The organism is Marinomonas sp. ATLA20 (genome assembly GCF_057180105.1).
Genome location: NZ_JBXUKU010000007.1, coordinates 1 through 115343, shown reverse-complemented (window position 1 = coordinate 115343; position 115343 = coordinate 1). Strand labels below are relative to the sequence as shown.

Annotated in this window: 110 protein-coding genes (1 of these 110 running past the window's edge); 71 read left to right on the top strand and 39 right to left on the bottom strand. The window is 42.6% G+C overall.

Going from position 1 to position 115343, the window contains the following annotated elements; genetic code table 11:
* The 3 genes from AC2A4J_RS13300 to AC2A4J_RS13290 form a co-directional block, all read left to right on the top strand.
* Window positions 1-437, top strand: partial view of an MFS transporter gene (locus AC2A4J_RS13300; RefSeq protein ID WP_484176370.1) — the end only. It extends 730 nt beyond the left edge of the window; the window shows 437 of its 1167 coding nt (coding positions 731-1167); its start codon lies beyond the left edge, outside the window; the stop codon is at window positions 435-437.
* A gap of 17 nt (window positions 438-454) precedes the next feature.
* Complete coding sequence (locus AC2A4J_RS13295; RefSeq protein WP_205115637.1) at window positions 455-679, top strand: DeoR family transcriptional regulator; 225 nt, start codon at window positions 455-457, stop codon at window positions 677-679.
* A gap of 102 nt (window positions 680-781) precedes the next feature.
* Window positions 782-1087, top strand: a complete 306-nt coding sequence (locus AC2A4J_RS13290) for a CopG family ribbon-helix-helix protein (protein ID WP_484176369.1) — start codon at window positions 782-784, stop codon at window positions 1085-1087.
* Here the strand turns inward: AC2A4J_RS13290 and AC2A4J_RS13285 are convergent.
* From AC2A4J_RS13285 to AC2A4J_RS13275, 3 genes are all read right to left on the bottom strand, one after another.
* Window positions 1032-1631 (bottom strand): hypothetical protein, encoded by a 600-nt coding sequence (locus AC2A4J_RS13285; protein WP_255828241.1) that lies wholly within the window; start codon window positions 1629-1631, stop codon window positions 1032-1034. The two genes, AC2A4J_RS13290 and AC2A4J_RS13285, sit on opposite strands and share 56 nt — an antisense overlap.
* Window position 1632: 1 nt before the next feature.
* Window positions 1633-1938, bottom strand: a complete 306-nt coding sequence (locus AC2A4J_RS13280; RefSeq protein ID WP_484176368.1) for a hypothetical protein — start codon at window positions 1936-1938, stop codon at window positions 1633-1635.
* A 228-nt stretch (window positions 1939-2166) separates the two neighbouring features.
* The gene (locus tag AC2A4J_RS13275; RefSeq protein ID WP_484176367.1) at window positions 2167-3693 is read right to left on the bottom strand and encodes a DUF3612 domain-containing protein; all 1527 of its coding nucleotides are present in this window, start codon (window positions 3691-3693) and stop codon (window positions 2167-2169) included.
* A gap of 143 nt (window positions 3694-3836) precedes the next feature.
* On the opposite strand from AC2A4J_RS13275, the gene AC2A4J_RS13270 reads away from it, so the two are divergent.
* The 3 genes from AC2A4J_RS13270 (at window position 3837) to AC2A4J_RS13260 (ending at window position 9625) form a co-directional block, all read left to right on the top strand.
* On the top strand, window positions 3837-6008 hold the full coding sequence (locus AC2A4J_RS13270; RefSeq protein WP_484176366.1) for a malate synthase G: 2172 nt from the start codon (window positions 3837-3839) through the stop codon (window positions 6006-6008).
* A 49-nt stretch (window positions 6009-6057) separates the two neighbouring features.
* A complete protein-coding gene (locus AC2A4J_RS13265; protein ID WP_484176365.1) occupies window positions 6058-7659 on the top strand; it encodes an isocitrate lyase in 1602 nt (533 codons plus the stop codon).
* Between the two features lie 160 nt (window positions 7660-7819).
* On the top strand, window positions 7820-9625 hold the full coding sequence (locus tag AC2A4J_RS13260; RefSeq protein ID WP_484176364.1) for an ATP-binding protein: 1806 nt from the start codon (window positions 7820-7822) through the stop codon (window positions 9623-9625).
* A gap of 44 nt (window positions 9626-9669) precedes the next feature.
* On the opposite strand, the gene AC2A4J_RS13255 is transcribed toward AC2A4J_RS13260, so the two are convergent.
* A complete protein-coding gene (locus tag AC2A4J_RS13255) occupies window positions 9670-10557 on the bottom strand; it encodes a LysR substrate-binding domain-containing protein (RefSeq protein ID WP_484176363.1) in 888 nt (295 codons plus the stop codon).
* A gap of 521 nt (window positions 10558-11078) precedes the next feature.
* On the opposite strand from AC2A4J_RS13255, the gene AC2A4J_RS13250 reads away from it, so the two are divergent.
* The 11 genes from AC2A4J_RS13250 (at window position 11079) to AC2A4J_RS13200 (ending at window position 25600) form a co-directional block, all read left to right on the top strand.
* Window positions 11079-11681, top strand: coding sequence for a DUF6198 family protein (locus AC2A4J_RS13250; protein ID WP_484176362.1), 603 nt, complete (start codon window positions 11079-11081; stop codon window positions 11679-11681).
* 403 nt (window positions 11682-12084) lie between these two features.
* Window positions 12085-13869 (top strand): two-component system response regulator, encoded by a 1785-nt coding sequence (locus tag AC2A4J_RS13245; RefSeq protein ID WP_484176361.1) that lies wholly within the window; start codon window positions 12085-12087, stop codon window positions 13867-13869.
* A gap of 55 nt (window positions 13870-13924) precedes the next feature.
* On the top strand, window positions 13925-16639 hold the full coding sequence (locus AC2A4J_RS13240; protein WP_484176360.1) for a hybrid sensor histidine kinase/response regulator: 2715 nt from the start codon (window positions 13925-13927) through the stop codon (window positions 16637-16639).
* A 209-nt stretch (window positions 16640-16848) separates the two neighbouring features.
* The gene (locus AC2A4J_RS13235; RefSeq protein WP_484176359.1) at window positions 16849-18642 is read left to right on the top strand and encodes an ATP-binding protein; all 1794 of its coding nucleotides are present in this window, start codon (window positions 16849-16851) and stop codon (window positions 18640-18642) included.
* The gene (locus AC2A4J_RS13230) at window positions 18639-19973 is read left to right on the top strand and encodes a cobyrinic acid a,c-diamide synthase CobB (RefSeq protein WP_484176358.1); all 1335 of its coding nucleotides are present in this window, start codon (window positions 18639-18641) and stop codon (window positions 19971-19973) included. The genes AC2A4J_RS13235 and AC2A4J_RS13230 overlap by 4 nt, the downstream gene beginning before the upstream one ends.
* A 6-nt stretch (window positions 19974-19979) precedes the next feature.
* Window positions 19980-21134 carry a cobalt-precorrin-5B (C(1))-methyltransferase gene (locus AC2A4J_RS13225; protein ID WP_255825911.1) on the top strand — a complete coding sequence of 385 codons (1155 nt, stop codon included), beginning with the start codon at window positions 19980-19982 and terminating at the stop codon, window positions 21132-21134.
* Window positions 21131-21919, top strand: a complete 789-nt coding sequence (locus tag AC2A4J_RS13220) for a precorrin-6A/cobalt-precorrin-6A reductase (RefSeq protein ID WP_484176357.1) — start codon at window positions 21131-21133, stop codon at window positions 21917-21919. The genes AC2A4J_RS13225 and AC2A4J_RS13220 overlap by 4 nt, the downstream gene beginning before the upstream one ends.
* A complete protein-coding gene (locus AC2A4J_RS13215; protein ID WP_484176356.1) occupies window positions 21916-22581 on the top strand; it encodes a precorrin-8X methylmutase in 666 nt (221 codons plus the stop codon). Before AC2A4J_RS13220 ends, AC2A4J_RS13215 begins: the two co-directional genes overlap by 4 nt.
* A gap of 153 nt (window positions 22582-22734) precedes the next feature.
* Window positions 22735-24096 carry a precorrin-6y C5,15-methyltransferase (decarboxylating) subunit CbiE gene (gene cbiE, locus AC2A4J_RS13210; protein ID WP_484176355.1) on the top strand — a complete coding sequence of 454 codons (1362 nt, stop codon included), beginning with the start codon at window positions 22735-22737 and terminating at the stop codon, window positions 24094-24096.
* On the top strand, window positions 24093-24833 hold the full coding sequence (gene cobI, locus AC2A4J_RS13205) for a precorrin-2 C(20)-methyltransferase (protein WP_484176354.1): 741 nt from the start codon (window positions 24093-24095) through the stop codon (window positions 24831-24833). Before cbiE ends, cobI begins: the two co-directional genes overlap by 4 nt.
* On the top strand, window positions 24830-25600 hold the full coding sequence (locus AC2A4J_RS13200; RefSeq protein WP_484176353.1) for a cobalt-precorrin 5A hydrolase: 771 nt from the start codon (window positions 24830-24832) through the stop codon (window positions 25598-25600). The genes cobI and AC2A4J_RS13200 overlap by 4 nt, the downstream gene beginning before the upstream one ends.
* A gap of 132 nt (window positions 25601-25732) precedes the next feature.
* Here the strand turns inward: AC2A4J_RS13200 and AC2A4J_RS13195 are convergent, their stop codons facing one another.
* Window positions 25733-26869: an alkene reductase gene (locus tag AC2A4J_RS13195; RefSeq protein ID WP_484176352.1), complete on the bottom strand. Its 1137-nt coding sequence runs from the start codon at window positions 26867-26869 to the stop codon at window positions 25733-25735.
* A 107-nt stretch (window positions 26870-26976) separates the two neighbouring features.
* On the opposite strand from AC2A4J_RS13195, the gene AC2A4J_RS13190 reads away from it, so the two are divergent.
* A complete protein-coding gene (locus tag AC2A4J_RS13190; protein ID WP_484176351.1) occupies window positions 26977-27894 on the top strand; it encodes a LysR family transcriptional regulator in 918 nt (305 codons plus the stop codon).
* A 139-nt stretch (window positions 27895-28033) separates the two neighbouring features.
* Entirely contained in the window at window positions 28034-28225 is a 192-nt protein-coding gene (locus AC2A4J_RS13185) for a cobalamin biosynthesis protein (protein WP_484176457.1), read from the top strand.
* A 53-nt stretch (window positions 28226-28278) separates the two neighbouring features.
* Here AC2A4J_RS13185 and AC2A4J_RS13180 read toward each other — a convergent pair whose 3' ends face one another.
* Window positions 28279-29967: a carboxylesterase family protein gene (locus AC2A4J_RS13180; protein ID WP_484176350.1), complete on the bottom strand. Its 1689-nt coding sequence runs from the start codon at window positions 29965-29967 to the stop codon at window positions 28279-28281.
* A gap of 630 nt (window positions 29968-30597) precedes the next feature.
* Between AC2A4J_RS13180 and AC2A4J_RS13175 the strand changes: the two genes are divergently transcribed.
* From AC2A4J_RS13175 to AC2A4J_RS13165, 3 genes are all read left to right on the top strand, one after another.
* Window positions 30598-30825, top strand: a complete 228-nt coding sequence (locus AC2A4J_RS13175) for a hypothetical protein (protein ID WP_484176349.1) — start codon at window positions 30598-30600, stop codon at window positions 30823-30825.
* 286 nt (window positions 30826-31111) lie between these two features.
* Window positions 31112-31591 (top strand): MgtC/SapB family protein, encoded by a 480-nt coding sequence (locus tag AC2A4J_RS13170; RefSeq protein WP_484176348.1) that lies wholly within the window; start codon window positions 31112-31114, stop codon window positions 31589-31591.
* 1 nt (window position 31592) lies between these two features.
* On the top strand, window positions 31593-32021 hold the full coding sequence (locus tag AC2A4J_RS13165; protein WP_484176347.1) for a GNAT family N-acetyltransferase: 429 nt from the start codon (window positions 31593-31595) through the stop codon (window positions 32019-32021).
* Window position 32022: 1 nt separating this feature from the next.
* On the opposite strand, the gene AC2A4J_RS13160 is transcribed toward AC2A4J_RS13165, so the two are convergent.
* Entirely contained in the window at window positions 32023-33060 is a 1038-nt protein-coding gene (locus AC2A4J_RS13160) for a diguanylate cyclase (RefSeq protein ID WP_484176346.1), read from the bottom strand.
* Window positions 33061-33320: 260 nt separating this feature from the next.
* Here AC2A4J_RS13160 and AC2A4J_RS13155 point away from each other — a divergent pair, with 260 nt between their 5' ends.
* A complete protein-coding gene (locus tag AC2A4J_RS13155; RefSeq protein WP_484176345.1) occupies window positions 33321-34049 on the top strand; it encodes a YccT family protein in 729 nt (242 codons plus the stop codon).
* Between the two features lie 54 nt (window positions 34050-34103).
* Here the strand turns inward: AC2A4J_RS13155 and AC2A4J_RS13150 are convergent, their stop codons facing one another.
* Window positions 34104-34979 (bottom strand): carboxylate/amino acid/amine transporter, encoded by an 876-nt coding sequence (locus tag AC2A4J_RS13150; RefSeq protein ID WP_484176344.1) that lies wholly within the window; start codon window positions 34977-34979, stop codon window positions 34104-34106.
* A gap of 315 nt (window positions 34980-35294) precedes the next feature.
* Between AC2A4J_RS13150 and AC2A4J_RS13145 the strand changes: the two genes are divergently transcribed.
* Together AC2A4J_RS13145 and AC2A4J_RS13140 are read left to right on the top strand one after the other, a co-directional pair.
* On the top strand, window positions 35295-35912 hold the full coding sequence (locus tag AC2A4J_RS13145; protein ID WP_484176343.1) for an OmpW family outer membrane protein: 618 nt from the start codon (window positions 35295-35297) through the stop codon (window positions 35910-35912).
* 115 nt (window positions 35913-36027) lie between these two features.
* Window positions 36028-36666, top strand: coding sequence for an HD domain-containing protein (locus AC2A4J_RS13140; protein WP_484176342.1), 639 nt, complete (start codon window positions 36028-36030; stop codon window positions 36664-36666).
* Between the two features lie 30 nt (window positions 36667-36696).
* On the opposite strand, the gene AC2A4J_RS13135 is transcribed toward AC2A4J_RS13140, so the two are convergent.
* On the bottom strand, window positions 36697-37143 hold the full coding sequence (locus AC2A4J_RS13135) for a MarR family winged helix-turn-helix transcriptional regulator (RefSeq protein ID WP_484176341.1): 447 nt from the start codon (window positions 37141-37143) through the stop codon (window positions 36697-36699).
* Window positions 37144-37244: 101 nt separating this feature from the next.
* On the opposite strand from AC2A4J_RS13135, the gene AC2A4J_RS13130 reads away from it, so the two are divergent.
* Window positions 37245-37697: a DUF2798 domain-containing protein gene (locus tag AC2A4J_RS13130; protein ID WP_484176340.1), complete on the top strand. Its 453-nt coding sequence runs from the start codon at window positions 37245-37247 to the stop codon at window positions 37695-37697.
* 199 nt (window positions 37698-37896) lie between these two features.
* On the opposite strand, the gene AC2A4J_RS13125 is transcribed toward AC2A4J_RS13130, so the two are convergent.
* Window positions 37897-38226: a Rieske (2Fe-2S) protein gene (locus tag AC2A4J_RS13125; RefSeq protein ID WP_484176339.1), complete on the bottom strand. Its 330-nt coding sequence runs from the start codon at window positions 38224-38226 to the stop codon at window positions 37897-37899.
* A gap of 371 nt (window positions 38227-38597) precedes the next feature.
* Here AC2A4J_RS13125 and AC2A4J_RS13120 point away from each other — a divergent pair, with 371 nt between their 5' ends.
* Entirely contained in the window at window positions 38598-40814 is a 2217-nt protein-coding gene (locus AC2A4J_RS13120; RefSeq protein ID WP_484176338.1) for a transglycosylase domain-containing protein, read from the top strand.
* A gap of 282 nt (window positions 40815-41096) precedes the next feature.
* Window positions 41097-41927: a substrate-binding periplasmic protein gene (locus AC2A4J_RS13115; RefSeq protein ID WP_484176337.1), complete on the top strand. Its 831-nt coding sequence runs from the start codon at window positions 41097-41099 to the stop codon at window positions 41925-41927.
* A gap of 86 nt (window positions 41928-42013) precedes the next feature.
* On the opposite strand, the gene AC2A4J_RS13110 is transcribed toward AC2A4J_RS13115, so the two are convergent.
* The 8 genes from AC2A4J_RS13110 to AC2A4J_RS13075 form a co-directional block, all read right to left on the bottom strand.
* A complete protein-coding gene (locus AC2A4J_RS13110) occupies window positions 42014-42142 on the bottom strand; it encodes a transposase (RefSeq protein ID WP_484176336.1) in 129 nt (42 codons plus the stop codon).
* A gap of 282 nt (window positions 42143-42424) precedes the next feature.
* A complete protein-coding gene (locus tag AC2A4J_RS13105; RefSeq protein ID WP_484176335.1) occupies window positions 42425-44611 on the bottom strand; it encodes an OsmC domain/YcaO domain-containing protein in 2187 nt (728 codons plus the stop codon).
* 252 nt (window positions 44612-44863) lie between these two features.
* Entirely contained in the window at window positions 44864-45517 is a 654-nt protein-coding gene (locus AC2A4J_RS13100; RefSeq protein ID WP_255825886.1) for an HAD family hydrolase, read from the bottom strand.
* Window positions 45518-45558: 41 nt separating this feature from the next.
* Complete coding sequence (locus AC2A4J_RS13095) at window positions 45559-46479, bottom strand: EamA family transporter (RefSeq protein WP_484176334.1); 921 nt, start codon at window positions 46477-46479, stop codon at window positions 45559-45561.
* A 13-nt stretch (window positions 46480-46492) separates the two neighbouring features.
* Complete coding sequence (locus tag AC2A4J_RS13090) at window positions 46493-48142, bottom strand: putative 2-aminoethylphosphonate ABC transporter permease subunit (RefSeq protein WP_484176456.1); 1650 nt, start codon at window positions 48140-48142, stop codon at window positions 46493-46495.
* A gap of 95 nt (window positions 48143-48237) precedes the next feature.
* A complete protein-coding gene (locus AC2A4J_RS13085) occupies window positions 48238-49314 on the bottom strand; it encodes a putative 2-aminoethylphosphonate ABC transporter ATP-binding protein (protein WP_484176333.1) in 1077 nt (358 codons plus the stop codon).
* A gap of 144 nt (window positions 49315-49458) precedes the next feature.
* A complete protein-coding gene (locus AC2A4J_RS13080) occupies window positions 49459-50487 on the bottom strand; it encodes a putative 2-aminoethylphosphonate ABC transporter substrate-binding protein (protein ID WP_484176332.1) in 1029 nt (342 codons plus the stop codon).
* A 251-nt stretch (window positions 50488-50738) separates the two neighbouring features.
* Window positions 50739-51458 carry a UTRA domain-containing protein gene (locus tag AC2A4J_RS13075; protein WP_484176331.1) on the bottom strand — a complete coding sequence of 240 codons (720 nt, stop codon included), beginning with the start codon at window positions 51456-51458 and terminating at the stop codon, window positions 50739-50741.
* A gap of 288 nt (window positions 51459-51746) precedes the next feature.
* Here AC2A4J_RS13075 and AC2A4J_RS13070 point away from each other — a divergent pair, with 288 nt between their 5' ends.
* Window positions 51747-53414: a sensor domain-containing diguanylate cyclase gene (locus AC2A4J_RS13070; protein ID WP_484176330.1), complete on the top strand. Its 1668-nt coding sequence runs from the start codon at window positions 51747-51749 to the stop codon at window positions 53412-53414.
* Window positions 53415-53431: 17 nt separating this feature from the next.
* Here the strand turns inward: AC2A4J_RS13070 and zntR are convergent, their stop codons facing one another.
* Complete coding sequence (gene zntR / locus AC2A4J_RS13065) at window positions 53432-53866, bottom strand: Zn(2+)-responsive transcriptional regulator (RefSeq protein ID WP_484176329.1); 435 nt, start codon at window positions 53864-53866, stop codon at window positions 53432-53434.
* A 181-nt stretch (window positions 53867-54047) separates the two neighbouring features.
* Here zntR and AC2A4J_RS13060 point away from each other — a divergent pair, with 181 nt between their 5' ends.
* From AC2A4J_RS13060 to trhA, 3 genes are all read left to right on the top strand, one after another.
* On the top strand, window positions 54048-54812 hold the full coding sequence (locus AC2A4J_RS13060; RefSeq protein WP_484176328.1) for an undecaprenyl-diphosphate phosphatase: 765 nt from the start codon (window positions 54048-54050) through the stop codon (window positions 54810-54812).
* Between the two features lie 147 nt (window positions 54813-54959).
* Window positions 54960-56054: an amidohydrolase family protein gene (locus AC2A4J_RS13055; protein WP_484176327.1), complete on the top strand. Its 1095-nt coding sequence runs from the start codon at window positions 54960-54962 to the stop codon at window positions 56052-56054.
* A gap of 120 nt (window positions 56055-56174) precedes the next feature.
* Window positions 56175-56834 carry a PAQR family membrane homeostasis protein TrhA gene (trhA, locus tag AC2A4J_RS13050; protein ID WP_484176326.1) on the top strand — a complete coding sequence of 220 codons (660 nt, stop codon included), beginning with the start codon at window positions 56175-56177 and terminating at the stop codon, window positions 56832-56834.
* Window positions 56835-56877: 43 nt separating this feature from the next.
* On the opposite strand, the gene AC2A4J_RS13045 is transcribed toward trhA, so the two are convergent.
* Entirely contained in the window at window positions 56878-57291 is a 414-nt protein-coding gene (locus AC2A4J_RS13045; RefSeq protein ID WP_484176325.1) for a helix-turn-helix domain-containing protein, read from the bottom strand.
* A 147-nt stretch (window positions 57292-57438) separates the two neighbouring features.
* Between AC2A4J_RS13045 and AC2A4J_RS13040 the strand changes: the two genes are divergently transcribed.
* Genes AC2A4J_RS13040 through AC2A4J_RS13030 form a run of 3 tightly spaced genes read left to right on the top strand, consistent with a single transcriptional unit; the run spans window position 57439 to window position 58593 of the window.
* Window positions 57439-57864 (top strand): hypothetical protein, encoded by a 426-nt coding sequence (locus AC2A4J_RS13040; RefSeq protein WP_484176324.1) that lies wholly within the window; start codon window positions 57439-57441, stop codon window positions 57862-57864.
* Window positions 57858-58286 (top strand): EAL domain-containing protein, encoded by a 429-nt coding sequence (locus tag AC2A4J_RS13035; RefSeq protein WP_484176323.1) that lies wholly within the window; start codon window positions 57858-57860, stop codon window positions 58284-58286. The genes AC2A4J_RS13040 and AC2A4J_RS13035 overlap by 7 nt, the downstream gene beginning before the upstream one ends.
* Before the next feature lie 31 nt (window positions 58287-58317).
* A complete protein-coding gene (locus tag AC2A4J_RS13030) occupies window positions 58318-58593 on the top strand; it encodes an EAL domain-containing protein (protein WP_484176322.1) in 276 nt (91 codons plus the stop codon).
* 107 nt (window positions 58594-58700) lie between these two features.
* On the opposite strand, the gene AC2A4J_RS13025 is transcribed toward AC2A4J_RS13030, so the two are convergent.
* Entirely contained in the window at window positions 58701-59777 is a 1077-nt protein-coding gene (locus tag AC2A4J_RS13025; protein WP_114410318.1) for an ROK family transcriptional regulator, read from the bottom strand.
* Window positions 59778-59801: 24 nt separating this feature from the next.
* Entirely contained in the window at window positions 59802-60452 is a 651-nt protein-coding gene (locus AC2A4J_RS13020) for an SGNH/GDSL hydrolase family protein (RefSeq protein ID WP_114410317.1), read from the bottom strand.
* A gap of 379 nt (window positions 60453-60831) precedes the next feature.
* Here AC2A4J_RS13020 and AC2A4J_RS13015 point away from each other — a divergent pair, with 379 nt between their 5' ends.
* From AC2A4J_RS13015 to AC2A4J_RS12985, 7 genes are all read left to right on the top strand, one after another.
* Window positions 60832-61929 (top strand): substrate-binding domain-containing protein, encoded by a 1098-nt coding sequence (locus AC2A4J_RS13015; protein ID WP_484176321.1) that lies wholly within the window; start codon window positions 60832-60834, stop codon window positions 61927-61929.
* A 101-nt stretch (window positions 61930-62030) separates the two neighbouring features.
* On the top strand, window positions 62031-63545 hold the full coding sequence (locus tag AC2A4J_RS13010; RefSeq protein ID WP_484176320.1) for a sugar ABC transporter ATP-binding protein: 1515 nt from the start codon (window positions 62031-62033) through the stop codon (window positions 63543-63545).
* The gene (locus AC2A4J_RS13005) at window positions 63538-64497 is read left to right on the top strand and encodes an ABC transporter permease (protein ID WP_114410314.1); all 960 of its coding nucleotides are present in this window, start codon (window positions 63538-63540) and stop codon (window positions 64495-64497) included. The genes AC2A4J_RS13010 and AC2A4J_RS13005 overlap by 8 nt, the downstream gene beginning before the upstream one ends.
* A gap of 3 nt (window positions 64498-64500) precedes the next feature.
* Window positions 64501-65451, top strand: a complete 951-nt coding sequence (locus AC2A4J_RS13000) for an ABC transporter permease (protein WP_114410313.1) — start codon at window positions 64501-64503, stop codon at window positions 65449-65451.
* A gap of 144 nt (window positions 65452-65595) precedes the next feature.
* The gene (locus AC2A4J_RS12995) at window positions 65596-66255 is read left to right on the top strand and encodes an SGNH/GDSL hydrolase family protein (protein WP_114410312.1); all 660 of its coding nucleotides are present in this window, start codon (window positions 65596-65598) and stop codon (window positions 66253-66255) included.
* Between the two features lie 314 nt (window positions 66256-66569).
* A complete protein-coding gene (locus AC2A4J_RS12990; protein WP_255825855.1) occupies window positions 66570-66860 on the top strand; it encodes a YkgJ family cysteine cluster protein in 291 nt (96 codons plus the stop codon).
* A gap of 29 nt (window positions 66861-66889) precedes the next feature.
* Window positions 66890-67228, top strand: a complete 339-nt coding sequence (locus tag AC2A4J_RS12985; RefSeq protein WP_484176319.1) for a thioredoxin family protein — start codon at window positions 66890-66892, stop codon at window positions 67226-67228.
* A gap of 21 nt (window positions 67229-67249) precedes the next feature.
* Here the strand turns inward: AC2A4J_RS12985 and AC2A4J_RS12980 are convergent, their stop codons facing one another.
* Window positions 67250-67519 (bottom strand): hypothetical protein, encoded by a 270-nt coding sequence (locus tag AC2A4J_RS12980; RefSeq protein ID WP_484176318.1) that lies wholly within the window; start codon window positions 67517-67519, stop codon window positions 67250-67252.
* A gap of 121 nt (window positions 67520-67640) precedes the next feature.
* Here AC2A4J_RS12980 and AC2A4J_RS12975 point away from each other — a divergent pair, with 121 nt between their 5' ends.
* A complete protein-coding gene (locus tag AC2A4J_RS12975) occupies window positions 67641-68570 on the top strand; it encodes an N-acetylmuramoyl-L-alanine amidase-like domain-containing protein (RefSeq protein WP_255825852.1) in 930 nt (309 codons plus the stop codon).
* 8 nt (window positions 68571-68578) lie between these two features.
* Here the strand turns inward: AC2A4J_RS12975 and AC2A4J_RS12970 are convergent, their stop codons facing one another.
* A complete protein-coding gene (locus AC2A4J_RS12970; RefSeq protein WP_255825851.1) occupies window positions 68579-68986 on the bottom strand; it encodes a DUF2721 domain-containing protein in 408 nt (135 codons plus the stop codon).
* Between the two features lie 195 nt (window positions 68987-69181).
* On the opposite strand from AC2A4J_RS12970, the gene paeA reads away from it, so the two are divergent.
* From paeA to AC2A4J_RS12915, 11 genes are all read left to right on the top strand, one after another.
* Entirely contained in the window at window positions 69182-70459 is a 1278-nt protein-coding gene (gene paeA, locus AC2A4J_RS12965; protein WP_114410307.1) for a polyamine export protein PaeA, read from the top strand.
* Window positions 70460-70481: 22 nt separating this feature from the next.
* The gene (locus AC2A4J_RS12960) at window positions 70482-71075 is read left to right on the top strand and encodes a glutathione S-transferase N-terminal domain-containing protein (protein ID WP_484176317.1); all 594 of its coding nucleotides are present in this window, start codon (window positions 70482-70484) and stop codon (window positions 71073-71075) included.
* A gap of 210 nt (window positions 71076-71285) precedes the next feature.
* Window positions 71286-71426, top strand: coding sequence for a hypothetical protein (locus AC2A4J_RS12955; RefSeq protein WP_255825848.1), 141 nt, complete (start codon window positions 71286-71288; stop codon window positions 71424-71426).
* Between the two features lie 442 nt (window positions 71427-71868).
* Window positions 71869-72174, top strand: coding sequence for a hypothetical protein (locus AC2A4J_RS12950; protein WP_484176316.1), 306 nt, complete (start codon window positions 71869-71871; stop codon window positions 72172-72174).
* A 17-nt stretch (window positions 72175-72191) separates the two neighbouring features.
* The gene (locus tag AC2A4J_RS12945; RefSeq protein WP_255825845.1) at window positions 72192-72569 is read left to right on the top strand and encodes a hypothetical protein; all 378 of its coding nucleotides are present in this window, start codon (window positions 72192-72194) and stop codon (window positions 72567-72569) included.
* 3 nt (window positions 72570-72572) lie between these two features.
* A complete protein-coding gene (locus tag AC2A4J_RS12940) occupies window positions 72573-72983 on the top strand; it encodes a hypothetical protein (RefSeq protein ID WP_484176315.1) in 411 nt (136 codons plus the stop codon).
* A gap of 171 nt (window positions 72984-73154) precedes the next feature.
* Window positions 73155-74738, top strand: a complete 1584-nt coding sequence (locus AC2A4J_RS12935; RefSeq protein ID WP_484176314.1) for an ABC-F family ATPase — start codon at window positions 73155-73157, stop codon at window positions 74736-74738.
* Between the two features lie 104 nt (window positions 74739-74842).
* The gene (locus AC2A4J_RS12930; RefSeq protein ID WP_255825842.1) at window positions 74843-75220 is read left to right on the top strand and encodes an MmcQ/YjbR family DNA-binding protein; all 378 of its coding nucleotides are present in this window, start codon (window positions 74843-74845) and stop codon (window positions 75218-75220) included.
* 259 nt (window positions 75221-75479) lie between these two features.
* Complete coding sequence (locus AC2A4J_RS12925; protein WP_484176313.1) at window positions 75480-77381, top strand: PhoX family protein; 1902 nt, start codon at window positions 75480-75482, stop codon at window positions 77379-77381.
* Window positions 77382-77712: 331 nt separating this feature from the next.
* A complete protein-coding gene (locus tag AC2A4J_RS12920; protein ID WP_484176312.1) occupies window positions 77713-80130 on the top strand; it encodes a putative bifunctional diguanylate cyclase/phosphodiesterase in 2418 nt (805 codons plus the stop codon).
* Between the two features lie 55 nt (window positions 80131-80185).
* On the top strand, window positions 80186-81754 hold the full coding sequence (locus AC2A4J_RS12915) for an FMN-binding glutamate synthase family protein (protein ID WP_255825838.1): 1569 nt from the start codon (window positions 80186-80188) through the stop codon (window positions 81752-81754).
* Window positions 81755-81847: 93 nt separating this feature from the next.
* On the opposite strand, the gene AC2A4J_RS12910 is transcribed toward AC2A4J_RS12915, so the two are convergent.
* The 10 genes from AC2A4J_RS12910 to AC2A4J_RS12865 form a co-directional block, all read right to left on the bottom strand.
* Window positions 81848-82885: a protein-glutamate methylesterase/protein-glutamine glutaminase gene (locus AC2A4J_RS12910; protein WP_484176311.1), complete on the bottom strand. Its 1038-nt coding sequence runs from the start codon at window positions 82883-82885 to the stop codon at window positions 81848-81850.
* Between the two features lie 17 nt (window positions 82886-82902).
* Window positions 82903-83523: a chemoreceptor glutamine deamidase CheD gene (gene cheD, locus AC2A4J_RS12905; RefSeq protein WP_484176310.1), complete on the bottom strand. Its 621-nt coding sequence runs from the start codon at window positions 83521-83523 to the stop codon at window positions 82903-82905.
* Between the two features lie 9 nt (window positions 83524-83532).
* Window positions 83533-84330 carry a CheR family methyltransferase gene (locus tag AC2A4J_RS12900; protein ID WP_484176309.1) on the bottom strand — a complete coding sequence of 266 codons (798 nt, stop codon included), beginning with the start codon at window positions 84328-84330 and terminating at the stop codon, window positions 83533-83535.
* A gap of 5 nt (window positions 84331-84335) precedes the next feature.
* The gene (locus tag AC2A4J_RS12895; protein WP_255825833.1) at window positions 84336-86216 is read right to left on the bottom strand and encodes a methyl-accepting chemotaxis protein; all 1881 of its coding nucleotides are present in this window, start codon (window positions 86214-86216) and stop codon (window positions 84336-84338) included.
* Between the two features lie 71 nt (window positions 86217-86287).
* Window positions 86288-86770, bottom strand: a complete 483-nt coding sequence (locus AC2A4J_RS12890) for a chemotaxis protein CheW (protein ID WP_255825832.1) — start codon at window positions 86768-86770, stop codon at window positions 86288-86290.
* A gap of 12 nt (window positions 86771-86782) precedes the next feature.
* Window positions 86783-88780: a chemotaxis protein CheA gene (locus AC2A4J_RS12885; RefSeq protein WP_484176308.1), complete on the bottom strand. Its 1998-nt coding sequence runs from the start codon at window positions 88778-88780 to the stop codon at window positions 86783-86785.
* A gap of 33 nt (window positions 88781-88813) precedes the next feature.
* Window positions 88814-89179 (bottom strand): response regulator, encoded by a 366-nt coding sequence (locus tag AC2A4J_RS12880; RefSeq protein ID WP_255825830.1) that lies wholly within the window; start codon window positions 89177-89179, stop codon window positions 88814-88816.
* 8 nt (window positions 89180-89187) lie between these two features.
* Entirely contained in the window at window positions 89188-90843 is a 1656-nt protein-coding gene (locus tag AC2A4J_RS12875; RefSeq protein ID WP_484176307.1) for a SpoIIE family protein phosphatase, read from the bottom strand.
* Window positions 90836-91114 carry an STAS domain-containing protein gene (locus AC2A4J_RS12870; protein WP_484176306.1) on the bottom strand — a complete coding sequence of 93 codons (279 nt, stop codon included), beginning with the start codon at window positions 91112-91114 and terminating at the stop codon, window positions 90836-90838. Before AC2A4J_RS12870 ends, AC2A4J_RS12875 begins: the two co-directional genes overlap by 8 nt.
* 19 nt (window positions 91115-91133) lie before the next feature.
* Window positions 91134-91790, bottom strand: a complete 657-nt coding sequence (locus AC2A4J_RS12865; RefSeq protein WP_484176455.1) for a methyl-accepting chemotaxis protein — start codon at window positions 91788-91790, stop codon at window positions 91134-91136.
* 1013 nt (window positions 91791-92803) lie between these two features.
* On the opposite strand from AC2A4J_RS12865, the gene AC2A4J_RS12860 reads away from it, so the two are divergent.
* From AC2A4J_RS12860 to AC2A4J_RS12830, 7 genes are all read left to right on the top strand, one after another.
* Window positions 92804-93217, top strand: coding sequence for a VOC family protein (locus AC2A4J_RS12860; protein WP_484176305.1), 414 nt, complete (start codon window positions 92804-92806; stop codon window positions 93215-93217).
* Window positions 93214-94149 carry a 2-hydroxyacid dehydrogenase gene (locus tag AC2A4J_RS12855; protein WP_484176304.1) on the top strand — a complete coding sequence of 312 codons (936 nt, stop codon included), beginning with the start codon at window positions 93214-93216 and terminating at the stop codon, window positions 94147-94149. Before AC2A4J_RS12860 ends, AC2A4J_RS12855 begins: the two co-directional genes overlap by 4 nt.
* A 38-nt stretch (window positions 94150-94187) precedes the next feature.
* Window positions 94188-94538 carry a 5-carboxymethyl-2-hydroxymuconate Delta-isomerase gene (locus tag AC2A4J_RS12850; RefSeq protein WP_484176303.1) on the top strand — a complete coding sequence of 117 codons (351 nt, stop codon included), beginning with the start codon at window positions 94188-94190 and terminating at the stop codon, window positions 94536-94538.
* Window positions 94539-94570: 32 nt separating this feature from the next.
* A complete protein-coding gene (locus AC2A4J_RS12845) occupies window positions 94571-95566 on the top strand; it encodes a phospholipase A (protein ID WP_255825823.1) in 996 nt (331 codons plus the stop codon).
* Between the two features lie 109 nt (window positions 95567-95675).
* Complete coding sequence (locus tag AC2A4J_RS12840; RefSeq protein WP_484176302.1) at window positions 95676-96245, top strand: hypothetical protein; 570 nt, start codon at window positions 95676-95678, stop codon at window positions 96243-96245.
* A 162-nt stretch (window positions 96246-96407) separates the two neighbouring features.
* Window positions 96408-96923, top strand: coding sequence for a phosphatase PAP2 family protein (locus tag AC2A4J_RS12835; protein WP_484176301.1), 516 nt, complete (start codon window positions 96408-96410; stop codon window positions 96921-96923).
* Entirely contained in the window at window positions 96920-98020 is a 1101-nt protein-coding gene (locus AC2A4J_RS12830) for an MJ1255/VC2487 family glycosyltransferase (RefSeq protein WP_484176300.1), read from the top strand. Before AC2A4J_RS12835 ends, AC2A4J_RS12830 begins: the two co-directional genes overlap by 4 nt.
* A gap of 31 nt (window positions 98021-98051) precedes the next feature.
* Here the strand turns inward: AC2A4J_RS12830 and AC2A4J_RS12825 are convergent, their stop codons facing one another.
* On the bottom strand, window positions 98052-98975 hold the full coding sequence (locus tag AC2A4J_RS12825; protein WP_484176299.1) for a dienelactone hydrolase family protein: 924 nt from the start codon (window positions 98973-98975) through the stop codon (window positions 98052-98054).
* Between the two features lie 250 nt (window positions 98976-99225).
* On the opposite strand from AC2A4J_RS12825, the gene folM reads away from it, so the two are divergent.
* From folM to AC2A4J_RS12805, 4 genes are all read left to right on the top strand, one after another.
* The gene (gene folM, locus AC2A4J_RS12820; protein ID WP_255825816.1) at window positions 99226-99948 is read left to right on the top strand and encodes a dihydromonapterin reductase; all 723 of its coding nucleotides are present in this window, start codon (window positions 99226-99228) and stop codon (window positions 99946-99948) included.
* 72 nt (window positions 99949-100020) lie between these two features.
* Entirely contained in the window at window positions 100021-100704 is a 684-nt protein-coding gene (gene folE, locus AC2A4J_RS12815; RefSeq protein WP_255825815.1) for a GTP cyclohydrolase I FolE, read from the top strand.
* A 157-nt stretch (window positions 100705-100861) separates the two neighbouring features.
* Window positions 100862-101134: a hypothetical protein gene (locus AC2A4J_RS12810; protein ID WP_255825813.1), complete on the top strand. Its 273-nt coding sequence runs from the start codon at window positions 100862-100864 to the stop codon at window positions 101132-101134.
* 58 nt (window positions 101135-101192) lie between these two features.
* Complete coding sequence (locus tag AC2A4J_RS12805; protein ID WP_484176298.1) at window positions 101193-102368, top strand: MFS transporter; 1176 nt, start codon at window positions 101193-101195, stop codon at window positions 102366-102368.
* A gap of 31 nt (window positions 102369-102399) precedes the next feature.
* Here the strand turns inward: AC2A4J_RS12805 and AC2A4J_RS12800 are convergent, their stop codons facing one another.
* On the bottom strand, window positions 102400-103611 hold the full coding sequence (locus AC2A4J_RS12800) for an MFS transporter (protein WP_255825811.1): 1212 nt from the start codon (window positions 103609-103611) through the stop codon (window positions 102400-102402).
* A gap of 367 nt (window positions 103612-103978) precedes the next feature.
* On the opposite strand from AC2A4J_RS12800, the gene AC2A4J_RS12795 reads away from it, so the two are divergent.
* Window positions 103979-105196, top strand: coding sequence for an MFS transporter (locus AC2A4J_RS12795; protein WP_484176297.1), 1218 nt, complete (start codon window positions 103979-103981; stop codon window positions 105194-105196).
* 12 nt (window positions 105197-105208) lie between these two features.
* Here the strand turns inward: AC2A4J_RS12795 and AC2A4J_RS12790 are convergent, their stop codons facing one another.
* Complete coding sequence (locus AC2A4J_RS12790) at window positions 105209-106132, bottom strand: AraC family transcriptional regulator (RefSeq protein WP_255825809.1); 924 nt, start codon at window positions 106130-106132, stop codon at window positions 105209-105211.
* 216 nt (window positions 106133-106348) lie between these two features.
* Here AC2A4J_RS12790 and exaC point away from each other — a divergent pair, with 216 nt between their 5' ends.
* Window positions 106349-107866, top strand: coding sequence for an acetaldehyde dehydrogenase ExaC (gene exaC, locus AC2A4J_RS12785; RefSeq protein WP_484176296.1), 1518 nt, complete (start codon window positions 106349-106351; stop codon window positions 107864-107866).
* Window positions 107867-107976: 110 nt separating this feature from the next.
* On the opposite strand, the gene AC2A4J_RS12780 is transcribed toward exaC, so the two are convergent.
* On the bottom strand, window positions 107977-109527 hold the full coding sequence (locus AC2A4J_RS12780) for an alanine/glycine:cation symporter family protein (RefSeq protein ID WP_484176295.1): 1551 nt from the start codon (window positions 109525-109527) through the stop codon (window positions 107977-107979).
* 13 nt (window positions 109528-109540) lie between these two features.
* A complete protein-coding gene (locus tag AC2A4J_RS12775; RefSeq protein ID WP_255825806.1) occupies window positions 109541-109981 on the bottom strand; it encodes a universal stress protein in 441 nt (146 codons plus the stop codon).
* Window positions 109982-110295: 314 nt separating this feature from the next.
* On the opposite strand from AC2A4J_RS12775, the gene AC2A4J_RS12770 reads away from it, so the two are divergent.
* The 4 genes from AC2A4J_RS12770 to AC2A4J_RS12755 all read left to right on the top strand — a co-directional run bounded on the left by AC2A4J_RS12770 (window position 110296) and on the right by AC2A4J_RS12755 (window position 115253).
* Window positions 110296-111678 carry an L-serine ammonia-lyase gene (locus AC2A4J_RS12770; RefSeq protein WP_484176294.1) on the top strand — a complete coding sequence of 461 codons (1383 nt, stop codon included), beginning with the start codon at window positions 110296-110298 and terminating at the stop codon, window positions 111676-111678.
* A 304-nt stretch (window positions 111679-111982) separates the two neighbouring features.
* Window positions 111983-113557, top strand: coding sequence for an inorganic phosphate transporter (locus tag AC2A4J_RS12765; RefSeq protein WP_484176293.1), 1575 nt, complete (start codon window positions 111983-111985; stop codon window positions 113555-113557).
* A 135-nt stretch (window positions 113558-113692) separates the two neighbouring features.
* The gene (locus AC2A4J_RS12760; RefSeq protein ID WP_484176292.1) at window positions 113693-114394 is read left to right on the top strand and encodes a hypothetical protein; all 702 of its coding nucleotides are present in this window, start codon (window positions 113693-113695) and stop codon (window positions 114392-114394) included.
* Between the two features lie 76 nt (window positions 114395-114470).
* Entirely contained in the window at window positions 114471-115253 is a 783-nt protein-coding gene (locus AC2A4J_RS12755; protein ID WP_484176291.1) for a hypothetical protein, read from the top strand.
* The last annotated feature ends 90 nt before the right edge of the window (window positions 115254-115343 follow it).

The window sequence follows — 115343 nt, the reverse complement described above, 5'->3', positions numbered from 1 at the left end:
TCTGGGTCGCTATGTATTATTTGGGGATTACGGCTGGGCGGTTTGCCTGTGGCGTCATTGCTGAAAAAATTACCGAAGAAGCTCTAATACGAGCTGGCGTGTTCATTATCTTATTGGGTTGTATATTACTGGCTCTGCCGTTCTTTGATGGACTTGCAAAAATGGGCTTGATATTGATTGGACTCGGTTGCGCACCTATCTTTCCTAATACCCTTCAAATGACCCCAAAACGTTTTGGCTCGGCTGCATCACAAACCATTATAGGCTTATCTATGGCCTCCGCTTATATAGGAATTATGATAGTTCCGCCAGTGCTAGGTGGTGCCGCAACAGCCTTCACTTTCGCGTCATTACCGGTGATATTAGTCTTTCTTTCTGTCGTTATATTAGTGACAACTGAGCGATTACGACGTTACAGCAATACTTCTTTACGTTAATAACTAAGAGCGACGTGATGATGAGCTTCGAGAATAAGAAAAGCATTCAGCGACAACAAACCATACTGCTGTTGTTAGCATTGGATGGAAAAGTATTCTCTGAGACGTTAAAGCAGCGATTTAATGTGTCGGATAACATCATTTACAACGACATGATTTATCTAGAAAAAGCGGGTTTGTTAAAACGTATTGACGCTGGGGCTGTTGTTGTAGAAGCGTATTCGGAGCTAGAAGAAAAGTAGTTATTATTTTTTCTTATTCACCGTCAAATTTTAAGGGTGATTAAGACGAAGAAACACGTATGTACCATGATTTAGATTCTTAGAGAGCCTTGGAGAATTTCAATGTCTTTAAAAGCAACCTCCGTCAGACTAGACGAAGAGACACTGCAACGTGTTGGCCAAATGGCTGAAGCAATGGATAGGCCAATGGCGGAAGCCATTAAACAATACGCTGCCCGCGAAGACTGGTTTATTCGTGAAGTAGAAAAAGGCATTGAGTCAGCAGACAAAGGGAAATTGATCGACCACTCTGATATTAAAGCGAAATGGGATGCAAAGCGTGCTGTTCAAATGGACTTATTTAGTTCATTGATTATGCAAAAGCCGCGGCGAAGTTTTGCAATTCTGCTAGATGTTTGGGTTGCTTAGGCTGAACGATGTCCTCATTGATTCTAAGTATCAGACTTTTAAAGACTTCCGTGTTATTTTTCAGTTTTTGCGATGCCATTAAGGATTTGATTTCGTTAATACTCTTTTCATTAAGCTTAACTGAAAAGCGCTTTGAAGCTTTTGCCTTGGCAAGGTCGGATGTTAACAGCAAGCCTAAGTCATTTTGAGAGAATCGATTGGAACTTAAGGCGTGAAGATAGTATAAAACCAAGGCTTTATTAAAGCTGTCTCCCAAGCTGGCGTCTATTTTCTGCGTCGCTATATTTAGAATATCTAAAAAGTGAGCAGGCAAACGCACATCGATTGGCGTTTTGATTTTATTGTACTCGGCACGCACTTTCGCGGTGGATTGTTTTGGGATGCTAACTACTGTATTACAGTGATTGCATACCGCCGCCAAGATATTTTTCACCAAGCCTGAATCATCATTAAAACTGACATCTCGAAGCTGATAAGTCGCATGTGTTAAACCACATTCTGGGCAAATGACCTGTCTTGAATCACCTTCTTTAACTATCTTCATTTTACACTCCACTTTCGTGAACACTGATAAACATGGCATCGGGCTCGATAAAGTAAAATTTTATATACCATCGTTTACCATTCTTGAATGGCTTTAATACATGTACATCAATAGTAGATACTTGATGGTGAGGGCTGGATTCATATTCGTTGCCGCGAGTATGACGTATCAGTTCAATAACCTCATCATCGTTTAACTGACCGCACTGGAAAAGGTTTTTGACATCAATTTTTTCTCTTACTTCATGGTCGTATGAGCCATTTTCTAAGCAAGTTACCACTTGTGATTTCACATCCTTGAAACCCATCACCACTCCTTTTGTACGAAATAAATCGTACTTTTTTATTGTACGTCATTATTCGTACTTTTCAATTCATTATCTTTATTTTAGTTCAAACTATCAGCAAAAACCGAGACGATAAAAAAACATAAGTAGAACTTAGCTATGTGGTGTTTTGCGCTGACGACGTCAGTGACGCAAGCAAAACACCACACGGCTTGGCTTCCACCGATAAACTCTCCTCAAACAAGCTGACTACCTCGCCTCGCATTGTTGATAACAACTCGGTTTTCTTGGGCAAACGGCGCCACGAGAGCAAATCAATCTCGCATCGTTGTCTATGCCTCGTTCGACCCAGTTGATGTTTAAAATCTTCGCCACGCTCATTAGGTCTTTTTTGATGCTTCTTGGGATCTGTGAGGAGCCGCCTTTGGTCACGCAGGCTTCCCGTAAATCGGCGGCAATTGAAAGGGCGTCTTTGCCTTGGGCGTCAATAGCTGGGTTCAAATCGATGCCGGAGCAAAGTACGTGATTGTTACCTGCAAGGTCTTGGACTTTCACCGATTCACAAGCGTAAATTCGTGGCTCATCGCCGACATTAAGAATCGATATTTGTGCTGATGTGCCAGTACTTGGCTCACTGATCTTGCGAAACACTGACCAGTGCTGGCAAGGATCTTCCACCATGCTCATGTTGCCCCAAGGCAACGGAATGCCATTGCCTCGATACACGGCTTTGAGTTTGCCCGGTGCGTAAGCATCAAAATAATGCCAATGGGGATAAGGCGACGCCGCTGTCATACGACGCATGGTAACGGATTCTGAAACACCCGCCAGTTGTGCGGTATTAATTTCGTAGCCGTTGCGATCCAGCATTTGTCTAAACGGCACTTTTGGACAAAGCAGAGCACCCGCAAAGAAGCTGCATTCGAAGTCTCGCCAAGCGTACAAAATATCCTGAGCATCCATACCAGATGATTGTATTTTGGATGACTTAGCCTGCAATGGGGATATTTCATTTCGCCCTGTGACCAAGACGTTTTTCATGCCGTCTTTGTCGTGCAATACCGTGTGACCAATATGCACTGCGAGATTGTATTTTAATCGTTGTGGTTGGGCTTTCATGATTTGGTTGATGTAAATCGTACTTGGCGGATCAAAAAAAGACGTCACCACATGGCTTTCACTGATGCCCATCTCTTGTAATACCGCTAACGGCGTCTTGCGAAACCATTTAATCTGCAAGCCCATTTGCTTGGTGATGGCAACAATCTCATCAAGGCTTAATGGCAAACGTTTGAGTCCCACTTCTTCCGCCGCGCGTTCTAAATCTGGGAAATGGTTTTGATGGTGTTCTTGGTGAGCGCGAATCAATAGATGGGCAAATTGTCGACCGCTGGTGCCCGTTTGGGAAAGCATCTCTGGAATGGCTATTTGCAGTATTTCTTTGGAAAACAAAAAGTTTGGCTCTAACGCCATGCCATCGATACCACCGCCAGATCCTTTCGTTGGGGTAATGGCTTCTTCTTCCGGAATATCATCTAGGAACCATTCGACTTCTTTCTGAAAAACGCTGGCGATGACTTCCAATACGTCTTCACTGGGGATGCGTTTCCCCCTTTCTATCATGGATAAATAAGACACTGATGGGGCCGATTCTGCGTCTATTTTAATGCACCGTGCCGACAGGTCTTCCATCGTCAAACGGTTGCGTTTACGCAGGTTGCGGATTTTTGTTCCCAAAAAATGGGCTTTGCGATTGAGGCTATTTTTATTTTTCATTTTTGTAAAATTTACACTGTGTAATTCTTATTGTGAAATTTTAGCTTAGTCGGGCATAGACTATAAATCAAGCAATCGAAAGAGAGATCAAGCGAATTGCTAACCCTAAGAATCAGAGTGATAAGAGAAAGAAGGAAAGCGAGATGAATATGCCCCAAGCGAAAAATAACAGAGTGATTCATCCAGGGTTTTGCCACTTCATCAATGAAGAAGTGCTGCCACTTCACGTTATCGAACCAACCAAATTTTGGCGCGACCTTGAGCAGCTCGTTGCTGACTTGTCGCCGATTAATCGCGAACTGTTGGCTACTCGTGATGCGATGCAACAGCAGATCGATCAATGGCACCTTGATCATAAAGACCAAGTCATGGACACAAAGGCTTATGAAGCCTTCTTACGTGAGATTGGTTACTTGGTTAAAGAGGGCGATGATTTCACTATCACCACAGCGAATGTTGATGAAGAAATTGCTCACTTAGCAGGGCCTCAATTGGTTGTGCCAGTCAAGAACGCACGTTTTGCGCTGAATGCCGCCAATGCTCGTTGGGGCAGTTTGTACGACGTTTTTTACGGCACGGATGTGATTCCTAAAACAGACGAGCTAGCGACAGGCAAAGCCTATAACCCAGTTCGTGGTGACGCCGTGATTGCCAAAGCCAAAGACTTTTTAGATGAGGTGTTTCCGCTCGAGTCTGGTTCTCACAAAGACGTGATCAGCTACGTGGTTTATTACCATCATTTATTGGCTTTTTTCCAAGATGGAAGCCAAACCGGTTTACAGCAACCTTGCCAGCTGGTGGCGGTAAATGGTCAGCGCAGTGAGCCAGAAGCCGTATTACTGAAAAATAACGGTTTGCACGTAGAAATTCAGTTTGATCGTAACGGCAAAAACGGTGTGAAAGACCCAGCCAATATCAATGACATTCTTATTGAGTCAGCTCTAAGCACCATTATGGACTGTGAAGACTCAGTGGCAGCCGTTGATGCGGAAGACAAAATTGACGTGTACCGCAATTGGCTTGGCCTAATGCAAGGCACGCTAGAAGCTAGCTTCGAAAAAGATGGGCAAACGCAAACGCGCCGCATGAACCCAGACCGTATTTTTACGGACTTAGATAATCAAGAATACCGCTTACATGGCCGTTCTTTGTTGTTGATTCGCAATGTCGGTCACTTGATGGAATGTGACTTGATGCAAGACGAACTGGGTAACTTTGTGCCTGAAGGCATTATTGATGCGGTCGTAACAAGCTTGATTGCCGCGTTGGATTTGCAGAGTCACAAGGGCATTCGTAACAGTAGAACGGGCAGTATTTACATCGTCAAGCCCAAGATGCATGGCCCAGAGGAAGTGGCATTTAGTTGTGAGTTATTTGCTCGAGTAGAGCAGATGCTTGGCTTACCAGAAAACACCATCAAGATCGGCATTATGGACGAAGAACGCCGTACGACCTTGAACTTGAAAGAGTGTATTCGTCAGGCGAAATCTCGGGTGTTTTTCATCAATACGGGGTTTCTGGATCGAACTGGTGACGAGATTCACACCAGTATGCAAGCGGGTGCTTTCTTGCCAAAAGATCAGATTAAAAACCAGCCTTGGATTCAGGCTTATGAAAATCGCAATGTCGACATAGGCTTGCAGTGTGGTTTGCCTGGCAAAGCACAAATTGGCAAAGGAATGTGGGCCATGCCAGATGAAATGGCAGCGATGATGGCGGCGAAAGTAGCCCATCCGAAAGCGGGCGCGAATACGGCTTGGGTGCCATCGCCAACCGCGGCGACTTTACACGTATTGCATTATCACCAAGTGGATGTGTTTGAAGTGCAAGAGCGACTCAAAAATCGTCCGAAAGCGAGCCTGATAGATTTACTTACCATCCCGACGATTCCAAGCAATTTGACTTTGTCGCAGCAAGTGATTGAACGAGAAATCGAAAACAACGTTCAAGGTTTATTGGGCTATGTGGTGCGCTGGATTGAAGCGGGCGTGGGGTGTTCGAAAGTGCCTGACATTAACAATGTGGGTTTGATGGAAGACCGTGCCACCTTGCGGATTTCTAGCCAACATTTAGCGAACTGGTTGCTTCATGGTGTGTGCAGTAAAGAGCAGATTGATGAGGTGATGCAACGCATGGCTCGGGTGGTGGATGAGCAAAATATAGCCACAGAAGGGTATCGCCCGATGGCCTTAAATGCCAAGAGTTTCGCTTTTAAAGCAGCGCAAGATTTGATTTTTAAAGGCGTGATTCAGGCAAATGGTTATACCGAGCCACTTTTACATGCGTACCGAGTTAAAGCGAAAGCAGCAAATTAATTACCTATTAATAAATTTATCTTAAACAACCTAAAGAGTGAGAAGAGCTATGCAAACTTATAATAATAAAACACAGCAAGCGAGCAATACGATCAATCAACAAGGTCCAACTTGGGCGGCGATGAATCCTGAATTCGTAGCGAGAATGCAATTGCAAAACCGTTTTAATACGGGGTTAGATATCGCCAAATACACAGCTAAAATCATGCGTGAAGACATGGCGAGCTACGACAAAGATCCAGCGAATTACACTCAGTCTTTGGGGTGCTGGCATGGCTTTGTTGGCCAACAAAAAATGATTTCTATCAAGAAGCATTTTGGCACCACACGTAGCCGTTACTTGTACCTGTCTGGTTGGATGGTCGCGGCCATGCGTTCTGAGTTTGGCCCATTGCCAGATCAATCTATGCATGAAAAAACGTCTGTGCCAGCGTTGATTAAAGAGTTGTACACCTTTTTGAAGCAAGCGGATGCCCGTGAATTACAGCACATATTTAAAGAAATGGATGACGCCAGAGAAGCGGGTGATCAAGTCCGTGAACAAGCCGCTCAGCAGAAAATTGATAACTTCGAGACCCATGTAGTGCCTATCATCGCCGATATTGATGCGGGTTTTGGTAACGAAGAAGCGACCTATTTGCTAGCGAAGAAAATGATTGAAGCGGGCGCTTGTTGTATCCAGATCGAGAACCAAGTGTCTGATGCAAAACAATGTGGTCACCAAGATGGCAAGGTGACGGTTCCTCATGAAGATTTCTTAGCGAAAATTAATGCGGTACGTTATGCCTTCTTGGAATTGGGTGTAGACGATGGTGTGATCGTAGCGCGTACGGATTCTTTGGGCGCGGGTTTAACGCAAAAAATTCCTGTATCACAAACGCCTGGAGATTTAGCCGATCAATACAATGCCTTTATCGATGGCGAAGAAGTGACCTCACTTGCGCAGATGCAATCTGGCGATATGGCAATCAAACTGGGCGAGCGATTAATTAAGCCCACTCGTTTGCCGAATGGTTTGGTGCGCTTTAAACCGAATACGGGTGAAGACCGCGTGGTGTTGGATTGCATTACCTCTTTGCAAAATGGCGCGGATCTATTGTGGATCGAAACGGAAAAACCACATATAGGGCAAATCGCCGCGATTGTGAATCGTATTCGTGACGTTATGCCAAATGCCAAGCTTGTGTATAACAATAGTCCTTCTTTCAACTGGACATTGAATTTCCGTCAGCAGGTGTTTGATGCGTGGCTGGAAGAAGGCAAAGATGTTAGCCAATACCAACGTGAGAAACTGATGTCACAAGATTTTGATGGCAGCATGTTAGCCGAGGAAGCGGATGAGCGTATTCGACGCTTCCAGAAAGATGCCGCTGCGCAAGCAGGTATCTTCCATCATTTGATTACCTTGCCGACGTACCATACGGCCGCGTTGTCTACGGATAATTTGGCGAAAGATTACTTCGGTGAGCTAGGCATGTTGGGTTATGTGAGAGAAGTACAGCGCAAGGAAATTCGCCAAGGCTTGGCCTGTGTGAAGCACCAAGACATGTCGGGTTCTAACATAGGTGATGATCACAAAGAGTACTTCTCTGGTGAGCAAGCGCTAAAAGCGTCTGGTAAAGATAACACCATGAATCAATTTGCAGTCTGATTAAATAAAATGAGCGTCAGAATGTATTGATAAAAAAGGCCAGCAGTCTTCCCCCTGCTGGTTTTTTTTGCTTAGTTTTTAATATTGTGTAAATGGATTATTATGGCTGTTGGAAACTGGCTACCTCAAACTTTTATGGCTATTGAATTCGAGGATTCTATTGAATAATTCACGTTATGCGCTAGATGATAAACAAGTTAATGACATTAGCTTAAAAGATTTAGCTAAGCGCTCTCGGTTTGGTGGCGTCTTCTATCTGTTTGCCTTTTGGGCGGCTGTTTTTAGTTCAGCAACAGCACGAGAGCATCTCGATATTATTGGCCTTTTTTCTGGCTGTTTTATACTTCTGCAAATTTACCGTTTGGTTTTATTTTTCAAAGTGTTTTCCTCGCACGAAATTGACTATCCGTCCTATTTTTCCCGTTATGCTTTTATTTACAATTCTTCTGCAATTGTGTGGGTGAGTGGTTCTGCTTGGCTTTTTTACATTAACCCGATTGTCGACTTACCTGTGACCATTAACATGATGGCCGCGGCTGGTATTAGTATTGGTGGAATTACCGTATTGGCACCTTCCTATAGAATAATGCGCAGTTACTGGTTGTTGATTTGTTGGCCTTTTGCTTTGGCCTCTGGTTTATTTCTCGATGAGCCTGGTAACTGGATTGTTGTTGGTTTAATTCTTGGTTATGGGTTGTTTATTTTTGTGACAGGGAAGCAACAAAATCAAATGTACTGGCAGGCTCTTAACGATAATTTAAAGCTTTCAGAGCAGGCTGAAGAACTTGAAAATGCCAAAATAGCGGCTGAAGTAGCCGGTCAAGCCAAAGCCGATTTTTTATCTGCGATGACCCATGAGATACGCACGCCCATGAACGGGGTGCTTGGCATGGCACAATTATTGGCGATGGGAGACCTCAACGAAAAACAGCAACAACAAGTCACCGTGATCAATAATGCGGGTCGAACCTTAATGCACATTATTAATAATATTTTAGATTACTCTAAAATTAACGCAGAGCAGCTGGAGTTAGAAAAGATTCCATTTAGTTCGCGCAATATCGTCAACGAAGTGATGTTATTGCTCGCCCCTCAGTTTGAAAAAAAACCAATAAGCCTTACTTGTGATTTTGGAGACATTCCTGAGACCGTTCAGGGTGACCCTTATAGGCTCCATCAAATCCTTTACAACCTTGTCGGCAATGCCTTTAAATTTACCGATGAAGGAGAAATATGTATTGAGGTATCTTCTAAAGAAAGTGATGAGGACAATACAGTAATTTTGTCTTTTGCTATCAGAGACTCGGGTATTGGTATTTCGCCTGACGATCAACAGCAAATTTTTGAGCAGTTTTATCAAATTAACCATTTTAATCCTAATGTTCGAGGGACTGGGTTGGGATTGAGTATTACACGACGCTTAGTCGAGCTAATGGGCGGAACTATCTTGGTTGAGAGTGAAATGGGAGTAGGAAGTACTTTTACTGTCGCGATTCCGTTTGTTTTGTCTGCTCAAACAGCTGTGAAAGAATCCCTAGAGTCATCAGAGAAACTCTTTGTAAAACCTGATTCCCAGACTGATTTACGCATTTTGTTGGCAGAAGATAATAAAATCAATCAAATGCTCTGTGAGCAATTCTTCTCTAAATTGGGATGCTCTGTCGACTTAGCTGAGACAGGTGTTATCGCGTTAGAAAAATTCAATGGGTCTGACAAGTACGATGTGATTTTTATGGACTGTAACATGCCGGAAATGGATGGTTTTTCAGCCACAGTGGCTATTCGGCAGCTAGAACAAAGTAAAGGCTTAAAGCAAACACCAATTATCGCACTGACCGCCCATGTGGAAGAAGACATTAAACGGCAGTGTCTTAATTCCGGTATGGACGCCTTTATTAGTAAACCTTTCTTGTTTGAAGATTTAGAAACCATGGTTAATAAAGTTAGAAGAGAGGATATTTTTTAGGTTCGCTTAAGTCTCTTCTAACTTGCTAACTTCTGAACCAGCACTCAAATATTTGATAAGATTGGCACGGCACAGCATAAGTCGATAAAGCGCTGGGCGTTTTGTGTTAATGCGGTATTTTTAGGTGTGACGATTAATAGGTTTCTGTTGAGTGCTAGTGGTGTTTGATAAAGTCGTATGAGTCCCGAATTTAGTTCTTGAGATATCGCCATTCGTGACAAGCAGCCCAGCCCCATTTGGTGTATGACGGCTTGTTTTACTGCTTCCATGTGAGCAAGGGAAAGCACGACATTAAGCTGTGGTATGTGAGTTGCTGTGGCTTGTTCTAATATGTTGCGAGTGCCTGATCCAGATTCGCGCATGACCCAACTGGCTTCTTTCAAATCTTCCCAAGATAGATTTTCAGCACGTTCTTCATTGGCAGAGCCAAAGACGACAAGCTCATCCTTTAACCAAACTTGGGTCATTAATTCGGCGTGTTGGCAGTAGCCTTCTATAAAACCGACTTCTGCTTTGCCTGTCAGTAATTGTTGAATCACACTTTGGGTATTCCCAATATCCAAATTGAAACGAATATTAGGGTGCTGACGTTTAAATGAAGACATTTGTTTAGGCAGTAGATAATTACCTACACTCACGCTGGCGGCCAAATGCAAAGACCCGCTCAGTTCATCTTCATTTCCCATGCTTTCGATTTGCTCGATCTGACTAAGAACGGCACGAGCCTGTGGGAGTAAGTGTCTCGCCTGTGGGGTTATTTGCAAGCGTTTGCCATGGCGACGAAAAAGAGGGCGACCCAAAAGGGCTTCTAGCTCTCTTAGTGCTTGGCTTGCTGCAGGTTGGCTGATAGAGACCATTTCGGCGGCCGCCGTGACGGAGCCGGTGTGTACAACCGCTTCAAATATTTGTAATTGTCTAAGTGTTATTCGCATTTCGCTATTGTAGCCTTGTTTCTGTTTTGATGAGTAGTGCTATTCTCTTGTTGCGACATAAATGATTAACGAGAGAAATAAAAACACACAAGCCGTTGTGTATTTTAGGGAAGGTGTGAACAAATCTTCTTGCCTCAGCAAGTGTATAAAAGCCTGTTATTCGAGGCGAGTAGCGAATGTGAATAGTGGTTCTATTTTCGAGGTGCTCAACAAAGAATACAGGCTTTTAGGCCATGCCCTACGGGTCTTTCAGAGAAAACGCCACATGTCGTTGCAACTCTTTGAAAGGTACCTACATTCCTTCAGAGCCGCGCCTTATTTGACGGTTTCTCTGAAAGACTGAGGCTTAGTAGAATTATTCACGCCTTCCCTATATTCTGGTATGAAATATGCTTCAGTTTTAACCGAGAAACTCAGTACTGAATTAAATGTGGTTTGTGTTATCCGCTTCCACAAGAAGCGATTTTTACAAACCTTTGTTATTAACCAAAAGTTAATACGGCTCTTGTTAAGGAAACCTTATGAAAACCACCCATCGTTGGCTCTCTATCATTGAGGGCTGTCTGCTTGTTGCCTTAGGCCTACATATACTAAATTCTGCTGGATTGCTCATTAGTGGCACGGCGGGCGCGGGAATGATTTTGCTGCGGGTTACGGATTTGTCCTTTGGGCAGTTATTTTTCTTGCTCAATATTCCTTTTTATATTTTGGCTTGGTATACCTTGGGCCGAGATTTTACCTTACGTACTTTTGCTAGTGTTAGCTTGCTATCTCTACTTTCCGAGTTGATGAAACACTATGTAGTGCTGTCTATTCACCCGCTTTTATCCGGTGCTTTGGGTGGCTTGTTGGTTGGTTTTGGATTGATCATATTATTCCGACATAATGCTTCTTTGGGCGGATTAAATATTTTATCTGTTTTTTTAGAGCGCCGATTTGATATTCATGCCAGTAAAACAACATTGGTTGCGGATATTGGCCTATTGATGGCCGCGGTGGTATTTCTTGATTGGAGTCATTTAGGCTACTCATTGCTTGCCTTTTTATTATTAAGTTCTGTCGTTGGCCGTTATCATCGCCCCCCTAAATGGGCGCAAATCGCTATGTCGGATGCTAAAGCTTAAAATAAAGTTTTCTTATTCTTCAATTTATTCCTTCATTTGCTTTCTGTGAGCACGCATTAAAAGTGGACAAAATACGATCCATATTAGTGCGTGTTCCGTATCTCATCTAAGTCTTTAGTTATATAGCAAAGCCCTATTATTTTTTTTTATAGATTACGTCTCAGTTTTTTGCTGAGAATAAGCTTTACAATTCTCTACAAGTCATCGCTTTGCTTCGTCGTACAATGAGTTTTCTGTTCGCTTGAAATATCATTAAATTTGGGTGTTAGACTTTTTATGGAAACAACTTAAGTAGATCTTCAGTAATAAACAGAGGTAGTATTTACTAAAGGGTTGTTCGGTCGTGGTGTTTTAATTACTTTATTTAAGTGATTGTTAAATCATAGAAAAGGTATAGCTAGGTATGAAGCAGTCTCCAACAGTGTTAATTGTCGATGATGTGCCAGAGAATTTACGCGTTTTAAAGGAAGTAATGGATGCATTGGATTGCCAAATTTCTGTGGCAAATTCCGGCGAGCGTGCTTTAGAGCTGCTAGAAAGAACCCAGCCTTGTTTGATTTTATTAGATGTCATGATGGGAGGGATTGACGGATTTGAAACCTGTCGTCGAATTAGGAGTCACCCACATCATAAAGATGTCCCCATCATATTTGTTACTGCGTTGGCAGATGATATAAGCCGTGGCTTTGAGGCCGGTGGCAATGATTACATAAGTAAGCCTATTCGAATTGAGGAAGTGCGTTCGAGAGTACAGCATCAGCTGGAAAAATTTCAGTTGGTGAATGAGTTAAGAGAGCTTACCTCTTCGTTAGAAGAAAAGGTTCGTGATCGTACTGCTGATCTTAACTTAGTGAATCGAAACCTCAGAAAAGAAGTAAATGAAAGGCGTTACATGCAAGATAGACTTAAGTATCTTGCTCAGCACGACTTTGTTACTCAACTTTATAACCGCGATGCATTAGACGAACACATTTCTCATCTGATTTCCGAAGTCCAAGCAGAAACCTCCGAACACGTACCGTATTTTATTTTGATCGATGTAAACGAATTTCGTCTGATTAATGATTCTTGTGGATGTATAGCGGGAGATGAGTTATTGCATCAGTTGGCCGTCATGATGAGTGAGCTCGCCGATCCACAACGGGACTTTTGTGCCCGTTTAAGCGGTGATAAGTTTGCCATAGTCATCAGTCAAGGCGGTAATGAAGCGGTCGAGTCTTTTTTCCGTTTACTCCAGCAAGGTTTTAAAGAATTCGCATTTGTCTGGGATGAACGCCAGTTCAGAATGACGGTGACGCAAGTTGCTATTCCTATTACGCTGGATATGGTGTCTTTTGAGCAAGTTGTGATGTTGGCCGATGAAATTTGCTATTCAAGCAAAAAGTCGGGCATTCATTCTCGAATTATCAAAAATGCCAAAGATCTTGCTTATGACGAGCACCGAGGTAATTTGAATTGGGGGCTACGCATTATTGATGGCCTTGATAAAGATTTATTTGAAGTACATTTTCAGCAAGTCTGTTCATTGATCAATGATGAACCCAAAAAGAAAATCGAAATTCTAGTTCGGCTGAAAGATGAAGAAAATGGCGGTTTGATTTACCCCAATGACTTTATTCGAGCAGCAGAACGATTTGGCATTGTCTCCAAAATAGATCGCTGGGTGATTAGTAATACCATGCAGCAACTGTCAGATCGTGCCGATTTATGGGAACAAATTGACCAAGTTGCTTTAAATGTATCTGCGCTTTCGGTTCGACAGTCAAATTTTGCGGAATTTATTGTTGAGCAATTACAGTATCATCAATTAGATGGCAGCAAGTTTTGCTTTGAAATCACCGAAACAGAAGCGCTAAACAACTTTGCTGATACTCGCCGGTTTATGTCTTTACTCCATGAGCATGGCTGTACGATTGCGTTAGATGACTTTGGTACAGGTTTCTCATCTTTTGCTTATCTGATGGACTTGCCATTTGATTTAATTAAGATCGATGGCATGTTTGTGAAAGACATGCATATAAATGAGATCCACTACGGCATGGTTGACTCGATCGTCAAGCTGGCCAAAATACTCAATAAACCCGTTGTAGCAGAGTTCGTCGAAAATCAAAGTATTGTTGATAAGCTTAAACTTTTGGGTGTTGAGTGGGGGCAAGGGTATTTCTTCCACAAACCAGAAAAACTTTAGGCGACGATTTTAAATGATAAAACAGCGTTTTTTTTGATGCTTTTAGGGATGAATCATGGATATAGAGTTTCCCATACTACTTAAAGTTTTTGCTGGCCTGTTTTGTCTGACCGCTTTTGTGCTGGTCGCTTTCCAACTTGTTTTTCTTTTTCGTTTTAAGTCCTTACAGCGTCGTTATTCAAGAGCGATTTTGGCAACCAACGCTGGTGTTTGGGAATGGTTTCCTGAAACCGGGCGCATGTATGCTTCTTCTGAATTCTTTATGCAACTTGGCTTTGAAGAGCAAAAAACACCTAAGAGCCTCAGTGATTGGTTAGCATTTTTATCATCTGAAGATCAAATTGCTTTCAATAAATGGAAAACCGAGTTACTTAAGCCTGAAGCAAATCATGCTCATAAAGTTATACGCCTACAGATTAAAAATCACCTAAATAAACCTTTCTGGATAGAAATGCGCGGTAGCGTTACCCGTAGAGATACTCATCAACGTGCTTTGAGTGTTGCTGGTATTTTTGAAGAAATAGGATACTGGGTCGAGACTGAAAACGCTTTGATTGTGGCACGTGAAGAATCCAGACGCCGTGAACTTCTTTTATCCTCTTTACTAAATAATATCCCTGACATTGTTTGGTCTAAAGATGAGCAAGGAAATTATCTTGATTGTAATCAGGCTTTTTTAGATTTCAATCAACTGACATTAGATGAAGTTAAAGGCAAAAGTGACTTAGATTTAAACTTGGATGGTAAAGGTGCTTATTATCAAAATGTCGGTGAGATTCCTTTACAAACAAGCATAACATCTCATGAACAAGGATGGGGCTATCCAAAAGATGGCAGCGAGCCTTGTTTGTTCGAGGTTTATCGGGTTCCGGTGATTGAGCCTTCTATAAACTTTAGAGGTACTTTGGGGATTGCTCGTGATATTACCGAGCGCCATCAACTCTTTAATCAACTCAAGTTGTTTAAAAGTTTTGCTGATAATTCCGCACAAGGGTTTGCTATGGCAAGCCTTGATGGCGATATATCCTATTTCAATAAAAAAATACGCTCGATGCTTGGTGTCGATGAAGCGGCCAGCGATGACTCTCTGGCAGAACTGAATTATATGGAATTCTACCCAGAAACGAGTCAAAAATTTCTCAAAGAAACCGTGATTCCTTATGTTAGAGAGCACGGAGTCTGGGAAGGTGAATTGGAAGCCAAGAGTTTAGGTGGCCATACTTTTACTACCTATGAAACCTATTTTTTACTGCGTGATGACAATGGTAAGGCCACCTCAGTCGGTGACATCATGAGTGATATCACCGAGCAAAAAAATGTCTCTATGCAACTAGAACAAGCAAAAGAAGCGGCCGAGCAAGCTAATCAGGCGAAAAGTCATTTCTTAGCCAATATGAGTCATGAAATCCGCACGCCGCTCAATGCCATCATAGGTTATGCGCAATTGATCAGTGAGGATAATCAATTAACGGGTGTTTCCAAGACGAGATTTTTATCCATTGCAAGTGCTGGTCATCGATTATTAGGCCTAATAAATGACATTCTAGACATTGCCAGAATTGAGTCTGGACGACTTGTGCTACACGAACAAAAAACCAACCTTTGCCGCGAAGTGGGTCAAATAGGAAAACTGTTTCAAGGACAAGCTCAGGAAAAAAGCCTAGAGCTGATTGTTGAGTGTGATATAGATGAACGACAGCTTGTATGGTTAGATCCGGTCAAATTCCAGCAAATCATTACAAATCTACTGGGCAACGCGGTGAAGTTCACTACTCAAGGTTCTGTGAAAGCCGTTGTGCAAATAGTAGAAGATCGAATACATATTAGTATCGAAGACACAGGTCCTGGAATTGAGGCTGAGCTAATTGACCATCTGTTTACGCCGTTTGTCCAAGGGAAAGCGGGTGAGGCGTCTGGTGGAACAGGCTTAGGTTTGTCCTTGTCGACGACTTTGGTCAAACTGATGAAGGGGACTTTGTCCGTTAAAAGCAGCGAAGGTGCCGGGACACAAATTATTGTCGATTTACCTTTATCTAAAGTGGAAGACAACGAAGTCACAGACATCGATGAGCAAGATACCTTGCTTAACATGAGGCTCAATAATCCCATTAGAGTGTTGGTGGCGGAAGATGACGAATGGTCGCGAGACATTCTGGTGTCTTTATTGGAAAAGGCCGGTTGTCAGATCATTGAAGCGGAAGATGGCGAACAAGCTATAAAGGCGTTTAAAGTGGATCCGCCAGACTTAGTAATGACTGATATTCGAATGCCTAATAAAACGGGGAGCGATTTATTAACGTTCATTCAGCAAGAAGACACTGAGCAGCGTATTCCTGTCATAGCGGTGACGGCCTCGACATTAATTCATGAACAGCAAGCACTTTTGGATGATGGTTTTTGGCAAGTCATTGCCAAACCTTATCAGATCGAAGATATCTACAAGGCCTTAGTCACCCACCTGAATGTGAAGTTTGTGCCCATCATAGAGGCGACAGTCTCACAAAATAATACGAGTGAGCTGGCAGAGGTAGATGTTCAAGCCGTCGATTCAGTGCCGTTATTGCATGATCTAACAGCAGCAGATTGGCAGCCATTATTGCTGGCTGCACAAAGTGGTGATGTGCAAACGACCGAAGAAGCATTTCATCTACTGCGCAACTCATTGCCAGCTAGCCAGCAAAAAAACATTCAACTTGCGATCAATCAATTTGATTTAGGTTTGGTGGAAACCTTGATTGCCCAATATTCTGCTCAACAAGAATCAGTTTGAAAAATCATGACTCGCGCTGTGCCATCTTTGTTGTTGTGTGCGCTTACTTTTTTACTGCATGCGCTTCGCTCAAGCCATGTTGAAACCTTTCGGTTTGACATAAATAGGGTGCATAGATAAGGTCAAACAAGACAAATCATAGGGAAAACGCCTACAATAGACGGCTTATGATTTCCTTTTGACTTTAATCAATCGCAACAGGTAGTTCAATGACCCGTTTAGCCTCTAGTGACTTTCCTTTTACCGCAGTAGCGGGGCAAGAGCCGCTGAAACTGGCGTTGATTTTGTGTGCGATTAATCCACAAATTGGTGGTGTCTTGGTCAGTGGTCCGCGTGGATCAGCAAAGTCTACCTTGGCGCGTGGTTTGTCTGGTGTTATGCCCGCTTTACAAGGTGAAGAGCCCGTTCCTTTTGCAACCCTGCCACTTGGCACTAGTGAAGATCGTTTGCTTGGTGCATTAGATTTAGAACAAGTTCTACAAGACAAAAACGTCGCTTTTAAGCCCGGATTATTGAGTAAAGCCCATGGTGGCGTCTTGTATGTTGATGAAGTGAATTTGCTTGCCGATCATTTAGTTGATCAACTCTTGGATGTGTCTGCCAGCGGTGTAAACCGTGTTGAGCGTGATGGCATCAGCCATGAACACGCTGCGCGTTTTTTATTGGTTGGCACCATGAACCCAGATGAAGGCGAGTTGCGTCCACAGTTAAAAGACCGCTTTGGGTTAATGGTTGAATTAGTGAATCAATATAGCCTTGAAGAGCGTGTACAGATTGTTCGTCTGCGCGATGAATACGATCAAGACTCTCAAGCATTTTGTGATGCCTTTAAATACAAACAACGCAATCTAAAAAACAGCATTCGCTTGGCAAGACAAGCCTTAGAAAAAGTACGCTGCTCGGATGAATTACGTTTAGAAGTCGCAACGCGCTGTCAGCTAGCCAACATAGATGGCGTACGTGGTGATATTGTTTGGATTCGAGCGGCCATGACTCACGCCGCTTGGCGTGGCGCAAATGTCGTTGCTTTGGACGATATTCAAGCCGTCGAAGATTTGGTGTTGGCTCATCGCCGCCAAGCTAACTCTCAGCCTCAAGCATCCAGCCCGCCGCCGTCTCGCCGACCTGACGATTCTCGTTCGCCTTCATTGAATAATAGTAATCAGCCGCAAGATGATCTTTCTCAAGGTAATCTTTCTCAAGACAATCAGACAAATGAGCAAAATGGTTCAGGGGAATGGGGCAGTATGTCGCCTCAAAGCCTTGCGAGCAGCGCGCCCATTAATGTTGCAGTCCATGGTGCGCAGAGTGAACGCCGCTCAGCTCAGTCGCTTATTGGAGAGGTAACGCCGGGAAAGCATAAAGGCAAGCAGCTGGGAGGTTATCGTCCTGATGTGGCGCAATCAATTGATCCTCAAGCAGCGGATGGAATTGACTGGTTTCGTAGCATTGTCAGCCAGCCGCAAGAATGGCCACCGAAGAACCTGACTCATAAGCCCGCTAAAACCGGTCAATCTGTTTTGCATTTGGTGTTGTTAGATACCTCTGCGTCAACCTTGAGCCAAGGCGTTTTTGCCTATGCCAAGGGCGTGATTTTAGACATTGCTAAGCGTGCCTATTTAGCGCGAGAACAGATTGCTATTTTAGGTTTTGGGCAAGATGGCGTGTCGTCGATTTTGCCAAAAATTCGTGCTCCCAAAGAAATATCTGATTTATTGGAGGATTTAGGTGCTGGTGGCGGTACGCCATTTCGTGTTGCTATCGAAAACGCCAGTCAGTATTTGGCACAGCAGCATAAATCAACGACAGGCTTGCACAGCCAAACTTACATCTTGACTGATGGCCGCACTCAAGCCGACGTGTCAGATCTTGTTTTACTGGGCAATACGGTATTAATCGATATTGAAAACGCGCCAGTCAAGCGAGGTCGAGGTCAGGATATTGCCCAGCATTTGGGCGCACAATACGTTTTATTAAATTCGCTCTTAGAGACTGCTTTATGACCACTTCTGTTGTTCATTGTCCCGCGTTATTTTTGACAGCACCCGCGTCGAATCAGGGAAAAACCACCATTACGGCGGCGTTGGCGCGTTATTTTACCAATCAAGGCAAAGTAGTTCGTGTGTTTAAAACAGGTCCTGATTACCTAGATCCGCAGATTTTAGCGCAAGCGTCTAAGCAGCCAGTCGAGCAACTGGATATTTGGATGGCGGGCGAAGAGTATTGCCAAGACATGCTTTACCAAGCTGCCCAAGTGGCAGATTTGATCTTGGTGGAAGGTGCCATGGGCATGTTTGATGGCGACCCTTCCAGTGCTGACCTTGCGGCTCGTTTTGGTATTCCCATGGCGATTGTTATGGACGTTAAAGGCATGGCGCAAACCGCTGCAGCGGTCGCAACTGGCTTGGCGAATTTCCGTGATGATGTGCAAGTCGCAGGACTGATTGCCAACCGTTGTGGCAGCGAACGCCATGCGGAATTGATCCGCGATGCGCTACCTAAAAGCTTGCCTTTGCTCGCAACCTTAAAGCGTGATGAAGAAATTACCTTGCCAGAGCGTCACTTAGGTTTGGTGCAAGCTGATGAAGTAAAAGACGAGCTAGAAGTGCGCTTTGAAGCAGCAGTAGAATGGCTGAAAGAAACTCAAGACACGGGCTTGTTGGAATTGCCTAACACCGTGCCTTTTTATGCCGCTAAGCAAATAGATGACAGTCAAACCATCGAACAAAGCTTGCTGGGTAAAACCATTGCGGTTGCTAGAGATGCCGCGTTCAGTTTTATCTATGATGCGAACCTGATTGCTTTGAAAAGCTTGGGCGCGAAGGTGGTGTTTTTCTCTCCCTTGCACGATCAAGCTTTACCCGATGCTGATGCCCTTTGGTTGCCGGGTGGTTATCCTGAACTGTACACCAAAGCGCTCTCTGAAAACCTTTCAATGCGCCAAGCCATCAAGGCTTTTTTCAATTCGGGAAAAGGTATTTTAGCGGAATGCGGCGGCATGCTTTATAGCTTGGATGATCTAACCGACTTAGACAATCAGTGTTACCCGATGTTGGGGATTTTAGCAGGCCAAGGCGCAATGCGCGGCAAACGCGGCTGCCAAGGCATGCAAACTGCGGTGATTCCACAAGGTGAAATTCGCGGTCATGCGCATCACAGATCGCGCAGTGCCAATACACCTGAGCCGGTTGGTTATGGTCGTCGTCAGCGACATCCTGCACCGGGCGAGGCGATTTATCAGCAGAAAGGCTTAACCGCGAGTTATTTGCATTTGTTTTTCCCTTCGAATTTAGACGTCACTGCTAAGATCTTTTTAGCGGGTCAGCAGGGCTAGCGGATTATGTGGCCTGAAAGTGCTGAATCGCCCGCGCCACTGCGTACTGGTTTAACCACCGGAACCTGCGCGACAGCTTGCTGTGTGGCGGCGGCTCAGGCACTTTTTGCCCAACAACAAGATGCAAGCGTCAGCGTCACCTTGCCCAAAGGCAAAGTAGTCGACCTGCCGATTATCGAGTACCAAGCAATAGATGACGGCATCAAAACCGCGACGATTAAAGACGCTGGAGACGATCCAGACGCGACCCACGGGGCAACCTTATTTGTCGAGCTTAGATTATCGCCAGAGCAGGGCGTACGCTTTCATGCGGCGCAAGGCGTAGGTACTGTGACACGCACGGGCTTGCTGCTTGATGTTGGCGAACCAGCAATTAATCCAGTGCCGCGTAAAATGATGACCGAGCATTTGGAAGGTTTTGCGCAAACCTATCAATATCATGGTGGTTTCGATGTGTCTGTTGGCGTGATCAATGGCGAGCAAATCGCGCAAAAAACCATGAATCCACGTTTGGGGATTTTGGGTGGCTTATCGATTCTTGGCACCACAGGCATTGTGCGTCCGTTTTCTTGTGCCGCTTACATTGCGTCTATTCATCAGGGCATCGATGTAGCACGTGCTAATTCAATCACCCACATTGCCGCTACCACAGGTAATGCCAGCGAAGACGCGATAAAAAGTCATTATCAGCTCGATGATATGGCGTTGATCGAAATGGGGGATTTCGTCGGCGCTGTGCTCAAACACATTAAGAAAGTCGAGCAAACCAACTCTATCCAGCTAAACAGTTCAATTCAGTTACAGAAGCTCAGCATCTGCGGTGGATTCGGTAAAATCAGTAAACTAGCTCAGCATCACATGGATCTAAACAGTCGTGCATCCAGCATCGACCTTGCTGCCTTGGCGCAATTGGCGGCCAGTTTAGGCGCTGAAGCTGAGTTACAAGAGCGCATGACAAACGCCAACACGAGTGTGGAAGCCTTGTCTTTTGCCATGTCTGCAGGATTACCACTGGCCGATTCCATCTGTCAGCAAGCCTTAGACTTTGCAAGACAGTACATTCCCGCTCACATCGAGTTAGAAGTCTGGGCGATTGATCGCAAAGGTCAATTTGTTGGTAAAGCCTTGGATGCTGATTTAACAAAGCGAGATGAGCCATGAAGGTTTTATTATTGGGCGGCACCGCCGATGCTCGCCGTCTGGCTGACTCGTTACATAGAGAGAATGTAAGCGTCATCTACAGCTTGGCGGGGTTGGTTCGCGTGCCCAAGGTGGACTGCCAATTGGTGGTAGGTGGATTTACCCAATTTGGTGGTTTGGCTCGGTACTTAAAAGACAATAACATCGGCGCGATTTTGGATGTGACCCATCCTTATGCGCAAACCATGAGCAGTAAGGCCGTGACGGCGGCTAAAGATGTTGGCATTCCATGCTGGCGTTTTCATCGTCCTGCCTGGCAGCAAGAAGAGGCCGATGACTGGAAATTTTACCAAGATGAAACCGATTTACTGGCTCAGCTTGATGGTTTTCGAGTGCCCTTATTAAGCGCTGGGCAAATGAGCGAAGCCTTGCTCAAACGTGTACTGCAATTACCAAGCGTTGAACGCATTGTGTGGCGAACGGCGGTTGAGCCTAAGTTCGATCTGCCAGATAAGATAGATTGGATAAAAGCCATTGGCCCTTTTGCCTTAGAGGACGAACGCCAATTGTTAATGGATCACAGCATTGATGTTATCGTTAGTAAGAACAGTGGCGGTTCGGCAACCTATTCAAAGCTTGAAGCCGCCAGAGAATTATCTATTCCCGTTTTATTGCATGCTCGGCCAATTTTGCCAGAAGCCGAACGTGAATTTAGTGACACGGAAGACTGCTTGAAAGCTTGTTTAGCCGCTTGGGGCAAGGCTTCTATTCACAATAAACATCAACAAAAAGACAACCAACAGTGACTTCTTTAGACGACTCTCAATACGAAAGAAAATACGAAAATAATCCTCAAGCCATTGAGAGCGACAGCTTTCGACAAATCCGCGAGCTAACGGATTTGTCTGGCTTGAGCCAAGACCAGCAGCAAGTCGTCATGCGCGTAGTACATAGCCTTGGTTTGCCTGACGTGGCTGAACAAGTACGCTTTAGTGCCAATGCAACTCAAGCGGGGCGCGAGGCGTTAGCCAACAATGGCGCGATTTTGTGCGACGTTGAAATGGTCAAGCAAGGCGTGACCAAACGCATGATAACGCGAGAGCCATTGTGCTTTTTGAACGATGCTCGTACGGCAGAATTGGCGAAAAGCAAAGGCGAAACTCGCTCTATGGCGGCACTGAGTTTATGGCAACAAGATCTTGCTGGTAGCGTGGTGTTAATCGGCAATGCTCCAACCGCCTTGTTTCGATTATTGGAAATGATAGAGCAAGGCGCGCCAAAACCCGCCTTAATCATCGGTATGCCGGTGGGCTTTGTCGGCGCAGCAGAGTCGAAAGACGCGCTTTGGCAAGCTCATGAAAAGCTTGGTATTGAATGCATTACCTTGCTCGGACGAATGGGCGGTAGCGCCGTGACATCGGCGAGCTGTAATGCTTTGTTGCGCTGCAATCTAGGCGAGTATTATTAGTGCATGCCATGAGCCTTGGTATTCAATGCACTTGCGCCTGTTTCGCAAGCTCAACGCGTCAGCGTGAATCAAATACCAAGGTTCTTGTTATCCGTTTTTTACTCTCGTTAATCCACCTAGCTTAATGTAATGGCATTGAATGGAAGTAGGTTTATGAAACACACACAAATGCCAATCCATGTTATCGGTTTGGGCGTTAATCAAGTGGCGCATCTGGATGATGCGGCGCAAGCTGTCTTGGCGAGTTTATCGGTGAATGATGTTGTGTTGGGTGCGCCGCGTCAGCATGAAACGATTGCGCGCTATGTTCATCAAGGTCGGCGTGAGGATTTACCCAAGCTAAAAGAGCTAAAAGCTTCCTTTACGCAATGGCAATCTCAGGGCGCAAAACAGGTGGTGGTGTTGGCCTCTGGTGATCCATTGTATTACGGCATTGGCGCTTGGTTAATGCGTACTTTTTCGCTTGAAAACCTACATTTCTATCCGAATGTTTCCAGCATTCAAATGGCGTGTCATCGTCTTGGACTATCCTTGCAAGACGTGCAGGTGGCGAGCTTGCATGGTCGGCCTTTGGCGTCTTTACGTCGTCATTTGCAGTCGAATAAAACCTTGGTGTTACTGACCGATCAATACAGTCAGCCGAAACATATTGCCGAAGAGTGCATAAAAGCTGGGCTTGATAAAAGTGAGATTACAATTTGCGAAGCCCTGGGTTATGAACAAGAAAAAGTCCGCACTTTTGTCGCCCATTCTTTGATAGACGCTGAACTCGAATGTGATCCGCTCAATGTGATTGTGCTGAAAACCAGCCAACAAGCCTCACTTTATCCAAGTTCCGTTGGTATTCCCGATACGTCTTTTGTGACAGATAAAGGCGACGGCAAAGGCATGATTACCAAGCGAGAAGTGCGTTTGGCGATTTTGTCTTACATGGGCATTCAGCAAGGCGACACAGTGTGGGACATTGGCGCGGGCTGCGGTGGCGTGAGCGTGGAAATGGCCTATTGGCATCCTCGTAGTCAAGTTGTTGCCATTGAACATCATCCCGATCGCTTGGCCTGTTTAGCGGCTAACCAAGATCGATTTGGTGTGATGCAGAATTTATCGATTGTCGCAGGGCGGGCGCCGGAAGTGCTGGTGGATTTGCTTGCTGGCAATTTGTTTGCTGACAAGAACGCACAACATGGCAGGCCGAACAAAGTCTTCATTGGTGGCAGTGATGGTGAATTGAATGCCTTGATGACGCAAGTCTGGGAGCTATTACCCGATGGTGGCTGCTTGATGGTCAGCGCTGTTACCGAAGAGACAAAATATCAGGTCATGGAATTCGCCCAACAGCGTGACCAAGCACAAGACGCCGACGAGCAGAGTTTGCAGGTGTCCATTACAAAAGGCGAGCGATTAGCGGGGCAGCGGTTATTTCGTCCCAGTCTGCCCGTAACGCTTTATCATTTTCGAAAATATACGGCCACAACATCGGCCATCAATTCAAATCATAAGGAAAACGCACAATGAGTGCCTTGGAAACATCACAAAAAACAGGCCGATTCATTGGTGTGGGCGTAGGTCCTGGTGACCCAGAATTGATCACCTTAAAAGCCTTGCGTTTAATTCAGCGTGCCAGCGTGGTGAGTTACCTTGCCAATGGCGAAGGTGGTTCCCAAGCGAAAACCATCGCCAGCGAAGCCTTTGCGGGCGTCACTCATGCGCAAAACGAAATTGCTATTGTGATGCCGATGTCGACGGATCGCTCATTGGCCAATGAAGCTTATGACAACGGCGCAAAAGCCATTGCCAATGAATTGTCGCAAGGCAAAGACGTGGTTTTCTTGTGTGAAGGTGATCCATTGTTTTTTGGTTCTTTTGCGTATTTATTAGAGCGCCTAGAAGGCAATTTTCAATGCCAAGTGGTGCCAGGCGTATCGTCAATCAATGCCGCATCGTCCGCCTTGAATCATCCGTTAACCGTGTTAAAAGAATCCTTTGCGGTGGTGAGTGGTCGTCATACCGCACTGCAAATTGATACAGCGCTAGAACAACACGACAGTGTGGTTATCATGAAAGCGGGGCGTGCGCGTCCTCGTATCTTGATGGCGCTGCGCAAAACCAATCGTATGCAAGATGCAAAATATCTTGAATACATTGGCCGTGATAACGAACGTATTGTGCGCGATGTATCGACCTTGGAAGATAAAGCAGGGCCGTATTTCTCTTTGTTTGTGGTGACCAAAAGTGAACGAGGCACTCGGTGATACGCTTTATTGCATTAACCCCAGCAGGTGAAAGTCTCGCGCAAAAACTATTGTCTAACGGGACGCAGAATAACTGGCCAGATGCGGTTGTCGACTACAAACCAAAACCTTTCGCCGAGTTCGTGCAAACGGCGTTTAATAATGGCGATTGGCTAGTATTTATTTGTGCCACAGGCATCGTTATGCGAACGCTCGCGCCCGTGTTGCAAGACAAGTATCAAGATCCGCCAGTCTTGGTATTGGATGAAGAAGGTAAGTTTGTCATTCCGCTTTTATCTGGCCATGAAGGCGGTGCAAACGAGTGGGGCGCGCAAGTGGCAAAATCCCTTGGCGCACAGTTAGTGATGACAACCGCGAAACCTTATCTTAATCCTATTTATACTCTGGGAATGGGCTGCGAACGCAACTGCCCGCTGGAATTTATCGAAAGCCTGATGCTTGACGCTCTAGCGCAAAAAGGCTTAACGCCAAACCAAATCCACTCTTTAAACAGCATCGACATCAAAGCCGACGAAACCAACCTCATCGCCCTCGCGGAAAAATACCATTGGGACTTCAACACCTACAGTGCCCAAGAGCTGACACCGATGGAGTCGCTTCTTAGTACCAAATCCGACTACATCTTCAACACCGTCGGTGTCTATGGCGTCGCGGAATCTGCCGCGCTGTTAGCAGCCCAAATTAAAACGGGCAAAGAACCAGAGCTTATCTTGAATAAAATCAAAAACGCCAAAGCTACATGCGCTTTGGCGAGATCGTTTATTTAACTCAGGAATTATTTATCCTAAATAAAAAACAGAGGCGTTAGTAAAGCACAGTCAAATGGTGGTTATGAATGTTTTAACTTTACTCTGCCACCATTTTCAATGAAGTAAATGAATATTATGGTTTGAGAGTCACTATTTACCCGATTTAATAGGAGCTTCTTGCCATGCTGGGTAGTCACTGTAGCCTCGTTCAGTTCCGCCGAACAGTGTTGATCTATCGAAGGGAGCAAGTGGTAAATTTTGTTTTAAACGTTTTGGTAAATCAGGGTTTGCTATGAAGTCTCTTCCAAAGGCAACTAGGTCTGCATACCCATTTGATAGAACCCATTCTGCGCGCATAATATCGTATTTACCTGCAACTATGATTGTGCCATTAAAACGACTACGTATGGTTTGTCTAAAAGACTCTGTAAATGTCGGTGCATCTTCCCAGTCCGCCTCAACAAGGTGTAAATAGGCAATGCCTATTTTATCTAAGAAGTCAGCCGCGTCGACAATGGTTGGAAGAATATCTGGGCAATCCATACCTCGAGCAGTCAGAAATGGCGCTAGACGTATGGCTGTATGCTGAGGGCCTATTTGGTCGGCTACAGCAATGACCACTTCTTTTAGGAAACGCAGACGATGTTGTCGTGTGCCACCATATTGGTCTTGTCGAGTGTTTGAGGTTGTGCGAAGAAATTGGTCAATTAAATAGCCATTTGCGCCATGTATTTCAACACCATCGAACCCAGCATCAATGGCATTTTGCGCAGCGTGTCTAAAATCCTTAATTATAGCTGCGATTTCCTCTTTGCTTAAGGCTCTAGGTGTTGGGCAATCGACCATAACACCTTTACCTGTTGCATGATCAACTTTCCATATTTGCCCTTCAAAAGGCACTGCAGATGGCGCTACAGGTAAATCTCCTTGATGAAAATCTGGATGAGACATACGTCCAACGTGCCAAAGTTGCAGAAATATTTTTCCGCCTTTAGCATGAATGGCGTTGGTCACTATGCGCCATCCTTCTATCTGCTCTGCACTGTGGATTCCAGGAGTGTAAGAGTAACCTTTTCCTTGAGGTGAAATTTGTGTTGCCTCAGTAATGATTAGTGCTGCGGATACACGTTGTTCGTAATAGAGCGCATTCATTTGGTTTGGAATATCTCCCGGTTGAGTGCTTCTGGCTCGTGTCATTGGTGCCATAACAACTCGATGAGAGTGCTCTTTTCCTAGAAAGGTTAGTGGTGAAAAAAGTGTAGTATGAGTGTAATTGTTTGTTGGCATATTGGTGGTCTCCTAGATAGTGATTGTTAGGAGTCATTATTTACTTGTTTTAATGGGTTGATAATTGATCTATTGTTTGAATCATTGTCAAATTATTTGGAATAATGATGCAGAATATTGGTGATATTAGATTATTTGTTGAAGCTGCAAATCTAGGTGGTATATCAGCAGCAGGTCGTAAGCTTGGGTTGTCGCCAGCTGCAGCTAGTGCACGACTTAACAATCTTGAGACGCATTTAAAATCTAGGTTGTTTGAACGGACAACGCGCAGCCTTCGGCTTACGGATGAGGGCAGAGCTTTTTTGCTTTATTGCCAGCAAGGGTTACAAGCGTTTGATGATGGCTTTGCACTTCTAGAAAACCGTACTCAGGCGGTTAGTGGTCGGATTCGCCTTTCAGCCACGTCGGATTTTGGTCGACATATGCTGACTGATTGGCTGGATGAATTTAATGAGGTTTATCCGGATGTGCAGTTTACCTTGTTGCTTTCTGACTCATTATCCAGTCTACATCGTGAGGACATTGATTTAGCTATTCGCTTTGGTGAGCCTCAAGATAGTTTGTTTATTGCTCGTCAATTGGCGAAAAATCGACGAGTATTGTGTGCTTCCCCAACTTATCTTGAAAAGCAAGGTTCTCCCAAATCTCCTAAAGAGCTTGCCCAGTTTCCTTGTATTGTTTTGAGCTCAGACAAAGGCCCAATAAACGAGTGGCAATTCAAATATGACGAAGAGATAGAAAACGTTACGATTTCTATGGAGTATGCGAGAGAGACAAATGATGGAGCTGTAGCCCGGCAATGGGCGATTGACGGACACGGAATAGTCCTAAAATCTATTTGGGATGTAGTGACGGATATCGAAGAAAAACGGCTAGAGAAAGTCTTGCCTCAATGGGTCTTTGCCGACGTTCCTGTACATGCGTTGTATCATAGAAATCGTTATATGCCAGCTAGAGTGAGAGCCTTCCTTAATTTTTTGCTTAAGCGTTTTGATGAAGAGGCACAAAGGCTATTATTAGTTTAATTGTGATGGTATTCGTGACGAACGGCATTAGTATCAGATTCTAGTGCTTCTAAAATGGTGCAATGTTCGGCGCTGTCTTTACCTCCACAACAGGCATCGGATAGTCGTTTGAGCGACCCTTGAATCCAGCGCCCAAGAGCTGACGCCGATGGAGTTGCTTCTTAGTACCAAATCCGACTACATCTTCAACACCGTCGGCGTCTACGGCGTCGCCGAATCTGCCGCGTTGTTAGCAGCCCAAATTAAAACCGGCACAGAACCAGAGCTTATATTGAATAAAATCAAAAACGCCAAAGCGACTTGTGCGTTGGCGAGAGGGTTTTCTTCTTAGTTGGGTTTGCCACATACATTGGCCGAATCAGGTGGATGATTCGGCCAATGTAGCTATGGCTTAGGCCATAGGGAAGGGTTTTGAAATTGCTGATCTAAAGCATTACTAAACCAGCGTCCATTTAATACCTGATTGATCATTTGCATTTTTGCCTGTTCAGGAAGGATGTGATCATTCTTCATTGCGTCAAGCAGTGCTTTTTCATCGTATGATTTCGATGACATTTGGATAAGAGCTTTGTGTTTGTTGGCATTTAAGGTGAGTAATGATTGACCTTGTTGTTCATGTTTAGGTGACCAGGTTAACCAGTTGACTAGATCAGGATTATTTGGATTACCTGTACGGATAAAGCCTTTTAGATATGCTTGAAAGTGTTTGGCTAGGTCTCGCGTACCTGCTTTTTGAAATGTCTCTCCTAAAAGTGCTTGTTGCCAACTTTGATCTAGGAGTGGCATAAAAACGCCATGAAATGATCCGATCAATTCCATTTGTGGGTTTTGTGCGACAAAAGGGTTGGTTCCGAAGGCAATTTCAGCGCCATAAATAGGTGACTGATAATGTTCAAACATCTGTTCTGCTGATTTTTGAACATTAAATAGGCTGTAAAGTTTGCTACCGTAGTTTGAGGTAAAGCGGTATTGGTTAAGTAATGCTGGGTCTTTGCTTAATGCTCCAGAATGCCACGCTTTGACAAAGTAGGGATCACTTAACGCAAAGAAAGAGAATTCGGTTTGCCCAGATAGCATGATGACTGGGACGTTATTGTAAAGGGCAGTATCAAAGCCTTCTTTTGGTATTACGACGCCATCTCTATATAAATGTGGGAAGTGGCTCATTCGTATACCAGCGCCTTTCATCAGTGGTGCTAATCGCTCTGCTGGAAGTTGTTGTAAATAGTCTTGAACGGCTTTTCCTCCTTCGGCTAGCCATTGCTTTGCCGCGTTTTCATTGGCTTGTATTTCATCTTCGACGATGAGTGGAGCAAACGCTTGGCGGAAAACTTCTTGGCTTGGTGCGACGGGTGCTGTGGTCATGCCACCACTAAAGACAATAGCTTGCTGGAATAGGTCTTTAAATAATGGGGAGATTAACATCGCCATGACATCTCGTCCGCCAGCAGAAAAACCAGATACAGTGACTTGATCGGCGCGTCCGCCGAAATATTTGATGTTCTTTTGTATCCATTGTAGTGCGGCTTGTTGATCTAAAAGGCCAAAATTACCAGAAGCTTGGATTGGGTCGTTGCTTTTAATCGCTCTAAGAGGGTTGAACCCTAATACACCGAGGCGATAATTCACTTGTACTACGATGGCGTTTAATGACTTAGCCAGTGCTCTAGGATCAAATTCGTTGGCTTCGCCTGTTTGATTATTGCCACCATGAATATAAACGAGAACGGGGAGGTTCTCTTTATGCTTGTCTGGTCGGTAAATATCTAGGTTAAGGCAGTCTTCTTGGCCTTTAAATTTGCCTTGCTGCCATTGCGGGCAGATAGCGCCTTTTTGTGTAGCTTGCACAGTGCTTTGTATTAGCTCTGCTTGTTGAGGCGATTGCCAGTGTAACGAGCCAACCGGTGCTTTTGCATAAGGGACACCTAAAAAGGAATCGATGCCTTGGCTATTGTTGCCTTCTATCTTCCCAGTGTCCGATAAAACCACTGTAGGATTGGAATAAGCGGTTGCTGTAAAAAGAATGGCTATTCCGCTTATTAGCCAGCGTTGTATTGAGTGTCTGATTCGCATGCTCATCTCTCCATTTATTTTTAGAATGTTGTTTGATGATATCCATTGCTTGTTTACTCACTTCAGCAGTAAGCAATTGCTTTTCTTTGGGTGTTATATCTCCTTGGTTCGCCGTATTTAACAGTTTACTCTCCAGCACTTTTTATCTAAAAGAACTGGATGCCTTTTATTCATAGTTCTTTTTCGCTTTAGTCACTTTTTCAAGATACATGCGAGACTCTGCTCTAGGGTGGTCGTATCTGAGTTTCTTATACACATTGCTGGTGGATGTTTGGTTTATTTTATTCATCGCGCGTGTTCTGTCGGGGTCAAATGCTTTTAACACATTGCTAGAATGTTTGGATCAGAGTCCGATGTATCCTCATGAATTTGATATATAATAATTAGTTAAAACAAGAAAACCAAACACGAGAGCCATGAACGCGGCGACCATTCTGAATAACCCCCTTTCTCTTGTCAGCCCCAATATTCTCAAAACTCGATGTGATACTGTAGCACCTATATTGATATTTTTTTAATCAAACAAGACTGTCATGGCCTTGTACTTAGCATTTATTTCCTACCGCTAGTAGTAAACCAGTTGAGTATAGAGCAGTCAAAGCCCCACTTTTGTCATCTAGCGCTCTATAAATGGAAATTAAAGCAAAATGGCTCAACGAAAGCGTTAAAAAAGTTGTTAAGGGCGGCGAGTTGTGCAAATTAGCCCTGGTTATTAATTTTATCACTTCCAAAGAGGCGCTCATTTGTCAAAAAAAAGCGTTGAGGGTTTATCAAACGCAATTAGGGTCTTCAATGCTTTACAGAATTGCTAAAAACCAATTAATAATAAAACATTTTATAAACAACAACGTCGATTAGGCTTTGTGACTGTGTATATTTTATTAGTACTGAGATATTGAGTGAACACCGTGAATGCGAACGCTAAGATGGTTATGAGAATACGATAATTTCTTGGGTGCTTGTCCCTTGTTAATCTAAAGAAATTAATATGGTGTCATGGAAGACATCTCTGTTTTATTGCGCGTCTCTTTCCTGCTTTTTTGTATGTATCTCTGACTAAAAACTGTACTAATTGCAAAAACTCAGTAATCTATTTATAAGGTTTTATTCTTCTAGTTATGACGTTTGTCCTAAGAAAGTTTGTATGAATTTAGAATCGTTATTTTCCATTACTCCATTTAGCTGGAGTTCGATTGCTACGGCTATTTTTTGTGGCGTTATTGTCGGCTTAGAGCGACAGTTGAGAGGTAAGCCAGTAGGGATTCGAACGTCTGCATTAATTGTATTAGGCACGTATGTGTTTATTGCTTCGTCGATGTTTGTGGCTGCAGATACAACGGACCCATCACGAATTATTGGTCAGGTAATTACTGGGATTGGTTTTCTGGGCGCTGGTGTTATGTTATCTAAAGATGGTGCTGTTATAGGGGTTACCTCTGCGGCAACGATTTGGACATTGGCTGCAATCGGGGTGTGTATTGCGATTGTTGGTTCTTACGTGGCGATAAAGTTATCCATTATTGTGGTCGCTATTTTATATGGCGTAGACATTCTTGAGGAATATTCGTCTGCTTTTACACGCGGCGTACATTCTAAATACAGTCGTTGGCGTAATAGAGATTAAAATGGTGTCAGGTTATCGGGTTAGTAGTTCTCGTGAAGAAATGGATTTTGATGTTATTCATAGTTACATATCAAATACGTATTGGGCAGAAGGAATCCCTAAAGAAACTTTTAAAAAGGCATTAGATAATTCATTATGCTTTGGTGTTTTTTCCTCTGAAGGAAAACAAGTTGGTTTTGCCAGAATGATAACGGATCAGGCAACCTTCGCGTATTTGGCGGATGTGTTTGTTGATGAAGCACATCGTGGTAAAGGCTTGTCTAAGTGGCTTATGCAGGAAGTCCATGATCATCCCTCTTTGCAGGGGTTGAGAAGAATCCTACTGGCTACCAGGGATGCACATAGCTTATACCAACAGTTTGGCTACACATCGTTGAGTTCACCGGCAACCTTTATGCAAAAATGGCAGCCGGATATCTATAAGGGATAGTTTATTCTGACCGTTGTATGCAATTTCGCCCTTGTTCTTTGCCTTTATAGAGTGCTTTGTCTGCACGCTTAATCATTTTCAGCGCATTATCATTATCGCTATGGCGCTGTGTGAGTCCTTGGGTAATGCTAAGTGATAATTTAAATTCACTGAATTTTTTCTCGGATATGAGTACTCTCAATTTTTCCGCTATTACTTCGGCTTCAATTTCTTGTGTGTTTGGTAAAATAATGATGAATTCCTCTCCACCAAACCGAGCAATAATGTCGGTTTTTCTAATTGCTTGAGATAAGGTGTTGGCTATCTCGATCAAACATCTGTCACCAATATCATGACCGTACATATCGTTTACTTTTTTGAAATAGTCAATGTCAATCAGTATGAGACTCAATGCCAAGTTTGAAACCTCTGCATTGTCTAGTTCTTGGCTGAAATAGAGATTTAAACCTCTCCGATTCAGCAGACCGGTTAAAGGGTCTTGTATGTTTTCATTTTTCAATTGTTCAGTGAGCTCTGAATAGCGTTTGAGAAAAAAACGTCCAAATACACCACTAAAAATAATAGAGGCAGCTAGCCAAAATCCTCTGTCTATTGATTTTGTGCTTGAATACGCTTCTTCCGTGAGGTCAATGAAATGTTCGCTAAATATCGTGGCTAAGATAACCCCAATGACTAGCAGAATGGTGATAATAAGAGATTCTCTATAACCCCCAATTAATGCGGCCATGACAGGGTACAGGGGTAGCAAATAAGCGACCTGACTGTTGACGCCACCAGATAAAACTAGAGAAGGGAGGATTATAATAATAGCAATGAATAAAGAGATATAAATCTCTAATGCAGGAAAAGCATTACAACGGATGACGACGTAGAGGCCTGTTACCATTACTAAATCCACTAAACCAATCCATGTAAAGTAGATAGGTAGCGTGACAAAAAAAGGGCGCAAGGTGAGATCAATAATTAAGGTTAAGATGGATAACTCAATTATGCGCAGAATGAGTTTGTGGCTCAGCTGAGTTTCAATTTTGTTTTGCATAATTTTTTTGTAAATGTCCTGTTTTAATAGAGTTAAATGATTTTGTATAAAAAATAATCAGCAATAGTGACATCATGAAGCTACATAGAAGTATGTAGAGACTCTGCTTTTTGTCGAGTTGTGTTCGATGTCTCTGTTTTAAGTCATGAAAAAAGACAAAATCGAGTAAGTGGCCTCGACGCGCAGTAAACCTAGTAAATTGAGCTGCACTATATGCTAGATTCAACTTTTGCTTTGTTACGTGTTGTAAGGGAAAATCGATGAAAATAAGAAATTATGCTATTTCGTTTGGTATTTTATTGGGCAGTTTCACTGCGTTACCAGCAATAGCGGCTTCGTTTGAAGTGCCGCGGTCTTTTGAAATAATGTATGTAGACCTTGAAAGTGCTAGTCAGCTTGGTAATGACTTTAAAGTGGAACTTGACGAAGGCCAGCATCAGATCGTTGTGCGTTTTAATAAATTGTTGCGCAGCGGTGGCGATACCCATGAATATCAATCAGAGCCAATTGCCTTAGATTTGAAGTTTACGAAGAATGGGTATTTGATCTTAAAAGCTCCTTACATATCTAATCAGAAACAAGCTGAGGCCAATGCTAAAGATCCACAATTTACGATTTATGATGACGTGACCGGACAGGACGTTGATTACAAACAGAAAAATTTAACAACTAAGTCTGGACTTCAAAATACTCGTGATTATGTGTCTGAGATTGAAAGATTAACGGCAACCAAAACTTTGGACAGTGTGCGCTCTGATTCTGGTCCGGTTAGAGCGCCAATTCTAATGGCAGAAGATGTGGCATTGGATATGATGCAGTTTTGGTATAATGAATCAGATGAGTTAACTCGCAAAGATGCTCGAATCTGGATAGCGGATAATATGTACAAGCCTAAAGTTGCTAATATTCAGCTTGATATGTTCCTGTTTTGGGTTAAAAAAGCGGATAAAGAAGAGAGAAAAGAATTCCAAGCTTGGCTATTAAAATGATTTTTTAAGTAATAAACGCCCAGTGGAAGCTGGGCGTTAGCTCATACAGTTAGACTAAGCGGCCACTTTTGATTCTGCATACTTTTGGTTGAATTTATCGTTAACCCAAAGTGCCAACAATATAATTCCGCCCCCAATAGCTAGACGCAGAATGTCAGCGTCTCTGTTCCAGAAAACCACATTAACGATAATACCAGCAGGAATAAGAAGGTTATTGGCAACGGCCAAAGTGCCAATATTCACCATGGTTGCACCTTTATTCCAAGCAAAATAGCCTAATCCAGAAGCAACGATGCCAAGGTAGGTCAAAATGGACCATTGTAGCGTCGTTGTTGGGAGTTTATCTGGGTTACCTAATGCTAGGTAACACGGAACAACAATCGCTAAAGCTCCAATGAAAAACCATCCAAATACAGTGCGCTGAGGAAGATCTGGACGCTGTTTTGCAATAACACGTTTATAGCCAACTTGCCCTGAAGCAAAGCAAATATTGGCACCTTGTACGATTAGCAAGCCCTTGATGAAACCCTCGTCTACTCCTTGATAGCGAATGGCAACAGCCCCCAAGATCGCTAAAAGGGCGCTGATAGCAAAGCCTACATTTAGACGACGATCTAGCATGTCATTGATAAGCGTGACATACAGAGGCGTCATAACGGTAAAGAGTAGGACTTCAGGTACTGATAAATATAAGAAAGATTGGTAATAAAACCCATACATTATACCGAGCTGTAAAGCACCGCAGATCATTAGCTTCAATGCGATTCTTGCTTCAATTTGACGCAGTTTAAGGAAGGGTAAAAAAACAATAGTAGCAAGTGCAACCCGCATTAGTACGGAAAACCAAGCATCGACTTGTCCGGCTAGGTAAACCCCAATCAAGCTGAATGAAAACGCCCAAAGTAGGGTGACGGCAATAAGTATTGGCATGTGTCTAATTCCAAGTAAAGTTTTTTGTAGAGTTTACCGACTAATTGCGTTTTGGTAAATCAGTTTACTTTTATGTTTTTTTGGGTTTACTAATGTCTTTTTTTTAGCTTTTTTTATTGAGTGTCTTTTTATCTGCAATTTTCAGAGAAAAACGATTTAATTTGGGTTGTTTGGGCTTTATTGATTTAGTCGGTAGGTAACCGATATTGCTCTTTGTGTCTGAGTAAAACCTTGATCTAGATTAATAATTTAAACTGTCACCCTGTTACCTTTTTTAGCACAGACATCTTGTTTGATCTCAAAAAGGAATCGATTATGAAAGCTTTATTTCTTCCAGCAGTACTTGTTTCTGCGCTTTGTTCATCCATGGCTTTAGCTCACAATGCGGGTGATATTTTTGTTCGTGGCGGTTTAGCGGTAGTGATGCCAAATGAAAGCAGTGATGATGTTGCCAGTTCAGGTGAATTAGAACTGAATAGTGATACTCAAGTGGGTTTGACACTTACTTACATGTTGACTGATCAATTTGGTGTTGAGTTGTTAGCAGCGACACCTTTTACTCATGAGGTTTCTACAAAAGGTTTAGGGGAGGTTGCTGAAGTGTCTCATTTGCCTCCCTCTATCATGGCGCAATATTACTTTGGCCAAGAGAACAGTCAAATTCGCCCTTATGTCGGCGCGGGTTTGAATTACACTGTTTTCTTTGATGAAAAGGGGAAAGGAGTATTATCCAATGATGATGTAAAACTTGATAATTCTTTTGGTTTGGCTGCACAAGTGGGTGTTGATGTGAATTTTGCTGAAAACTGGTTTGCGAACGCTTCGCTTTGGTACATGGATATCAATACTGATGTTCATACTGAAACGGCTGGGACAATTAACGCAGACATTGATCCTGTTACTTTTATGGCAAGTGTTGGTTATACCTTCTAAAACTATTATCCAGAGGGATATAGGAAGGCTTTGGTTTTCGAATCAAAGCCTTTTTATTGTGTTGTTTCATAGGAGTAAGATAGGCTTTTCTATTTAAGATCATTTTGGAAAAACGATGTCTTTAACTTTTATTTCTGAGTTGGAATCTCGCTGCCAAGCTTTTTTACAGGCTCAAGACCACGCTGATGCAGCTCATGATTTGAATCATATCTTGCGAGTGGTCAAAGTCGCTAAGCAACTTGCCGCTGCAGAAAATGCTGACTTGGCGGTGGTCATTCCTGCCGCCTGGCTTCATGATTGTGTATCTTTACCCAAAAATCATCCTGAACGGCATTTGGCTTCGACATTGGCTAGCGATAAAGCCATTGAGTTTTTAGCCTCTATTAATTACTCAAGTGAGCATTACGAAGCGATCCGACATTCAATTAAGGCTCATAGTTTTAGTGCCAATATTGCAGCCGAAACGCTCGAAGCTAAAATAGTGCAGGATGCAGATCGTTTAGATGCATTGGGAGCTGTCGGTATCGCTCGTTGTATGCAAGTAAGTGGTGTGCTTAATCGTGCTTTATATGCTTCAGAGGACCCATTTTGTGAAAATCGAGAGCCCGATGATTCTCGGTACTCGGTCGATCATTTTTTTAATAAATTATTTCGTATTGCGGACAGTTTACATACGGCTTCTGCTCAGTTGGAGGGGAAGAGGCGGGAAGCAGTTATGCGAGACTTTCTTGATCAGTTAGCGTTAGAAATCTAACGCTAACTTCTGTATTTCTTGTATAGACCTTCATGCTTTGTGGTTGATAGCGCTTAAATTAGCGAGCATTTTTTGCCCAATTTCCAAGAATTTTTTCAGTTCCTCATCACTAATACCTGTCCGCATTTTTGTCAAAATCGCTTGGTCAGCACTAGCCAATTGCTGGTAACACTCTAAACCTTTCTCCGTTAGTTGAAGGAACTGGCTGCGCTTGTCATTCGGGTTGGGGGTTTTTATCACATATCCATGGTCCATTACTTCGTGTACTAATCGAGTGATTTGACCTTTGTCTCTCTCTGTTGATTCTGCAAGGTGATGCGCTGTGCAGTCCTCTATGTCGTGAATTTGTTTTAGCACCATGAAGTACAGTGGGGAAAGTTGTAGACCTTTTTCTTTCATGGTGTCTTTCATTGAGGTTTTTAAACCGCCAATAGTATTGATAAAGAGTGATTGCATTTCAGATTCATAATGATGCATAACGATTTCCAATTAGTTGACAAAATCAACTTAATTTAATATGGTTGACAATGTCAACATAGTTTGTTGTTTTAACCTTATCATTAACTGAGAGAATATCTATGTCAAAAATTGTTCAAAAAATTGGTGTTATTGCTAGCCTAGTCATTACTTTTGGTGGTTTTTTAACCTTACTAATGACATGGAAAAATATCGGTTTTACCGATGGCTTTATTGGAGCTTGGTTGTCCTCTTTTGCCTTGTGTGTTTTGTGTATTGCGCCAATTGGGGGAGTGATTGCTTTTACCATTAATCGGCTGGTTACTTTAATCTTTCCAAGTTTCTCTTCTGTGAAGAAAAATATTGCTTTTGGACTTGTTATGGCGGTGATGATGGAATCTATTATGGCCGTTGTGACGACGATAAATCTACACGGTTTTATGCTGATAAAAGAGTTTGTTGATTTTTGGCTTGCGACGTTTGTTTCAGCGTTACCGGCTGGGTTGGCTATTTCTGTATTGATGTCTCTAGTTATTAAGCCGAAATTAGCCGCTTTTTGGGCTAAGCCTGCATAAGGTTATTTTACAAGAGGAGTGTAATAGTGCTGCCTTGAGCAATGGAGGCCATTATCGGCCGATGCTTAGATCGTCAAAAATCAGACATAATTGAACGTCTGTAAAGAGTAAGACGCTAAGCCTGCTATAGAAGGGTAGCGTCTTAATAGATAAAAATATCTAGGTTGTTTTCTTTAGATTATTAAAGTGAAATGCCTGTTTAGGCAAACAATAAGTAGCAGTTGCCTTGTTCTATTCCTACCGTGGCTTTTTTAAGTTGGCTACCTTGGCAGGGACCGGTAATGCAGGTTCCGTCTACAGGTGAAAATAAGGCGCCATGATGGTGGCACTTTAAGTAATCACCTTCTTCATCTAGCGCAGGGTCATCAGACCAATTAAGTTGCTTCTTCTGATGAGGGCATAGGTTCTCAAAAGCCAGAATCTGGCCTTGCTGTTTAGTGACTAAAAAGTTGTACTCTTCAACTTTTATGCTTAGTGCTTTGCCTTCAGGAAGGTTTTGAGCATCGGGGATAAGGTACTTGTTAAACACGTGATTACCGCACTTTTTTATAATGAATGTAGTTTATTTCAATAGAATTGACGCTTTCCATAATCATGCGCACTAAATTCGACAACAAAAAACATTGTCCTTTAGTGGTGTTTTCTTTCAATTCTATCGTTGACTAGGCGAATAAAGTTCAGCGAAACGTCAGTTAAATAAACTTTCCGTGAGCAAAGACTCTAAAGTGCTATTGATGACGAGTCAATACGCAAGAATTGAGTTAGTTGTTTTTAGACCGTTGCTTGCTTCCTATAAGCTCCTTATACTTGCGCGCTATGACTAAAAAAACGCCGACAAAATCTTCACGTAAGCCCTCAACTCGTTCGAAAAAGCCACCTAAATCTTCTTGGTTGAAGAGGATGATTCGTTTCTGCTTTAAATGGGGAATCATTATTACGTTAGTGGGCTCTATTCCTTTTGCGGGTTGGGTATGGTGGCTGAACGGTCAAGTTGTTAGTCGTTTTGAAGGGCAAAAATGGCAAGTTCCTTCAGAGGTTTATAGTGCTCCGATTATTTTGTCTAGTGGGGCGCCTTGGAAAAAACAAGATCTTGAGAATTTGTTGAAAGAAACCGGCTATCGGTTTGGCCGAAATAGCCAGAACGTTGGTTGGGCTGCACGTAGCCAAACAAAAGTTAGCGCGCATCTACGTTCCTATGTCGATCATCTGGGATTTCATGAGAGCGAAAGGCGTATTTTTTCTTTCCAAAATGGTCGTTTGGTCATTCAAGCGCTGAACGGCGATGAAATAGACGAAGCACGAATTGAGCCCCAGCGTATTGGTTTTTTATACGGTGGTAATACTGAAAGTCGCCAAATCTTAACGTACGAGGATATCCCTAAACCTCTCATCGATATCTTAATTGCCGTAGAAGACCAAGACTTTTATCAGCATTGGGGGATTTCTCCTACCGGTATAGCGCGTGCGGCTTTAGTGAATTTAACCCATGGCTCTCGTCGTCAAGGCGGTTCCACCTTGACTCAGCAGCTTGTGAAAAACATGTATTTAAGCTCTGAGCGTACTTATACGCGAAAATTAACTGAAGTCGTCATGAGTTTATTGCTTGAATATCATTATTCGAAAGAAGCCATTATTACCGCTTATATGAACGAAGTGTATTTGGCGCAATTAGGTAACAGTGCTCTACATGGTTTTGCCGCTGCTAGTCAGCACTTTTTTGGTCGTCCACTTAATGAACTGAATATTGATGAATTGGCTTTGTTAGTGGGAATGGTCAAAGGCCCATCTCTCTATAATCCTGAACGATCTCCGAATCGTGCCAAAAACCGTCGTAATACGGTGTTGGCAATATTAAAAAACCAAGATCGATTATCGGATGCCGATTATAACAGCTTAACAAAACAACCTATCCGACTTGCTGACAAGAAGAAGGAGCGCTCCGTGTTTGGTGACTATTTGGATTTGGTTGCTATGCAATTGTCGCGGGATTTTGATGAAACTACTTTGGCGACTAAAAACTTACGAATTTATACTGGGGTCGATATACGTGCTCAGAGAGCGGCGAGTTTAGCTATGCAACGTCAAGTGAGTGCGTTGGAAAAGCGTGACCCTAAGTTGAAAGGATTGCAAGGCGCTATGGTTGTCACCGATAGGATTACAGGGCAAGTGCGCGCTGTAGTTGGGTCTAGTGGTCAGCACTACACTGGTTTCAATCGAGCTTTGGGGGCGGTTAGGCCAATTGGTTCATTAGTGAAACCTCCGCTGTATTTATCGGCCTTGGCAACTGGGCGATACACCTGGTGGAGTCAGATAGAAGATAAAAAATTACGCTTTAACGTAGGTGGTCAGGTTTGGGAACCTGAAAACTACGATAGAAGAACACATGGTGTAGTGCATCTTTATGAGGCCATGGCTAAATCCTATAACTTGGCGACCGTCTCTTTGGCCAGCCAAATTGGTTTTGATCGAGTTGGTGATACCTTGCGACAGTTAGGAGTAAAGCGACCTTTTACTATGCATCCAGCGATGGCGCTGGGAGCATTGGAGTTGTCTCCTTTTGAAGTGTCTCGCTTATATCAACCCATTGCTTCTCAAGGAAAGAGCAGTGAGCTAGGGGTTGTGTTAGCAGTTATGGATCAAAAAGATCAGCTAATGAAACGGTTTGATCAGCATAATGATGTGCCTTTTACTGATGCTTTACTTGCTGTGACTCTCGATGGTATGACAAAAACACCTAAAATTGGGACCGCTAGGGCGGCGCAGGCTGTTTTTCCAGAGCTGAATTTCGCAGCAAAAACAGGCACTACGAATCAGCAAAAAGACAGCTGGTTTGTTGGTATTACTGGCGATTACTCGTCAACTGTATGGCTTGGCGATGATAATAATGTGCCATTAAGTATTACAGGTAGCAGTGGAGCATTGAAAGTTTGGGTAGATTTTACCAAAAATGTTAACCCTAGATCTTTGCCAGATGCCTTGCCTAGAGGTGCGGCTCGTTACAACGTATTAGATAGTGAATTTGAGATTGCCGCCGATCGTTGTCAAGACAAAACTCAGTTAGCGTTTATTTTAGGCACAGAGCCAAAAGAAAGTAGTTCATGTTTTTGGCCTTTCTAAATTCATCTATATGAAATTGGAAAAGAAGATTGATAATTGTTTAGTTCTTATATAGCCTCATAGGGCCTTGATGATAACATTGTTACTTCTTTTTTGATTTTTAACTTGTTGTTATAAAAGGATATTGGTGCCTTTATGGAAAAAGATATTCAGGCGATTTTGGAATGACTGCCTAGAAAAGACGTCGGCTAAGGCGCTTCTTGAAATAGCATCACCTTGTGTATACAAAAGAAAAAAGCTTCGCTTATCGTTTGAATTTTACTTGTAAGGGAGTGGCGCTTTATGCGGCTGCACACACAAATAATTTGCTGTCTATTCGCAGTGATTTTCTTAAATGCCAATATTGCTTTAGGGCAAGACGTGCCGCCTTCGCTATGTAAATCACTTACTGCATCAGGCAATTCTGAATACCCTCCATTTTTATGGCGAGACTCACCAGATTCAACAGAACTTCACGGAGTGAATCGTCTGATTATTGATGAGTTAAGCCGCCGTATCAATATCCCAATTAAACTCATCCATGTCGGTCCTTGGTCAAGAGCTCAAAGTGAAGTGAAAAGTGGCCGAGTGGATCTAATGGCAGGGGCTTTTTATACAAATGAGCGAGCCGATTACATGGATTACTTCACACCAGTGATGCTTCATACCACAAGTGTTGTGTGGCAAAGTAAAGACAAGCCTTTTCCTTTTAATGAAAGAGAAGATTTAGTCGGCAAGTGGGGAGTGACTGTGATTAATAATAGTTTTGGTCAAGATTTTGACCAATATTCCCAACAAAATCTTAATATATTAGCAGTGGCTAGTTTGTCTCAGGCTCTGCGCATGTTAGCCACAGATCGCGTGGATTATGTCTTATATGAAAAAAATCCAGCGCATGCTTATGCAACTATGCTGGGATTGTCTGACTTAATTGTCCCTGTGTCGCCCTATATCAGTAGAGAGGGGTTGTACTTAACCATGTCTAAGAAGTCTCCCTGTAACCTTGATAGTGTAAAGCACAAAATAGCAGTTGCCTTGCAAAATATGAAGAAAGAAGGCTTTACTGGGCAAGCAGCACTGGATGGTATACAGGAATGGGACGTTCGTACCCGAGTAGGTATAACGGTTAATTAGTGATTAAAGGTTTTGTAAGTATAAAGTGAGTAAGGTACGGCCTACCTTTATTTTTTCTTGGTGACTTTTTACTGATTGATCGTCTGTTACACATCTGATTCTTTAAAGCGACGTATGCGGTTAGTACCCAATGTTGAGGCATCAGGTGCTTCGTCTATCAGGCCTAAACCTAAGAACCAACGGTAAGTTACATTTTCCTGCAATTTACGAATCAACTGGCGCTATATAAAAATGCCGAAAAGGTATCCAATAAATAACAGTTTACCCAGATCATACAGAAACGAAAAATTGATTGTTCGATTAATCGCACGAAGCAAGTGATCACAGTGTACTAACTCGTCGATGGAGAAAATCACTAAAGTAGATTGGGTTTGTGGATGTTCTTTAATTATGACGTTATTATAAAAAAATCGCCGTCGAATGGCGAGGGCTTTATCTGCAGTCTGGCGAACCCGAAGGTTCGCTTTTTACGCTTAACGTTATAAAATAAATCTAGATTATTTCGCGGCGTTGGCTTTACGCGCTTGATGCAATTTCTTGTAGCTCTCAATTAAGCGTAAATGCGGTTCGATGCCTTCAAGTTGCATGCTGGTTTTGGTTAGACCGTAAAAGCGCACGCCGCCAGTGACGGAGCCGACGACGTTCTCCATGACGTCTTTGCCGAACATGCGGCTGAAGCTATGGATAAAGTCATCCAGTTCCAACTCTTCGTCTAGAGTGACTTCTAACACGCAGTTCATGGCTTGGTAGAAGAGACCGCGTTTTGCTGTGTTGTCGTTGAATTGCAAGAATTCACCAACCAGTTCTAAAGCTTCTTCATGAGCGCCAAGAGCCAAGTAGATTAGGATCTTCAGCTCCATGATGGTTAATTGGCCCCAGACGGTATTTTCATCAAATACGATGCCAATTAAGGTTGGAATATCGGTGTAGTTATCAAGCTGGCTTTCTTCGAGACGATTGACTAAATCAGTTAACTGTTCATCGTTTAAAGAATGTAGGTTCAAGATATCTTCTCGATAGTCCAGTGCTTTGTTGGTGTTGTCCCATACCAAGTCTTCCACTGGATACACTTCGGAATAATCCGGTACTAAAATACGACAAGCAGATGCGCCTAGATCGGTCAATTCCGCCACATAGACTTCTTTGCCTAACTCTTCCAAGATGCCAAACATGGCACTGGCTTCTTCTTCGCTGGTGCCAGAAAAGTCCCATTCACAGAAGTCATAATCGTGCTTATTGCTGAAGAAGCGCCAAGAGATGACACCGGTTGAGTCGATAAAGTGCTCTACAAAATTTTCGGGTTCGGTGACGGCCATGCTATTGAACGTTGGCTTTGGTATATCGTTTAAGCCTTCGAAGCTACGTCCTTGCATGAGTTCGGTCAAGCTACGCTCTAACGCAACTTCTAAACTTGGGTGCGCGCCAAACGAGGCAAATACACCGCCCGTTTTAGGGTTCATGAGCGTGACGTTCATCACGGGGAATTGACCACCAAGGGAGGCGTCTTTCACTACGATAGGAAAGCCCTGCTCTTCCAACCCTTTGATGCCAGCAAGGATGCTTGGGTATTTCTGCAATACTTCCATTGGGACATCTGGTAAGACAATTTCATCTTCGATGATTTGGCGTTTAACGGCACGTTCTAAAATTTCTGACAAGCATTGCACTTGCGCTTCTTGCTGATTATTGCCTGCGCTCATACCGTTGCTTAGGAACAAGTTTTCGATAAGGTTTGACGGAAAGTAAACCGTTTCGCCATCGGACTGGCGGGTATAAGGAATCGTACAAATACCACGTGCTTTGTTGCCCGAATTGGTATCGATCAAGTGCGAACCAAACAGCTCGTCGTCTGGGTTGTAAATCTCTAGACAGTAATCATCCAAGATGCCTTCTGGCAGGGAATCGTCTTCGGTTAACGCAAACCATTTTTCATTGGGGTAATGCACAAAGTCGCTGTTGGCGATCTCTGTGCCAAAAAATTGGTCGTTATAAAAGAAGTTGTTGTTCAGGCGCTCGATAAACTCACCAAGAGCAGAGCACAGGGCACTTTCTTTCGACGCGCCTTTGCCGTTGGTGAAACACATAGGCGACGCCGCATCACGAATATGCAATGACCAAACGTTAGGCACGATATTGCGCCATGAGGAGATTTCAATCTTCATGCCAAGGTCCGCTAGCATGGCGGTCATGTTGGCGATGGTTTGCTCTAACGGTAAGTCTTTACCTAGGATGACCGTGTTTTTTGCGCCATCAGGCTGACCCATCAACATGGCGTTAGCGTCTGCGTCTAGGTTTTCAACGGTGTCAATTTTGAACTCTGGACCAGTTTGTACGACTTTTTTTACGGTACAGCGATCAATAGAACGCAGAATGCCTTCTCTATCTTTGTCGGAAATATCCTCTGGCAACTCGACCTGAATTTGGAAAATCTGATTGTAGCGATCTTCTGGGTCGACAATGTTGTTCTGCGACAAGCGGATGTTGTCGGTCGAAAGATCGCGAGCCTTGCAGTAGACCTTGACGAAATAGGCCGCACATAAAGCTGATGATGCTAAAAAGTAATCGAATGGACTGGGGGCTGAGCCATCCCCTTTGTAGCGAATCGGCTGATCGGTAATAACGGTAAAATCGTCAAACTTGGCTTCAAGTCTCAGATTGTCGAGAAAATTAACTTTGATTTCCATTGGATAGGGTTTCCACTTTGTATGCGAGTTGCTCTACCAAAGCCTGTTGTTGGCAAAGTCGAGTCATTGGCGGGGATTATCGGTGATAGAGGAGGCTGAGTAAAATCAAATTGTTTTTTCTGAAAAACTCAATGACGTTATGTTGATTTTCTTGCGAGTAATATGGAGTACGAAAGAGGTGGTCATTTTCTGCTCGGCAAGACCAGATCAAAAGTGACGTCACTTTTGATCTGGTGATTCATGGTGTGTGTTTTAACGCAAGCTCATCACTTTCCAGCTACGTTCGTTGGCTGTTTTTTCTAGGATGTGGTCTGGGTCTACTGCGATAGGGAAGCGTGCTTTTTCTAACAGTGGTAAATCATTGTGCGAGTCGCTGTAAAAGTAGGTGTCGTCCATAGAGTAGCCATTTTCATTGGCCCATTGTTCTGCGCGAATTACTTTGCCTTCACGGAAGGTTGGTGTGCCAACCAGCTTACCGGTAATTAAGCCTTCTTTGTATTCAATATCCACACCTAACGCGTGCTTCACACCAAGGTAAGCTGCAATCGGTGCGACCAAATGAGTGCCTGTGGCGGAGATGATAATAAGCTCGTCGCCTGCTTCTTTGTGTTGTTCCAGCAGCTCTATCGCTTTAGGTAGCGCCATGTCTTTGACAATGTTGTGAATGAATTCGGTGATGAATACAGTCCGTTGTGTTTCGTCTAGCGTGAATAATGGCGATAGTGTGTAATGCATGTAGCTTTCCAGGTTTAGCGTGCCAGCATCATAGTCTTCCATGTAGGCGAGGTTGACGGCTAGGAAGTCGTCTGGAGTTGGCAGGGCGCTCGCTACCATGTATTCAGAAAATGCTTGGGCGGTATCGCCTGCGACTAGGGTGTTATCAAGATCGAAAAAGGCCAGAGCCATGATTTTTCCTTATAATAAAACAGATGAAAAATGGTATTTATTTAGCCTAATGCCACAGCAATAAGGCCAATAAAAGTAATAAATACGCCTACAATTTTAGGGAGTTTGAGTGACTCACCAAGACCAATGACAGCCAATAGCACACCAAGAGGAATACTTAATTGTCGAAAGGCGACCACATAGCTGACGTTACTAACAAATGCCATACTGAGGATGACCAGTGAATAGGTTCCCAGCATTAAGGCGCCGGTTAGTAAGCCTATACGCCATTGCTTGGTAAGCATTTTGCGAAAAGTTAAGCGTTGCTTTTGTGTGGACAAAACAAACCAGATCATCCAAATAACCGCGAAAGCACTCTGCAGCGCCACATAAACCAAAGATACCTGCCAAGGGCTGGCTAATGTTGTGCCAGTAGCATCCGTCAAACCACGCATTAATTCCGTTGCGCGGTTGTCGACAAGAGAGTAACCAGCCGTTGCAAAAGCGGCCAGCAGAGCAAAGGCCGTGGTACGGTTTTGGTAATTTGCTAGTTTGAAATCTCTAAAGCTGGTCAATGGAATGAATAAACAACCGATGACAATCATCAAAATACCGACTACGGCTTGTGACGAAATCGTGCTTTGCTGACCAAGTAGTGTGCTGGAAATCGCGACAATGATTAATGGTGAAGAGCGAGCGATCGGGTAAGCGATAGACATGTCCCCCGCTCGATAAGCTTCCGCTAAGCCCCATAAATAGAGCGACTGAAACAAGCCCGTCGCAAACAACAAAATTATAATCTCGTGATCAAAAGCGGCGACTAAATGCCACTGCCAGAAAACAAAAGGAGAAAACAACACCGCACCAGCTATCATGGTTAAGAAGAAAAAACCTAAAGTTGGACTTGTTTTCTTTCCAAAGAAGTTCCAGCCAGCGTGCATGAAGGTGGAAATTAAAACCAGTATTATGGCGGTGATTGTCATCGATTAATGGCTCCTAGCGTGTACGCCAATGCTGTGTATGTTTGAGTACCACATTTCCCAGTATCCAATGGATAAGACGAGCCACCATACACGTCAGCATGATCATGACTGCCATGGCGGCAGCAGGAGCAATGTCGCCAGCGTCATCCATATTTAAGACCGCTACAGATGCCAAGTTTGTATCGTAGGAGTACAAAAATACCACAGCGGAGACAGTCGTCATTGCGTTCACAAATAAGTAACTCGCAATGTCTAATACCGCTGGCATACAAACTGGCAAGGACACACGCCAGAAGGTGAGTATTTGTGGCACTTTGAGGGAAGCGGAAACAGATTCAAATTCTGGGTCAATCTGTTTTAATGCCGTTGTCGCCGTAAGATGGCATACAGTATAAAAGTGGCTAATGGTACAGATGACGAGAATCGCCATGGTGCCATAAATTCCGTTAAGCGGGTTATTTGGTGCGTTGAAAAAGAAGATATAAGCTAAGCCTAACACCAATCCAGGCACGGCCAGTGGCAGAATAGCAAATAAATGAAAGAACCATTTTAGCAGTTTAAAACCTGCTAATTTGGCGACTAAATAGGATTGGAAGAAGATAAAACCAGTGCCGATTAGTGCTGTATATATACCTAATTGGATTGAGTTCCAATAGGAGTCCCAGCCACCGCCATCCATAAGATCAAAGTTGTAGTTCTTCAATGATAGAGATAGGTTATAGGGCCAAAAAGTGACTAGCGAGGCGTATACCGCCATGGCGATCACGCCCAAAATAATCGCCGACATTAAGATCATTAAGGTGAAGAATACCTTATCAACAATGTTTCGAACGGGAGGCGTCCATGGTACGGCTTTTGACGTTAGAAGCGCAGATTGGCGACGCTGTAACCAACGGTCGGTGATAAAGGTTAACACTGCAGGCAGTAATAAAATCACACTGACTGCAGCGCCCATTTCGAAGTTTTGTTGGCCGATGACTTGTTTGTAAATATCTGTTGCGAGCACATTAAACTGTCCGCCGATCACCTTTGGTACGCCAAAATCCGTAATAACCAATGTGAACACTACAAAAGCAACGCTGATGATGCCGTATTTAGCGGCTGGTAAGGTCACGGTGAAAAAGGTGCGCATCGGCGAGGCACCAAGCACTTCTGCGGACTCGTATAACCTAGCATCTGTATTTGCCAATGCGGTCAACATGATCATTAGAGCGTGAGGAAAGGTCCAGAAACATGAACCGATAACGATACCAATTGGCCCATAGATACTTTCGCCCATTAGGACTTCTTTCAAAATACCTTGGTTACCGAATAAATACACCAAGCTGATGGCTGGCAATAAAGACGGCGCTAAAATTGGCAAGACCAAGACAATGCGAAAAAATCCTTTTAATGGAATGCGTGTGCGGCTGATCGCGTAAGCGGTTAAAAAGGCTAAGCTGGTGACGATCACCATTGACAAAAATGCAATAAATAAAGAGTTGCTGACAGAGCTATACAAACTTGGCGTATCGATGAACTGCGCGAAGTTGGCTAAGCCAATAAATTCTCCTTCTCTGTTTTCTACACTTTTTGAAAGCAAAGAATACAGCGGTAAAACCACGCAAATAAACAGGCCTAATACGCCAATGATTAAAATGCCACCTAATGACCATTCGTCCATACTACGGCGTTTATGAAGACGGGATAAATAGCTGCGAGAAGTGGGTTGAGGCGCTTGTTTGGCTCTATTTTCAGCTTGTTGTGTTGCTGAATACATTATGCAGCACCTCCAAAAATATGCAGGCGGTCATGAGGTAACTGACATACCACATTCTGTCCAAGCACTAGGTTGAGGCGAGACATTTCATTCATAGAAATGTCGGCAATAATTGGACGCTCGTGATCATCTAATTTTAATGACGAGCGGACTCTAGAGCCTAAAAATTCTAAGTGAAGCACTTGAGCGTTAAGAATATTGCTAGCAGAGTTGTCGGCTTGAAAACGTACATCTTCAGGGCGAATGGCTAATTGCGCGTCCTGACCAAGAGGGAGATTTGATGGTGCATCGCAATGCAAGGTTAAGTTGCCAGATTGCATTTGACCTGCTCCGCTGACCTTGGCGCTTAGGAAATTCATTTCGCCCACGAACTCGGCAACGAAAGGCGAAGTAGGGTTGGCATAAATGTCCTGTGGTGTGCCGATTTGCTCAATCACTCCTTGGTTCATCACGACGATTTGATCCGCCATGGTTAAGGCTTCTTCTTGATCATGGGTTACCATTATGGTGGTTACGCCCAGTTTTTCTTGAAGCTGTTTGATTTCTTGTCGCAAATGCGCACGAACACGAGCATCAAGGGCCGATAGCGGTTCATCGAGCAATAATAAACCGGGCGATGTGGCTAAGGCACGCGCTAAGGCAACGCGCTGTTGTTGTCCGCCTGATAGTTGCGCTGGGTATTTTCCTTCGCTGCCAGATAAACCAACGGTTGCTAATAGTTCTGTTACGCGCGCACGCCGTTCGTTAGCGGATACTTTTTGGGATACCAAACCATAAGCGATGTTGTCGGCGACGCTTAAATTGGGAAACAGCGCATAAGATTGAAAGACAATGCCAAAATCTCTGTGGTTGACTGGTGCGTGGGTGATGTCGCGTCCTGCTTGAAAAATTTGCCCAGAGGTTGGCGTGTCGAGTCCTGCGACTATGCGTAATAAGCTGGTTTTACCGCAGCCAGAAGGCCCAAGAAAGCAGACGAATTCTCCTTCGGCAATGTTCAATGAAACGTTTTTTAGCGCTTGGTGTGTGCCAAACATTTGATCAATATTATGCAGTTCCAAGTACGTTCGGTTGGACATGATAGGTCCTCTTTCAGTCGTGAGCGTTTAATTAATCAAGATGGACGCGGGTCCTGAAACAAAACAATTGAACCGCGTTGTTCACACGGTTCAATTGAAAATGATCGAAGTGAAAAGTAAAGCTATCCTGCGATCATAATGTGCTTATTTTGCTTCGCTTTTACTGTCGTAACGTGTTTGCCACTGGGTAAGAATCGCATCACGATTTTTAGCAGACCATTCAAAGTCATTATCTATCATCAATGATTCCGCGTTTTCAGGAAAATATTCGATAGATTTAGCGACGCCAGGCATGGCAACAACGGCATAGCCTTCGCTATACATTTCATTGGCTTTTTTAGAAATGGTCCAATCTGCGAGTGTTTTTGCTGCTTCTAGCTTTTTCGTCCCTTTGATAATAGACGTTGCTTCCATGTCCCAGCCTAGGCCTTCTGTTGGAAACACTATATCCAATGGTGCGCCTTGTTTTTTCGATTTTGCCGCGCGGAAGGCAAAAGAAATACCGATCGGAATTTCACCAGAAGCGGCCAATTTACAAGGTTTAGAGCCAGAGTGAGTATAGCGGCTAACATTATTGTGTAAGGCATCCATGTAACCCCAGCCTTTGTCCTCACCAAACATTTGTAACCAGCTGCTTACGTCAAGAAAGCCAGTACCAGATGAGTTAGGGTTTGGCATAATGATGTGGTCTTTGTAAACTGGTTTTGTCAGGTCTTGCCAAGAGGTTGGTTTTGGCAAACCTAATTTTTCGGCTTCTACTGTGTTGAAGCAGATTGCAGCCATCCAAGCATCCATTCCAACCCAAACAGGTTCTTTACTAGTGTCTTTGAATTTTGGCGAAATGTTGTTATAGCCATTTGGTTTGTAGGTTTCTAAAAGTCCGTCATTTTTCAATAGCATTAAGCTGGTGGCGGCAAGTCCCCAAACTACGTCGGCTTGAGGGTTGTCTTTTTCGGCTAATAATTTCGCCGTGATGATGCCAGTAGAGTCGCGTACCCAGTTGATTTTGATATCTGGATTGTCTTCGTTAAAACGCGCTGCGTATTTTTTAAGATCTTCTGCTTCAATCGCGGTGTAAACCGTTAGTTCTGTTTTCGCTGCATGAGCAGAAATAGAAACCAATGCGATACCAGCCGTGGCGGCAAGACGTTTAAAAAGGGCTTTCTGTGTCATCTTCACTTCTCCATCATTTGTATTGAATGAGAGGTGATGAATATTTTGGTGAGTAGATAGGACTCTTAGCACCAAAAAAGCATCAACTCGTTAATCTGGTCTATACCAGATTTGTTAATGCAAAATAGCAGCCAAAAATGTCATTCATATGACAGTAAATAAAAAACTCACTAAAAATAGAAAATACATTGGGCTGGGTAAGATGGTGTATTTTTATTGGTTGGAAAAAAGAGCTAGGTAGTTGAGATGTATTAATCTCGAATAGAAATGTTTATTGTAACGGCATCATGTCGCCAAAATTCGTAATCAATTTCAATTACTTGCTTGTTTTTTTCATCATTACTTAAGTAATTAATTCTTTCGATATGAAGCCCTGGTTGACCCGCTGAAATCCCTAGATCGTTTGCTGCATGAGAGGGAAGCGAAGTGGATTTAAAGAATAAATCCATATTGTGATATTCAATTTGATATTTACTTTTTAGCAGTTGGCTTAACGATTGGGTGAGATCTTCCTCTTCAATGCCAGGTAATAGTGCAATATTAATGTACATTTTTTCGATCAATACAGGGCGTTGATCAATGTAACGTCGGCGATGTAAAAACAGCACAGGTGTGTTTTCAGGAATTCCCATAAGGGCGGCAATATGAGCCGTTGCGGGTTCTAATTGTTGCACCAGTTTTTGCGTGGATGGCTGACAACCTTGTTCGGCCACATATAAGTTAAAACTAAGGTAACTGGCTGGGTCATAGACCACAGTGGGTGGAGTAACAAACCAACCGCGACGATTTTGCCGATAAATAAGACCCTCTGCTTCTAAGTTTTGCAGGGCTTGTCGAACCGTGATACGAGTTAGTTTGAATTGTTCACCTATTTCTCTTTCAGACGGCAGCTTGGCACCAGCTAGCAAGGTGTTATTTGCAATTAATTCACTAAAGTAACGTTGTATTTGTTGGTAATGGCTGCTGGACATGGAGTGCCTGAAAATAAAAGATAATGAAAAACGAGTCTTAATATACTATTTTTTGTTTTTGACTTAAAAATCAAAAAGTGAATTTTCGTACTTTTTTGGAATCGAGCACATAAATTGAGCGGGTAGAGAGTGACAAGGTTAAAAATGCCCAATCTTGATGCGTTAAAACTTATTATATGTTTGTGGATGGACCGTCTACAATTGTGTATATAAAGCGCAAGAGTAGGTGTGATATCATGCAGAAAAAAACACGCAGTTAACTTTTATTTATTAGCAGGTTTACCATTCATGTTAAGAGGCTTTGACACGTTTCGAATGCGAGTCACTTTGTTATCTGGTGGTTTGCTTTTTTCTTTGAGCTTGGTGCTCATTGCTTCTTTTTACCAGCTTACCTCAACTCGTCTTTCGCAAGCGAGTGGCGAGTCACTAGTAAGCCTTAGCCAATCTGTTTCAAATACGCTAACTGCAAACTTACGTGAGCGTGAGCGCGAAATTTCTTTACTTAGTAAGCGCTCTTCCTTGTTTAAAGGTCAAAATTTAAGCGAGTTACAAGATGCGATAGATCAAATTAAAAACTCTTATAAAAATTACGCTTGGATTGGTTTTGCTAATGTTGACGGAATAGTGCTTGCGTCAGGTAATGGAATGCTAGCAGGAGCGGATGTTAGCCAGAGACCTTGGTTTATACATGGCAGTGAAGGCCCTTTTGTTGGTGATGTTCATAAGGCGTTATTACTCGAAAAAATGCTTCCTAAGCCGCAAGACGGCGCCCCAATTCGCTTTGTGGATTTTGCTGCACCAGTCATTGGCGAAAATGGTGAACTTAAAGGTGTGGTCGCCACTCATGCAGATTGGACGTGGGTAAGAGAGGTTTTGCAGTCTTCCCTGACTGAAGCGTCTAAAAGAAAAGCAATCGATATTTTTATTATCGATAATGGTCATAATGTTTTATACCCTGACAATCATCTGAATGATATTAAAGTCCCTGAAGGGTTGCCAGATGAAGGTCAATTCAAATCATTAATCTGGCAAGATGATAGAAAGTATCTGACCAGTTTAGTTCCAGTGCTATCTCCTAAATCTACCAATCTAGGTTGGCAAATTGTCGTACGTCAGCCAATGTCTATTGCTATGGCAACCGTTAATGAAGTACATAGATTATTGCTATTGTTTGGAGGGCTTGCCACTTTGTTTTGCATGTTCTTGGCTTACCAATTTGCGAGTACTTTAAGTCGTCCTCTTGAAAGGTTGGCGCTCACAGCTCAAAGTATTCAGCAAGGAAATCGTAATGCGACTTTCCAAGATGATAGTGAATTGAGCGAAGTTGCGAGCCTGAGTTGTTCATTAGAAAAAATGATGTCTTCTTTATTGGTGCGAGAACAGTCTTTAATGCAAATGAATCTCACGTTAGAAACAAAAGTACGCACTCGAACGGCCGAACTGGAAGCCAGCAATAGATCACTAGAAGTGATTGTACGACAAGACCCACTAACACAAAGTTATAATCGCTTGGCTTTAGATGAGGCCTTGCTTGGTGAATATAATTTAGCGAAGCAATCCCAGCGGCCGTTCGCTGTGATTATGGCCGATGTCGATTATTTTAAAAAAGTAAATGATGTATATGGCCACACGGTTGGCGATACTGTACTCAAAAAAATGGCTGTCCTGTTTTCTCGCCTGGTCGGAAGTAAGGGGATGGTTGCTCGATTTGGTGGTGAAGAGTTTACGGTTTTATTGCCAAAATTCAGTGTCGAGGAGGCTGAAATTATTGCTGAGACTCTGCGGGCAGCGCTTGAAAAAGAAGAGATGAATGATGGCTTATTTGTCTCGGCTAGTTTTGGTGTAGCTATCTACCACGCTGATGATTCACACTATGAGCAGGTGCTGAATCGTGCAGATGCGGCTCTTTATAGCGCTAAAGAACAAGGACGAAATAGGGTTGTTGTTAGTGTTTAGAAAGTGAATTTTTCCTATTAATCATGATGATGTTCATGACGGACATCATCTGTATTGGATTCTAGCGCTTCGAGTATGGTGCAATGCTCGGCGCTTTCTTCACCGCCACAGCAGGCATCGGATAGTCGTTTGAGTGAGGTTTGAAAACGAGTGAGTTCCGCAAGTTTCCTTTCGACAGTTGAGAGTTTGGTGTCGACAAGCTCTTTAACATCAGCGCACGCGTTGTCGGCTTTATTGACTTCAATTGAAAGTAATTCACGAATTTCTGCCAGAGTGAATCCAACGTTCTTTGCGCGTAGGATGAATTGCAGAATGTCTTTGTCTTTTTCAGTGTAAAGACGATAACCAGACTCAGATCGACTTGATGGGCTGAGTAGGGCGTTTTTTTCGTAAAAGCGTAATGTGTCATTGTTGATGTCACAGGCCTTTGCTAGTTCCCCTATGCGATACATTTCTTGCTCCTGTTTATTTCCTTTCAGTATAAACCTTAGATCTAGGTCCTAGGTCAAGATTCTCGTTAAGCATTTTTTATTTTTCTTTCACCTAAAATGTTTTACATTGCCGGCGCAAATGATTATGCATTTGATTTCATTGAATGGTCCAGTCGTCGTAAGTAGTGGAAGGTAGGTTGTAGTGGATGTATTTCATAGTGTCATTCTTGGACTGGTTGAGGGAGCGACAGAGTTCTTACCTATCTCTTCAACAGGCCATTTGATTGTTGTTAGTCAATGGTTGGGAATGGAGCAATCTGAAGGCAATAAAGCGTTTGAGGTGATTATTCAGCTGGCGGCTATTTTGGCGGTTGTCGCGAATTATAAAGAGCGTTTTTCTGTGAAGTATTTTCGTTTATGGTGCCAGGTATTCGTGGCCTTCTTACCGGTTGCTATAGTGGGCTTTTTATTTCGGCATCAAATAAAAGCGATGTTTTCCGTGTCTGTCGTAGCGACCATGTTTATTATCGGAGGTGGAATTTTTTTACTGACAGAGAGGTTTATAAAGCATAAGTCTCCGAGAGTGAATAGCTTGGATGATCTGGATTTTAAGCAGTCTCTGTGGGTCGGTATTGCCCAAATTTTTGCGCTTATTCCCGGTACCAGCCGTGCAGGCTCAACGATTGTGGGGGCCTTGCTTGTGGGATTAAGCAGAAAGGCCAGTGCGGAGTTTTCCTTCTTATTGGCGTTACCTGTGATGATGGCTGCTTCGGGTTATGCTCTTCTTTCCAATTATAACGAGTTCTCGGGGGATTTGTGGGTACCTTTGGCAATTGGGTTTGTAGTGGCTTTTCTAAGTGCTTTTATTGTTATGAAGCTGTTTATGGTGTTTTTGGAAAAATTTACCTTTGTGGCATTTGGCTGGTATCGCATTTTATTTGGCGTTCTTTTATTGGCTTTTGCGTGATAATTTCATTTATCTATGACTTATAGCTTAAGACGATTTTCCTAGTGTTGTGATTTACAGTGATATAGTGGTTTACACATCGGAAGGGATGTTTTGTAATGTTCCTTTCTGTTTACCTTTTCAATGTGATTCAGTGGGATGTTTGTCATGCGTCGTTGTTTTCCTTTCGCCATTTTGGCTTCCTTGTTAGCGGGTGGCTGTGCTTCTTCTGATAACACTCCTGTAAATCGTTCATTAGATTCTTTTAGAGGTTCTTCAGCTTGTTACGATCGAGAAACCGAGCCTTATACTCCGGTTGTAGACACGCATTTGCATTACCGACCATTTGACGGGCGGGCGATTCCTTTTAATGAGGTAAATGAGTATTTGTCTCGTACTACGGTGCGTTTTGCTAATGTTTATGGCATTGGGCAAATGTTGCCAGCTAATTCTTCTTGTTCTAATTATCTAAAATGCCCTGGCACACCTGTTTCACCGACGACGCGAAATGATTTTGTTAATGCTGCGAACATGGTGGAGTACAAGCCCGATGACCTTCATCTTACTCTGTCGATGACGTTCACGGATTTATCAAACCCAGAACCAACTGTTGCATTAATGGAGCTGTATGAAAAGGAATACCCTGGTTTGTTCCATTGGATGGGGGAGGTCAATTTAGTTAAGCAAGCTCAATTTAATAATCGACATAAACCAGCGACACCAAAAGACATCACAAAGTGGGCGGGGTTTATGGCGGAGTTAAGAGCCAGAGATTACCCAATTACGATTCATTCAGACATTGGTAACGATGCAACACCGACTTTGTATTTACCCTTAATGGAGAAAGCGTTAACACTCTATCCAGATAATAAAATTGTTTGGGCGCATATGGGGATTTCTTATGAGCAAAAATCGTTGGATGCTGCAACGCACATTGCTATTTTGTCGCGTTTGTTAGATCAATATCCGAACTTGATGTTGGATATTTCGTGGCGTGTTCTCGAAGATTACTATTTTAGTAAGTTCGGAAATCGGAGCAAATACGTTGCTTTTATTAATCAATATTCTGAGCGTATTTTGCCTGGGTCTGACTTTGTCGCCTTTCGGAATAATAGTTTTAAGGTGTATCAATCTGAATTGGAAGCGACTAGCCGAATTCTGCAATATATTGATGATGACGCCTTTCGCAACATTGCCTTGGGTGAGAATTATTTCAAATTATTAAACCTCGATTATCAGGCTCCACAAATATGCAGCAAGTAATAACATTTGATAGGTTCTTGCAGTTTGCATAGTTTATTCTTTGTCTTTCGTTGTTAAATTTCTCTACTTGTTCCATGCTTTTAGATGTGTATTTATTCGTACATTTAGGAGTATCTGAGTATGGGAAGGTTTATTTCAACATCGTCTAATCGTGGGCAGTCATTGGGTGAAGAAGTGGCAAATAGTATCAGCCACGGCTTGGGACTGGTGGCTGCAATTGTTGGTACTCCATTCCTTATTCTTAGTGCTATCGACTACGCCGACGTGAGTTTTGTTGTCGGTGTAAGTATATTTTCAGCCACTATGATTCTATTGTATTTGGCCTCGACTCTTTATCATGCAATGCCAAGAGGCAAAGCCAAATACGTTTTTCGGGTGATTGATCATTCCGCTGTGTATTTGTTGATTGCGGGGACTTATACGCCTTTTATGTTGGGCGTGTTAGAAGGTGTGTGGGGCTGGTCTTTGCTTGCTGCTGTCTGGACGTTAGCACTTATTGGCGTAGGACTTAAGGCGTTTGGTAAAGCTTCTCATCCTGCCATTTCCACCACGCTATATGTGGTTTTGGGCTGGCTTATTCTGATCGTCATTAAACCACTTGTTTCATTAATGGAGCCTAATGGCTTATTGTTACTGGTGCTTGGCGGTGTTCTTTACACACTTGGCGTGGTGTTTTTTGTGATTGATTCACGCTTACGATATGGGCATTTAGTTTGGCATTTATTTGTTGTCGGTGGGACTGTTTGTCACTATTTTGCAATTTTTTATTATGGCGCTTAGGAATAGAAAGTTGAGTTACTGTTGTTTTAATTTTCTTAAATATTCACTGGCCTAGTTTTGTTTGCCATCGATGTAGTGTTTTCAGCTGCTCTAATAACAAGGATTTATTTTCTGGGGTCAACTCGCTAAACAGCTTTAAAGCTGTCTGAGTTTCGTGGTTAAGCAGCAATTGGTTGATATTTTCTTCTTTTTTTTCGTCGCTCCCTTCTTGTTCTAAAAAATCCGAAATATTAGTTATTGGCTGTTCGCTGGCTGCGTAAAGCACAGATGGCTTGGTATTGAGCGCTTTAGCTAGTTTATGAAGTACTTTTTGGGACGGTTGCCTTAAGCCTTTTTCAATGCGTGAAACATTACTGGTAGCCATGTCAGCCTCCAGTGCAATTTGTTCTTGTGTCATCTTACGTTGAATACGCAAAATTTTAATAACGTGGCCAATGTTCATGGCAAGATTATCCATTTAATTTTGCCTATATGGCAAAACCTGTGAGGCAATTCACTTGACACTATTTGCCATATAGGCAATATTGACGAACCTTTGTGTCTAAAAGACAAATAATGGATGGTGACCTGTGTTAATCGAAGCATGCAGTAGAAGGATTTTTTTGTGAAAACTGATGGTTTGAATACTGAGCGTGATTGGCGAGAGTTACAAGAAACGAATAGTCGCTTTATTGTGTTAGACAGTAATGATCTTATTGTTTCGTGTAATGACAAAGCGAAACATGCTCGATTAGACTTACACAGAGAAAATACTCTTCTGTTAGATTGCTTCTGGCTAGACACTGATCAGCGTACATTTCGCTTGAGTAAATTCAAAAAAATTGCTGGAAAAGAAATCAAGCTTTTATTTATGCCGAGTGGCTCCGAAGCTCGTAGAGTGAAGGTGCTGGTGGAAGCGTTTCAACTGTTTGATCGGCAATATTACAGTCTACTTATTCAAGATGATCAAACAGAGTCTAGTCTAGATAATAAACATCCTTCTTATCAAATGGTGCAAGCATTTAGTGCCGACCTGAAAAAAAATTGTTAGAACTGCACTATCAACCTCAAATAAATATTTTGGATGATAGCCTTTACGGTGTTGAAGTTTTAGCTAGGTGGACAAGTGATGAATTCGGGAGCGTTGCACCGGACCATTTTGTTGCTCTTGCTGAAGAGTTTGGTTTGATAGCAGAGTTAGATTTATGGGTGTTGCGTCAAGCGTGTAAACAATTGGCGATATGGCGAGAGAAAAATATCCATATTCCTATTATCGCTGTTAATTTTTCACCGCTTAGTTTTCATTATCCTGACTTGAAAAATGTTGTTCAATCCATTTTACAACAGAATGGCATTCTGGCATCTAACCTTGTTCTGGAAATCACAGAAAGTAAAAAAATAAAGTCACCAGAATTTTTTGAGAATATCATTCATGATCTTCATCTGATGGGAATTTTCTATTTCTTTAGATGATTTTGGGACGGATTATTCAAATCTAAAAAGGTTGTTAAAATTTCCCGTTTCCCAGCTCAAGTTAGATCGCTCTTTTGTCAGTGAGCTGCCTAATAAACTATCAAAAGAATTAAGCGAGGTAGTGTTCTCTATTTGTCAAAAGATTGATGCTGTGCCAGTTGCTGAAGGTGTTGAAACACAACAACAATTATCTTATTTATCGACTATAGGCTATCAGATTATCCAAGGATATTTATTGTCTCCACCTTTATCGAGAGAGGAACTAGAGTATTGGATTGCAAACGAAGAGCATTTGAAAGTTCTGTGAATTAAAGGTGATATTTTTATAGACTCCAGTACCGTAGTTTATTGGGCTCAGGAGTTTATAGAATAAATACAAAAATGTATGCCCAAGAATGTTATCAAACGGAATATTTACAGCATGAATCGGCCAGCGAATGGAAGACTAGCAGCTCCGACGGCTTTTGGGGCTTTCGTTAATTCGCTAACGACAACTTCTGGTCCTGTTTCAGGTAATACCAATGCAGTGCTGATATTTTGAAGCATAGTATTGGGAATATAGGATGACAGTAGCAGGGCTTCAACATCAACAAATTGACTTGCGTCGCGTAGTTTCTCGCGAATGAGTGCAGAGCATTGTTCTGTCCATTCTTGCAGGTCTTTTGAGTGTTGAGACTCCTGCTCTGTTAGTTGTTCTAATTCATTAATAGATAGGTTATCTGATCCTAGTCGTTTCTCAAGCTCTAAGGTTCCGCCGTCATAGGTTGCGCTAGTTGCACTACGAAGAATTTGGTGGTTCAACACAAGGCGGGAGTGGATTTGGGCACCAATATAAAAGAAAAGGTAGTTCTCTAGGTTTTTGGCCTTCCCGAACATGCTTTCGCCAGAAGCGGCTGAGGTTATATCGGTTTGAATAAATACCTCTAATGAAAACTCTTTTTCAAGTAGTTCTCGGAGAACATTTAGCGCCTCAGATTCGCGGAAAGTATCAGCCAAAGCAAGACCAATTCCGGCGACTCGCTCCCTTTTCTTAACGGACAGTTTTGAAAGAAGTTCTTCTACTGCCACAAAGATATCAGGGTGTACTATATCATTTCCTGGAAATTCATGGGAAAACTGAGAGTGTGCGGTAATCTCGCCTAAAAAATTGATCAAGACGACATGGGTCTTGCGAATACCGATACTAATCCCTATTGAATAGGCGCCCTCTGCATTAAGGGAAAGGGGGATGGTCGGTGGCCCCACGCGGCCTTTTTGTGCGCTGCCACTAACGATAAGGCCCTCTTTTTCGAGTGAACGCACTATGACTGAAACAGTCTGCGCGGATAACCCTGAACTCTCACCAATCTTTAGTCGTGAGATATTACCATTGCGCAAGAGCATTGAAAGAACCAAGCGTTCATTGTGACTACGTACTCTAACGGCATTTAATCCAGACGTACGGTCAGCAATACGGAGTGGATTTGGGGGGGAAAAGCGCATGTCTGGCATTAGCAAACTTCCATGATTTGAATCTTAATTATCATTTATCCATCCAATATTAACTATCTCTTGAGCAAGGGCTTCACCTAGTAAATGGTGTGCTTGGAGGTCCATGTGGAACCCATCTTCAGGGGCGCTAACACAAACGGATGAGGCATCAAAAAAATGGACTTCTAGTGAGTCGGCCATTATTTCGTAGGCCATGGCCAGCTCTCGTGAAGTTTTCTGTGCTCCTTCGAATATGGCTGACCATTCTTTAAGGTCGTTTAGCATAGGGGGAGGAGAAACAATCAAGATTTCGGGTACACGTCCGGCTGGACCCGGCGCAAGTTCTTTGATGTCGTGTACTAGACAGCTGATTCCCATTGCGACTTCAGACGCTGTTAGCCAAAATCGACGTTTCAGGTCATTGGTTCCTAGCATCAGTATGATTAAGTCCAGTGGTGCATGGCTTTGCAGACAGGGTGTTAAATAGCGCCGACCATTCTTATGCTTGCCTTCAACTGGGTCGTTGCGAACCGTAGTACGGCCACTCAATCCTTCTTCAATGACATGCCAACTACTTCCTAGTTTACGTGCTAGAACACCAGGCCATCTGTCATCTGGTCCAAATCGCTCCGTAGATTGACCGCCTGGTATTTGGCCGTGTGTATTGGAGTCGCCATAACAGAGAAGATTTTTCATGAGGGAATGTCCACCGCTGAGGTTTGTACTACTTATTTATTAACTGCTTAATGGCTTTTGTTTTTGCCATTGCGTTTGATTATAGGCAGTTTGGGCGAGTTTGTGCAACAACAATAATTATTCACTATGAATGATTTAGTTAATCATTCATAGTGAATAATTATTGACTGGTAGATGTTTCGCTGTATATACTTTCTTTCATAGTGGTGGGTAGACGAAGGAAAACTGCTAGTGGAATTGGATTTTTAGAGGGGCTGATGAGGCCAAGTCTGTGGACTTTTTGGATGAGGCGTTTTCTATAGTTCCATATCCGATGAGATGAATTTATGTGTTCGTGGGTTCTAACCCGTATCTAAAAACAAAAAAATAGGAGTAACACATGCGACAGCTACAAAAGACACTAAAATTTGGACTGATACCCTTAATTGTATCTGGTTTCCTAACGAGCATTGCTTTGGCTGAAAGTGATGTGGATATTATTGCTGGTGATGTGATGCAGGGCATTGCCATCAATCCTGATAATACAGCCATTGTTAAAGCTGATTCCTATAAGACAGAAGCGCCTTGGGTTATTGGCATGAGTCATTTTGGTGTCAATGCTAATACCTGGACTGTGCAGGTTGCACATGAAGCGGAATATGCAGCGAACTTGGATGGTCGCATCACAAAGTTCATTATGCTTGATGCTGGTTTTGACCAAAGGAAACAGGTTGCCGATATTGAAGATCTGATTGCTCAGGAGGTGGATGCAATCATAGTAATGCCCGTGACGACCACTTCTGCTAACCGTGGCATAGAGAAGGCCATCGCGGCGGGGATCCCTGTTGTGCTTCATACTGGACGAATCAATTCTGATGCCTTCACTACTGAAATTCAAGGTGGTGCTGAGCATTTTGGTAAGGTAATGGGGGATTGGCTAGTTGATCAACTGGATAAAAGAGGAAATATTTGGGTATTGCGTGGACTTGCTGGACACCCTGAAGATACCAACCGCTACAATGGATTATTACAGTCAATCAAGGGTACTGATATCAAGATTGTTGCTGAAGGTTACGGTGATTGGCAATATGATAAAAGTCGTAATATCTGTGAAACGCTTTATTTGAGTAGCCCAAATGTAGATGGAATCTGGTCTTCTGGGGCGGACATGACCCGTGCTTGTATTGACGTTTTTAAACAGTTTGGTGCAGATATTCCTCCTATATCAGGTGAGGGAAATAACGGTTATTTTGAGCAATGGATATCCGATGGCTTTCCTTCAATTTCACCTGAGTATAGTCCTGCTCAAGGTGCCGCAGGTATTCGAGCTGCTGTTGCACTGCTGGAAGGCAAACCACTTCATCGTAGCTATATATATCATCCATCAGGATGGGATCGTGAGCGAGCAACGAAACAATACCGTGAGGATCTCTCAGCAAATGTTTGGTGGCCATCAGAGTTGTCAGAAGAGCTATTGCAGCACTACTACGACAAGTAATACAACACTCTCTTGGTTGCGTGGTACTGGAGGGTGGTACATTCCAGTCTCCAGTATTCGTCGAACAATAAGCAAATCACCCAAACATAGGAGAAATTAAGTTGACAATTATTGTAGAGATGCACGGGATTAGCAAAGCCTTTGGACATAACCAAGTGCTAAACTCAGTTTCATTCTCGCTGAATTCTGGCAGTGTGCATGCTTTGATGGGTGAAAATGGTGCTGGAAAATCCACTCTTATGAAAATTCTTGCTGGCGTGCATCAGCCCGATGCCGGACAAGTCAAGATTAATGGCCAAAAAGTTAATCTTCTGTCCCCTCGCGATGCTCTTGACTCTGGTATTTCTACTGTTTTTCAGGAGCATTCGCTTCTGCCTAATCTATCAATAGCTGAAAATATGTTTCTTGGTCGAGAGCCGCTAACTCGCACTGGGGCAATTGATTATGACGCTATGATACGGGATACACGTCGTGCTTTGGATGAGTTGGGGCTTGACCTCGATCCAACCCGACTTGTCTCAACGCTGACCATTGGCGAGCGACAGTTCGTAGAGATTGCTCATGGTATTGAAGCTGACGCCAGCGTGATGATTCTTGATGAACCAACTGCCGCACTTAATGCCGCAGATGTTGAGGTGCTCAATACTAGTATTCGTAAACTTTGCGAACGTGGTAAGGCGGTTGTCTATATTTCACATCGGATGGAAGAAATCTTCAATATTTGCGATACCGTGACGGTTCTTAAAGACGGAAAACTGGTTGGTGAACAGGCTATTTCTGACCTCACACCTAATGTATTGATCGAAATGATGGTTGGGCGGGAGTTAACCAGCCTGTTTCCAGCACGCTCGACTATGGCGGGAGAGGTGGTGCTGGAACTAAAAGACATACAACTCACGGAAAACGCCCGTCCACTTTCGCTAACATTACATAGAGGTGAGATAGTTGCCCTTGCAGGCTTAGAAGGTCAGGGGCAGCAAAAACTTTCGCGTGCGTTGATCGGACAGCATGCACTATTTTCGGGTCAAATTAGGGTTAAGGGGGTGATTTTGGAGTTACCGTTTTCTGGTATTACGGGTATCCGTCGTACTCAAAAACTTGGTCTTGGGTTTGTGCCTGAGGATCGAAAGGAAGAGGGATTGTTTTTGGAACTGCCGATTTTACATAACATTGTTATTGGTCTGCACTCTCGCCGCGCCGCTATTGCCCTTGTTCGAAAATATCGGCCCGTAGTTGCAGATATTATGCAGTCGATGAACGTCAAAGCGCCAAATGCCAGTGCGAGAGTTCGATCCTTGTCCGGAGGCAATCAGCAGAAGGTTTTACTTGGACGCTATTTGGCTGCTAAGACTGACATTCTTGTTATTGAGGAACCGACGCGCGGAGTGGATATTGGGGCTAAGTCGGAGATTTATCGATTATTAAGGGAATTTACTGAGCAAGGTGGTGCGATCCTTGTTCTTTCTAGAGAAACTCTCGAACTGATTGGTTTAAGTGACCGATTGTATGTCGTGCATGAAAATACCATTGTCGCTGAAATGTTGGCGATTGAGGCCACAGAGCACAGTATCCTCAATGCTGCCTTGAAAACTGATAAGAAGGCCCACTATGCGTAAGTACATTGATATTTTGACTCGTCGGAATACACGCCAAGGTGCATGGGGCTTTCCTCTCCTAGTTTTTCTAGGGATCTGTGTGTGGTTGTCTTTTAATACAGCACGTTTTGCGACGATAGAAAATGCTGAAAACCTGATTGCTCAGGCGATGCCTTTGATCATAGTAGCTATTGGTCAGATGTTGGTGGTATTGGTTGGAGGTCTTGACCTATCCGTTGGTGCGGTGATCAGTTTTACCACGGCTATCTTGTCATTAGATGCACCGACAATAGTTTTACTCCCTGTAGTTTTTGTTCTCGCTGCATTGGTCGGACTGATGAACGGTCTGGTCGTGACACGTTGTAACGTGCATCCGATTATCGCTACATTAGCAATGCAATATATGTTGCTGGGGGCTACACGTCTGATCCGTCCTGTGTCAGGCGGTGAAATTCCTCAATTGGTGCTTGACTCCGTTTCAGGTGAGTTCTTCGGTATACCATTTCCCGTTTTCTGGGGGATCGTCGTTGTGCTTATTGCTTGGAAATTGCTCTACAGATCTCGATATGGACTACACCTGTTTGCTATTGGCGGTGGGATGGCTTCTGGTCAAACCGATGCAGCTCATAATTTCGGCATTGCCGTTCGTCGAAATATTGTACTTGCCTATGTTGGGTCTGCTTGTTTTGCCACCATCGCTGGTATCTTTTTGGCTGGGAGAATTACTTCTGGTGATCCGAATGTTGGATTGCTGTTTGAGCTTGACAGCATTACTGCTGTCGCGTTGGGCGGTACTCAATTGTCAGGTGGTGTTGGCAGCCTACAGGGAACGGTCATTGGTGCGTTAGTACTGGCACTCATGTCGAACGGGATGAACCTAGTCAATCTTTCGCCCTTTGTTCAAACCGTTGTGAAAGGTGGAATTTTACTCATTGTCGTCGGGTTACAGTCCCGCAAGAAAATGGGGCTTTAAATTATGTCCAAAATTCAATTGCAGACCTTAGTTCAGCGAGTTTTACGGATTCCACCATCTTATTTGGTTTTCATTTCCCTGTTCTTGATCCTATGGCTGACACGACCACAAATGCTAAATCTGAACATTTTGGGTGTGTTTCTCCGTCAAGTAGCCCCTCTTGGTATTCTTGTACTAGGTCAGTTGCTAGTAATGCGGGTGAAATCGATTGATCTTTCGGGTGGGGGGGTAATCCTGCTGGTCAATTATTATATTTCCTCGGGCATGTTTCCCGGTGCATCTCTTCCTGCCTTTATATTTCTCGCGGTTGCCACGGGGTTTATCGTCGGAATGTTTAACGGTTGGATGATCGCTAAGCGACGTGTGTCTGCAGTGATCGTGACACTCGCGGTGAGTATCATTTTGATCGGGATGGTTCAGTTCCTATCCAGTGGGAGTCCGCCGGGAAATGTACCGACATTTTTAAGAGATATCTACAACACCCGTACGGGAGTCATGCCTAATCCGGTCATTTTCTGGGCATTCTTGACTTTGATTATGTCGTTGTTCCTATCGCTTTCTGTCTATGGTCGATTTGTAACCTCAGTAGGGGAGAGCGCAGAGGCGGCACATTTCTCAGGGGTGCCTGTCGAGCGGACAGTCATAGTGGCACATACAATGGCGGGCGTTATTGCCGGAATTGCTGGTTTGGTGCAAACCGCATCTATTGCCGTAGGCAGTGTTCGAATTGGTTTAGATCTGCCTATTCTCGCTGTGGCGGCGACGATTCTTGGTGGTGTCGCCTTTGGTCGCGGTGAAGGTGGTGTATGGGGACCTTTCTTTGGTGTTTTATCCTTCTCTTTGCTATTTGTTGTGCTGACCATTTATGGCGTAGGCGAGCCAGGGAAACTGGTTGTGCAAGGCGTGATCATTCTTTTGGCTGCTGTATTTTATGGAATACGGTCCAAAAGTTAAGCGGAATGAATAAGAGAATAGCCCTTGGAAGAGTGTGGTGGGAATCTGAGCCGTTTTCGCTGATATGGGTAGCATCACGCCCCATTATATTATGGTCTATAACCAATTTGACTAAACACAACTAACTCAAAAAGGACAAATAAAATGACGAATAAAAAGAGCATACTTTGTTATGGGGACTCTTTGACTTGGGGCTGGATACCAGTCGAAGAGGGGGCTCCGACTTGCCGTTACCCTTATGAACAGCGTTGGACAGGCGTGATGGGAGGGTTATTAGGCTCGGATTTTCATGTAATTGAAGAAGGTTTGAGTGCACGTACTACATCGTTAGACGACCCCACTGACCCACGGTTGAATGGCTCCAGCTACCTGCCTTCCGCGCTGGCCAGTCATCTTCCGCTAGATCTGGTTATTATTATGTTAGGCACCAATGATACAAAGGCTTTTTTTCACCGCTCTGCGTTCGAGATAGCGAATGGTGTTTCTAAATTAATTGGGCAAGTGATTAGTTGTGCTGGTGGTGTTGGTACATCGTATTCGGCGCCTAAGGTTCTTCTCGTCGCACCGCCGCCACTTGGTAAATTGAAGCATATTTGGTTTCAAGGCACATTCGAAGGAGGGCTTGAAAAAACATTGGAACTGCCCAAATATTATGCAGCCTTGGCTGACTTTATGAACATCGAATTTCTGAATGCTGGCGACTTTATTACAACTGACGGTGTGGATGGCATCCATTTCACGGTCGAAAATAACGCTGCTTTGGGCAAGGTAATTATGGAGAAAGTTAAGATGATTTTCTCATAGTTTTTCTATGTAATTAGCTGCTATTAATAGGATATGCACACAAACTTGATGGATAAAAATAAGTGGTATTTTACCATGGTGATATTTTGTTTCTCACGGAAGAGGACTTCACCTTAAGAGATAGGTATTAATAAACTAGTTTGCATGGTATGTCTCCTTTTTTATTTAAATAACCACTCTGTTTTCATTGAATTAAAGAACCGCAGTGCTCGTAGGGGATAGATATCTTCCAAACTATATCAAGTGTATATTGCCTACTCTGGCGTTGAGTCTTGATCAATGCAAAATTCTTTTCTAGGTAATGCTAATAGTTTATGACCATCCCTCTAAATAATGTCTCTGAAGTTGATGTGACTTGTTCAAACTGCCAAGCCTGTTGCTGCCGGATGGAGGTCATGATCATCAGTGATACTGGTGTGCCTGATAAACATATTTCGGTGGATGAGTGGGGTGGGGAAACCATGTTGAGATTAGACGATGGTTGGTGCTCTGCCGTTGATAGAGAGACCTATCTTTGCACTATTTATGAAAACCGTCCGTGGATTTGTCGTGAGTTCGAAATGGGATCCGATGAGTGTAAGGAAGAGTTTAATGTTATCAGGTAGAGGTGAATCATAGTCGCAGGGGGAGTTTTATGAACGCAACGCAATTTGGGTTTAATCCAGAATACGCAGAAGAAGCGCCAACGCTTGATGAGATTAATAGTCTAAAAGGTGTGGCCGTTTTGGAGTTCGGGGCGCCTTGGTGCGGTCATTGTCAGGCTTCTCATGATTCCGTGAAAGAAACCATGCAATCATACCCAGATATGGCTCATATCAAGGTATTTGACGGTAAAGGAAAGCGTTTGGGGCGCCAGTTTGGCGTTAAATTATGGCCGACTTTAATCGTTCTGAAAGATGGTCAAGAAGTGAGTCGTATTGTGCGTTTTACAGCCTCTGACGCCGTTCGTGAATTATTAGACATGGCGATTTAAGACGTGAAGGAAGTAGATTGCTTAAACGGTTATATCGATGAGGCGACCAATGGTTTTATCGGATGAATCGATGACTTTGGCATTGGCTTGCGCTTCTAGGACGCTGCTCTTTGCTTCGATCAATCCATCCTGAATTGGTGAACCGTAAAGTCCAGCATCCTTGGTGGCAGTTGGTTGGCTTAAGGTTTGAGTCGATGCATCCGCTACTTTTTGGCTTGCTTGGTCTAGCTTATCTTGACTACGCTGTAGGCCTTGTTGACCATAGATAAATGACGAGTTATTGATTTGCATAGTCGTACCTTTATTCCACATTATTCGATAAGTCTAACACAATAGGGCGTACGTTTTTTAGACAATGATTGTTTTTTTATGTTTTAAATTGAAAGTAGTTTGAACGGAGCTGGTAGGGCGTATGAACATGGTTATCCAAAAAGTCGTTACTGCTATTACGCTTATTCTTTTTTTGTCGCCTGCAATGGCACTGAACTCACTTGATACTGCGAACAAAGTACTTTTTTACCAAACTATAGATGATAGCTCTGCTTTGCCTGATGCAGAAAAAATAGACGCTTTAAGTCGTACTTTGCTTGGTTCTATCTATGTGGGCGGTAGTGTTGGAGAAGGGGAGCAGGGTAAATATGACAAAGACCCGCTGACCCGTTTTGATGTGTTTGATTGTACTACCTATGTTGAAACTGTGTTGGCTGGCGCTATTTCTAGTACGTCTGATGAGTTTCAGTCAAACTTACAAAGTATTCGCTATCGAAACTCGAACGTTGATTTTGTTTCTCGTAATCATTTTCCGAGTGTTGATTGGTTTCGCAACAACCAAGATAAGCTAATGGACATCACGCCGGATGTTGGCCATGGCCAAGCGCGGGTTGCGAAGGCGATGATAGATAAGTCTGCGTGGTATAAGTATCTTACTGGTGATGTGCTGCAATGTGATGCCGATTCTTCTAGCGAATGTCTAACTTTGTTGAATCAGTTACATGAAGAAGGCCGTATTTATTCCGCAGAGCCTGCTTATATCCCTTATGTACCATTAACGGCGCTGTTTGGTGGTAACACAAATGAGGTTAATCAGGCACTTTTAGATCGTATCCCTTCTGGCAGTGTGATCAGTATGGTACGGCCTAATTGGGATATAAAGAAATACATTGGTACGAATATGAATGTCTCGCACCAAGGTCTGGCTATTCGTAAAAACGGTACCTTATTTCTTCGACATGCTAGTTTGACGAACAAAAAAGTAATGGATGAAAATTTCGCAGATTACTTCTCTCATTACTCTAAAACCTCTTCTTTAAAAGGCTTTAATGTTCAAGTATTAAGACGCTAGCGGTGTGATTATTTTTTGCGACTGCTCTTTTTAAAGTTAGTACTGAAATGCTGAAGATGTAGCTCCAATGCATCGCAAGAAATTGTGATCTCGCGTACGGATAAATACAAAGAGTACATTAGGCAGATTAGGCTCGCCCCGAAAATGTAACTGCCTATTTGTTGATACTCAAGGTAGATCGCCATCATGGATAATACACACAGAAAAAAGCTAATCACCCCAGCTTCTTGCATGCGTCTTATTAAATAAATACGTTTACGTAAGTTGGCAATTTGTTCTGTTGTATTTGCGTCTTCGAGTTTTGGATCAAAGTTACGAATAATCGATGCCAATGTAACAAAGCGGTTCGTATAAGCCAAAAGCAATAAAGAAACGGCGGGGAACAACATTGCGGGAGTCGTTAGAGTGATAATCATGCTGGGTCCTGCTGATCAATAAATAAAGACAGTGTTTTACGCTGTTTAGATACCTTATATTACGCCTTCAATGTGTTTTTTTGAACTGCGTTTACCCCTTCTGAAAGTATAAAAAATAAGCATTGTATCGTAGCAACTTCCTTCTATAATGCGGCCTATATTGACGTTCTGCCTTTCGGTATAAAGAGAGAAAAAATGAGTGATGTGTTTAGTATCGGCCTGCTGATTATTGCTGGTGCCTTATTTGCTATGGCTGAAATTGGCATGGCGGCGGCTAGGAAGATTAAGCTGCGAGTCTTAGCGGATGAAGGTAGCGTTAAAGCGCAAGCTGTGCTTGCCTTGCAACAAAAACCAGGCGCTTTTTTTGCCATGATTCAAATTGCGCTGAACGCTATTGCTATCTTAGGTGGTATTGTTGGTGAACAGGCTCTGACGCCTTATATTAAGCAGCTTGTTAGTTTGCTTTATGCTGGGCCTTTATTGGATCAAGTCAGCTTTGTTGTTTCCTTTCTGTGTCTGACGTCACTTTTTATCCTATTTGCCGATCTATTACCTAAGCGCTTGGCGATGATTATGCCAGAAGCCGTGGCAATTCGAATGGTCACGCCTATGCTCTGGGTGACCTTTCTATTAACACCAGTGGTGTTTCTATTTAACGGTTTTACTAACTTGGTTTTACGTTTATTTAATGTGCCTATTGAGCGCCAAGAAGTTGTTACTACAGAAGACATTGTTGCCATGATGGATGCTGGCGCAGAAGACGGCAGTTTGCAGAGCCAAGAATATCAATTGATTGGCAATGTATTCGAATTAGAAACTCGAAACATTTCCAGTGCCATGACGCCACGAGATCAGATTATCTATTTTGATATCGATGACAGTAGTGAAGAGATCAGCCAAAAAATTATTGATCATCCACATAATGACTTTTTAGTTTGTAATGGCAGTTTGGATAAAATCGAAGGCATTATTGATTCGAAAGAAATACTACGCTTGGTACTTAAAGGTGAGTCAGCACAAATCAAACCTGAAAAAGTCGATAAAGAGGTTTTTTATCTGCCAGAAACCTTGACGCTTTCCGAAGCGCTTAATGCATTTCGAGTAGCGCCACAAGCTTTTGCTGTCATCGTGAATGAATACGCAACAATTGTTGGTATCGTAACGGTGAAAGACTTATTAGGTGGCTTTATGGGCGGTTTGTTAACGCCTCATGATGAAGAGCAAATAGTACAACGTGATGCGAACTCTTGGTTGATTGAAGGGTTAACGCCGATCAATGATGTGATGCGCAGTTTGAATATAGAAGAGTTCCCTGATCGTACTCAATATGAAACGCTTGGTGGTTTTATTACTTACAGCTTAAAGCGTTTACCAAAGCGTACGGACTTTTATGTTTATGACAGCTATAAGTTTGAAGTATTAGATTTGGAAGGCGTCAGAGTTGAACAGCTGTTAGTGACTAAATTAAAGTAGCAACGTAAATGGGATAGACGGTATGAAATTAGTTGTGGGGACATTATCGACTTGGTCACTACGGGCGCATCTTTGTAGTCAGATTGCAGGTATCAAACTAGATCTTATCCCAATTAATTTGGAAGCTAAGGGCTATAAAGCTGAAGTATTAAAATACTCGCCGACTGGATTGGTGCCAGTATTGCTGGTGGATGATGTTGTTGTACACGATTCTTTGGCGATTACGGAATATCTTAATGAATGCTCCAATGGCGCACTTTACCCTAAGAATCAGTCTGAAAGGGCACAAGCAAGAAGCCTTTGCATGGAAATGCATTCAGGCTTTATGACTCTGCGTGGTCAATGCGGGTTTACCTTTGATCCAGTGGCTCCATTGGATAATTTATCGGACGCGCTGAAAAAAGAGATTGAGCGTATTGAAACGATTTTTGCCCACGCAAAAGGACCTTTTATGTTTGATCAAGCGGGCGCGGTAGATGCTTTCTACGCGATTCTTGCCTTCCGTCTAAAAGCGTATGGAGTGTCTTTGGATGGTAAAGCAGGCGAGTATCAGCAGAGCTTATTAGGCTGGCCTTTGTTTAATAACATTATGACACTTTCTCGATCATGGTCTTAATAAACAGCAAGCTCCTTCAAGTATTCTTATTGTGCTGCTTTTAGTGCATGAAAGTGTTTTTATGTGCCATATAAGAAAGCTATGTCAAGAAACTAAAGGATAATTCGACTAATGGGGAAAGAGACTTTCTTTAGGGGATGTTGACGTATCCTTGCGGTTTTCGGTGCTAACATGATATTTCCAAAATCATGAAAGATAAGGAAAACCAAGATGGCCCGTTTAATTAAAAAGTTAATGAAGGTGCAGGTATTTAATCGTCACATTGAAGCACTTGCTGATATTGAGACAGGAAGTGATTCGGATATGGATGAGTGGAAAGGCTGGGATGCTTGGGTTGATGTTAAAAAATAAAGTTTTTTTCTAGTTCTTGTGTTTAAAAACATACGATGCGTAACCAACACAGAGGGGTCGTTATGAGTCGATTCTAAAAAGGGTGAAAAATATACATCATAGTATTTTTTACCCTTTTTTATTTATGCATCTGGTGACCTGTTCGAAAATATTTTCGATTTACGCCGTCTTGCTTTTTTACCCTATATTTCATATTTAAAGATCAATTATAAAAAAAGGAAAGAAGGTGTGTTTTGTTGAGTGCATTTGACCATCATAAATTAACCAAGTAGTGTAAATAGTGAATGGTAAGGCGATTATTTATAAGCGTTTATTATTTTGTACTAAAAAAATGTTACTTACCTTTTTGTAATACCCACTAAGTCTTAAAGGCTTAGTTCGTTTTTTTGTCGCTAGATTGGCGTTGAAAAGTTGATTTTAATTCTGAAAAGGAGAATCAAGAATGGCTACAACAACTAAAAGCACGACCCAAGCAAAAGCACATGAAAAAGTTGATAGCGCTGCAGAAACGGCCCATAAAGGTGTCGATAGCGCAGCCGAGCTGAAAGAGCAGAGCCAAGAACGTATTGAAGAAGTGGCTCATCAAATCAGCGAACAAGCACATAAAATTGCAGATACTGCTAAAGCCCAATCCGAAAAAGTGTCTACAGCAGTTAGTGAATATGCAAAAGAAAACCCAGTTAAAACTATCGGTATTGCATTTTTAGCTGGTGCATTAGCGGCTAGTTTCCTTTGTAAGCGTAAATAAGCTTAGGAAGTACAAAGATGGAAACACCACCGCACTCTGATTCACAGCAAGAACAATCTAGCTTTGATGATGTTATTACGTCACACAAAAGTTGGCTGAAGAGTGTATTAGGGCTTGGAGCGTTGGAGGCGAAGCTGTGGGTTGCATCCAGTGCCCAGCTCCTTGCCTTAATGTGCGGTGTCATTTTTTTATTGCTAACCACTTGGTTATTAATCATTGCTTCCATTGCTGCATTGGCGTGGAGCTATGGTTTTTCCCTTGTTGCCATACTTGTGACGGCGACCTTAGTTACCTTTCTAAGCTCTTTTGTGCTGCTCTATCTAGTAAAGCGTACCTTGAAGAGCATGAACTTCGCTCGTACATTGGACGCTGTTATCCCAACTGATGAGGATTAGCCGATGTTTGGTATAAAACGAATGCATCAGCAACGAGAGCGTCTTTACCTTCGAACGCAGTTACTAGAGAAGCGTGCCAAAGCATCTCGTGATAAAGCAATAGATAACGCCCTTGAAAAAGCGACCAGTCCGGAAGGTTTAATAGCGAGCTTTGTTTTAGGTGCAACGACTCAGCTGGATATTACTCGAAAAGCTAGAAAAAATTTGTTGAATGGCGCGAGCCGAGATGTTTTGAGCTTTTTGATCTCTCAAGTGAGTGCTTACATGACTGCCGAATCCCCAAAGCAGGAAGATTCAGCGGAGGCAGAAGATGCCCCAAAAACGTCAGATCCAACTGAGAATATACCTGACAGCGGTGTTATAAAAACCGATCAGGATATAGAAGAGGTTTTTCCAGAAAAGAGAAAAGTATAGCGATCTTGCCTTCTTTAGCGCTTTCTTAAGCTAGTTTGGTAAAAAAACACCTAATTCCTCGACTTTATCCCCATAAATCACTATATTCGCCCACCTTTATGTTTATATTTTGTACGCTGACTAAGTGGCAAATTTAAACGGCTTTCTATTTTCTTTTTTCAGGACTTTCTTTTGATCTCCACGGCTAATATCACTATGCAGTTTGGCGCAACGCCATTGTTTGAAAACATCTCAGCGAAATTTGGCAACGGTAATCGTTATGGCCTAATTGGCGCCAACGGGTGTGGCAAGTCTACTTTTATGAAAATTTTGAGTGGGGCGCTGACACCAACGTCTGGTAACGTTTCTATTACTCCTGGTGAAAAAGTCGGTACCCTAAGTCAGGATCAGTTTGCTTTCGAAGAATACTCGGTTGTTGATGCTGTTATCATGGGCGATGTGGCGTTGTGGAAAGTAAAACAAGAGCGTGATGCTATTTACTCTAAGCCAGAAATGAGCGAAGAAGATGGTATGCGAGCTGGTGAGTTAGAAGCAGAATTCGCCGAGATGGATGGCTATAGTGCTGAAAGCCGCGCCGGTGACATTTTGTTAGAAGCAGGAATCGAAGAAGAGTTTCATTTTGGTCTAATGAGCCAAGTGGCGCCAGGCTGGAAGCTTCGAGTCTTGTTAGCGCAAGCCTTGTTTGCTAATCCTGATATTTTGCTGTTGGACGAACCTACCAACAACTTGGATATCCATACTATTAACTGGTTGGCTGGCGTACTGAATCAGCGCAAGTGCACCATGATCATTATTTCCCATGACCGCCACTTTTTGAACTCTGTGTGTACTCACATGGCGGACATTGATTTTGGTGAGTTGCGTATTTACCCAGGTAACTATGAATACTTCATGGAAGCCTCGTCTTTGATTCGTGAGCAATTATTAACTGAAAACGCGAAGAAAAGTGCGGAAATGGACGATCTTCAAGCGTTCGTTAACCGTTTCTCAGCCAACGCATCTAAGGCAAAACAAGCCAGTTCTCGTGCGAAAAAACTAGAAAAAATTGAACTATCAGAAGTGAAACAGTCTAGCCGTATGACGCCTTCGCTGACTTTTAAGCAAGATAAAAAACTTCATCGTCATGCTTTGATCTTAGAAGATTTAGGTCATGGTTATGATGAACTGCTATTTTCTGGCGGAAATATGATTTTAGAAGCTGGCTCTCGTTTGGCTATTATCGGTGAAAACGGTGCTGGTAAAACGACGTTCTTACGTTGCTTAATGAGCGAGTTAGAAGCCAAGCAAGGTGAGATTAAATGGGCTGAAAACGCCGTTATTGGTTATTGCCCGCAAGACAGTACAGAAGACTTTGATTGCGATTTAACCTTGTTTGATTGGATGTCGAAATGGCGTACGGTAAAACATGATGATTTAAAAGTTCGTGCAATGTTGGGTCGTTTGTTGTTTACCGCGGATGACTTCAATAAAAAAGTACGAGTTTGTTCTGGTGGTGAGAAGAACCGCTTGCTGTTTGGTAAGTTGATGATGATGGATCTAAATGTCTTAGTGATGGATGAGCCAACTAACCACATGGACATGGAAGCCATTGAGGCTTTAAATAATGCGTTACTCGACTTTGATGGTACCCTGATTTTTGTTAGTCACGACAGGGCGTTTGTATCATCGTTGGCGAATCGAGTGATTGAAATTAAAGGCCAAAAGGTTATTGATTTTCAAGGCACTTACGACGAGTACCTTGCTCATCAGGGCTAACCTCACTTAAGTATAGTTTCTATTTAAAGCCGTTTACTGGATGTCAGTAAGCGGCTTTTTTGTTTTATACTGATGACTGTTTTGAACCTTGAAAGGGCGCGATTTTGGACTCAACAACACTTAAAAAATATCTGCTTTCTAAGCCCGAGGCTGAAGAGTATTACCCATTTGATGATTATACGGCCGTGTTTAAAGTGCAAGGGAAGATGTTTGCCTTGTTGATTAAAAAACAAGGGCAGCCATTGCTAAACTTAAAGTGCAATCCAGACCATGCTATTGAATTGCGCGATATATTTAAAGAAATTTTTCCTGCTTACCATATGAATAAACGGCATTGGAATTCCATTATTCTGGATGGCGACTTACCAAATGGAGAAATTGAAAGGTTGATCGATCATTCTTATGGTTTGGTGGTAAAAGGTTTAAAGAAATCCATACGAGAAGGTTTGGAAGTTCGTTATGGTGAGGACGTTTATAAGTAAAAATAATATTGTTTAATCCCATATCACCTTCACCAATTCTGCGTTATAGCCTGTCGATTTATTATTAATGTCTTCTTGCTGTCATTTCTATGTAATGTTTTGTCCGTAAATTCATTGTCAGCTTCCTTTTGCAGGGGGAAGCAACTTATTTGAAAAATAGATGATAAAACCAGTAGCCAAGGATCGAAAAACCAAGGGGAGAACCCCTAATGTTCGACAGCCTAGGCGACTAATATTTAATAAATAATAGGGCAGTGTTATGAATATTAAGAGCAACAGCAAGCTAGGTTTTGACGAATTAGATGAGCTGGTTCGCCCAGCGCCTGAAGTGGTAGAGTTTGAAGAAGTCGCCAATAAAATGGTTTCTCGCCGTGGCTTTTTAGGTGGTGGTGCGGCAGTGGGTGCTGGTGCTTTCGTAATGGGCTCAACGGCCCTATCAGCAGGTAAAGCCTTGGCAGCAGGAACGCCAGAGTCGCGTCTGGCTTTTAGCATGGTAAAAGCCAATACATTGGATACTATTACTGTTCCTGAAGGTTATAAATGGGAAGTGCTGGCTTCTTGGGGTGATCCATTATTCAGCAATGCCCCAGCTTTTAATGGGTCAACTGGTGGAACTGGTGCGTCCCAAGAGTTAGCGTTTGGCGATCATAACGATGGCATGGCGTTCTTCTCTAAAGATGGCAAACAGATTATGGCCATCAACAATGAATACACAAATGGCGATACCCTTCATGCTAATCGTAATGATGGTATGCCAGCAAATGCTGATGACGTGCGTAAAAATAAAGCTGCTCATGGTGTATCTATTATTGAAGTAGATCAACGTGGTGGTAAATGGGGGATCGTTCAGGACTCTCCTTATAATCGTCGTATTACGGCGGATACGGAAATGGATATTACAGGTCCAGCGCGCGGCCACAAATGGATGCAAACATCTGAAGACCCTAAAGGTTTAGTCGCAAAAGGTACTTGGAACAACTGTGGTAATGGACAAACGCCATGGGGTACATATTTGACTTGTGAAGAAAACTTTAATGGTTATTTCACGGTAAATGACAAAAACTACACGATGCCTGAAGCGTTCAAACGCTATGGTTTAAGCACAGAAGGTCGTTACAACTGGGCGATGGCGGATGATCGTTTTGACCTAGTTAAAGAGCCAAATGAGCCAAATCGCTTTGGCTATATTGTTGAAATTGATCCACTGGACCCAACATCTCGTCCTAAAAAACGTACCGCTCTAGGTCGTTTTAAACACGAGAATGCAGAGTTAACTATCGCGCCGAATGGCCATGTTGTTGTCTACCTTGGTGATGATGAGCGTGGTGAATTTCTATATCGTTTTGTCTCGAAACATAAATATTTAGCGGGTGGCAACAATCGCGACCTACTGGAAGAAGGCACTCTTTACGTTGCCAAATTCCACGATAATAATCGCGGTGAGTGGGTTGCATTAACACCAAAAACCACAGGAATGACAGAAGCAGAGATTTCAATTCATACTCGTATGGCGGCATCAAAAGTGGGTGCCACTACCATGGACCGTCCGGAGTGGGTTGCCGCTCATCCTCATAAAGCAGAAGTTTATTGCTCGCTTACGAACAATAAAAACCGTGGCGTTAAGCCAAATGCTGGTGGTGATGCAACGCCTGCTGGTGGCCCGAATCCTCGTGTAAAAAACAACTTTGGTCAAATCGTACGTTGGATGCCAATGGATTCTGATCATACTCACAACGAATTCAAGTGGGACTTGTTTGTACTAGCGGGTAACCCCGCTGTGTACGATGATGCCAACGCGGGATCAAAAAATATTAACCAAGACAATATGTTTAACTCTCCAGATGGCCTGAAATTCGACTCGAAAGGCTTGTTATGGATTCAAACAGACGGTAATTATTCCAATGAAAAAGGCTTCCAAGGCCAAGGGAATAATCAGATGTTGGTTGGTGATCCTGAAACAGGTGAGATTCGTCGCTTCCTAGTTGGACCAAAAGAGTCTGAAATTACAGGTGCGGCTTGGAATGCTGAGCGTACGACTATGTTTATAAGTGTTCAGCACCCAGGAGAAGGTGGAAACTCTCATTGGCCTGATGGTGGTCAATCTGTACCTCGCTCAAGTGTTATTGCCATTTCTCGCGAAGATGGGGCTGTGATAGGTTAATTATCTACCTAATTAAGACTTCAGGCGATTTAAAGCCAGTATGAAACTCATACTGGCTTTTTTTGTTTGTACTCAGATGAGTGTTTGCTTTCTTGTCTTTCATCCCCTTGAACTTATGACTTATATCATAGGAAACATAAATTATTTTTATATCGCCTTGTTTCACATTGAATAAAATGTCAGTCTTACTGACGTGCACAATTGATGCAGATAGTTAGATTTTTTTGTCTGGTAGGTAAAATGTTGTTTCCAGTCTCTTTTGTGATTTTTATCAGTATGGATGCTGTGAAGATAATACGGCAGCAAGATATAAAAATTTAAGTGAGTAAGAATGGGTGTCGTATTTTCTAAATCATTGTTTACTAAGCAAGCCATTTTAACCTTAGCGCTTGCTGTTGTTTTAAGTTTAGTTAGTAGTGGTATTCAATTCGTTGATGGCGTTAGATCTCAAAAAGCAGAGATAAATAAAGATTTCGAAGTATTGCTGGCTGTTTTCGAAAAACCATTGTCTGAAGCTGTTTTTCGTTTAGATACAGCCTTTGCACAACGGCAAATCGATAGTTTGCTTGTTGACCCTGCCATTGCTCACGTGGAAGTTCGTGATGAATCGGGTGAACTCTTTGTAGAAGCAACGGCAGCCCAGCGTGATTTTTCAGTATCAGACACATTAGCCAATTATTTCCTATCCGACCTTCATAATTACAGCACTGAACTTCGTATGGAAATGCCAATGTTTTTGGCTGGTCATGTGTTTATATTGCCTGAAAAACGATACCTTCTTGATAAAATATTCAAAGAACACCTTTCTAGCCTAACCTACAATTTGTTCAAAGATGTATTGCTAGCATCCTTGATATCCTTCGTGTTTTATTTTTTAGTTACCCATCCATTAATGCGTCTAACCGAGTCTTTGTCGACGGTTGGCGATAAAAAAGAATTGCCTTTGCCTCAATCATTTTATCGGCATCATAAGTCGGATGAGTTGGGGCATTTGCATTCTACTTTTGCTGTTTTATGGAAGCGTTTAAGTACTGCACTGAGCGATTTAGAGCGCAGTGATAGCCATACAAAGGCGATGATAGAGCACGCAGCGGATGGGATTTTGTTGTTGGATGAAAACAACAAAATTACTTTGGTAAACGCGGCCGCAGAATATATGTTGAAGATGAAAGCTGAAGAGCTTCGATCGAAATCGCTTGATGTGCTGCACTTGCCATCATCCTGGTCAAACTTTGCAACTATTTTGGATTCGCTTGAAGTAAACTCATCTTCTACTGTTGAAACCATGTATCGCATAAAAGGGATTGAGTTACCTGTTGAGATACGTTTAGCAAAGTACAAAGTATTAGACAAAATGGAAACCTTGTTGCTTATTCGTGATGTTTCTGAGCGCAAAGAAACAGAAGCACGAATCCATCATCTAGCGTATTTCGACTCGGTCACTAACTTACCTAATCGACAGTATTTGGCTGATAAACTTCATGAGGCACTAAAGTGTAAGTTGCAGGGCTCTAATACAACTTACTCAGCTGTTGTCTTTATGGATCTCGATAGGTTCAAAACCATCAATGATTCTTTAGGTCATAATGTCGGTGATCAATTATTGTGCTGTGTAGCGTCCCAACTGTCTTCATTGAGTGAAGATAATATCGTGTTCGCGAGAATGGGGGGCGATGAGTTTGCTTTTTTATTAACGCACATCGGCGATGATAAAGAGAAAGTTGAAAAGGCCATCAAGGGTTTTGTTGAAAGTGTTATGTATGCCTGCCAGCAGGTTAAAAAAGCAGGTCGTCATGAAGTTCACATTACCGCCAGTTTAGGCGCTACTATTTTCGATGGTAACGAAGGCTCAGCGGAAGTGATTTTAAAACAGGCAGATACGGCTTTGTACCGCGCAAAGGAATCTGGCCGAAATACTTTTGCGCTGTATAGACCAGAAATGCAGGCTGTTTCCGATGCTCGCCTTGATATGGAAAAAGCACTTCACCATGCGACAGAATTTAAAATGTTTGAGTTGTATTATCAGCCACAAACGAATGATAAAAATGAATTGATTGGTGCGGAAGCTCTGATTCGGTGGAAAGATGATAAAAAGGGCTTTATTTCTCCTGCTGAGTTTATCCCGGTAGCCGAAGAGATTGGTCTCATAGTTGAAATCGGCCATTGGGTTTTAAATGAAGCGTTATCTCAGGTGGCGTCGTGGTTGAAAGAGGGGAAATGGCAGCTTTCTTGGCGCATGTCCATTAATGTTAGTCCTATCCAGTTCCAACAAGCTGGTTTTCTGCCTATGTTGAAAGCCCAGTTAGAAAAACATGATGTTCCTGCCCACTGTGTTGATCTTGAAATCACAGAGAATATGCTGCTGAATGATCTTTCGTCTTGCTTGGAAAAAATGAACGCCATAAAAGCATTGGGTGTACACCTTTCCATTGATGACTTTGGAACCGGTTATTCTTCTCTTAAATATTTAAAATCTTTGCCGATAGATAGATTGAAAATAGATCAATCGTTTGTTCGAGATTTATTGACAGATAAAAGTGATGAAGCGATTGTTCATGCTGTTATTGCGATGGCGAAAGCGCTTAACATCAGTGTTCTTGCTGAAGGAGTAGAGACTTTACTTCATTATGATCGATTACGTGAAATAGACTGCTTTTATTACCAAGGCTACTATTTTGGACATCCTCTGCCACCAAACGAATTTATTGCTGCATTTGTTCACGATTCATCCACGCCTAAATTCTCTTAATAGCGTAATATTGAAGCTCAATTTACATATCACCATTTCAAGCTAAGGGTTAAGTATGGATTTTTTGTCTTCATTGGCGACATTGACCATTCATTGGGGCGCGCTACTGTTTGTATTTTTACTGTTTTTAGCCCTTATATCTGTGGTGGTTATGTATTGGGTTGATTCCCATCAAACTACTCATACCATTAGGCGAAATTACCCGGTCGTTGGGCGATTCCGTTATATCTTTGAGCATCTGGGGGAGTTCTTCCGTCAGTATTTTTTTGCAATGGATCGTGAAGAGCGTCCGTTTGATCGTGCTGAGCGTTCATGGGCTTATCGAGCAGCTAAAAAAGTAGATACCACAATAGCTTTTGGCTCGACGCGCTCTTTGGAAACACCGGGTGATATTTTCTTTTTAAACTGTGCTTTCCCAACACTAGATGAAGACGCGGCGCAGCCGAAAGAAGTATGTATCGGTGAATACACCGCGAAGAAACCTTATCGAACTCGATCTGTTGTGAATATTTCTGGAATGAGCTTTGGTGCTTTGTCCAAACCTGCGGTACAAGCTTTATCAAAGGGAGCGCGCAAAGCGGGCATTTGGATGAATACCGGAGAGGGTGGGTTATCACCTTATCATCTTGAAGGTGGTTGTGATCTAGTTTTCCAAATTGGTACTGCGAAATATGGCGTGCGAAATTTAGAAGGGCATCTAGACGATACAAAGCTGACCAGTTTGGCAGAGCATGAAAATGTTCGTATGTTTGAGATTAAAATGAGCCAAGGGGCCAAGCCTGGTAAAGGCGGTATGCTGCCTGGAGCAAAAGTGACCGAGGAAATTGCTCATACTCGTGGGATAGCAGTGGGCCAAGATTCGATAAGCCCAAACGGCCATACCGATATTAAATCCATCGATGATTTATTGAATATGGTTCGTCATGTCCGTCAAGTTACCTCTAAGCCAGTCGGCTTTAAAATGGTGGTTGGGGATTTGAAATTCTTTGAGACGTTATGCGAATTAATACATAAAAAGGGCATCGATTACTGCCCTGACTTTATCACTATTGATAGCTCTGATGGTGGAACGGGCGCGGCACCTCAGCCATTAATGGATTATGTTGGCATGCATTTGCGTGAAAGTTTGCCGACCGTAGTGAATATCGTGACTTCTTATGGTTTGCGTCGCTATATTAAAATCATCGCGTCAGGAAAGTTAATTGTTCCTGGAAAGGCGGCTTGGGCCTTGAGTGCAGGCGCCGATTTTGTTGTCACTGCTCGTGGGTTCTTGTTTTCATTGGGTTGTATTCAAGCGCTACAGTGCAATAAAAATACCTGCCCAACAGGGATTACGACTCATAACCCAGAGTTACAGAAAGGCTTAGTGGCAGCAGAAAAATCTGAGCGAGTTGCTAACTATGCAGCAGAACTGTTGCATGGCATCGGCATGATTGCGCATTCTTGTGGGGTAAAAGAGCCAAGAGAGCTTAACCGTTCACATGTCCGTATTATAGAAAATCAAAGTAGATCTGTGTTGTTCTCGGATGTTAACCCAATGCCCAATGTGCGATCTGAATTCATCAATATGACCGCACTTCAAGAAAAATCTGCATCTGTTGCTGCAGAGGATAGGTTACAGTAAGTTATTTCTTGCTTTGATTTTAATAACGTTGAGAGGGTGCTTTAGAAGTGTCATCTCAGCTTTTTAAGCTTGTTTGTATAGTGCTAGAAACCGTTAGCGTAGTTTTTCGATGAATGTTTCTTTTATGTTGTTTAATGGTGTTACAACACAGGCTGCATCCATTTCTACCGCGACTCTTGGCATCCCGTATACAACACATGAAGACTGATCCTGAACGATAGTAAAACCGCCGGCATTTTTTATTCTTTTTAGTCCTCGCGCACCATCTTTACCCATCCCTGTTAATAAGGTTGCAAACGCATGGCGGCCAATTTCATCTGCTACCGATTTGAATAACACGTCGACGGAAGGACGATGGCCGGATACCTTTTCTGCCCTAAATACGTCTGTGTAGAGTTGATCGTTTGATCGTACGACTTTCATATGAAAATCGCCAGGGGCAAGGTAGGCAACGCCTGGGCGAACCAGTTCTCCTCCTTGTGCTTCTACAACGGTGAAGTCTGTCGTTCTATCTAATCGACTGGCAAAGGTAGAAGTAAAGCCTGCTGGCATATGTTGGACAATCAGCAGTGCAAAATTAGCACTAGGAAGTTTGCTGAGCAGGTAATTGATTGCTTCGGTTCCTCCGGTAGAGGCACCTATAGCTAATACTCTGTTTGCTGTAAGTGGCTCAGCTCTAGCGGGTTCTGTATTTGTTGATTGGTGATTGATACCTGTTGAAATGTTACATGCTGCGGCCATTCGAATTTTTTTGATAACCATTTTGCTATAACGCAGGAACATTTCTTTTTGATTTATTTGGGGTTTGGCAATGTAATCGACAGCCCCCAATTCCAATGCTTGAAGTGTGGTATCAGCATTTGCTTTGGTGAGTGTGGATATCATCACCACAGGAGTGGGTTTTACCTTCATTAACACTTCAAGAAAACGCAACCCACTTACTTTGGGCATTTCTACGTCCAGCGTGATGACGTCAGGTGATAAATCATTCACCATTTGCTTTGCTTCGAAAGCATCTTTTGCTGTGCCAACAACGTCTAATCCTGGGTCAGACTCAATAACTTCCCGCAGAACTTTTTGTATAGAAATAGAATCATCGACAATGAGAACTTTTATTTTTTTGGTCTGCATAATGTTCCATAAAAAGATTAAAACAAATCAACATCGCCGGAGTCATTACCTTTACCAACAGTAGATATGGCTTTTCTATAACGTAATTCACAGTTAATCGCTTCAGTATCGTGATGTTGACGTAATTTCTTCATCATGACGCGGCCACTAGAAGGAAAAAAATTAACACGCCTAGGGTAAATATCTAATAGGTCCGAAGACTCAATCGATATGCCTTCATTTTGTAAATAAGATTGAATGAAATCGACGTTCTTCTTGCCGATGTTGTGGGTTGTCATGCCTTTAATAACACTGCCGCCACCGAATACTTTGGCTTTAAAGTGCTCTCTACGAGCACCTAATTTTATCAGGTGGTTGATTAATAGTTCCATTGCATAAACGCCATAGCGTCCTGCCGAAGACAGTAAGTCGTTTGCATCTCCACCTTCTGGTAGCAGAAAATGGTTCATACCACCCACTTTCGCAGTAGAGTCATACAAACATACAGAGACACAGGACCCTAATAAAGTTGTAATCATCACGTCTTCTTTGGTTGCGTAGTATTCTCCCGGCAGTACTTTGACAGACATGATATCAAACGTGTTATCGAAGAATTGTCGTGTTGAAAAGTGTTCAATTACTGACTCTTTTAATGCCATATTTCAACCTTACAGCTTAATGTATGCTGTTCTACCAATGGGTTTTATCAGGTGAGAAAAGTGAGAGAAATTTTCAGAATGCCCTGCAATATAAAGTCCGCCTGGTCGAAGTTTAGCGAGTAACTTAGTTAATATTTTTGCTTGAGTGTCTTTATCAAAATAAATCATCACGTTACGACAAAAAATAACGTCTAAATTCGGTTCTATTGGGATGCTTTCATCCAATAAATTGACGCGGATGAATTCGATCATATTACGTAATTCAGGAACGACTTTGGCGAAGCCTAGGTTGTTGCCTTTGCCTTTAACAAAGAAACTTTTTTTGTCAGGTAAAGCCTCCACTTTTTCTAGTGGATATTTACCTGTGTTAGCGGTTTCGAGCACTTTACTGTCGATATCTGAAGCAATAATCTCAACATTATGATCGAATCGACCATAGGCTTTTACTAGGCTCATGGCGATCGAGTAAGGCTCTTCACCTGTACTTGATGCCGCGCACCAAATTCTTTTAACCGATTCTCCTTGGTTTATATATTGCGCCAAAATGCTGAAATGGTGCGGCTCTCTATAAAAAGAGGTTAGGTTTGTTGTTAAAGCATTGATAAAGTTTTCTTGTTCCTCAAGATTGTCTTCTAAATACTTTAAATACTCTTTGGTGTTTTTTAATCCCAGCTTTCGAACTCTAGGAGCTAAGCGGCTGTATACCAAAGACTCTTTCGAGTCGGCGAGGTTTATCCCTGTCAGTCCGACAAGGATAGTACGCACCTTATTAAAGTCACTTTGTGTGAACCCAAACTCCCTTTCCATAAGCTTTAGAACTCCTCCCAACCATCGTCCTCATCATCTATCTGAGGTTTTGGCAGCGGTTTTGCTTTTTTAACTGGAGCTGACGCCGATGGCAGTTTTTTCATGGCAGAAGGTTTTGAAGGCGCAGGTTTCTTCACATGGGCGATTTGTTTTATGGGTTGAGATTGATGATCCGCACTTAATTCAAACTGATTCACATTACTGGTTAATTGATCTGCTTGGCTTAATAAGCTTTCAGCTGCCGCTGCCGCTTCTTCAACCAGTGCTGCGTTTTGCTGTGTCATTTCATCCATTTGGCTCACAGCTTTGCCTATTTCATCGAGTCCAGATGATTGCTCGGCTGATGCACTGGCGATTTCGGCCATAATGTCATTAACCTGTTTGATCGCAGAAACCACCTCTCGCATGGTATTTCCTGACTTATTAACCAGATCATTACCATTATTAATTTTCGTTGCAGATTCAGAAATGAGATCTTTAATGTCTTTCGCAGCATTGGCTGAGCGTTGTGCTAAGGTTCTTACTTCTGATGCAACAACCGCGAATCCACGACCTTGTTCGCCAGCTCTTGCCGCCTCAACCGCCGCGTTAAGTGCTAGGATATTGGTCTGGAAGGCAATGCCATCAATCATGCCAATAATATCGGCAATTTTTTGTGAGGACTCATTAATCGATGCCATGGTTTTAACAACATCTTCGATTAAGTGACCACCATCTATTGCGACTGTTACAGCATTGGAAGCCAGTGTATTTGCTTGCTTAGCACTGTCGGCATTTTGACGAACAGTTCCTGTTAACTCTTCCATACTCGATGCTGTTTCTTCTAAGCTAGAAGCTTGTTGTTCAGTACGGTTAGAAAGGTCTGTGTTGCCATTGGATATTTCACGAGCACCGGTATACACGGCGTCGGAAGCATTTTTAATATTAATGATGATCTCTGTCATGGTATCAAGAAGTGAATTCACACCTAATGAGATACTCAGCATCATGTCAGATTTATCTTCAGTAGCAACGCGCTGAGTGAGGTCATTATTCACTGCCGCATCAATGGCTGCGTTGACTTGACTGACAGTGAGTTGAAGTTGCTGTTCGGCTTCTACTTCAGCGGTAATATCCGTTGCGAACTTCACTACTTTATATGGCGTGCCGCTTGGGTCTCGAATAGGGCTGTAATTAGCTTGTATCCATATTACTTTGCCGCTTTTGTGAACTCGTGGGTAACGTCCGATGAAATGCTCACCGTTGGCAAGACTGCGCCAGAAATTTCGATATTCTTCGGACTTTTTGTATTCAGAGTCGACAAACAGGCTATGATGTTTACCTTCAACTTCGCCTAGGGAATACCCGAGCGCGTTCAAAAAGTTATCATTTGCAGAAATAATCGTTCCATCAAGCTCAAAGGAAATAACCGCTTGGGACTTAGATATTGCGTCTAGTTGGCTCTCATAATCGCTATTTTGTTTTTTCTTTTCAGTGATGTCAGTTGCAAATTTAACGACTTTGTATGGCTTGTTATTAGCGTCAAAAATAGGGTTGTAGCTTGCTTCAATCCATATGATTTCACCATTTTTAGTGTAACGACAGAACTCACCGCTATGGAATTCACCATTACCCAGTTTAGCCCAGAAGTCTTTGTACTCACGGCTATTTCGGTATTTGTTATCAACAAAAATACTATGGTGTTTGCCTTGAACTTCTTCTAAAGAATAACCAAGCGCATTAAGGAAATTGTCATTGGCAATCAAAATATTGCCATGTAGATCAAATTCAATAATGGCTTGAGAACGAGTCAATGCATTTAGTTGACCTTGAGCATTTACCCAGTCGTCTTTGGCGATAATCATTTGATTATCATCTAATCGCTTTGAAAATAGGCTTTTTAACATGGTAATAACCCTTCCTAATGTATCCTGTTTGGTTTGAAGCCTTGAAGGCCAACTGTGAATAATGTTTGTTTTTATGCGCCTTCGAATACGCCTATTTCATCGCTGGATATGAGCTCTTCTATATCGACGATGATAACCATTTGGTCTTCCAATGCGGCAAGCCCATGTAGGTAACGGCTATCGAAAGCCACACCAAATTCAGGTGCTGGTTTAATATCTTCGGCTTCTAGGTTCATGACATCTGAAACGCCATCGACCACAATTCCCACAACACGATCATGCACGTTTAGCATGATCACAATGGTCCATTCGTTATAAGTCGCTTCGCCTATATTGAACTTAATTCGTAAATCAACAATTGGTACGATATCACCACGTAAATTGATAACACCTTTAATATAACTGGGGGCATTTGCGATTCTAGTTGCCGGTTCGTAACCACGAATTTCTTTAACCGTCATAATATCAAGCGCATAATTTTCATCGCCTAATACAAATGTTAAGAACTCTTTTGCAGGCATTGAAGACGGATTCCCCTGCTGAAGTATTGTCATAATAAATGCCTCCTATAAGTCCGACTTAATGAATTGCGTTATTGAATCGATATCTAAAATCAACGCCACACTGCCATCACCCATTATGGTCGCCCCTGCAATTCCTTCCACACGACGATAATGTCGTTCTAAGTTTTTAATCACCACTTGTTGTTGACCTAAAAGGGAATCAATTACTAAGCCAAATCTTAGTTTTGATGTTTCAACTAGAACAACAATGCCCGTTTCTAGGTTGGTTGCTGTTGTGCTTCCTCCCAATATTTTTCCAATATCAACAAGAGGCCAATACTCGTCACGAACCCAAAGTAGCTGCTTTCCTTTAATGTGCTTAATTTGTTCGGCGACGGGCTGAATGCTTTCAACAATGCTGACGAGAGGGATAATAAATACCTGGTTTGAAGCCTCGACTGTCATACCGTCAAGAATGGCCAATGTCAGTGGTAAGCTGATGGTAAAAACTGTGCCCACTCCAGCCGTTGAGCTGATGCTGATACGTCCACCCAAAGACTCAATGTTTCGACGTACTACATCCATTCCGACTCCTCGGCCAGAGACATCAGTGACTTCTGCCGCAGTGGAAAAGCCCGCTTCAAATATAAGCTGCCATACCGCGCTGTCTGTTAAGGGTTCAGGTAATGAAATTTCTTTTTCTAATGCTTTTTCGATGATTCGATCTCGATTTAGGCCCGCGCCATCGTCTGTAATGGTGATAACAATTTCGCCACCTTTTTGGGCTGCCGAAAGCTTAACAATACCGGTTTCATTTTTATTGGCTTCTAAGCGTACCGATGGCATCTCAATGCCATGGTCGACGCTATTTCTTATTAAATGTAGAAGAGGATCGGATATTTTTTCTACTAGGTTTTTGTCAATTTCCGTATTTGCGCCTTCTATTACTAGGTTTATTTTCTTTTCTAATTTGCTTGAGAGATCTCGGACTAATCTTGGAAAACGGTTAAATACAAATGAAATTGGAAGCATACGAACTGACATGACGGCTTCTTGAATTTCTCGTGTATTTCTTTCAAGCTCGATTAACGCTGACTGCATTTTATCTGCGATGCTTTCTTGTACTTCACCGCCAATCAAATTCAACATGGATTGGGTAATAACGAGTTCGCCAACCAGATTGACCAATTTGTCGATTTTATTTGTTTCTACTCGAATGCTTGATGCTTCCGATTTTGTTTCTGATGCTTTATTTACAGGGGCTTTTGCTACCGCTTTTTTTTGTCCTGACGTTTGTAAGGGGGTTGTATTTGCTTGAGGCTCTAAAGGCTCACTCAGGAAGGCTTCATTAAAGAACCCATATCCGATGTTGTCACCTTGTTGTGGATTTTCATCCATTCCAGCCGTCGCAGTGTTATTGTCAGGCTCACCCATATTTTCTTCAAAAAAGCCAAAGCCAATATCTTCCTCGTTAGACTCTTTTGTATTATCTAGGTCCTTATCATCGTCATCAAAAAAGCCGAAACCTTGCTCTTCTTCATTGTCATTTTCGTCATCTTCAAAAAAACCAAAGCCTTGCTCGTCGTCGTTTTCCCCTTCGTCATCATCAAAAAAGCCAAAGCCCTGATCTTCTTCCTCTTCTAAAAGGGCGTCGACTTGTACCCCTGAGCCTGTCACTTCTTTTAATGTCGCCCCTAATCTTTGCTTACTTGCCTCAATAATGTCCCAATCAATCTCGGTTTCTTCGCGATAGCTGCTCAGAATACTTTTTAATACATCCGTTGTTTCTAGCAAAACTGTGATGAGGTCGTTGGTTAAGGCCAGCTCATTATTTCTCGCAGAGTCCAGCATGTTTTCCATAACATGAGTTAACCCTGTCAAAGCTTTGAAGCCAAAGATGTCGCTGCCACCTTTAATGGAGTGAGCGGCACGAAAAACACTATTCAGCTCTTCCATATCGGGGGCATCGATATCATAGGCAAGTAAGAGCGTTTCCATGGTTTCGAGGTGCTCTTGTGCCTCCTCGAAAAAAACCTCATTGTATTGACTTAAATTATCCATACTGTCTCTCAATGAATTTGCAAAATGAGACTCTTAGCGAAGCACTTTCGAAACGACTTCAAGCAGCTTTTTAGGATCAAATGGTTTAACCATCCAACCCGTTGCTCCGGCTGCTTTGCCCTTCTGCTTCATGGTTTCACCTGCCTCTGTTGTTAAGACAATCAGTGGAACCCGAGCATAACTTGACATCGCACGTAGCGACTTAATTAAGGTGAGTCCATCCATGTTTGGCATGTTTTGATCTGTTAGAACGAAATCAAACATTTCACTCTTACAAAGGCTTAGTGCCGCTTGGCCATCATTTGCAGTTTTCACCGCGTACCCAGCACCTTTTAAGGTCATTTCCACCATTTGGCGAACAGAAGGGGAGTCATCTACGACAAGCAGTTTTTTACTCATAATTCATCCTAGTATCGTAAGGTTGTCTGTGTTGTGTTGGTGTTTTGATCATAAGAGAAGTCATGGCATAGGGTGTTTATAATGCCTAAGCCTCGACCGTAAGTTTGATCATTCGAAGTGGTGATTTCTTTCTCAATTTGATAGCCATTACCAGAGTCTGATACGGTTAATAAAAGCGCTTTTTGGGATGATGCCCAAGTAACCGATACTGTGATTTTTTGATCGTCACGCAGCGAATTAATGGCTGCCGTTCTATTGTCCAGATAAGAAATAAAGTCGATCTTCTTTAAATTGGATTGAATGTTTAAAATGCCGTGATCAACAGAGTTGACAATGAGTTCCGTCAGTACAGTAAATACTTTTTGGCAAAATGACTGTGAAAAACCATAACTTTCAAGTAGCTCTACTAGCTTTAAAGTGAAATGATCATTCAGCAGTGAGTTCCCAAAGAGCTCAAAGTTAAATGAAAAGTTTCCCTTTGGGCTTGGTTTTTCAACTGGACTGTCTGAGAGTTCTTTTCTTAGCGCCTCTAGATTTAAACTGCATAAGGTCATGTCATCGTGACTGATGGTCAAATCAGCTTCCATGGTATGCATGCGAGAGATTGTGTATTCTGGATCGTTAGGGAATTCAGCAATAAGAGAATAGCCCTCGTCAAAGCTGAGCATTGTCTCTAGGTGGCGTTTGTTTTCAATTAAGCCATCACTAAAAAATGAAATATATTCAATGCTATCCAGTGGGAAGACTTCAAGCTTAGTGCTGATGTCGTTGGTTGGAAGAATACCTATTGCCATATTTTTCGCAGGTACTTTATCGATTAGGTGTTGCTCTTTATCGAAAAGAAGTACATGTGGCATTCCTCCATTCCAGATACTGATGGTTTTCTTGGATAAGGATATCTCGATTAAAATGCAGGCAAAAAAACGGTTACTTGGGACGGTTTGAGAATGTTTGTCACTTAGCTCTCGTAAAATAGCACCAGGAGATAATCCCTTTGCTACCATAGCGTTAAAGGTCACAACCATTGGATACACTGTGATCGCAGCGGCCATACCATGACCTGTAGCATCACCTAACATAATAATTAGGTTACCGTTTGGTGACTTTGCTGATATGAGAATGTCCCCACAAAATCTTCCGCTAGAAAGCGTCGCTACATTCACCCCTTCAAATGATTGGGAATGTGTATGTAATATATGATCATAGACAAAAAAGGCGAGAGCTTCTTCTTGCTCTTTTTCTTGCATGATACTGAGATAGTTTGCATTGGCTCTAAATAGGGCTTGTTCCACCTCAGACCAATCCAGAAAGCTTTGTACTTTGTTCGATAAAAGCAGTGGTTGAATAGGTTTGTGGATAAAGTCTTTTACACCAGCTTCAAACAAACGCGCCATATGGTCACTATCATATTCCGCCGTCATCATCAGAATCGGCGCCATTGGATAGAGTTGGCGAATCTGTGGAATTAATTCATCGGATATTCCATCCGGTAAATGAATATCTAATAAGAAAAGTTTTATAGATTTATCACCAAGGCACTGGCGGGCTTCTTCCAGTGTCGTTGTTGAAATCACCTCAATACCCTTGTTCTTAAGTGCTTTAGACACTATCAAACGAGTTGAAGCGTTATCTTCTAATAAAAGAACATTGCCTATTTTATTCATAGCTAAATAGTTTCTCAAAATTAGCCATGTCTAGAATGTCTTTGGCAGTGCCATTTACATTTCGAATAATACCCTTTCCGGCATTGGTGCTAAGCTGGCGATGTAGAAGTACCATCATTCCTAGGGCTGAGGAGTCTACATAAGTGACGCGAGAAAAATCCAAGATGATTTTGTGTGTGTTTTTTAATGCTTCTTCATAAGCTTTGGTAAACCAACCGTGTGTACTAAAATCAAACCTTTCAGGCATATTAATTACTACGAAATCTGACATGCTCACCTCTCGTCCTTATTTAAAATAAATCAATGTCGCCGCTTTCAATGTTTTGCTGAGAAACAGGGTTATGTTTTTGTTGGCTGCGTTGTTTGATTGTTTCTAATTTATCCCTTAAAACATGTTCTATCTCGTCTGGAGATTCATTGTTAACAGAGCTTAGTTGCTCCCCCATAAAGCTTAATACTCCAAGGGTGTATTCAATATTTTGTCCGTTGATATCGTCAAACTGTAAGGCTCTGGTTGCATCGAAGATGGCTGACTCTAATGATTTTGCAAGGTTTTCAAGCTCTACCGTGACATTAGCGTCGTCTTCCGCTTTAGCGACGATATGTTCTAAAGCGCTGTTCATGGTTTTTTTAGATTCCATAATGTAGGTCACATCATGAGCCGCTAATCGTTCCATGGATTTTGTTAAATCAGAGACTTGATCTTGAATTTTTTTGAGGCGAGATTGAATAGCAATACTAAAGCCTGAAGAGCGATTGGACAGTGAGCGGACCTCATCTGCAACCACGGCAAAGCCTCGTCCAGCTTCGCCCGCTCGTGCCGCTTCTATCGCTGCATTAAGCGCCAAAAGGTTAGTTTGATCGGCAATATCATCAATGTCTTTCAAGGCTTTTGCGATTTCTGGCATTTCATCGTGTATTTCGTTTACTTTTGATAGTAGCTCCATAGAAGAGGCTGACATTTCAATCGTACTTTCGATGAATTTATCTAAAGTATCTGCGGTTTGTGCGGCAAATTCACGCATGACCTCGCTGTAATATTTATTATCATCACTATCTGTTTCAACTAAGTGATTAATACAGCTGGCTTGTTGCTCAATCAATGAGTTTGTTTCTATAAATGCATTATTAAGTAGCTCTACTGCACTTTTTTGTGTGGCAAGCACATTACTAAGATCATCTGAACAGACGGTTAATAAAGGTACTAAATCCCTACTAAAAAGTGCTTCAGGTATGGATACATGATCCGGTTGAAGTGGTGTATTTACTGATGTGTTTTCAGGCTGAGAAGGTGATAAAGGTTGGACTTTTTTTGAGCGCGATAAGAGTGTTGGAATAAACCCAAATACCGCAAGAACAGCAATGGCTTCCCACATCAAAGATTCATAAATCAAAATTCCCGCTAGAACTAACGCAACACAGTGGCAAAGAAGAAATCGCAACATTTTTATCCTTAAGTTGTTTAGATCATTCAATAGTATAAGTGTAGTCAATAAAAATAAGTTTTTTTAATTACTAATAAAAAAATCAATAAATTATTTTCTGAGTATAGTAGTAATAAGCTTCTTGTAAATGCAGTCTTTGCAAATTGATACAAAACACCATGAAACGTGACAAATCATTGATACAAGGATACATTCCAACTTTTTTGAGTAGCCAGAATAAAGTGTCGCAAGATTCATTTGGAAGCTGTCAGTAGAATAAAAAACAATCAAACAATATATTTTAGGATGTTGATTCAAAAAGTTTACTGATGCATATCAAGTAGAGACTAGTTCCGATCACTAGGGAAATTATTAACAAGTCTACTAAGCCTTAGTCTTTCAGAGAAATCGTCAAATAAGGCGTGACTCTGAAGGAGTATAGGTACCTTTCAAAGAGCCGCAACGATATGTGGCCTGTTACTTTTACTCTATGTACTGTATTTTCCTAACCTAATTCATTGTTGTTAGGAATTTTTATGTCTGCACTCTTTCATTATGCCTTCCATGTCACTTCCTTACGCGAAACACGGCTTTTTTACACGCAAGTTTTAGGTTGTAAGGAGGGGCGCAGTACTGAGACTTGGATAGATTTTGATTTTTATGGTCATCAATTGTCACTTCATTTAGGTGAGCCAAGTCCGACAACAAATACGGGAAGAGTAGGAGAGCATCTTGTTCCTATGCCTCACTTTGGTTTGATTTTACCGCTAGATGAATGGCAGAAAGTGGCCAAACGTTTAAGCGAAGCTAATGTGGCGTTTGATCTTGCTCCAAGCGTTCGCTTTGAAGGCCAGCCAGGCGAGCAATGGACGATGTTCTTTAAAGACCCAAGTGGCAACGCCATTGAATTGAAAGGATTTAAAGACTTAGCTCAGGTGTATGAACAATGATTCCTTTTGTTAGTCGTGCCGATTTGGCTGAACAGAGTATTTGGATTAAGCATTTATCAGCGGCTATGCCTGAAGAAGTGATTGTCCCTTTTGCCGATTTAACGCCGGAGCAAAAGCGGCAATGTGATATTGCTATTGTCGCTAATCCAGACCCTAATGATCTACTTTCATTACCTTCATTACAGTGGGTGCATAGTGTTTGGGCCGGTGTTGAACGCATGATGAATGAGTTATCCTCACCTTCGTTTTCGATAGTGCGTCTCGTCGATGCTAAGTTGGCCGAGACGATGTCTGAAGCGGTCTTGGCTTGGACACTTTACCTTCATCGTGACATGCCTACCTACGCGAAACAGCAGACAAAACAGTCTTGGACTCAACAACCTATGGTACGTGCTCAAGATCGGCGAATCGGCGTGCTTGGCTTGGGGGAATTAGGACGAGTAAGTTCGCAGCGTTTGGTTGCCAATGGTTTTCCCGTTGCTGGTTGGAGTCGTCATGAAAAGCAAATCGAAGGTGTTGAGTGCTTTCATGGTGAAGAGGGACTGGCTCTTTTATTGAAGCAAACTGATATACTTGTTTGCCTTTTACCTTTGACATCTGAAACAAAGGGCTTATTAGGTGAACGGCATTTATCGCTTTTACCAATTGGAGCCAGTCTAATTAATTTTGCTCGTGGGCCAATTATAGATGACGAGGTTTTACTAAATAAGCTGGAATGCAATGAGTTATCTCATGCTGTTTTAGATGTTTTTGCGCAAGAGCCGTTGCCCAAAAATCATCCTTATTGGTGCCATGATAGCGTGACTGTTCTGCCGCATATTTCTGCGCCTACAAATCCTGTTAGCGCAAGTGACATTGTCGCTAGGAATATTCAGCACTATCGATTGACTGGGAACCTACCTCCGGCAGTGGATAAGCTTCGCGGTTATTAGTGAAATAGTGCCAAATAAATCTAAAAATGGAGTCTGACATGCCACATTGTATTATCGAATATAGCCAAAATTTAGAGCAAGAAGTCCCACCAGTTGATCTTCTGGAAGCTGTCAAAGGCGCTTGTATTGCGTCGACCTTGTTTGCTGAAGAAGATATCAAGTTGCGTAGCTTCCCCTACAAGAGCTTCTTAACGGCAGGTAAGGAAGATGCTTTTGTCCATGTTGTTTTACGAATACTTTCAGGGCGAAGCCTTGAACAAAGAAAGCAGCTTTCTCATTTGGTTCTAGAGTCTTTAACACAATTTTCATTAAAGGATGTTAGCTTCTCTGTAGAGGTGTGTGAAATGGAACGAGATACCTACGCAAAAAAAGTCGTTCTTTCCCAATAAAATTAGACGTTTGTATTAAGAAGGTTTTAAAAATGAAAGCCATTGTATGCTCAATGATGCTTCTTCCGAGTTTGCTTTGGGCTGAAGTGGGAGCAAGTTCTCTTGATAATAAATCAGACAGCGGCTTTTTTAGCACGTCCGATACGACGACTGAAGAACAGGTAGATAGCCCTTATTCTCCTGAAGAGCCTGAAGTCCCTGAATCTATTAGTAAGCGAGCTAAAGAAGATAATGGATTACTGCAGCAAAGAGAGAATAGAGAACAGGCGACGGTGAATAATCCGTTTGTTTTAACGCCCCATAAACCCAATTATTTTCTACCCATAGCTTACACCTCGAACCCTAACGATCGCGCTTTTTTAGGCGATGCTAGCGATTCGGAAAGTCTACAAAGTGTCGAGTTTAAGTTTCAATTTAGCCTTAAATTTCCTGTGGCATATGATGTTGTTGGTAAAAATAGTAGCTTGTGGTTTGCCTACACTCAGCAAGCTTACTGGCAGGCCTATAACAGTAGCATTTCAGCACCTTTTCGCGATACTAATCATGAACCTGAAGCCTTTATTGTTACCAAGCCGAAACACGGTTTTTTAGGTATTAAGCCAAACTATGTCTCCTATGGTTTTGTTCATCAGTCTAATGGTCAGTCAAATGAGTTATCTCGTTCTTGGAATCGGTTTTATGTGGACTTCTTGTTTGAATATGAGGATACCGCTTTTTCCTTTAAACCTTGGTATCGGATTCCTGAAAGCTCAAGGGTGGACGATAATCCCAACATTGAAAATTATTATGGCTACGGCGAGCTCAATGTCATACATGTTATCGATGATTATACTATTGACGTAATGCTGAGAAATAATCTTAAATCATCCGATAATAGGGGAGCGGTACAGGTAGGTTTTACGTTTCCTTTGTGGGGGAAAACACGCGGTTACATTCAATATTTTAATGGATATGGGCAATCTTTATTAGATTATAACCATCAGACTCAGTCGCTTGGCATCGGTATTATGCTGACCAATTGGTTGTAACATTGGCTGCGTATATCATCGTCACTGAAAGCTTTTCGTCATCTTTTTGTAATGATTGTGTCATTTTTAGCTTTTAAGGTGGTTATAAATCTAACCTAGGAGCTAAACCATGAAGTTGAAATTCTTACCTGTTGCAACCGGCCTAATTGCATTGTCTCTGTTGACTGCTTGCGGTGAAACGGTAAAAAAGCAAGACACTATGCCTACCGCTGAAACAATGTCTTTGAACAATGATGATTTGTACGAAGTGCATCACGAAGGTCGTATTTATGTTTTTGACGATCGTGGTGTGTATGAAGACTTTTTGCAGGTAGGTGAAACATCTTATCGTAAAGTGCGCATTGGTGATGGCCCAAAAGGTGAAACCATTGTTTTCGGTCTAACTAATGCGGATAAGAAAAAAATGTCGGGTATTGCGGCTGTTGACATGTATGACGGCGAGCTAAAAGCGGCAGACTCTTTCTACGGTGAAATGCGTATCGAAGGTCGTATTTATGTGTTTGGTTCTTTGCAAGAAATGAATGATGCCCGCGCTGTTGGTGAAGTGCCTCTTCGCTATACCGATATCGGTTCTGGCCCAAAGGGTGAAACCGTCGTTTACGCATTGAACGGTAGTAACAAAAAAGTGAAGCCAGAAGCAATGATCGAGAAATTTCATAAAATGAATCACATGAATTAATCATGGCAATCTAAGATCGCAAAAAATACCTCGCTGTGTCGAGGTATTTTTTGTCTCGACTTTATGGTTTAGGCATGTCACTAAGTTGTCATACTAATGCCACAGAACGGACATTTTACTGGTTTATGTTGAAAGTATGATAAAACCAGTGAGGTGATAAGTATGAATATATTTCAGAATATCCACGCCGTAGATGTACAGACTTTTTCTTGGTGTATGGCGAGAAAGCATCGCGCCACATTAACTCGTATTGGTCGTGCTGTTTCATTTTCAGCGGATGGGCCGTTTTATGCCATACTGGCGCTGCTGCTTTGGTTCGCTGGAGAGCAGATGCTGACGCTTATATTGGTATTTGGTTTTTTAATTGAGAGAGCTTTATACCTCTTGCTAAAACGCGGTTTCAAGCGTCATCGCCCAGCAGATGCGCTCGATAATTTCAACAGCTTTATTATTCCCGCCGATCAATTTTCTTTTCCATCAGGTCATACATCCGGGGCATTTTTTATGGCCTTTTGTTTATCTGAGTGGTTTCCAAGTATGAATTTAATCTTCTATTTCTGGGCGGTAAACGTAGGATTGTCACGTATTTTTCTTGGTGTTCATTTTCCGACAGATACCGTAATTGGCGCCTTGTTAGGTACGGCCTGTGCTGCATTAGCGATAGGGATTTTAGTATGAATATATTGTATGGTGTTCAAGGAACAGGGAATGGTCATATTACTCGCGCTCGAGCCATGGCGGTTGAGATGTATGCTGCAGGCATAGATGTTGATTTTGTTTTTTCAGGTCGTCCGCCAGAAGATTATTTCGATATGGCCGTATTCGGTGATTATCGAACGTTTCAAGGCTTGAGCTTTGTTGCTCGAAATGGTCAGTTGGATCTGTACGCGACCTGCAAGAACGCTAATTTTTTGAAGCTATACCGAGATATTCGTACGATTGATACTCACGGTTATGATTTGGTGATCACGGATTTTGAGCCCATTGTTGCTTGGGCGGCTAAACGTCAAGGTGTTCCTTGCGTCGGGTTTGGCCATCAGTATGCCTTTAAGTACGATATCCCGCGTTATAAAAAGAATTTTATAGCCCAATGGATTATGTCAAATTTTGCGCCTGCAGCAACTCAGTTAGGCGCACACTGGCACCACTTTGGTCATCCTATTTTGCCGCCACTGATTCATACGCAACAAATAAAGAACATGGCGGACCCAGAGCAGGTTTTGGTCTATCTGCCTTTTGAGAACAGTGAGGCGGTGTTAGATTGGTTAGAGGGGGTGCAGAATTATCGTTTCCGCCTTCATTGCAAGGATATTGAGCCTGGACTTTATGGTAATGTAGAGGTGTTTCCTTTTAGTCGAGAAGTCTTTCAAAAGAACTTAGGTGAGTGTGAGTCTGTGCTGTGTAATGCTGGATTTGAATTAAATTCAGAGGCCTTGCAGCTTGGTCGTCGCATTCTCGCTAAACCTTTGAAAGGTCAAATCGAGCAACACTCTAATGCCATCGCGTTAGAGTTTTTAGAAATAGCGAAAACGAGCGATGTATTGAACTCGCAAATCATTCAAGAGTGGCTAGAAACAAGTAGAGTCATTCAGATTTCTTATCCCAACGTTGCTCGAGCTGTTGTTGCGTGGTTGCAATCTGGTGACGAAATTAGTGTATCGGATTTGTGCGAGTCTTTGTGGCAGCAGACTCCTAATTTGCGCGGTATTAATTTCAACTATAGTAAGCAATCCGCAATCGATAATACTAAGAGGATAAAAAGTGTTACGGCTTAAGAAAATAGGCCGTAACACTTTTTATTTACCGTTAAGCACTCAATGTCTTTTTAAAGAAACTAATAGTGCGCTCCCAGGCAAGCTCTGCGTTTTTCTCTTGATAACGGGCGGTCGAATCATTATGGAAACCATGATTCGCGTTAGGATATACATACGCTGTGTATTCCACATTGTTCGCTTTTAATGCTTTCTCATAAGCTGGCCAAGAGTCATTCACTCGTTTATCCAACTCTGCAAAATGCAGCTGTAGTGGTGCTGTAATTTTATCTATGTTGGATTTTGCAGGTGTACCGTAATAAGGTGCACCTGCATGAATAGTGTCTGGCATTGCTGCTGCTAAGGCATTTGTCAAATACCCTCCATAACAAAATCCGACCATGCCTACTTTTCCAGTACTCAATTCATGGTTTTTCAGCAGCGTTGCGGCATCCATAAAGTCCCCTTCGATTTTATTTCCGTCCAAGGTTTTTTGCATTGCACGACCTTCATCGTCATTACCTGGATAACCACCTAAAGGGAAGAGAGCATCAGGAGCAAAAGCGATGAATCCGGCTTTTGCTAGCCGTCTTGCAACATCCTCTATGTATGGGTTGAGGCCACGGTTTTCGTGCGCAACTAGAACGGCTGCCGCTTTGTTATCGGCATTAACATTTTTGGGAATGACTAAATAGCCACGAGCTTTACCATGTCCGTTCGGCGATTCGTATTCAACGTAACTCGCCGTAATATCTGGATCATTAAATGACACTTGTTCAGCCAATGCGTAATTTGGCGTTAGTGCACCTGCGACGACAGAAAGGGTCAGTCCCGTCACGCTAAGTGTGCCGAGACGAGACAAGAAAGTACGGCGATCTATATCGCCATGGGCGTATTCATCGTACCAGTCGAATGCTTCTTGAGGGATCTTTTCGCTTGTTAACACTTTATTAATGGGTCTTTCTGTTGGTAAAGTCATCGCAATTCCTTCTTTAAATTTATAGAGTGAAATTCAGCAACGCATCTTCCTTAGAACTTATTAATGGAAAGTGGTTCAATGGATACGTGGGAAAAAAGATCTTAGATGATATTAATTGATCTTTTTTTTTAAACAGTACGTATTTAAGCTAGCAGAAAAATCCAGTGTTGTTATAAACAAACTATCAATACTGAATCGATAGTATTTTTTCATGTGGTTAATGACAATAACTCAGTAGGAAAGGACACTAATGACGCGTAAAATGCCAATTATTATTACCGGCGGAGGGCAACGTCTAGGTCTTGCTTGCGCTAAAGCGTTAGTTGCTCAAGGATACAAGGTGGTTATCACCTATCGCAGAGAACGAGAAGATATTGCCATCTTAGAAGAGCAGGGGATTTCTTGCATACAAGCGGACTTTTCTACTAGTTCTGGAGTGGATAAATTTATTAAAGTTATAACGGATCAGTATTCTGCGCTTGGCGGCATTATTCATAATGCATCCGAATGGGAGTCTGAAGACGGTTGTTTGGATACAGCGTTATTGATGGAAAAAATGTGGCAAGTTCACGTATTTGCTCCTTACCGTATAAATCTGGCTTTCGAAGCATTATTATGTGCAGGTTCTGAGCAAGATGGGCAAGCAGATATTATTCACATGACGGATTATGTGGTTGAAAAAGGCAGTGATAAACACATTGCTTACTCAGCCAGTAAAGCAGGCTTGGCGAATTTAACTTGCTCGTTTGCTAAACGATTTGCACCTCGAATTAAAGTTAATTCGATCGCTCCATCACTTTTAATGTTTAACAGTAGTGATGACGTCGAATATAGGAACAAAGCATTGAATAAATCCTTGCTGCGCAAGGAGCCAGGGGAGCAAGAAGGTGTGCGAGCGATACAGTACATATTAGACAGTCGCTACATGACAGGTCGAACCTTGTCACTTGATGGAGGCCGACATTTGGCGTAGTTCGCCAAATAGGACTTCTTTTTTGAACGCCTTCATGTCACGAGACAGGGTTAAGCAACTTAGGACAAACATATGAAAGCTAACACAGCTGAACAAACAAATTTAAACCGCCTTGCGTTGTCTGATGAGGCGATAAAAGTACGCGATGCTCTTATCAACAGCGGTCTAGAAACCCCGATGATTGATAACGGTTTAACGAACGAAGAAAAATACCAGCGTATCAAAAGTGCATTCGAAGATGTAGTGTCAACGCTTGGTCTGGATTTGACTGATGACAGTCTGGCTGAAACGCCACACCGTATTGCCAAAATGTACGTGAAAGAAATTTTTTCTGGTTTAGATTACGCGCAGTTTCCAAAGATCACCGTTATTGAAAATAAGATGCAAGTGGATGAAATGGTAAAAGTGAGCGATATCAGCTTTACCAGCACTTGTGAACATCACTTCGTGACGATTGATGGTTTAGCCAAAGTTGCTTATTTGCCTAAAACTAAGATCATTGGTTTATCTAAAATTAATCGTATTGTGCGCTTTTTTGCCCAGCGTCCACAGGTGCAAGAGCGTCTGACTCAGCAAATTTTAGTGACCTTGCAAGCCTTGTTAGAAACAGACAACGTTGCGGTGAGCATCAGTGCTGTGCATTATTGCGTTAAAGCCCGAGGTGTTATGGACGCAAGTTCTTCAACTCAAACCACAGCTTTGGGTGGATTGTTTAAACGCAGCGACAAAACGCGTGGTGAGTTCCTTGCAAGATAAGAGCCTTGCAAGATAAGAGTCGGCAAAATAGAGCTAACTCTCCTCGCTAAGTAGTAATTTTAATAAAAAGAGTCTATTCATATAGGCTCTTTTTTTATGGGGCAAATTAAGGCAAAGTGTTCCTGTATATGCGCTATTAGGCTTTGAGGCATTTGATATGACGGATAAAAAAACGGTTTGGTTTCCAGCGAAAAAGAATGGCTTGGGTTGGGGGAAGCCAAATACATGGCAAGGATGGGCGGTTTTAGCGTTATATCTGCTGGCGGTCGTTGTTATTAGTATTGTTAATGATCCAAAAACTGAGCTGCTTAAATGGGCTGTGTCCGTTGTTGTTAGCACGCTTATTTTGATTGCTTGCTATTACTGGAAAGGGGAAGCGCCAAATTGGAAATGGAAGACGATAGAAAAAGAAAAACGTAAATGGCGTTAGGCCGTTATTTATAAAATAGATACGTTCAAATAAGCAAATTTCAATAAGGATATTTAGAGTGCGCACATCAGGCGTTTTGTTGTTTATTGCTTATTTAGGCTTCATTAGTTTGGGCTTACCAGACGCCGCCCATGGTATCAATTGGCCATTTGTTCGTACGGAATTTGGTGTTCCTACTGGCTGGCTAGGTTTGGTCATTGCAGCTGGTGGCGTGGGCTATTTAATGTCGAGCTTTTCAGTCGGCTATTTAATGACCCGCTTTGGTGTGGGTTGGTTATTGGTTGTCAGCAGCTTGCTGGTAAGTTTTGGTCTATTCGGATTCTATTTTAGTCCTTCTTTTATTATTTTTGTCTTGTTCTCTATCGTCATTGGTATGGGGTCAGGCGCTATTGATGCTGGGCTTAACGCCTATGCAGCAGAGCATTTTTCAACTCGTCATATGAATTGGTTGCATGCTGCGTTCGGTGTTGGTGCAACCGCAGGTCCGATTATTGTCACAAGTGTTTTGGTTAGCTTTTCCCAGAACTGGCGTCTGGGTTATGCCGTTCTCGCGACAATATTATTTGTCATGGCTGTGGTGTTTGTATTTAGTCGGCACCTTTGGGAAAGTGAGAAACATAGCCCTAAAAAAGCCGATACTAAAGTCGATGGTACGCCAGCAATTACGCAGCTTCAGGCATTGAAGCATCCTGTTATTCGCTTTCAAATTGTGTTTTTCTTTTTATACGCTGGTGTTGAAGTTGGTGTTGGTCAGTGGGCGTTCACAGTGATGACCGAGTCTCGAAATATCTCGTTAGCCAGTGCAGGGACTTGGGTTGCCGTTTACTGGGGAGCTTTGGCGTTTGGTCGTGCTATTTTTGGTTTCTTAGTGGAGCGTTTTTCTGTCGATCAATTATTGCGTCTTTGTTTGGTTGGTGTTGCTTTAGGCGCACTCTCTTTTACGATGAGTGGGACGCCATATACGAGCTATTTTGGCTTGGCATTGATGGGGTTCTGCGCTGCACCGATTTTTCCTTGCATGATTTCGCAAACGGCAGCGCGAGTTGGTAAAAGGTATTCTGTCCATGCGATTGGCTTTCAAATGAGTGCCGCAGTATTTGGTGCTATGACCTTGCCATTCTTAAGTGGTGTGATTGGCGGACATTTTGGACTGACCTTGTTAACCGTCAGCTTTCTGTTTTATGCATTGTTACTGTTTGGTTTGTTTCAGGTGATTTTAAGGCGTGCAGCCTGATCTCAGATCAGGCTTTGGTAGACAACTAAATCTAATCGTTTTCTTGATCTAGCGTGTTACGTTTTAATAAATTTGGGAACAGATACATCCAAATACCGACGACAGCAATGGTTCCCACTCCGCCAATAACAATGGCGGGAACCACACCGAACCAAGCTGCGGTGACCCCAGATTCAAATTCCCCTAATTGATTAGAACTGCCAATGAAAACCGAATTGGCAGCACTGACTCGGCCACGCATTTCATCGGGCGTTTCTAATTGAACCAATGTCGAGCGGATGACCACACTTATCATGTCGGATGATCCAAGCAAGATGAGAGCGATCATTGATAAAATCAGGTTCTCGGATAAACCAAATAAAATCGTTGCGACACCAAAAATAGCCACGGCAGCAAACATGATTTTCCCGACGCTGTGGGTTAACGGATGACGTGCTAAGTACACTGACATGAGTAATGCGCCAAGTGCTGGAGCGCAGCGCAATAACCCCAAGCCCCATGGCCCCGTATGAAGTATATCCTTGGCAACAATGGGTAAAAGAGCCGTCGCGCCACCGAGGAGAACCGCAAACATGTCCAGAGACACGGAACCAAGAATGACCTTGTTACCGCGGATAAAGCTTAAACCACCGAATAGATGTTCCATGCTGATTGGCGACTTACTTTTTACGGTGAAGTTGTAATGTAAGAAAAACATGATGACGCAAGAGACTAAAAAGCAACTCATGCTAGAAAGGTAAAGCGTAGTTGGTCCTAAAAGATAAATTAAGCCCCCAAGCGCTGGCCCTGCAATGACCGATATCTCTCGTGCAGAAGCGATAGCACTAATGGCGCGAGATAGTAATTCATTGGGAACAAGATTTGGAAGAATGGCTTGGTTCGCTGGCATTTCAAAGGCCCTTGCTGTGCCTAGTAGAGCAGCGCAAAGGTAAATCATATTGGCTGAGATGCTTTCAGTCATATTTCCGTACGCTAGAATTCCAACTGTCATTGCCATAGTGAAACGCGTACAAACACAAATAAGTCGACGGTTATAGCGATCTGCGACGTGCCCTACGACCAAGGTTAATAGTAGTTGCGGGAGAAACTGGCAAAGCCCCACTAGCCCTAGTGCCATTGGGCTATTGGTCAGGTCGTACATTTGCCAGCCAATCCCCACACTGAGCATCTGGAAAGCAAAGGAAGACGCTATTTGACCGATCCAAAAATGGACAAAATTAGGGTGCTTAAAAAGAGGCTGCATGATTTCCTTTCTTTATTTGCTGAAACAATAATGAGTGGTTTTATAGCTGATCGACTTTTTGTGTTTAGCCGTCGCTATTAGTAGGGAAGGCGCACTGATCGTTAAGTCAGATTTTACGTGTTTTTTTATTCTAGGTGCAAAGATAAAGCCGTATTTATATCGTTGTTTTATTGATACTTATTATTTTTGATTAGAGTTTTTGACCATAATACCCAGAAAAAAACACCAAAATATGATAATTTATTGCTCACTTTATCAGGATGATAAATAACCCCTTTTTAAACGCAAGTTTGCCTTGGTAAGTTTGTTTAAGTGGGTCTGCTGTATTGGCAGACTGAACTGCTGGTTTATTTTTTAAGGACATGCATTGATTAACTCCGAAACTTATTCTTCCCTTCATGAGCGCTTGTCTCGCTGGCTGTTGTTATTTTGTTTAATAGCGGTAGGGATTGGGCAATCTTTTATCTTTACGTCTTTACCACCAATAGGTCGTGAAATTGGTCTTGCTGATGTCCGGATTAGTACACTGATCACCGTTGGTGCCGCCACTTTTGTGGTTGCGGCTTTTCTGTGGGGAAGCATTATCAACAGAATTGGCCGAGTGCGTTCGGTAATTATCGGCATGAGTTGCTACGCTGTTACCATTGGCACTACAGGTTTTGTGCTTCAGGAAGCATTGGCAAAACATTTAACCGCGGAGCAGACATATTTTAGTGTGTTTGTTTTGCGAATTATTTTTTCGCTAGGAATCGCTGGGATTTTACCTTCTATTCAAACCTATTTAATTTCGCACACAGATATTAAGCATCGCAGTTCGACTATTGCGATGATTGGCGCTTCTTTTAGTATTGGGATGATTTTAGGTCCTGCGTTTGCGTCTTTGTTGAGCGGTCTTGGTCTAACAGCGCCTTTTTATATTATTTCTTTTTTAGCTGGTTCGTCAGCATTGCTGGTGGTGTTTTTTGTCAAAGATACCAAGCATGTTCGTCAATTTGTGAAACCTCCCAAAATTAATTGGTTCACCCAGCCAGTCATGCCGTTCTTGTTTATGTCCTCTTTGTCGATTTTATCTATGACAGGCGTGCAGCAAATTATGAGCTTTTTGATTCAAGATAGGTTTCAGCTTGATGTTGCTCAAACAACCCATCAGTTAGGGTTTGCTATGATGACCATGTCTTGTTTTAGTATTTTGGTGCAGATGATATTGGTACCGCGCTTCCAGCTTGGCGTAGTCACTTTGATTTTCTCTGGTGTGGGGGTTGGAATAGTGGCTCAGCTAGCGTTTATCTTTTTGGATTCTTATTTTGGCGTGCTGGTTGCCATGGGGTTATTTGGTGCCGGTTTTGGTTTCTTATTTCCAGGTATAGTGACCGCGCAAACCTTGTTGGTAAAGGACGATCAACAGAGCCGATTAGCCAGTATGAATGCATCAATGCAAGGGCTTGGTGCTGCCTTGGGGCCCGTCACATTGGCTTCTTTGTATCAGCTTGGTCAATTGGTACCATTTTTTGGCTTAACGTTTGCTCTGTTCTTTATGTTGGTTGTTTTCATGTACTGCAAAGCAAAATTAGGACACGCTTTTTAGTTTTATATTCTGTTATGAATTGAGTTGAGTTTGAGTCACTTGGCGTGGTGATATCCCAAAGTGTTGATGGAAGCGTCGACTAAAGTGACTCAAACTTAAGTAACCTAGTTCATAACTCACTTCTGTTACTGAAGATTTCTCTTGTAAGCGCTGGTAGGCGCGGCTCATCCTTCTTTGGTGTTGGTATTCTAAAGGTGTGCAGCCTAGTTGGCGTTTAAAATTTTCGTAGAAGCGGCTTCGGCTCATGCAAGCCATTTTAGCCAGCTGATTGATATCTAATGGTTGGGCTAGGTTTTGTTCTATCCATTGGATAACACAGGTCAAGCCATTTGCATCAGGTGCGCGTTGGGTGAAGCGCAATAGTGCGTCTCGGCCGTGATGTCTGAGTATGCGAGTGACCAGCTCGCTGACCCCAAAGTCGACGAGCAAATCTCGGTCTGGATCATTGCGCAAAAAATCACTGGTAAGACGATCGATGACTTGTTGAGTTGCTTGGGTGTGCAAAGTATGTAGGTGTTGGTTGGGATCCAATGTCACGTTAGTCGGCAGAGACTCTACCATAATGTCATTCATGCGATCGCAAATTTGCGCGACTCGTTCTTGCGAAATAGCGATGGTGAGACAAGTGGTTGGGTTATGAAACTCGGCTTCGGGGAAGTCGATAAAGACTTCCTCCTTAGGTGCCAAAATGAAAGATTCATGGGGTAGAAAAGGTATATTGTCATGGTCTTTTGTGTGCATGACCTTTGCGCCTGTCACCATTCCACAATAAAGCAAGGACTCGGCTTTTAAGCTGACTTTTTGGGCTTGCTCATAAGTATCGTAGATACTCAATTCAGAGTGCGGCCCAGCAAAACACACACGGTTTTCGACCAGCTGAATGGGGGCGCGTTTATGTTGCTGTAATGTTTTTTCTGTCGAGATAGAACGACTCATTAACACACCTCTTTTATCTTCATATTGTTATTTTAATAGTGTGGCGTGGTGAATTCTCTTTTACTCATCATCTCTCTTGCTTGCTCAAGGGTCAATACAAAAGCAGCGCAGAAATGGATCGCTAGACAAGTTTCATGGACTCACAGGCAAGTTTTCTTCTTTCTTTCTTCCTACTCTTAGTCACAAGGTTAAAAACAAAAACAATGGAGATACTATATGATCTACGCACAACCTGGTACTAACGGTAGCCTTATTACATTTGAAGCCCAGTACGGTAATTTTATTGGCGGTGAATGGGTTGCTCCGGTGAAAGGCCAATATTTCGATAATATCAGTCCTGTTAATGGTGAAGTATTTTGTCGAATTCCTCGCTCTACTGAAGAAGATATTAATCTAGCTCTAGATGCGGCCCATGCTGCTCGAGCGGCTTGGGGCAAAACGTCCGTCACCAATCGCTCTAATATATTATTGAAAATTGCCGATCGTATTGAGCAAAATCTAGAAGCGCTGGCGGTTGCCGAAACATGGGATAATGGTAAAGCGGTTCGTGAAACTTTGAACGCTGATATCCCTTTGGCCGCTGATCACTTTCGATATTTCGCTGGTTGTTTACGTGCGCAAGAAGGTAGTACGGCTGAACTAGACGAACACACTGTGGCGTATCACTTTCATGAGCCATTAGGCGTTGTTGGTCAAATTATTCCTTGGAACTTTCCAATCTTGATGGCGGCATGGAAACTGGCTCCAGCACTTGCGGCGGGTAACTGTGTGGTTCTAAAGCCAGCAGAACAAACGCCAGCGTCTATTCTTGAATTGATCAAAGTCATTCAAGATCTATTGCCACCAGGCGTACTTAATATCGTTAATGGTTACGGTAAAGAAGCGGGCGAAGCATTAGCGACTAGCAAGCGTATTGCCAAAATTGCCTTTACCGGATCGACGCCAGTTGGCTCTCATATTCTGAAATGTGCGGCTGAAAATATCATTCCGTCTACGGTTGAGTTGGGCGGTAAATCGCCAAACATCTACTTTGCTGATGTAATGCAACACGAAGAGTCTTTTATTAGTAAATGTGTTGAAGGTTTGGTGTTGGCTTTCTTTAACCAAGGGGAAGTGTGTACTTGTCCTTCTCGAGCTCTGGTTCATGAATCGATTTATGACGAGTTTATGGCGTTAGTCATAGAACGTACCAAAACCATTAAACGTGGTAATCCATTGGATACCGATGTGCAAGTGGGCGCTCAGGCATCCAAACAGCAGTTTGATAAAATAATGAGCTATATCGACATTGGTAAAGCTGAAGGTGCGCAATTGCTGATTGGTGGTGACATTGAAGCGGTAGATGGTTTAGATAAAGGCTTTTATGTACAGCCAACTTTATTCAAAGGCTCTAACGACATGCGTATCTTCCAAGAGGAGATTTTTGGGCCAGTGGTCAGTGTGACAACCTTTAAAGACGAAGCGGAAGCGCTTGCTATTGCCAACGACAGTGAGTTTGGTTTAGGTGCAGGGGTTTGGACAAGAGATACTAACCTTGCTTATCGTATGGGGCGTAACCTTGAAGCGGGTCGTGTTTGGATGAACTGTTATCACCAATATCCGGCTCATTCCGCTTTTGGGGGGTATAAAAAATCGGGTGTTGGTCGTGAAACTCATAAGATTGCTTTAGAGCATTATCAACAAACGAAAAACATGTTGGTTAGCTATGATGTAAACCCATTAGGTTTCTTCTGATCAAGACCAACGATTAGATTGTGGGTTATGAATGTAACCCTTAGAAAAAAAGAAGAGCCAAAAGACAGCAGTCTTTTGGCTCTTTTTTTACTTCTGAATTTTAGATTAAATTAATGTTTGTGCTTTTTGATTTCACCTGATTTAAGGCGAGACATATAAGAGTTTAGCTCTTTCTTAACAATTGGCATTAAGCAATATAAGCCAATGATATTGGCAACGGCCATGGCGAAAATTGCGGCATCAGAGAAGTCGATAACCGGTCCTAAACTTGCGGCAGCACCAATAATGACAAAGACACAGAAGATGATTTTAAATGTTAATTCGGCTTTTTTTCCTTCACCAAATAAATAGGTCCAAGCTTTTAGTCCGTAGTAAGACCAACTAATCATGGTTGAGAAAGCAAACAGAATCACCGCAATCGCCAGTATAGTAGGGAACCAACTAAAGGCAGAGCCAAAGGCCGCAGACGTTAACGCAACACCAGACGAGCCATCTGCCGTCATGATGGTTCCGCTTTCGTTCAGGATGTACATACCTGTATCAGGGTTAACCATTAACTGCCCAGTAATGATGATGACAAGCGCGGTCATTGTGCAAATCACAACGGTATCAATGAAAGGCTCTAATAAAGAAACAAAGCCTTCTGTGATTGGTTCATTAGTTTGTACTGCTGAGTGAGCAATAGCTGCAGAACCAACGCCCGCTTCATTCGAAAACGCGGCTCGTTTGAAGCCCTGAATCAAGGCACCGACCAAACCACCGGCAACGCCTAATCCGGTAAAAGCGCCTTGGAAGATCTGCCCAAATGCCCAGCCAATTTTGTCTGCGTTGACGAGTAAGATCACAATCGCGGCACCAACGTATAAAATGCCCATGATAGGAACGATTTTATCCGTCACACGAGCGATCGATTTTATGCCACCAACAATAACCACAAAAACCAGTGCAGCAAAAATGATACCGGTAATCCAACCAGGGTAGTCACCAACTACTTGAGTCAACTGGGCATGGGCTTGGTTCGCTTGGAACATATTACCGCCGCCTAAAGAGCCCAAAATACAGAAAATAGCAAAAATTGCCGCAAGCAGTTTGCCACCGGGAATGTTGCGTTCTTTGAAGCCTTTGGATATGTAATACATCGGGCCGCCAGACACGCTTCCATCTTTGTATTCGTTACGGTATTTTACCCCCAAGGTACATTCTGTGAACTTTGACGCCATACCCATAAGGCCTGCGACAATCATCCAGAATGTTGCACCGGGTCCACCAATAGAGACAGCCACTGCAACCCCAGCAATATTACCAAGTCCAACAGTGCCGGAAAGGGCGGTTGCCAATGCTTGGAAATGGCTGACTTCACCCGCGTCGTTTGGATCGGAATAATCGCCTTTTACCAAAGCGATAGAGTGACCAATACTGCGGAACTGAACAAAACCAAAGTACAGAGTGAAAATAGTTGCCCCTGTTACTAGCCAGAGAACTATCCAAGGAAAGCTGGTACCTGGAAGTGGTGCAAAAATCAAATTTACAAACCAACCTGTAGCGTTACCAAACGCTTCATTAACAACAGCGTCAATGCTTTCTGCTGCCTTTAATGAAGAGCTTAACCCGAATAGAATCAGGGCATTTAACACACTAAATAAATAGGTAAATTGTTTCATAGTATACTTTCCCTTAGCTGACGACGGTGACTGGGACATTCGCACTCATAACCAAGTTGGCCGTTACACTGCCGAATACTCTTGCGCTTAAGCCTTGTTCTGTAGATCTGGCTACCACAATTTGTTCGGCATTATTTTCGACTGCGATGTTGTTGAGTATGGTGGCGGCTTTGCCAAATTTGACTGCACCAGAGGCTTTGATACCAGCTTCTTTTAAGGCATTGATAGCTGGATCTATTACACGTTCTTGGGCGTTTTGGGTTTCAATTTGCTTTTGTTTTTTACGAAGGGAGTTTTCTTCTGGGGTTTGGAAAGTGTACGGAGACCATTCAACGACACATATTAGTTGTAGTTCGCATTCACTCCCTATAAGTGTCGCAAGCCGCTTTGCGTAGGATAAGGCTCGATTACCGGCTTCACTTCCATCAACACCTACAATGATTGTTGCTGACATAGACAAGTCCTCTTTTGGGTTGGTTAGTTATTAATGGTAGGCGGTTTTCAGGGTTAAGCAATTTTTATACAGGTCGACTTTGTCAGCTTAGGCCTTGAAAGCAGAATGTTGATTTGACCATCTAGGTTTGACTGATTTGTCTTGAAGCGCCAAAAAATTGCCTTTTTCCTGATGTCTGCTTTATCCAGTAAAAAAACGTCTGTTTCCAATTGGAAACTTTGTCTTATAAGTGATAATTTCGCTCATTGATAACTTCGTGTTTGGTATTTTTTTATTGTCGTGTAGAAAGCGCTTCACGGCAGAGGGTAAAGGCTATGGCAATCAGTTTATTTGACCTTTTTAAAGTGGGGATTGGTCCTTCAAGTTCTCATACAGTTGGTCCTATGGTGGCGGCAAATCAATTCGCTCACCAGTTACAAGATCGAGAGCTACTATCAAAAGTCGGTCGTTTAAAAATTGATTTGTATGGTTCGCTTGGTGCCACCGGAAAAGGTCATGGAACGGGTACGGCTGTTCTAATGGGGCTTGAGGGGGAATTGCCGGATGTTATTGATCCTAGTCGTGTTAATGAACGGGTTGATCAAATAACGTCTTCCTCGTTGCTGAATTTATTGTCAAAACAGCCTATTACTATCGACGTTGCAACAGATCTGATTTATCACCGTGTCGATCGTTTAGACTTTCATGCTAATGGCATGACACTGGTTGCTTTTGGCGCTGATGGTGATGTGATTCATCAATCGACCTTTTATTCCGTTGGTGGTGGCTTTATTGTTCAGGAAGATGAGCACGGCAATGTGGCCTTGGTTGAAGATGCGACTGAACTTCCTCATGTTTTCCATAGTGCAGAAGATTTGATTCGACTTTGCCAAGAGCAAGGCAAAAGTATTGCCCAGATTATGATGGAAAATGAGACTCATTGGCGAACTGAAGAAGAAGTTAGGCAAGGGATTTTGTCTATTTGGTCTGTCATGAGAAACTGCGTTCAGCAAGGTATTCGGAACGAAGGTATTTTACCCGGTGGCTTAAAAGTTAAACGAAGAGCCGCTAGTTTACACAGAGACCTAACCAGTAAAACGCGCATGGACATGATCACGCCGTCTCTTGGTGCTATGGACTGGGTCAATCTATATGCTTTAGCGGTCAATGAAGAAAATGCGGGAGGAGGGCGTGTTGTGACAGCGCCAACCAATGGAGCCGCTGGCATCATCCCTGCGGTATTACATTATTACTGGGAGTTTTGCCCTCGTTCCAGTGAAGAAGGGATAATTACCTTTTTCCTAACGGCGGCCGCTATTGGGTTCTTGTTTAAAGAGAATGCCTCTATTTCTGGAGCAGAAGTGGGTTGCCAAGGTGAAGTTGGCTCGGCATGTGCCATGGCCGCAGCAGGATTGGCCGCTGCAACAGGTGGCACACCAGAGCAAATAGAAAATGCTGCCGAAATCGGTATGGAGCATAATTTGGGTCTTACTTGTGACCCGATTGGTGGTTTAGTGCAGGTGCCTTGTATTGAGCGAAATGCTATGGCATCCATGAAAGCCATTAACTCTGCGAGTATGGCGCTTCGAGGCGATGGAACACATTATGTGTCTCTTGATAAAGTGATTCGTACTATGCGAGACACAGGCAGAGATATGAATGATAAATACAAAGAAACCTCGCGAGGTGGTTTAGCGGTCAATGTGATTGAGTGTTAGATATGTCGCTATATTACACCTGTAATAAAATAGTCATATTTCTGTAGTATATTTATCATTAAGTGCCTTAGCGGGCACTTTTTTTTGTCCTTTTTCGAGTCGTGATGATCAATAGACTTAGGGGTTTTTATCTAAAGACTCCCAGTGTAGAATGACGCCGAATTTACATTTTACAGAAATGTGACGGGATGAATTGAGAGCCAAATTTATTTTGGATGCTAGGATAAGCATGTCGTTGATGGTTGCAGTTTAGTCTGAACGGTCAACGGTTTGGCATAGATTAATTATAGAAAGAAGAGCCCGTATGGATCTTACAAATAACCCGAAAGAAGAATCCACTTTACTGAGTGGTCATGAATTTGTTCGTGTATTGATTGCCTTAGCCTTTGTTTTGGCATCTGGTTTTTATGCTTCATCTAATGGCGTTGGGGTTTCTAATTTATCTATTTTAGCCATCGCTGCTGCAATTGGTGCCTACATGGCTGTCAATATCGGTGCTAACGATGTAGCTAATAACGTTGGGCCTGCTGTTGGCTCAAAAGCCTTGTCGATGACTGGGGCGATTTTGATAGCGGCGATTTTTGAAGCTGCAGGTGCTTTGATTGCTGGTGGTAACGTTGTTGGTACGATCAAGAATGGCATCATCAATCCTAACTCAATTGGCGATGCTGAAACCTTCATTTGGGTTATGATGGCGGCCTTGTTAGCGGGCGCAATTTGGCTAAACTTAGCGACTTACCTTGGTGCTCCTGTATCGACGACGCACTCCATTGTTGGTGGTGTACTGGGCGCAGGTATTGCTGCTGGCGGTTGGGATATCGCAAATTGGGATAAATTAATTGCGATTGTTGCTAGCTGGGTAATATCCCCTGTAATGGGCGGCGTGATTGCGGCGTTATTCTTAATGTACATTAAGCGTGCCATTACTTATAAAAGCGACATGATTGACTCCGCGAAGAAGGTTGTGCCTTTATTGGTTGGATTGATGGTTTGGGCGTTTTCTACTTACCTTATTCTAAAGGGGCTTAAGCGCCTTTGGAAACTAGACTTTATTACGGCTGCGATGATCGCTTTTGCCATTGCGCTAACTGTTTATTTCCTTGTTCGCCCTATGGTTGACAAAGCTGCATCCGCATTGAAGAACGACAAAGATGCAGTGAATAGCTTATTTACGCTGCCTCTTATAGTGTCTGCGGCCTTGCTAAGTTTTGCTCATGGTGCAAACGATGTTGCCAATGCGATTGGGCCTCTTGCTGCAATTAATGATGCACTAATGACGGGTGCTGTTTCTAGTAAAGCATCTATTCCTATTTGGATCATGATGGTAGGCGGGATTGGTATTGCTGTTGGTCTTGCTCTATTTGGTCCAAAGCTGATCAAAACAGTGGGCTCAGAGATAACAGAGCTTGATAAAACTCGTGCTTTTTGTGTGGCGATGGCGGCGGCGATTACCGTTATTATTGCCTCTCAGTTAGGGTTGCCAGTGAGCTCAACTCATATTGCCGTAGGCGGTATCTTTGGTGTAGGTTTCTTACGTGAATATTTGAAACAATCTTATGAGAAAAAGCTGGCTTCTATTATTTCTCACTCTGAATCTGCAGGTCATGACGGTGAACAAACACAAGAGTTTGTAAAGCGTTTTAAGCTAGCAGATGTAGAAGAAAAACGTGCGATATTGAAAGAATTGAAGGCGGCACAGGCAGCATCTCCTATCTCATCTGCAGAGCGTAAGAGCTTGAAGAAAGCAACTAAGAAAGAGTTAGTGAAGCGCTCTGCGTTATTGCGTATTGCTGCCGCGTGGGTCATTACAGTACCAGCATCTGCTTTGCTTTCAGCTGTGATCTTTTACATGCTCCTTGGCTTTTCAGTTTCTCGATAAGATATTTAAAGATAAAACAAAAAAGATCAGGTTTACTGGTCTTTTTTTGTTTCCAGCGTATATTCTGTGTTATATAAAAGTAAGTTGCTTGTTTTGCTTTTTAATTAAAGTCATTGTTTAGGTAACGATTTAGAAATGAAATCAGTTGTGTTGATCTTAGTTAGCGTTACCATATGTACTTTGTTGTGCTTTCTTCCTGTATTTTTAAAATGGAAAAAAAAACAAAGAGAGTTACGAGAAAAGCTACTTTCTCGCTTATCGAGTAGAAGTGATCATTTATTCCATTCCTTGCAAATTATTTCTGATCGCTATTTAGCTCGAGACACTAAAATTTTCATTGTAGAGTATTTGCTATCTGTTATTACTCAGCTTACAAGGGCTAATTGCAAGTCACAGTTTGTTTCAAAACAAGCTGATTTAGTTAAAATTCTAACGGAGTTAAGGTTAGGACAACAAATTAAAGTAAAAGATAGAGTGTCTAGTCAAGAGCAACTAGATCAAATTCAAAATGCACTGAAATTTATGCTCAGAGAGATGAGGAATATGAGCGAAAATTATGGTTTGAGTCGCGTTACCATAAGGCATCATATCTTATCAATTCGTTATGCGCATGCTTTGGCCTATCGTGACCTTTTAGTGAGACAGGCTAGACAGGACTTAGATTGCGATAAAAAAAACAGAGCGCTTGAAAAGTATCGTATAGCATTATCTGTGATTGAAAAAAATAGTTCTGTGAGTAGCTCGAAACGAGAAATAGTACGTCTACAAAAAATGATACAGGAAGTTGAAAGCGTTTTATTTTCAAAGAATAGTAAACAAGAACCCACGTTGAAGTGAGTTGGTTTGTGTAATATCTTTTGAAAGTCGCTAGGCGTTTTGTCTATAAATATTACTAAGGTAAATTACGTATCATATGACAGCAGTTACTATTACAGTGCTTTTGCTTGTTATTGGTGGATTTATTGCCTTCGCAACCTCCCTACAGCTAAAAGAGCAGGCGCGATTGGAGAAATTACGAAAGGTGGCAAACCTTAATAATCAATTGCGCCAAGTACGTCGATACCTTGATGAAATGCCTTCTCAATATCAACCCAAAGATATGAGGCTTTGGCTTTTTTCTCGTATGATTGCTATCTACGATCAGCTTATTTTATTACAACCAGATCCGACATTAACCCGCCGTCGTGGGCATCTTGCCGAGGAAATGGCTGAGTTTCAAACAAATAAGCAAAAAAGACGCGCAAAACCGATGAACGACGAGATACTTATAATCGAAGTGAAGCGCCTGTTTGAATCCTTTAAGTCATTTTTGATTGTTTCTCAGAAAGAAAAATCTATCGACCCTGATGTTGTTTACCGATACAGTAAACTGTTGAATTTCTATCATTACAAAATTAATTCAGACTATCATGCTTACCTTGCTCGCAAAGCATTTTTGAGTGGCCAGATGGATACGGCAGTAGAGATGTATAAAGAGGCTCTGGGACAGTTAACGCCCATTAAAGATTCTGTTGAAGCTCAGCCAACAATTCTCAAACTAAAAGACTTGATACAGGAAATTGAAGAAGATCTTGCTTTACAAAAAGCGGAAGAAGAAATAACCCAAAATATGTCTAATGGTGATGAAGAAGAAATGGATGATGAATGGAATAAATTTATCGAAGACTCTTCATTTAAAGAAAAAAAGCGTTTTTAGAGACTGTAACTAATTTTGTGTAACTGCCTATCACAACATATTCTATTGAGAATTAAGGATAGGTAGATGCAAATGAACAAAAAAGAACTT

What these genes read in the sequence shown, in the direction of transcription:
- AC2A4J_RS13295 (WP_205115637.1), top strand. Translation starts at nt 455, where the DNA reads ATGATGAGCTTCGAGAATAAGAAAAGCATTCAGCGACAACAAACCATA.
- AC2A4J_RS13290 (WP_484176369.1), top strand. Translation starts at nt 782, where the DNA reads ATGTCTTTAAAAGCAACCTCCGTCAGACTAGACGAAGAGACACTGCAA.
- AC2A4J_RS13285 (WP_255828241.1), bottom strand. Translation starts at nt 1,631, where the DNA reads ATGAAGATAGTTAAAGAAGGTGATTCAAGACAGGTCATTTGCCCAGAA.
- AC2A4J_RS13280 (WP_484176368.1), bottom strand. Translation starts at nt 1,938, where the DNA reads ATGGGTTTCAAGGATGTGAAATCACAAGTGGTAACTTGCTTAGAAAAT.
- AC2A4J_RS13275 (WP_484176367.1), bottom strand. Translation starts at nt 3,693, where the DNA reads ATGAAAAATAAAAATAGCCTCAATCGCAAAGCCCATTTTTTGGGAACA.
- AC2A4J_RS13270 (WP_484176366.1), top strand. Translation starts at nt 3,837, where the DNA reads ATGAATATGCCCCAAGCGAAAAATAACAGAGTGATTCATCCAGGGTTT.
- AC2A4J_RS13265 (WP_484176365.1), top strand. Translation starts at nt 6,058, where the DNA reads ATGCAAACTTATAATAATAAAACACAGCAAGCGAGCAATACGATCAAT.
- AC2A4J_RS13255 (WP_484176363.1), bottom strand. Translation starts at nt 10,557, where the DNA reads ATGCGAATAACACTTAGACAATTACAAATATTTGAAGCGGTTGTACAC.
- AC2A4J_RS13250 (WP_484176362.1), top strand. Translation starts at nt 11,079, where the DNA reads ATGAAAACCACCCATCGTTGGCTCTCTATCATTGAGGGCTGTCTGCTT.
- AC2A4J_RS13245 (WP_484176361.1), top strand. Translation starts at nt 12,085, where the DNA reads ATGAAGCAGTCTCCAACAGTGTTAATTGTCGATGATGTGCCAGAGAAT.
- AC2A4J_RS13240 (WP_484176360.1), top strand. Translation starts at nt 13,925, where the DNA reads ATGGATATAGAGTTTCCCATACTACTTAAAGTTTTTGCTGGCCTGTTT.
- AC2A4J_RS13235 (WP_484176359.1), top strand. Translation starts at nt 16,849, where the DNA reads ATGACCCGTTTAGCCTCTAGTGACTTTCCTTTTACCGCAGTAGCGGGG.
- AC2A4J_RS13230 (WP_484176358.1), top strand. Translation starts at nt 18,639, where the DNA reads ATGACCACTTCTGTTGTTCATTGTCCCGCGTTATTTTTGACAGCACCC.
- AC2A4J_RS13225 (WP_255825911.1), top strand. Translation starts at nt 19,980, where the DNA reads ATGTGGCCTGAAAGTGCTGAATCGCCCGCGCCACTGCGTACTGGTTTA.
- AC2A4J_RS13220 (WP_484176357.1), top strand. Translation starts at nt 21,131, where the DNA reads ATGAAGGTTTTATTATTGGGCGGCACCGCCGATGCTCGCCGTCTGGCT.
- cbiE (WP_484176355.1), top strand. Translation starts at nt 22,735, where the DNA reads ATGAAACACACACAAATGCCAATCCATGTTATCGGTTTGGGCGTTAAT.
- cobI (WP_484176354.1), top strand. Translation starts at nt 24,093, where the DNA reads ATGAGTGCCTTGGAAACATCACAAAAAACAGGCCGATTCATTGGTGTG.
- AC2A4J_RS13195 (WP_484176352.1), bottom strand. Translation starts at nt 26,869, where the DNA reads ATGCCAACAAACAATTACACTCATACTACACTTTTTTCACCACTAACC.
- AC2A4J_RS13190 (WP_484176351.1), top strand. Translation starts at nt 26,977, where the DNA reads ATGCAGAATATTGGTGATATTAGATTATTTGTTGAAGCTGCAAATCTA.
- AC2A4J_RS13180 (WP_484176350.1), bottom strand. Translation starts at nt 29,967, where the DNA reads ATGCGAATCAGACACTCAATACAACGCTGGCTAATAAGCGGAATAGCC.
- AC2A4J_RS13175 (WP_484176349.1), top strand. Translation starts at nt 30,598, where the DNA reads ATGGAAATTAAAGCAAAATGGCTCAACGAAAGCGTTAAAAAAGTTGTT.
- AC2A4J_RS13170 (WP_484176348.1), top strand. Translation starts at nt 31,112, where the DNA reads ATGAATTTAGAATCGTTATTTTCCATTACTCCATTTAGCTGGAGTTCG.
- AC2A4J_RS13165 (WP_484176347.1), top strand. Translation starts at nt 31,593, where the DNA reads ATGGTGTCAGGTTATCGGGTTAGTAGTTCTCGTGAAGAAATGGATTTT.
- AC2A4J_RS13160 (WP_484176346.1), bottom strand. Translation starts at nt 33,060, where the DNA reads ATGCAAAACAAAATTGAAACTCAGCTGAGCCACAAACTCATTCTGCGC.
- AC2A4J_RS13155 (WP_484176345.1), top strand. Translation starts at nt 33,321, where the DNA reads ATGAAAATAAGAAATTATGCTATTTCGTTTGGTATTTTATTGGGCAGT.
- AC2A4J_RS13150 (WP_484176344.1), bottom strand. Translation starts at nt 34,979, where the DNA reads ATGCCAATACTTATTGCCGTCACCCTACTTTGGGCGTTTTCATTCAGC.
- AC2A4J_RS13145 (WP_484176343.1), top strand. Translation starts at nt 35,295, where the DNA reads ATGAAAGCTTTATTTCTTCCAGCAGTACTTGTTTCTGCGCTTTGTTCA.
- AC2A4J_RS13140 (WP_484176342.1), top strand. Translation starts at nt 36,028, where the DNA reads ATGTCTTTAACTTTTATTTCTGAGTTGGAATCTCGCTGCCAAGCTTTT.
- AC2A4J_RS13135 (WP_484176341.1), bottom strand. Translation starts at nt 37,143, where the DNA reads ATGCATCATTATGAATCTGAAATGCAATCACTCTTTATCAATACTATT.
- AC2A4J_RS13130 (WP_484176340.1), top strand. Translation starts at nt 37,245, where the DNA reads ATGTCAAAAATTGTTCAAAAAATTGGTGTTATTGCTAGCCTAGTCATT.
- AC2A4J_RS13120 (WP_484176338.1), top strand. Translation starts at nt 38,598, where the DNA reads ATGATTCGTTTCTGCTTTAAATGGGGAATCATTATTACGTTAGTGGGC.
- AC2A4J_RS13115 (WP_484176337.1), top strand. Translation starts at nt 41,097, where the DNA reads ATGCGGCTGCACACACAAATAATTTGCTGTCTATTCGCAGTGATTTTC.
- AC2A4J_RS13105 (WP_484176335.1), bottom strand. Translation starts at nt 44,611, where the DNA reads ATGGAAATCAAAGTTAATTTTCTCGACAATCTGAGACTTGAAGCCAAG.
- AC2A4J_RS13100 (WP_255825886.1), bottom strand. Translation starts at nt 45,517, where the DNA reads ATGGCTCTGGCCTTTTTCGATCTTGATAACACCCTAGTCGCAGGCGAT.
- AC2A4J_RS13095 (WP_484176334.1), bottom strand. Translation starts at nt 46,479, where the DNA reads ATGACAATCACCGCCATAATACTGGTTTTAATTTCCACCTTCATGCAC.
- AC2A4J_RS13090 (WP_484176456.1), bottom strand. Translation starts at nt 48,142, where the DNA reads ATGGACGAATGGTCATTAGGTGGCATTTTAATCATTGGCGTATTAGGC.
- AC2A4J_RS13085 (WP_484176333.1), bottom strand. Translation starts at nt 49,314, where the DNA reads ATGTCCAACCGAACGTACTTGGAACTGCATAATATTGATCAAATGTTT.
- AC2A4J_RS13080 (WP_484176332.1), bottom strand. Translation starts at nt 50,487, where the DNA reads ATGACACAGAAAGCCCTTTTTAAACGTCTTGCCGCCACGGCTGGTATC.
- AC2A4J_RS13075 (WP_484176331.1), bottom strand. Translation starts at nt 51,458, where the DNA reads ATGTCCAGCAGCCATTACCAACAAATACAACGTTACTTTAGTGAATTA.
- AC2A4J_RS13070 (WP_484176330.1), top strand. Translation starts at nt 51,747, where the DNA reads ATGTTAAGAGGCTTTGACACGTTTCGAATGCGAGTCACTTTGTTATCT.
- zntR (WP_484176329.1), bottom strand. Translation starts at nt 53,866, where the DNA reads ATGTATCGCATAGGGGAACTAGCAAAGGCCTGTGACATCAACAATGAC.
- AC2A4J_RS13055 (WP_484176327.1), top strand. Translation starts at nt 54,960, where the DNA reads ATGCGTCGTTGTTTTCCTTTCGCCATTTTGGCTTCCTTGTTAGCGGGT.
- trhA (WP_484176326.1), top strand. Translation starts at nt 56,175, where the DNA reads ATGGGAAGGTTTATTTCAACATCGTCTAATCGTGGGCAGTCATTGGGT.
- AC2A4J_RS13045 (WP_484176325.1), bottom strand. Translation starts at nt 57,291, where the DNA reads ATGGATAATCTTGCCATGAACATTGGCCACGTTATTAAAATTTTGCGT.
- AC2A4J_RS13025 (WP_114410318.1), bottom strand. Translation starts at nt 59,777, where the DNA reads ATGCCAGACATGCGCTTTTCCCCCCCAAATCCACTCCGTATTGCTGAC.
- AC2A4J_RS13020 (WP_114410317.1), bottom strand. Translation starts at nt 60,452, where the DNA reads ATGAAAAATCTTCTCTGTTATGGCGACTCCAATACACACGGCCAAATA.
- AC2A4J_RS13015 (WP_484176321.1), top strand. Translation starts at nt 60,832, where the DNA reads ATGCGACAGCTACAAAAGACACTAAAATTTGGACTGATACCCTTAATT.
- AC2A4J_RS13005 (WP_114410314.1), top strand. Translation starts at nt 63,538, where the DNA reads ATGCGTAAGTACATTGATATTTTGACTCGTCGGAATACACGCCAAGGT.
- AC2A4J_RS13000 (WP_114410313.1), top strand. Translation starts at nt 64,501, where the DNA reads ATGTCCAAAATTCAATTGCAGACCTTAGTTCAGCGAGTTTTACGGATT.
- AC2A4J_RS12995 (WP_114410312.1), top strand. Translation starts at nt 65,596, where the DNA reads ATGACGAATAAAAAGAGCATACTTTGTTATGGGGACTCTTTGACTTGG.
- AC2A4J_RS12990 (WP_255825855.1), top strand. Translation starts at nt 66,570, where the DNA reads ATGACCATCCCTCTAAATAATGTCTCTGAAGTTGATGTGACTTGTTCA.
- AC2A4J_RS12985 (WP_484176319.1), top strand. Translation starts at nt 66,890, where the DNA reads ATGAACGCAACGCAATTTGGGTTTAATCCAGAATACGCAGAAGAAGCG.
- AC2A4J_RS12980 (WP_484176318.1), bottom strand. Translation starts at nt 67,519, where the DNA reads ATGCAAATCAATAACTCGTCATTTATCTATGGTCAACAAGGCCTACAG.
- AC2A4J_RS12975 (WP_255825852.1), top strand. Translation starts at nt 67,641, where the DNA reads ATGAACATGGTTATCCAAAAAGTCGTTACTGCTATTACGCTTATTCTT.
- AC2A4J_RS12970 (WP_255825851.1), bottom strand. Translation starts at nt 68,986, where the DNA reads ATGATTATCACTCTAACGACTCCCGCAATGTTGTTCCCCGCCGTTTCT.
- paeA (WP_114410307.1), top strand. Translation starts at nt 69,182, where the DNA reads ATGAGTGATGTGTTTAGTATCGGCCTGCTGATTATTGCTGGTGCCTTA.
- AC2A4J_RS12960 (WP_484176317.1), top strand. Translation starts at nt 70,482, where the DNA reads ATGAAATTAGTTGTGGGGACATTATCGACTTGGTCACTACGGGCGCAT.
- AC2A4J_RS12955 (WP_255825848.1), top strand. Translation starts at nt 71,286, where the DNA reads ATGGCCCGTTTAATTAAAAAGTTAATGAAGGTGCAGGTATTTAATCGT.
- AC2A4J_RS12950 (WP_484176316.1), top strand. Translation starts at nt 71,869, where the DNA reads ATGGCTACAACAACTAAAAGCACGACCCAAGCAAAAGCACATGAAAAA.
- AC2A4J_RS12945 (WP_255825845.1), top strand. Translation starts at nt 72,192, where the DNA reads ATGGAAACACCACCGCACTCTGATTCACAGCAAGAACAATCTAGCTTT.
- AC2A4J_RS12940 (WP_484176315.1), top strand. Translation starts at nt 72,573, where the DNA reads ATGTTTGGTATAAAACGAATGCATCAGCAACGAGAGCGTCTTTACCTT.
- AC2A4J_RS12925 (WP_484176313.1), top strand. Translation starts at nt 75,480, where the DNA reads ATGAATATTAAGAGCAACAGCAAGCTAGGTTTTGACGAATTAGATGAG.
- AC2A4J_RS12920 (WP_484176312.1), top strand. Translation starts at nt 77,713, where the DNA reads ATGGGTGTCGTATTTTCTAAATCATTGTTTACTAAGCAAGCCATTTTA.
- AC2A4J_RS12915 (WP_255825838.1), top strand. Translation starts at nt 80,186, where the DNA reads ATGGATTTTTTGTCTTCATTGGCGACATTGACCATTCATTGGGGCGCG.
- AC2A4J_RS12910 (WP_484176311.1), bottom strand. Translation starts at nt 82,885, where the DNA reads ATGCAGACCAAAAAAATAAAAGTTCTCATTGTCGATGATTCTATTTCT.
- cheD (WP_484176310.1), bottom strand. Translation starts at nt 83,523, where the DNA reads ATGGCATTAAAAGAGTCAGTAATTGAACACTTTTCAACACGACAATTC.
- AC2A4J_RS12900 (WP_484176309.1), bottom strand. Translation starts at nt 84,330, where the DNA reads ATGGAAAGGGAGTTTGGGTTCACACAAAGTGACTTTAATAAGGTGCGT.
- AC2A4J_RS12895 (WP_255825833.1), bottom strand. Translation starts at nt 86,216, where the DNA reads ATGTTAAAAAGCCTATTTTCAAAGCGATTAGATGATAATCAAATGATT.
- AC2A4J_RS12890 (WP_255825832.1), bottom strand. Translation starts at nt 86,770, where the DNA reads ATGACAATACTTCAGCAGGGGAATCCGTCTTCAATGCCTGCAAAAGAG.
- AC2A4J_RS12885 (WP_484176308.1), bottom strand. Translation starts at nt 88,780, where the DNA reads ATGGATAATTTAAGTCAATACAATGAGGTTTTTTTCGAGGAGGCACAA.
- AC2A4J_RS12880 (WP_255825830.1), bottom strand. Translation starts at nt 89,179, where the DNA reads ATGAGTAAAAAACTGCTTGTCGTAGATGACTCCCCTTCTGTTCGCCAA.
- AC2A4J_RS12875 (WP_484176307.1), bottom strand. Translation starts at nt 90,843, where the DNA reads ATGAATAAAATAGGCAATGTTCTTTTATTAGAAGATAACGCTTCAACT.
- AC2A4J_RS12870 (WP_484176306.1), bottom strand. Translation starts at nt 91,114, where the DNA reads ATGTCAGATTTCGTAGTAATTAATATGCCTGAAAGGTTTGATTTTAGT.
- AC2A4J_RS12865 (WP_484176455.1), bottom strand. Translation starts at nt 91,790, where the DNA reads ATGGAGCTACTATCAAAAGTAAACGAAATACACGATGAAATGCCAGAA.
- AC2A4J_RS12860 (WP_484176305.1), top strand. Translation starts at nt 92,804, where the DNA reads ATGTCTGCACTCTTTCATTATGCCTTCCATGTCACTTCCTTACGCGAA.
- AC2A4J_RS12855 (WP_484176304.1), top strand. Translation starts at nt 93,214, where the DNA reads ATGATTCCTTTTGTTAGTCGTGCCGATTTGGCTGAACAGAGTATTTGG.
- AC2A4J_RS12850 (WP_484176303.1), top strand. Translation starts at nt 94,188, where the DNA reads ATGCCACATTGTATTATCGAATATAGCCAAAATTTAGAGCAAGAAGTC.
- AC2A4J_RS12845 (WP_255825823.1), top strand. Translation starts at nt 94,571, where the DNA reads ATGAAAGCCATTGTATGCTCAATGATGCTTCTTCCGAGTTTGCTTTGG.
- AC2A4J_RS12840 (WP_484176302.1), top strand. Translation starts at nt 95,676, where the DNA reads ATGAAGTTGAAATTCTTACCTGTTGCAACCGGCCTAATTGCATTGTCT.
- AC2A4J_RS12835 (WP_484176301.1), top strand. Translation starts at nt 96,408, where the DNA reads ATGAATATATTTCAGAATATCCACGCCGTAGATGTACAGACTTTTTCT.
- AC2A4J_RS12830 (WP_484176300.1), top strand. Translation starts at nt 96,920, where the DNA reads ATGAATATATTGTATGGTGTTCAAGGAACAGGGAATGGTCATATTACT.
- AC2A4J_RS12825 (WP_484176299.1), bottom strand. Translation starts at nt 98,975, where the DNA reads ATGACTTTACCAACAGAAAGACCCATTAATAAAGTGTTAACAAGCGAA.
- folM (WP_255825816.1), top strand. Translation starts at nt 99,226, where the DNA reads ATGACGCGTAAAATGCCAATTATTATTACCGGCGGAGGGCAACGTCTA.
- folE (WP_255825815.1), top strand. Translation starts at nt 100,021, where the DNA reads ATGAAAGCTAACACAGCTGAACAAACAAATTTAAACCGCCTTGCGTTG.
- AC2A4J_RS12810 (WP_255825813.1), top strand. Translation starts at nt 100,862, where the DNA reads ATGACGGATAAAAAAACGGTTTGGTTTCCAGCGAAAAAGAATGGCTTG.
- AC2A4J_RS12800 (WP_255825811.1), bottom strand. Translation starts at nt 103,611, where the DNA reads ATGCAGCCTCTTTTTAAGCACCCTAATTTTGTCCATTTTTGGATCGGT.
- AC2A4J_RS12790 (WP_255825809.1), bottom strand. Translation starts at nt 106,132, where the DNA reads ATGAGTCGTTCTATCTCGACAGAAAAAACATTACAGCAACATAAACGC.
- exaC (WP_484176296.1), top strand. Translation starts at nt 106,349, where the DNA reads ATGATCTACGCACAACCTGGTACTAACGGTAGCCTTATTACATTTGAA.
- AC2A4J_RS12780 (WP_484176295.1), bottom strand. Translation starts at nt 109,527, where the DNA reads ATGAAACAATTTACCTATTTATTTAGTGTGTTAAATGCCCTGATTCTA.
- AC2A4J_RS12775 (WP_255825806.1), bottom strand. Translation starts at nt 109,981, where the DNA reads ATGTCAGCAACAATCATTGTAGGTGTTGATGGAAGTGAAGCCGGTAAT.
- AC2A4J_RS12770 (WP_484176294.1), top strand. Translation starts at nt 110,296, where the DNA reads ATGGCAATCAGTTTATTTGACCTTTTTAAAGTGGGGATTGGTCCTTCA.
- AC2A4J_RS12765 (WP_484176293.1), top strand. Translation starts at nt 111,983, where the DNA reads ATGGATCTTACAAATAACCCGAAAGAAGAATCCACTTTACTGAGTGGT.
- AC2A4J_RS12760 (WP_484176292.1), top strand. Translation starts at nt 113,693, where the DNA reads ATGAAATCAGTTGTGTTGATCTTAGTTAGCGTTACCATATGTACTTTG.
- AC2A4J_RS12755 (WP_484176291.1), top strand. Translation starts at nt 114,471, where the DNA reads ATGACAGCAGTTACTATTACAGTGCTTTTGCTTGTTATTGGTGGATTT.